At 41.0% G+C, this 115,343-nt stretch carries 99 protein-coding genes and 1 pseudogene (2 of these 100 cut by a window edge); 35 read left to right on the forward strand and 65 right to left on the reverse strand.

Translation table 11 applies throughout. The annotated features are described in order from the left end of the window. The 4 genes in view from J7384_RS19675 to ubiE are tightly spaced (at most 40 nt apart) and all read right to left on the reverse strand, a layout consistent with a single transcriptional unit that may run on beyond the window. Positions 1–174: the beginning of a DUF3137 domain-containing protein gene (locus J7384_RS19675; RefSeq protein ID WP_209113000.1), read on the reverse strand. The gene continues 765 nt to the left of window position 1, outside the view; only the first 174 of its 939 coding nucleotides appear in the window; the start codon lies at positions 172–174; its stop codon lies off the left edge, out of view. 25 nt (positions 175–199) lie between these two features. Next, positions 200–1,861 (reverse strand): ubiquinone biosynthesis regulatory protein kinase UbiB, encoded by a 1,662-nt coding sequence (gene ubiB / locus J7384_RS08445; RefSeq protein ID WP_348523858.1) that lies wholly within the window; start codon positions 1,859–1,861, stop codon positions 200–202. A gap of 40 nt (positions 1,862–1,901) precedes the next feature. Further along, a complete protein-coding gene (locus tag J7384_RS08450) occupies positions 1,902–2,600 on the reverse strand; it encodes an SCP2 sterol-binding domain-containing protein (protein WP_209113002.1) in 699 nt (232 codons plus the stop codon). Positions 2,601–2,602: 2 nt separating this feature from the next. After that, positions 2,603–3,397: a bifunctional demethylmenaquinone methyltransferase/2-methoxy-6-polyprenyl-1,4-benzoquinol methylase UbiE gene (gene ubiE / locus J7384_RS08455; protein WP_209113004.1), complete on the reverse strand. Its 795-nt coding sequence runs from the start codon at positions 3,395–3,397 to the stop codon at positions 2,603–2,605. Between the two features lie 255 nt (positions 3,398–3,652). Here ubiE and J7384_RS08460 point away from each other — a divergent pair, with 255 nt between their 5' ends. Next, a complete protein-coding gene (locus J7384_RS08460) occupies positions 3,653–4,714 on the forward strand; it encodes a hypothetical protein (RefSeq protein WP_209113006.1) in 1,062 nt (353 codons plus the stop codon). Between the two features lie 286 nt (positions 4,715–5,000). Here J7384_RS08460 and J7384_RS08465 read toward each other — a convergent pair whose 3' ends face one another. The 10 genes from J7384_RS08465 to J7384_RS08510 form a co-directional block, all read right to left on the reverse strand. Continuing rightward, positions 5,001–5,492: an NYN domain-containing protein gene (locus tag J7384_RS08465; protein ID WP_247741701.1), complete on the reverse strand. Its 492-nt coding sequence runs from the start codon at positions 5,490–5,492 to the stop codon at positions 5,001–5,003. Continuing rightward, positions 5,492–5,845 (reverse strand): VOC family protein, encoded by a 354-nt coding sequence (locus tag J7384_RS08470; protein WP_209113007.1) that lies wholly within the window; start codon positions 5,843–5,845, stop codon positions 5,492–5,494. Before J7384_RS08470 ends, J7384_RS08465 begins: the two co-directional genes overlap by 1 nt. A 131-nt stretch (positions 5,846–5,976) precedes the next feature. After that, positions 5,977–6,819, reverse strand: a complete 843-nt coding sequence (locus J7384_RS08475; protein ID WP_209113009.1) for a PEP-CTERM sorting domain-containing protein — start codon at positions 6,817–6,819, stop codon at positions 5,977–5,979. A 159-nt stretch (positions 6,820–6,978) separates the two neighbouring features. Further along, positions 6,979–9,099: an ATP-dependent DNA helicase RecG gene (gene recG / locus J7384_RS08480; protein WP_209113011.1), complete on the reverse strand. Its 2,121-nt coding sequence runs from the start codon at positions 9,097–9,099 to the stop codon at positions 6,979–6,981. A 41-nt stretch (positions 9,100–9,140) separates the two neighbouring features. Continuing rightward, positions 9,141–9,848 (reverse strand): tRNA (guanosine(18)-2'-O)-methyltransferase TrmH, encoded by a 708-nt coding sequence (trmH, locus tag J7384_RS08485; protein WP_209113013.1) that lies wholly within the window; start codon positions 9,846–9,848, stop codon positions 9,141–9,143. Positions 9,849–9,929: 81 nt separating this feature from the next. Beyond that, positions 9,930–10,319 carry a RidA family protein gene (locus J7384_RS08490; RefSeq protein WP_247741702.1) on the reverse strand — a complete coding sequence of 130 codons (390 nt, stop codon included), beginning with the start codon at positions 10,317–10,319 and terminating at the stop codon, positions 9,930–9,932. A gap of 30 nt (positions 10,320–10,349) precedes the next feature. After that, positions 10,350–12,470 (reverse strand): bifunctional GTP diphosphokinase/guanosine-3',5'-bis pyrophosphate 3'-pyrophosphohydrolase, encoded by a 2,121-nt coding sequence (spoT, locus tag J7384_RS08495; RefSeq protein ID WP_209113014.1) that lies wholly within the window; start codon positions 12,468–12,470, stop codon positions 10,350–10,352. 442 nt (positions 12,471–12,912) lie between these two features. Continuing rightward, positions 12,913–13,191 (reverse strand): DNA-directed RNA polymerase subunit omega, encoded by a 279-nt coding sequence (rpoZ, locus tag J7384_RS08500; protein WP_209113016.1) that lies wholly within the window; start codon positions 13,189–13,191, stop codon positions 12,913–12,915. Between the two features lie 140 nt (positions 13,192–13,331). Then, positions 13,332–13,958 carry a guanylate kinase gene (gene gmk, locus J7384_RS08505; protein ID WP_209113018.1) on the reverse strand — a complete coding sequence of 209 codons (627 nt, stop codon included), beginning with the start codon at positions 13,956–13,958 and terminating at the stop codon, positions 13,332–13,334. Positions 13,959–14,032: 74 nt separating this feature from the next. Further along, a complete protein-coding gene (locus J7384_RS08510) occupies positions 14,033–14,626 on the reverse strand; it encodes an HAD family hydrolase (protein WP_209113020.1) in 594 nt (197 codons plus the stop codon). A 129-nt stretch (positions 14,627–14,755) separates the two neighbouring features. On the opposite strand from J7384_RS08510, the gene J7384_RS08515 reads away from it, so the two are divergent. Continuing rightward, entirely contained in the window at positions 14,756–15,037 is a 282-nt protein-coding gene (locus J7384_RS08515) for a pyrimidine/purine nucleoside phosphorylase (RefSeq protein WP_209113022.1), read from the forward strand. A gap of 63 nt (positions 15,038–15,100) precedes the next feature. Here J7384_RS08515 and glpD read toward each other — a convergent pair whose 3' ends face one another. Beyond that, complete coding sequence (gene glpD, locus J7384_RS08520) at positions 15,101–16,726, reverse strand: glycerol-3-phosphate dehydrogenase (protein WP_209113024.1); 1,626 nt, start codon at positions 16,724–16,726, stop codon at positions 15,101–15,103. 146 nt (positions 16,727–16,872) lie between these two features. Here glpD and glpK point away from each other — a divergent pair, with 146 nt between their 5' ends. Both glpK and J7384_RS08530 read left to right on the forward strand, forming a co-directional pair. Further along, positions 16,873–18,354: a glycerol kinase GlpK gene (gene glpK, locus J7384_RS08525; RefSeq protein ID WP_209113026.1), complete on the forward strand. Its 1,482-nt coding sequence runs from the start codon at positions 16,873–16,875 to the stop codon at positions 18,352–18,354. A gap of 107 nt (positions 18,355–18,461) precedes the next feature. After that, on the forward strand, positions 18,462–20,597 hold the full coding sequence (locus tag J7384_RS08530) for a TonB-dependent siderophore receptor (protein WP_209113028.1): 2,136 nt from the start codon (positions 18,462–18,464) through the stop codon (positions 20,595–20,597). A gap of 137 nt (positions 20,598–20,734) precedes the next feature. On the opposite strand, the gene J7384_RS08535 is transcribed toward J7384_RS08530, so the two are convergent. Both J7384_RS08535 and J7384_RS08540 read right to left on the reverse strand, forming a co-directional pair. Then, positions 20,735–21,925 carry an amino acid aminotransferase gene (locus J7384_RS08535; RefSeq protein ID WP_209113030.1) on the reverse strand — a complete coding sequence of 397 codons (1,191 nt, stop codon included), beginning with the start codon at positions 21,923–21,925 and terminating at the stop codon, positions 20,735–20,737. A gap of 145 nt (positions 21,926–22,070) precedes the next feature. Beyond that, entirely contained in the window at positions 22,071–22,781 is a 711-nt protein-coding gene (locus J7384_RS08540) for a DUF445 domain-containing protein (RefSeq protein ID WP_209113032.1), read from the reverse strand. Between the two features lie 134 nt (positions 22,782–22,915). Here J7384_RS08540 and J7384_RS08545 point away from each other — a divergent pair, with 134 nt between their 5' ends. Then, positions 22,916–23,794: a peptidylprolyl isomerase gene (locus tag J7384_RS08545; RefSeq protein WP_209113034.1), complete on the forward strand. Its 879-nt coding sequence runs from the start codon at positions 22,916–22,918 to the stop codon at positions 23,792–23,794. Between the two features lie 5 nt (positions 23,795–23,799). After that, the gene (gene greB / locus J7384_RS08550; protein WP_209113036.1) at positions 23,800–24,270 is read left to right on the forward strand and encodes a transcription elongation factor GreB; all 471 of its coding nucleotides are present in this window, start codon (positions 23,800–23,802) and stop codon (positions 24,268–24,270) included. 38 nt (positions 24,271–24,308) lie between these two features. Here the strand turns inward: greB and J7384_RS08555 are convergent, their stop codons facing one another. Further along, positions 24,309–25,322, reverse strand: coding sequence for an ester cyclase (locus J7384_RS08555; RefSeq protein WP_247741703.1), 1,014 nt, complete (start codon positions 25,320–25,322; stop codon positions 24,309–24,311). Positions 25,323–25,415: 93 nt separating this feature from the next. Between J7384_RS08555 and J7384_RS08560 the strand changes: the two genes are divergently transcribed. Then, entirely contained in the window at positions 25,416–26,375 is a 960-nt protein-coding gene (locus tag J7384_RS08560; protein ID WP_209113038.1) for an ester cyclase, read from the forward strand. 305 nt (positions 26,376–26,680) lie between these two features. Here the strand turns inward: J7384_RS08560 and J7384_RS08565 are convergent, their stop codons facing one another. Further along, positions 26,681–29,176, reverse strand: coding sequence for a TonB-dependent receptor (locus J7384_RS08565; protein WP_209113040.1), 2,496 nt, complete (start codon positions 29,174–29,176; stop codon positions 26,681–26,683). Positions 29,177–29,456: 280 nt separating this feature from the next. On the opposite strand from J7384_RS08565, the gene J7384_RS08570 reads away from it, so the two are divergent. Further along, a complete protein-coding gene (locus J7384_RS08570; RefSeq protein ID WP_209113042.1) occupies positions 29,457–30,581 on the forward strand; it encodes a cobalamin-independent methionine synthase II family protein in 1,125 nt (374 codons plus the stop codon). Here J7384_RS08570 and J7384_RS08575 read toward each other — a convergent pair. The 4 genes from J7384_RS08575 to J7384_RS08590 all read right to left on the reverse strand — a co-directional run bounded on the left by J7384_RS08575 (position 30,578) and on the right by J7384_RS08590 (position 35,102). Then, positions 30,578–31,474 (reverse strand): amidohydrolase family protein, encoded by an 897-nt coding sequence (locus tag J7384_RS08575; RefSeq protein ID WP_209113044.1) that lies wholly within the window; start codon positions 31,472–31,474, stop codon positions 30,578–30,580. The two genes, J7384_RS08570 and J7384_RS08575, sit on opposite strands and share 4 nt — an antisense overlap. Further along, positions 31,458–32,288 (reverse strand): hypothetical protein, encoded by an 831-nt coding sequence (locus J7384_RS08580; protein WP_209113046.1) that lies wholly within the window; start codon positions 32,286–32,288, stop codon positions 31,458–31,460. The genes J7384_RS08575 and J7384_RS08580 overlap by 17 nt, the downstream gene beginning before the upstream one ends. Further along, the gene (locus J7384_RS08585; protein WP_209113048.1) at positions 32,281–33,396 is read right to left on the reverse strand and encodes a nuclear transport factor 2 family protein; all 1,116 of its coding nucleotides are present in this window, start codon (positions 33,394–33,396) and stop codon (positions 32,281–32,283) included. The genes J7384_RS08580 and J7384_RS08585 overlap by 8 nt, the downstream gene beginning before the upstream one ends. A 95-nt stretch (positions 33,397–33,491) precedes the next feature. After that, positions 33,492–35,102: a sodium/solute symporter gene (locus J7384_RS08590; RefSeq protein ID WP_209113050.1), complete on the reverse strand. Its 1,611-nt coding sequence runs from the start codon at positions 35,100–35,102 to the stop codon at positions 33,492–33,494. A gap of 198 nt (positions 35,103–35,300) precedes the next feature. Here J7384_RS08590 and J7384_RS08595 point away from each other — a divergent pair, with 198 nt between their 5' ends. Beyond that, positions 35,301–36,311 (forward strand): nuclear transport factor 2 family protein, encoded by a 1,011-nt coding sequence (locus J7384_RS08595; RefSeq protein WP_209113052.1) that lies wholly within the window; start codon positions 35,301–35,303, stop codon positions 36,309–36,311. Between the two features lie 87 nt (positions 36,312–36,398). Here the strand turns inward: J7384_RS08595 and J7384_RS08600 are convergent, their stop codons facing one another. Genes J7384_RS08600 through hisD form a run of 4 tightly spaced genes read right to left on the reverse strand, consistent with a single transcriptional unit; the run spans position 36,399 to position 40,171 of the window. Next, a complete protein-coding gene (locus tag J7384_RS08600) occupies positions 36,399–37,169 on the reverse strand; it encodes an aldolase/citrate lyase family protein (RefSeq protein ID WP_209113054.1) in 771 nt (256 codons plus the stop codon). Beyond that, positions 37,169–37,903, reverse strand: coding sequence for an alpha/beta hydrolase (locus J7384_RS08605; protein ID WP_209113056.1), 735 nt, complete (start codon positions 37,901–37,903; stop codon positions 37,169–37,171). The genes J7384_RS08600 and J7384_RS08605 overlap by 1 nt, the downstream gene beginning before the upstream one ends. Continuing rightward, the gene (locus J7384_RS08610; protein ID WP_209113058.1) at positions 37,872–38,882 is read right to left on the reverse strand and encodes a LacI family DNA-binding transcriptional regulator; all 1,011 of its coding nucleotides are present in this window, start codon (positions 38,880–38,882) and stop codon (positions 37,872–37,874) included. The genes J7384_RS08605 and J7384_RS08610 overlap by 32 nt, the downstream gene beginning before the upstream one ends. Before the next feature lie 11 nt (positions 38,883–38,893). Continuing rightward, entirely contained in the window at positions 38,894–40,171 is a 1,278-nt protein-coding gene (hisD, locus tag J7384_RS08615; RefSeq protein ID WP_209113060.1) for a histidinol dehydrogenase, read from the reverse strand. Positions 40,172–40,300: 129 nt separating this feature from the next. Between hisD and J7384_RS08620 the strand changes: the two genes are divergently transcribed. From J7384_RS08620 to tnpA, 7 genes are all read left to right on the forward strand, one after another. Beyond that, a complete protein-coding gene (locus J7384_RS08620; protein ID WP_209113062.1) occupies positions 40,301–41,041 on the forward strand; it encodes an SDR family oxidoreductase in 741 nt (246 codons plus the stop codon). Between the two features lie 25 nt (positions 41,042–41,066). Next, entirely contained in the window at positions 41,067–42,065 is a 999-nt protein-coding gene (locus J7384_RS08625; RefSeq protein ID WP_209113064.1) for a cupin domain-containing protein, read from the forward strand. Between the two features lie 174 nt (positions 42,066–42,239). Next, on the forward strand, positions 42,240–44,321 hold the full coding sequence (locus tag J7384_RS08630; protein WP_209113066.1) for a CapA family protein: 2,082 nt from the start codon (positions 42,240–42,242) through the stop codon (positions 44,319–44,321). 157 nt (positions 44,322–44,478) lie between these two features. Continuing rightward, positions 44,479–46,047: an ABC transporter substrate-binding protein gene (locus tag J7384_RS08635; protein WP_209113068.1), complete on the forward strand. Its 1,569-nt coding sequence runs from the start codon at positions 44,479–44,481 to the stop codon at positions 46,045–46,047. 56 nt (positions 46,048–46,103) lie between these two features. Next, a complete protein-coding gene (locus J7384_RS08640; protein WP_209113070.1) occupies positions 46,104–48,182 on the forward strand; it encodes a methyl-accepting chemotaxis protein in 2,079 nt (692 codons plus the stop codon). Between the two features lie 53 nt (positions 48,183–48,235). After that, on the forward strand, positions 48,236–49,942 hold the full coding sequence (locus tag J7384_RS08645) for a HAMP domain-containing methyl-accepting chemotaxis protein (RefSeq protein ID WP_209113072.1): 1,707 nt from the start codon (positions 48,236–48,238) through the stop codon (positions 49,940–49,942). 185 nt (positions 49,943–50,127) lie between these two features. Continuing rightward, the gene (gene tnpA, locus J7384_RS08650) at positions 50,128–50,568 is read left to right on the forward strand and encodes an IS200/IS605 family transposase (protein ID WP_209113074.1); all 441 of its coding nucleotides are present in this window, start codon (positions 50,128–50,130) and stop codon (positions 50,566–50,568) included. A 70-nt stretch (positions 50,569–50,638) separates the two neighbouring features. Here the strand turns inward: tnpA and J7384_RS08655 are convergent, their stop codons facing one another. From J7384_RS08655 to J7384_RS08690, 8 genes are all read right to left on the reverse strand, one after another. Further along, positions 50,639–52,066, reverse strand: a complete 1,428-nt coding sequence (locus J7384_RS08655; RefSeq protein WP_209113076.1) for a methyl-accepting chemotaxis protein — start codon at positions 52,064–52,066, stop codon at positions 50,639–50,641. Positions 52,067–52,331: 265 nt separating this feature from the next. Further along, positions 52,332–53,846: a hypothetical protein gene (locus J7384_RS08660; protein WP_209113078.1), complete on the reverse strand. Its 1,515-nt coding sequence runs from the start codon at positions 53,844–53,846 to the stop codon at positions 52,332–52,334. Positions 53,847–54,025: 179 nt separating this feature from the next. Then, the gene (locus J7384_RS08665; protein ID WP_209113080.1) at positions 54,026–54,631 is read right to left on the reverse strand and encodes a DUF84 family protein; all 606 of its coding nucleotides are present in this window, start codon (positions 54,629–54,631) and stop codon (positions 54,026–54,028) included. A 23-nt stretch (positions 54,632–54,654) separates the two neighbouring features. Continuing rightward, positions 54,655–55,269 (reverse strand): glutathione S-transferase family protein, encoded by a 615-nt coding sequence (locus J7384_RS08670; protein ID WP_209113082.1) that lies wholly within the window; start codon positions 55,267–55,269, stop codon positions 54,655–54,657. Positions 55,270–55,359: 90 nt separating this feature from the next. Then, complete coding sequence (locus J7384_RS08675; protein ID WP_209113084.1) at positions 55,360–56,286, reverse strand: SPFH domain-containing protein; 927 nt, start codon at positions 56,284–56,286, stop codon at positions 55,360–55,362. Positions 56,287–56,383: 97 nt separating this feature from the next. After that, the gene (gene ilvA, locus J7384_RS08680) at positions 56,384–57,955 is read right to left on the reverse strand and encodes a threonine ammonia-lyase, biosynthetic (protein WP_209113086.1); all 1,572 of its coding nucleotides are present in this window, start codon (positions 57,953–57,955) and stop codon (positions 56,384–56,386) included. Continuing rightward, complete coding sequence (ilvD, locus tag J7384_RS08685) at positions 57,955–59,811, reverse strand: dihydroxy-acid dehydratase (protein ID WP_209113088.1); 1,857 nt, start codon at positions 59,809–59,811, stop codon at positions 57,955–57,957. Before ilvD ends, ilvA begins: the two co-directional genes overlap by 1 nt. 90 nt (positions 59,812–59,901) lie before the next feature. After that, positions 59,902–60,828 (reverse strand): branched-chain amino acid transaminase, encoded by a 927-nt coding sequence (locus J7384_RS08690; protein ID WP_209113090.1) that lies wholly within the window; start codon positions 60,826–60,828, stop codon positions 59,902–59,904. A 472-nt stretch (positions 60,829–61,300) separates the two neighbouring features. Here J7384_RS08690 and J7384_RS08695 point away from each other — a divergent pair, with 472 nt between their 5' ends. The 5 genes from J7384_RS08695 (at position 61,301) to J7384_RS08715 (ending at position 65,266) form a co-directional block, all read left to right on the forward strand. Continuing rightward, positions 61,301–62,338, forward strand: a complete 1,038-nt coding sequence (locus tag J7384_RS08695) for a YifB family Mg chelatase-like AAA ATPase (RefSeq protein ID WP_247741704.1) — start codon at positions 61,301–61,303, stop codon at positions 62,336–62,338. Between the two features lie 655 nt (positions 62,339–62,993). Next, a complete protein-coding gene (locus J7384_RS08700; protein WP_209113092.1) occupies positions 62,994–63,230 on the forward strand; it encodes a hypothetical protein in 237 nt (78 codons plus the stop codon). A 55-nt stretch (positions 63,231–63,285) separates the two neighbouring features. Then, complete coding sequence (locus J7384_RS08705; RefSeq protein ID WP_209113093.1) at positions 63,286–63,492, forward strand: hypothetical protein; 207 nt, start codon at positions 63,286–63,288, stop codon at positions 63,490–63,492. A gap of 714 nt (positions 63,493–64,206) precedes the next feature. Continuing rightward, positions 64,207–65,106: a hypothetical protein gene (locus tag J7384_RS08710; protein WP_209113095.1), complete on the forward strand. Its 900-nt coding sequence runs from the start codon at positions 64,207–64,209 to the stop codon at positions 65,104–65,106. After that, positions 65,096–65,266 carry a hypothetical protein gene (locus J7384_RS08715; protein WP_209113097.1) on the forward strand — a complete coding sequence of 57 codons (171 nt, stop codon included), beginning with the start codon at positions 65,096–65,098 and terminating at the stop codon, positions 65,264–65,266. The genes J7384_RS08710 and J7384_RS08715 overlap by 11 nt, the downstream gene beginning before the upstream one ends. A 331-nt stretch (positions 65,267–65,597) precedes the next feature. Here J7384_RS08715 and J7384_RS08720 read toward each other — a convergent pair. The 15 genes and pseudogenes from J7384_RS08720 to J7384_RS08790 form a co-directional block, all read right to left on the reverse strand. Then, positions 65,598–65,828 (reverse strand): annotated as a pseudogene (locus J7384_RS08720) (transposase); the annotation flags it as partial. Between the two features lie 99 nt (positions 65,829–65,927). Beyond that, positions 65,928–66,449 (reverse strand): hypothetical protein, encoded by a 522-nt coding sequence (locus J7384_RS08725; RefSeq protein ID WP_209113101.1) that lies wholly within the window; start codon positions 66,447–66,449, stop codon positions 65,928–65,930. 23 nt (positions 66,450–66,472) lie between these two features. Then, positions 66,473–66,814, reverse strand: coding sequence for a hypothetical protein (locus J7384_RS08730; protein WP_209113103.1), 342 nt, complete (start codon positions 66,812–66,814; stop codon positions 66,473–66,475). A 49-nt stretch (positions 66,815–66,863) separates the two neighbouring features. Continuing rightward, positions 66,864–67,625: a hypothetical protein gene (locus J7384_RS08735; protein WP_209113105.1), complete on the reverse strand. Its 762-nt coding sequence runs from the start codon at positions 67,623–67,625 to the stop codon at positions 66,864–66,866. 86 nt (positions 67,626–67,711) lie between these two features. Beyond that, on the reverse strand, positions 67,712–68,575 hold the full coding sequence (locus J7384_RS08740) for an endonuclease (protein WP_209113107.1): 864 nt from the start codon (positions 68,573–68,575) through the stop codon (positions 67,712–67,714). A gap of 42 nt (positions 68,576–68,617) precedes the next feature. Next, complete coding sequence (locus J7384_RS08745) at positions 68,618–68,758, reverse strand: hypothetical protein (protein ID WP_209113109.1); 141 nt, start codon at positions 68,756–68,758, stop codon at positions 68,618–68,620. Positions 68,759–68,867: 109 nt separating this feature from the next. Next, positions 68,868–69,674: an alpha/beta hydrolase gene (locus J7384_RS08750; RefSeq protein WP_209113111.1), complete on the reverse strand. Its 807-nt coding sequence runs from the start codon at positions 69,672–69,674 to the stop codon at positions 68,868–68,870. 95 nt (positions 69,675–69,769) lie between these two features. Next, on the reverse strand, positions 69,770–71,575 hold the full coding sequence (locus J7384_RS08755) for an ATP-binding protein (protein WP_209113113.1): 1,806 nt from the start codon (positions 71,573–71,575) through the stop codon (positions 69,770–69,772). Positions 71,576–71,616: 41 nt separating this feature from the next. Then, positions 71,617–72,873, reverse strand: coding sequence for a DNA (cytosine-5-)-methyltransferase (dcm, locus tag J7384_RS08760; RefSeq protein WP_209113115.1), 1,257 nt, complete (start codon positions 72,871–72,873; stop codon positions 71,617–71,619). A 1-nt stretch (position 72,874) separates the two neighbouring features. Next, on the reverse strand, positions 72,875–73,267 hold the full coding sequence (locus tag J7384_RS08765) for a hypothetical protein (RefSeq protein ID WP_209113117.1): 393 nt from the start codon (positions 73,265–73,267) through the stop codon (positions 72,875–72,877). 298 nt (positions 73,268–73,565) lie between these two features. After that, the gene (locus J7384_RS08770) at positions 73,566–75,452 is read right to left on the reverse strand and encodes a hypothetical protein (RefSeq protein WP_209113119.1); all 1,887 of its coding nucleotides are present in this window, start codon (positions 75,450–75,452) and stop codon (positions 73,566–73,568) included. A gap of 62 nt (positions 75,453–75,514) precedes the next feature. After that, positions 75,515–75,871 carry a hypothetical protein gene (locus J7384_RS19345; protein WP_247741705.1) on the reverse strand — a complete coding sequence of 119 codons (357 nt, stop codon included), beginning with the start codon at positions 75,869–75,871 and terminating at the stop codon, positions 75,515–75,517. A 774-nt stretch (positions 75,872–76,645) separates the two neighbouring features. After that, complete coding sequence (locus J7384_RS08780) at positions 76,646–77,518, reverse strand: TniB family NTP-binding protein (protein ID WP_209113123.1); 873 nt, start codon at positions 77,516–77,518, stop codon at positions 76,646–76,648. A gap of 1 nt (position 77,519) precedes the next feature. Further along, the gene (locus J7384_RS08785) at positions 77,520–79,370 is read right to left on the reverse strand and encodes a Mu transposase C-terminal domain-containing protein (RefSeq protein ID WP_209113125.1); all 1,851 of its coding nucleotides are present in this window, start codon (positions 79,368–79,370) and stop codon (positions 77,520–77,522) included. Then, positions 79,364–80,023, reverse strand: coding sequence for a TnsA endonuclease N-terminal domain-containing protein (locus tag J7384_RS08790; RefSeq protein WP_209113127.1), 660 nt, complete (start codon positions 80,021–80,023; stop codon positions 79,364–79,366). The genes J7384_RS08785 and J7384_RS08790 overlap by 7 nt, the downstream gene beginning before the upstream one ends. Positions 80,024–80,157: 134 nt before the next feature. Here J7384_RS08790 and J7384_RS08795 point away from each other — a divergent pair, with 134 nt between their 5' ends. Continuing rightward, positions 80,158–80,766 (forward strand): ATP-binding protein, encoded by a 609-nt coding sequence (locus J7384_RS08795; RefSeq protein ID WP_209113129.1) that lies wholly within the window; start codon positions 80,158–80,160, stop codon positions 80,764–80,766. 36 nt (positions 80,767–80,802) lie between these two features. On the opposite strand, the gene ilvY is transcribed toward J7384_RS08795, so the two are convergent. Next, the gene (gene ilvY / locus J7384_RS08800; protein ID WP_209113131.1) at positions 80,803–81,684 is read right to left on the reverse strand and encodes an HTH-type transcriptional activator IlvY; all 882 of its coding nucleotides are present in this window, start codon (positions 81,682–81,684) and stop codon (positions 80,803–80,805) included. A 196-nt stretch (positions 81,685–81,880) separates the two neighbouring features. On the opposite strand from ilvY, the gene ilvC reads away from it, so the two are divergent. The 7 genes from ilvC to J7384_RS08835 all read left to right on the forward strand — a co-directional run bounded on the left by ilvC (position 81,881) and on the right by J7384_RS08835 (position 89,220). Next, positions 81,881–83,365 carry a ketol-acid reductoisomerase gene (ilvC, locus tag J7384_RS08805; protein WP_209113133.1) on the forward strand — a complete coding sequence of 495 codons (1,485 nt, stop codon included), beginning with the start codon at positions 81,881–81,883 and terminating at the stop codon, positions 83,363–83,365. A 572-nt stretch (positions 83,366–83,937) separates the two neighbouring features. Further along, positions 83,938–84,807 carry a hypothetical protein gene (locus tag J7384_RS08810; RefSeq protein ID WP_209113135.1) on the forward strand — a complete coding sequence of 290 codons (870 nt, stop codon included), beginning with the start codon at positions 83,938–83,940 and terminating at the stop codon, positions 84,805–84,807. A gap of 68 nt (positions 84,808–84,875) precedes the next feature. After that, entirely contained in the window at positions 84,876–85,817 is a 942-nt protein-coding gene (locus tag J7384_RS08815; protein ID WP_209113137.1) for a triacylglycerol lipase, read from the forward strand. After that, entirely contained in the window at positions 85,818–86,675 is an 858-nt protein-coding gene (locus tag J7384_RS08820) for a lipase secretion chaperone (protein WP_209113139.1), read from the forward strand. A gap of 162 nt (positions 86,676–86,837) precedes the next feature. Next, a complete protein-coding gene (locus tag J7384_RS08825) occupies positions 86,838–87,758 on the forward strand; it encodes a triacylglycerol lipase (protein WP_209113141.1) in 921 nt (306 codons plus the stop codon). Position 87,759: 1 nt separating this feature from the next. Further along, positions 87,760–88,683 carry a lipase chaperone gene (locus J7384_RS08830; RefSeq protein WP_209113142.1) on the forward strand — a complete coding sequence of 308 codons (924 nt, stop codon included), beginning with the start codon at positions 87,760–87,762 and terminating at the stop codon, positions 88,681–88,683. Between the two features lie 81 nt (positions 88,684–88,764). Then, on the forward strand, positions 88,765–89,220 hold the full coding sequence (locus tag J7384_RS08835) for a thioesterase family protein (RefSeq protein ID WP_209113144.1): 456 nt from the start codon (positions 88,765–88,767) through the stop codon (positions 89,218–89,220). Positions 89,221–89,258: 38 nt separating this feature from the next. On the opposite strand, the gene J7384_RS08840 is transcribed toward J7384_RS08835, so the two are convergent. The 5 genes from J7384_RS08840 to J7384_RS08860 are packed head-to-tail and all read right to left on the reverse strand — an operon-like array spanning position 89,259 to position 95,056. Then, positions 89,259–90,326 (reverse strand): XrtA/PEP-CTERM system-associated ATPase, encoded by a 1,068-nt coding sequence (locus J7384_RS08840; RefSeq protein WP_209113146.1) that lies wholly within the window; start codon positions 90,324–90,326, stop codon positions 89,259–89,261. 4 nt (positions 90,327–90,330) lie between these two features. Then, complete coding sequence (locus J7384_RS08845; RefSeq protein ID WP_209113148.1) at positions 90,331–91,911, reverse strand: TIGR03016 family PEP-CTERM system-associated outer membrane protein; 1,581 nt, start codon at positions 91,909–91,911, stop codon at positions 90,331–90,333. After that, the gene (locus J7384_RS08850; RefSeq protein WP_209113150.1) at positions 91,892–92,779 is read right to left on the reverse strand and encodes an XrtA-associated tyrosine autokinase; all 888 of its coding nucleotides are present in this window, start codon (positions 92,777–92,779) and stop codon (positions 91,892–91,894) included. Before J7384_RS08850 ends, J7384_RS08845 begins: the two co-directional genes overlap by 20 nt. A gap of 3 nt (positions 92,780–92,782) precedes the next feature. Beyond that, positions 92,783–94,381: an XrtA system polysaccharide chain length determinant gene (locus J7384_RS08855; RefSeq protein WP_209113152.1), complete on the reverse strand. Its 1,599-nt coding sequence runs from the start codon at positions 94,379–94,381 to the stop codon at positions 92,783–92,785. A gap of 39 nt (positions 94,382–94,420) precedes the next feature. Then, positions 94,421–95,056, reverse strand: coding sequence for an XrtA/PEP-CTERM system exopolysaccharide export protein (locus J7384_RS08860; RefSeq protein WP_209113154.1), 636 nt, complete (start codon positions 95,054–95,056; stop codon positions 94,421–94,423). A 221-nt stretch (positions 95,057–95,277) separates the two neighbouring features. Here J7384_RS08860 and J7384_RS08865 point away from each other — a divergent pair, with 221 nt between their 5' ends. Genes J7384_RS08865 through xrtA form a run of 3 tightly spaced genes read left to right on the forward strand, consistent with a single transcriptional unit; the run spans position 95,278 to position 99,043 of the window. Continuing rightward, positions 95,278–96,681: a TIGR03013 family XrtA/PEP-CTERM system glycosyltransferase gene (locus J7384_RS08865; protein WP_209113156.1), complete on the forward strand. Its 1,404-nt coding sequence runs from the start codon at positions 95,278–95,280 to the stop codon at positions 96,679–96,681. 4 nt (positions 96,682–96,685) lie between these two features. Then, a complete protein-coding gene (locus tag J7384_RS08870) occupies positions 96,686–97,528 on the forward strand; it encodes an XrtA system polysaccharide deacetylase (protein WP_209113158.1) in 843 nt (280 codons plus the stop codon). An 18-nt stretch (positions 97,529–97,546) separates the two neighbouring features. Then, a complete protein-coding gene (xrtA, locus tag J7384_RS08875; RefSeq protein ID WP_209113160.1) occupies positions 97,547–99,043 on the forward strand; it encodes an exosortase A in 1,497 nt (498 codons plus the stop codon). Here the strand turns inward: xrtA and J7384_RS08880 are convergent. From J7384_RS08880 to J7384_RS08890, 3 genes are read right to left on the reverse strand one after another with little or no spacing between them, the layout of a single operon-like run. Beyond that, entirely contained in the window at positions 99,037–100,176 is a 1,140-nt protein-coding gene (locus J7384_RS08880) for a right-handed parallel beta-helix repeat-containing protein (protein ID WP_209113162.1), read from the reverse strand. The two genes, xrtA and J7384_RS08880, sit on opposite strands and share 7 nt — an antisense overlap. After that, positions 100,166–100,753, reverse strand: a complete 588-nt coding sequence (locus tag J7384_RS08885) for an acyltransferase (protein WP_209113164.1) — start codon at positions 100,751–100,753, stop codon at positions 100,166–100,168. Before J7384_RS08885 ends, J7384_RS08880 begins: the two co-directional genes overlap by 11 nt. A gap of 9 nt (positions 100,754–100,762) precedes the next feature. Next, entirely contained in the window at positions 100,763–101,971 is a 1,209-nt protein-coding gene (locus tag J7384_RS08890) for a TIGR03087 family PEP-CTERM/XrtA system glycosyltransferase (RefSeq protein WP_209113166.1), read from the reverse strand. Between the two features lie 211 nt (positions 101,972–102,182). Here J7384_RS08890 and J7384_RS08895 point away from each other — a divergent pair, with 211 nt between their 5' ends. Both J7384_RS08895 and J7384_RS08900 read left to right on the forward strand, forming a co-directional pair. Beyond that, on the forward strand, positions 102,183–103,322 hold the full coding sequence (locus J7384_RS08895) for a glycosyltransferase family 4 protein (protein WP_348523859.1): 1,140 nt from the start codon (positions 102,183–102,185) through the stop codon (positions 103,320–103,322). A 16-nt stretch (positions 103,323–103,338) separates the two neighbouring features. Beyond that, positions 103,339–104,778 carry an oligosaccharide flippase family protein gene (locus J7384_RS08900; protein ID WP_247741706.1) on the forward strand — a complete coding sequence of 480 codons (1,440 nt, stop codon included), beginning with the start codon at positions 103,339–103,341 and terminating at the stop codon, positions 104,776–104,778. Here J7384_RS08900 and J7384_RS08905 read toward each other — a convergent pair. Genes J7384_RS08905 through J7384_RS08920 form a run of 4 tightly spaced genes read right to left on the reverse strand, consistent with a single transcriptional unit; the run spans position 104,775 to position 111,890 of the window. Then, complete coding sequence (locus J7384_RS08905) at positions 104,775–107,642, reverse strand: hypothetical protein (protein WP_209113172.1); 2,868 nt, start codon at positions 107,640–107,642, stop codon at positions 104,775–104,777. The two genes, J7384_RS08900 and J7384_RS08905, sit on opposite strands and share 4 nt — an antisense overlap. Position 107,643: 1 nt before the next feature. Continuing rightward, positions 107,644–108,684 carry a glycosyltransferase family 4 protein gene (locus tag J7384_RS08910; protein WP_209113174.1) on the reverse strand — a complete coding sequence of 347 codons (1,041 nt, stop codon included), beginning with the start codon at positions 108,682–108,684 and terminating at the stop codon, positions 107,644–107,646. 3 nt (positions 108,685–108,687) lie between these two features. Beyond that, the gene (locus J7384_RS08915) at positions 108,688–109,998 is read right to left on the reverse strand and encodes an O-antigen ligase family protein (RefSeq protein ID WP_209113176.1); all 1,311 of its coding nucleotides are present in this window, start codon (positions 109,996–109,998) and stop codon (positions 108,688–108,690) included. Positions 109,999–110,000: 2 nt separating this feature from the next. Further along, positions 110,001–111,890, reverse strand: a complete 1,890-nt coding sequence (locus J7384_RS08920; RefSeq protein WP_209113178.1) for an acyltransferase family protein — start codon at positions 111,888–111,890, stop codon at positions 110,001–110,003. Between the two features lie 236 nt (positions 111,891–112,126). Here J7384_RS08920 and J7384_RS08925 point away from each other — a divergent pair, with 236 nt between their 5' ends. Continuing rightward, complete coding sequence (locus J7384_RS08925) at positions 112,127–114,112, forward strand: acyltransferase family protein (protein ID WP_209113179.1); 1,986 nt, start codon at positions 112,127–112,129, stop codon at positions 114,110–114,112. Positions 114,113–114,195: 83 nt separating this feature from the next. Here J7384_RS08925 and J7384_RS08930 read toward each other — a convergent pair whose 3' ends face one another. Next, positions 114,196–115,149: a glycosyltransferase gene (locus J7384_RS08930; protein WP_209113181.1), complete on the reverse strand. Its 954-nt coding sequence runs from the start codon at positions 115,147–115,149 to the stop codon at positions 114,196–114,198. A gap of 8 nt (positions 115,150–115,157) precedes the next feature. Beyond that, positions 115,158–115,343: the final stretch of an acyltransferase gene (locus J7384_RS08935; RefSeq protein ID WP_209113183.1), read on the reverse strand. Its footprint extends 912 nt past the window's final position; only the last 186 of its 1,098 coding nucleotides appear in the window; its start codon lies off the right edge, out of view — the gene reads right to left on this strand; its stop codon occupies positions 115,158–115,160.

The following is a 115,343-nucleotide window of genomic DNA, read 5'->3' on the forward strand; positions in this document are numbered from 1 at the left end:
CACTATCAATAGTAGTGCGGAATCGAATCCTGAAAATACCGTAATAAAAAACGCTCCAACAAAAAGGACAAGTGCGTTTTTCTTTTTTAATGTCGCTAAGCGAAGATCTTCTAATGGTGCTAACTTGGGCTTTAAATGTTGCTCGAATAGCAGCTTTAACTGTTCAGTATCCACTTTTCCCCTAACTAGCCAATACGTCTTAGCTTGTGAGCGCTCGATAGCCAAATATTGTCGCTAACAGAGCGCTGGTTGCAGTCAGAACATCACTACCCGATTGATAAAACAAGGCGCTGCTTACGACTAAGCCGGCAGCGACAATACCTGAAACCAGTTTTTGGTGTTGCTGCGTTTGGTTTTGTTTTAATTCGTTTAGCAGGCGCGCTTGTTCCAACTGGGCTTGGCGGCCTGATTTTAAATAGTCGTATACCAAGTCTGGCATTTCCGGCAGTTTTTCATTCCAAAACGGCAAATTTTCTTTAATTTTAGTGAATACCGCTTGAACACCCATTTGTTCTTTGACCCAGTTTTCCAAAAACGGTTTCGCGGTTTGCCAGAGATCGAGTTGTGGGTAAAGTTGTCGGCCTAAACCTTCAATGTAAAGCAAGGTTTTTTGCAGTAACACCAGCTGAGGTTGTACTTCCATATTGAAACGGCGGGCGGTGTTAAACAGGTTGACTAACACTTGGCCAAACGAAATTTCCGACAGCGGCTTTTCGAATATCGGCTCGCAAACGGTGCGAATGGCAAATTCAAATTCGTCGACGTTAGTACTCGCTGGCACCCAACCTGAGTCGACGTGTAACTCGGCAACCTTGCGGTAGTCGCGATTGAAAAAGGCGACAAAATTTTCAGCTAAATAGCGTTTATCTTCCCGTTGCAGGGTGCCGACAATACCGCAGTCAATGGCAATCCATGTGGGATCGGCAGGGTTAGTGGTATCGACAAAAACATTGCCGGGGTGCATATCAGCGTGGAAAAAACTGTCGCGGAACACTTGGGTAAAAAACACTTCGACACCGCGTTCAGCGAGTAATTTCATGTCGACGCCAAGCGCGTGCATAGTCTCAACTTCACCAACACCAACACCGTAAATACGCTCCATCACCAACACGTTTTTGTGACAGTATTGGCTAAATATTTCCGGAACGTACAAGATATTGTCTTGCTCGTGACCTTGATTAAAATTACGTTTTAGTTGAATCGCATTGGCAGCTTCGCGCAGTAAATCGAGTTCATCAATAATGGTTTTGCGATATTCATTAACCACTTCTTTGGGGCGAAGGCGCTTGCCGTCGGGCAGCCAACGGGCAACAACGCCGGCGAACAGTTGCATCACATTAATGTCAGCCAAAATGATTTTGTCGATACCCGGGCGCAGTACTTTAATCACTACTTTTTGTTGTTGCTGTTCGCTAGTTTCGTTTTCAGCGTCTGAAGTTAACAGAGTTGCGGTGTGGACTTGAGCAATTGATGCCGACGCTAGTGGTGTGGTATCAAATTCGCCAAAAACGCTGTTAAAAACCTCTTCACCGAGGGCGTCTATGATGATTTGTTTGGCTTGTTCGCCATCAAAAGGCGTGACTTGGTCTTGCAACAAGGCAAGCTCGTTAGCGAAGTCGTCAGGCAGTAAATCGCGGCGTGTTGACAACATTTGGCCAAACTTGATAAAGACTGGGCCAAGTGCTTCAATTGCTAAGCGAAAACGCAGGGCTAAAGGCTTGTCTTTGTGCTTGTTACCGAGCCAAAACAGACTCAGGCGCAGTGGCTTAATGTACCAAGGCAGTGACTTTTCCGGCAGTAGTTCGTCGAGACCATAGTGCAAAAATGTTTTAACGATTTGGTAAAGTCTAACGCTGCTCACAGAAATCCTTAATGGCTTTTCACTGTTGATATGATGGGAATTATTCGGTTGTCGCTGTTTTCAAATCAGCTTTTGTGGCTTTTGATTTTTGTGCAAGTGTCGCAATTCGCTGTTCAAGTGCCTCAAGTTCGTTAACTACTTGTTTAACACCTTGATTAAAATTTGCTAATTCGTATTCAGTGACTACGAGTTTTTGCTCGTGAATCAACCATTCACTGGCGTCGCTCGTTACTTGTTGTTTGGCAAAATTTAGTTTACCAGAGATGTTTTCTAACAACTGACCTAGCTTAAAGGTTGGCACGTCGCCAATGTGTTTGGCGAGTTCTGATTGCCAGTCGATATTAATACTCTCTGCAATACTGGCAAACTGTTGAGCAAGTTTGAGATCACCCTGAACGTCGAGTTTTTCTTGTTTGATTAACTCAGTCAGCTGTTGTTCGTTTTTCAGTTGCCACAGCGTTTGTAAGCTGGTTTTGATATGGCAATCACTGCCGAGTTGGCTAAGGCTTTCGGCGTTATCTTGTTCAGCGAGTTCAAGGCTTGATACTAATACCTTGCCATCACTGACTGCAATCACGAACGGCGCGTTAAATTCAGCTAACTCAACCGAGAGGCGTTTACCCTCGAGTTGTAGCCAAAGTTGGCTGCGTTTTTCTTGTGAACTATTCAAGCTCAGCGCTTTGTTGATAACAACTTCAAGCGCGCCACAAAGCGCTTGTTGCGGCATTATAAAACTCATAGCTAGAACTTATAGCCTTTGTGCAATGCGACAATACCACCAGTCAGGTTTTTATAGTTCGTTTGCTCAAAACCGGCGTTGTTCATCATGTCTTTGAGTGTTTCTTGATCTGGGTGCATGCGAATTGATTCAGCTAAGTACTGGTAGCTATCGCCGTCTTTCGCCACTAAGTCACCCATCTTCGGCAAAATATTAAACGAGTAAAAATCGTAAGCTTTGTTGAGTAATTCGTGTTCTGGTTTTGAAAACTCTAGTACCAGTAAACGGCCGCCTGGCTTTAATACTGAATAAATTGAGCGCAGTGCTTTGTCTTTATCGGTGACGTTGCGCAGGCCAAAAGCAATTGTCACTACGTCAAAGGTGTTTTCTTCAAATGGCAGCGCTTCGGCATTTGCTTGCACGTATTCGATGTTTTGTACCAAGCCGCGATCCCTTAATTTATCGCGACCAACATTGAGCATAGAGCTGTTGATATCGGCTAAAATAACCTTGCCATCGCGCCCTACCAACTGAGAAAACTTAGCGGTTAAATCACCAGTACCACCGGCCAAATCAAGTACCTTATTACCCGGTCGAACACCGCTGGCATCAATGGTAAAGCGCTTCCACAAGCGGTGAATACCAAATGACATTAAATCGTTCATGATGTCGTACTGTTTAGCGACCGAATGGAAAACATCGGCAACCATTGAAGCTTTTTCACTGCTCTCGACAGTTTTATAGCCAAAATGGGTGGTATTGTCCTGATTGTGTTGGTTTTCGGTTGCTGATTGGTCTGCGTTGGTTTGCTCTGACATCTGGGTTCACTAACTTCGCTAAAATTAGCTCTAGTTTACTGCATGCGCTTAAAATCAACAATGTTAACTAGGTATGATGAAGGATGTTGTTTTTTTGTAATATAAAGAAAAGTGGCTTTTGTTGTTGTTTTGTTATTGTTTTGTTATTGTTTTGTTTGTCTTCTTTGGTTAGTATGCGCTTCGTAGCCAATAAACAGGGAACCTAGGCTACCTGTCTATTGGTGTGCGCTTTCAACAAATTTAAAGGATTTATTCATGACACCAATAAAAAGTATTTTATATTCTAGTCTTTTTCTATCCTCTTTCACCACGGTAGCTGCAGATCGATTAGCTTATGAAGATAAGATTGCTGCATGTAATCAAATAGATGGTATTAAAATATATAATGATACTGGTCGATATGGTATTTTTGGCCAGATGGTAAACTTTCATTTAATCAAAAACGATGATGTATCACATATGTTGATTGGTACATCCCAACAAATTTCAAATAAAAAGCAGTTTTATTGTGAGTTTCCTGATTTTAATGCTAAAAGTTGTTTGTATGGCACTGGTCAATATTCATATTGGGAGGCGAGTGATAGCCCCAACGTGGAACCCAATCTCATTAGAAACTGGGAAAAAGATGGATATTTAAATAGAGCTGCACGTGATTTTGACTACAGGAGTAACATTCGAGGCACGAAGTACATAACTACTGTTGTAACGGAAAGGGAATTCAAAACATTGATTAGAAAAGGTGTGCCGGCTCCTAAGCATGATTTACCTGAAGGTATGGCATTTGAATTTCCTACAGTACCATTTTTTCATGGTTTTCCTTGGTTAAATGAAAAAATATCTGACGGCATTGCTAGTCTTATTAGAAAACAAAATAATGATGGTAGTATTCCTGATGAGCACGCCCACATACCAATGTGCGATTCTGTAAAAGTTCACGTTCAGAACCCACCGACAATATCAAAAGGTAATATGAGTACTTTTTCTACTAGTGCGGTACCGTTTAATGCGACGGTAAACTATACGTATGATACAGAATACTCTTATGCAGCGCTAAATAATAAGCCACTTAAATTCACTTGGATCTTTCAAAATATAGACTACCCATCTGTACCGAGAGATATTGTAACAACTAGCACACCTTATTTGAGAAACTTTTCTCCTCGAACCTCTGGAGAGCATAGGGTCAGAGTCAAAATAAGTGATGGTAGGTTTTCGGCAACTACCGATATGGGATACGTAATGTTTAGACTCGGTACCTCTGGAGGCGGTGGAGGTGGAAGTACCTGTGGGCCGTCAGGCTGTGGGCAAATTCGCTAAACATTGAGATTCTCTATTGTTGTTAAAAGTAGTTATTTAATAGGGGGACTTGAAGTATTAGAGGGGGAAAACTACCCTTCTAATACTTCTGAGGTTTAATTTAATTTGGTAATTTGTTGTGATTAGCTTGGTAAACTAAAAGTGGCGACTGGTTAGCAAAGTCAAAAATAGCTTTAGTGATAGAACTGTTTACTTGTTCTGTTATTCCTAACGCCTTTCTTAAATTCTTTATCATACATCACAAATAGTGCAGATCCTTGTACTAAAAAATCACAACAAATTTGACTTAAAGCAACAAGCTGCGATCTATCGGGGTAAAGCTGTCCGCGGCATCAATTAAGCTTTGCGCGGTTAAACGCTCAACGCCGTAAACTTGGCTTTGGCATTGGTACTTAGCTCGCGCTCTTTGCAGCAATAAATCAAAGTCGCCGTCGCCAGAGAGCAAGATGATTTTGTCGACATCTGCTGCAGCTTCAATGGCATCGAGGGTTATGCCAACGTCCCAGTCACCTTTGGCTGAGCCGTCTTGGCGTTGGATAAAGGGCTTGAGTTTTACGTTGAAACCGATGTGTTTGAGTGCGGTTTGAAACTTGTGTTGTTGGTCATCGCTGCGCTGGATTGCGTAGGCGTTTGCGACAACCACTTGGCCTTGTTGGCTAATATGCTGCCAAAACGCTCGGTAATTAAACTGAGCGCCAAAAGCATCGCGGCAGGTGTAGTAAATATTTTGCACATCAACAAAGATAGCGATTTTGCTTATAGCGCTTTTATCAACCATTATTCTGACTTAGTCCATACCGCCAATTCGTTACCACTTGGCTCGATAAAGTGGAATCGACGGCCGCCTGGGAAGTCAAAAATTGCTTTAGCGATAGTCCCACCGGCGTGCTCAACCGCTGCTTGGGTTTGTTCTAGGTTATCGCTGTACAACACGACAAGGGCCGAGCCTTGTGATTGCTGACCAGAGGGTTCGGCGCGGTAAAAGCCACCTTCAAGTCCCGATTGTGAAAAGGCGGTATAGTCTGGGCCGTAATCTGTAAATGACCAGCCAAAAACGTCATTAAAAAATACCTTAGTTTGTGCCAAATCACTGGCGGCTAGTTCGACATAGTTGATGTGGTGGTGAGACATTTTAGTTACCTTATTTAGTAATAATACCGACATTAACAAATCAAGGTAATATCGTCTACATAAGCCGAATTAGTAAATTTTAGGCAAGAAAAAGCCGAGATTGAACTCGGCTTGATCATTAAATCTATATGTTATTTACGAGCTTTTTTTCGTAGTAAACCAAGGCCGATTAAACCCAATGCCATCATTGTTAGCGGTGCAGGTTCAGGTACTTCTGTGGTATTTCGCACCAGCAAGTTACCAACACTTTGGAATCTAAATTCGTCTATTGATGCTCTGCCAGCTAAAATTACTTGACCATTGTCGACGTTGCTAAGGCCAATTGATCTGCCATAGATATCACCTAACCCGAGAAAAGCACGAGTCGGTTCTGTCTCACCAGCTCTGATAACTAGCGAGTCACTATAAACTGTCCGTTGACTGCCATTGATATCGATATCTTGCAATGTAGGGCCAGTAAAATCCTCTGCAACTCTTACTCTGTGCTGACACGTTGTATCACCGTTGCCACATTCGCTTAATTCACCATAATTAAACCAAGCGAAGCGGAAATCCTGAAAGCTACCGCTATTACCAGAAGCACTAGCGATAGTATCGCGAGAGCCAAAAAAGTTATCGGCAAACCAGGTGGCGCCTTGATAGTTATTGAAAGCGAAATCGGTAAATTGACCGCCCCAAATTGACGATAGTAGATTGCTTGTTTCAGCAGTTGTCGCATAGCGCCAGTCGTCAGCGTTCCAATTGTTGCCTTGATTGTCTGTCCATGCTTTGTCTTGAATATCGCTGCGGTTAAAGCCGAATGAATTATCTAGCGCTAACCACTCTAAACCTTGAAGGTTGACTTCACGAGTTTGGTTGTTGGCGTCTTGATACTGGTGTGAACCTGAGATAATACCTGCTTGTACCGTGGTAGCTAAACAAGCAAGAGCGACGAAAGATTGGGCAACTTTACGAGTATACAACTTAATATCCATTACTACTTCCTATTGTTACATCAATGGTTTAAAAACTCGAAACTTATACAGCACAAATAATGCCACATCTTTATTTTGTTGTTTTTTATTGTATTTTTTGTGGAGTAAATATTCTATGTAAAGTTTTTGGACACATGCGCGATTTTTTTTGAACGATTGCTATGCGTTGGAGTACTTTTCTTTGCTACCAAGCCAGCGCTGGATTAACGCTTGTGCTTGCTCAGGGTGTTTTTGCCAAAGTAAATAAGCGTGTTGTTGAACTTCCGGAATAAGGTCTGCGTCTCGCACTAAGTCGGCAATTTTTAATTCGGCTAAGCCAGTTTGTCGGGTACCTAGTAGCTCGCCGGGGCCGCGAATTTCTAAATCTTTTTGGGCAATGACAAAACCGTCGTTACTGTCTCGCAGCACGGCAAGTCGTTTGGTTGCGGTCTTCGACAATGGACTTTTGTACATCAACACACAGTGTGAAGCAACTGCGCCGCGACCAACCCGGCCGCGCAGCTGATGTAATTGCGCCAAGCCTAAGCGCTCGGGATTTTCAATAATCATTAAGCTCGAATTAGGTACATCAACACCCACTTCAATCACTGTTGTCGCCACCAGTAAATCTAGGTTTCCCTGTTTGAAGGCATCCATTACCGTTTGTTTTTCTGCCGCTTTCATTCGGCCATGCACAAGGCCGATGGCGAGCTCTGGTAACTGTTCCTGAAGATAAGTAGCAGTGTCTTCTGCGGCTTGGCATTGCAGTACTTCTGACTCTTCAATTAGGGTGCACACCCAATAGGCTTGTCGCTTTTCATCACCGAGATCAGGGTGACAAGCACTGCGAATGCGTTCGATAACGTCGTCGCGGCGGCTATCTGGCAGGGCAATGGTTTTTATTGGCGTTCGCCCCGGTGGTAGCTCGTCAATAATAGATGTGTCTAAATCGGCATAAGCAGTCATCGCCAAAGTTCGAGGAATCGGCGTTGCGGTCATGATCAACTGATGCGGGTAATTACCGTCAAAAGCGCCTTTTTCCCGTAGCGATAGCCGCTGATGAACGCCAAACCTGTGTTGTTCATCAATAATCACCAAGGCGAGTTTGTTAAAGCTTACTTGCTCTTGAAAGAGGGCGTGGGTGCCAATCGCCAGTTGCATTTCTCCGTTCGCCATGGCTGCAAGTGCTTCGCGGCGCGCTTTAGCTTTACTTTTGCCAGCTAACCAACCAACGTTAATGCCCAGTGGTTGAAACCAATTGGCAAAATTGATTGCGTGCTGCTCGGCGAGTATTTCGGTGGGTGCCATTAGCGCAACCTGAAAACCTTGACCGATCGCGGTTAACGCGGCAAGCGCTGCAACCAGTGTTTTACCCGAACCAACGTCACCTTGAACTAAACGCATCATCGGGATTGCCTTAGCTAAGTCTTGCCTAATTTCATTGACCACTCGAGCTTGCGCATTGGTTGGGCTAAACGGCAATGAGTCGAGAAACGTTTGGTTGAGTGATTGATCAATACTTAGGCTAACTGCTTGGTGTTGGTCGCTAGATTGCCTTAACTTGAGCATACTCAAGTTGTGGGCCAGCAATTCTTCTTTGATCAGCCTCAGTTGAGCGGGGTGTTTACCCGCTTCGAGTTGGCTGACTGAGGTCTCTGGTGGTGGCCGATGAATTAGAGCCAGCGCCGATGCTAAAGAATAGGGTTCATTGACAAACTGCTTAGGTAATAGCTCATCGACATGACCTGCGGCTAAGCGCTTTAACGCTTGTTCGGTTAGGTTTCTAAGGCTTGCTTGGCGCAGGCCGTCAGTCGTTGGGTAAACTGGCGTCAGTGTTTCTTCAACCGGTGTTAAAGCTTGGTCATTGGCCAGTTGTTTGTATTCAGGGTGAACAATTTCAAAACCGCGGCCGCCTCTGACAATTTCACCGTAACAACGGATTTCGGTGCCAACACTCAAGTTGTTTTTTTGCGCAGCAGTAAAGTGAAAAAAGCGCAAATTGACCGTACCAGAACCATCGTTGATGGTCACCACTAGCATGCGGCGCTTGCCTTGGACAATTTGGTTGTTAACCACTTCACCAATAATATTGGTGTGAATACCGGGCAGTAGATCTCTAATAGCGGTAACGCGAGTGCGATCTTCATAGCGTAAAGGGAGGTGAAACAGCAGGTCTTGTACCGACACTAAGCCGATACGGCTGAGTTTTTCGGCCATACTCGGGCCAACCCCTTTTAAGCTAGCGAGATTAACACCTGCGAGCGAGGTTGATAGTAAGGTATGGCCGGAAACAGAACTCATTGGGTTAGGTACATATTGATAACAATATGTTTTACCTTAACTTATTCGTCGAGATCCTGCCATGCTTCTTGGTTCATTTGCATCTTTTGCCACCAGTCATCCGACGCAATAATTTGACCTTCTTGGTCAATATGCGGATAAGGCAAGCCTTTGCGTTGGCAAGCTTTGGCAAAAATGGGGTGGCCACCTTCAAATAAAATGCGCTGGCGCTCAGCTTCGTTGATTGTGGCTTTGTCATACATGCCGGCCAATTGGCGCTGACGCTGGGCTTCGTACAACACTACCGAACAGGCAACCGATACGTTTAATGACTGCACCATACCGACCATAGGAATAATAATGTCTTGGTCTGCTAGCTCAAGAGCCGTTTCTGATGCACCGAATTTTTCTTGGCCAAGAATAATGGCCGTTGGCTTAGTGTAGTCGACTTCGCGAAAATCAATCGCACTCTCAGAAAGGTTAGTAACGAGTACTTGCATACCTTGTTTTTTCAACTCGCCAATAGCGTCTTTGGTTTGGCTGTAGTTGTGAACGTTAACCCAGTTTTGACTACCTGCGGCACTGCCACCAGAGACTCGCATTTGTTCGTTTTTCCACACTGCGTGGACGTCACTCACGCCAATGGCGTCACAGGTTCTTACCACAGCTGCCAAGTTGTGGTTTTTGTGTACGCCTTCCATGCAAACGGTTAAATCGGGTTGGCGATGGTCGAGCATTTGGTTAATGCGTTGTAATCTTTCTGGGGTCATAAATCTTCAATTTAAGGTATGGGGTGTAAAGGTTGTTGCTAGTGGGCAGCAAGACATGCGCCCACAAGTCATAGCCGTGAATTAATTGACGTTTGGAATTGCCAAAATGCCATCAATTTCAATATCGACGCCTTTAGGCAGTTGAGCTACACCAATGGCTGCACGCGCTGGGTAAGGTTCTTGAAAGTACTTACTCATGATTTCGTTAACCGTGGCAAAGTTAGCCAAATCAGTCATAAAAATGTTTACTTTAACCATGTCATTGATGTCGCCACCTGCGGCTTGGCACACGGCAACAAGGTTTTTAAAGACTTGCTCTGCTTGACCAGCAAAGTCATCACCAACCACTTCCATCGTTTCTGGGTCAAGTGGAATTTGGCCTGATAAATAAACTGTATTGGCGACTTTTACTGCTTGGCTATAAGTACCGATGGCACTCGGTGCATCTTGGGTATTGATAATGGTTTTCATGATGTTCTTCTCTTGTCTTACAACGTTTGATTACTTGTTTCGATTGACTTTTTGAACGTCGATCATCACTTTGATTTTACGAATAATGTCGGCTAAATGGATACGATCGCGACAGGTTATTTCCATATCAATCGAATATAAGCCAGAATCTTTTTCACCAGAGTTTAAGCTGTGCACATTCGAACCGGCTTTGGCAATGGCATTGGTTAATGCCGCTAATGCACCTTGGTGGTTAATAATGTCAATGCGCAGTTTGGCGATAAATTCTCGATCGATATCTGAGTCCCATTTTACTGGGAATAATTTACCTTGCTCGTGGCCTTTGATGTTGCGACAGTCGTGTTGATGAATAATTAAGCCTTTGCCAGGGCTTAAATAGGCCAAAATACTATCACCGGGAATTGGACGACAACACTTACTGAAGCTAACCATCATGCCTTCAGTGCCTTTGATTGGCAGTTTGCCTTTGCCGTCACTGTCGTGACTGGTTTCTTGGTCGTCATCGTCACTGTCAAATTCATCGGTTAAACGCTTGGCAATACCGATACTCAAAGTGTTACCTAAACCGATATTGATAAACAAATCGTCTAGTGAGTTGTGACCAGTATCAGAAATCACCTGTTCAAGCTTATCTTGCTCAATGTCATCGATGCTAACTTGACCAAGGGCATGGCTTAGCAAACGCTTACCTAAAATGTGAGATTCGTTTTCTTGTTGCGAGCGCAAGTAAGCGCGAATTTGCATTCTCGCCTTGGCAGTAACAACAAAGTTGAGCCAAGAGGCATTTGGCCTTGCTGCTGATGACGTAATAATTTGTACGGTTTGACCTGAATCTAGCGGTTTATTGAATGGGTAAGGTTTGCGGTCAACCTTTACACCAACGCATGAGTTGCCAACATCAGTGTGAACCGCGTAGGCAAAATCGACCGCAGTTGCTCCCATAGGTAACTCGATAATGCGGCCATCTGGGGTGAACACGTAGATTTCTTCGGGGAACAAGTCAGATTTTACATTTTCGATAAACTCGAAAGAACTACCTGCACTTTGTTGCAATTCGAGTAAGCTTTGCATCCAACGACGCGCTTTCATTTGCGCCGTTGTGCCGGTGTCATCACCGTCTTGTTTGTAAAGCCAATGCGCGGCAACACCTTTATCAGCCATTTGATCCATATCTTGGGTGCGAATTTGGATTTCAACCGGAATTCCGTGTGGCCCAACTAGTGAGGTGTGTAGTGACTGGTAGCCATTGGTTTTTGGAATGGCAATATAATCTTTAAAGCGCGTTTCAATCGGTTTAAACAAGTTGTGTACGGCACCAAGTACGCGGTAACAGTCGTCAATTTTTTCCGGGACAATCACGCGAAACGCGTAAATATCCATTACTTCGTTGAACATCAGCTCTTTATTGAGCATTTTGCGGTAAATTGAGTACAAGTGCTTTTCACGGCCGATAACTTCAGCTTGTAAACCACTTTCTTCAATACGGGCGATGATTTCTTGGTGAATATTATTGATGATTTCTTTGCGGTTACCGCGCGCTTGTTTTACCGCTGCTTTTAGTGCTCTTGAACGCATTGGGTACAGTGCTTCAAAACCTAGGCGCTCGAGTTCATTTTTAACGTCGTGAATACCTAAGCGATTGGCAATTGGCGCATAAATTTCAAGCGTTTCACGGGCGATGCGGCGGCGCTTGTCAGGGCGTAATGACTCTAAGGTTCGCATATTGTGGGTGCGATCGGCGAGTTTGATCAGAATCACGCGAATGTCTTGCACCATGGCTAAGATCATTTTGCGAAAGTTTTCCGCCTGCATTTCTTCTTTGTTATCAAACTTGAGCTTGTCGAGTTTACTGACACCCTCAACGAGCTCGGCAACGGTGTCGCCAAATTGCTCTGCTAAGTCTTCTTTAGTGGCGTCGGTATCTTCGATCACATCGTGGAGCAGAGCTGCCATCAAGGTTTCGTGATCCAAGTGCATTTTGGCGAGATTGATCGCGACAGCAACTGGGTGAGTAATGTAAGGATCACCACTTGAGCGCATTTGGCCTTCGTGCGCATCACGAGCAACAATAAAGGCTTTTTTCAGCAGGTCGACCTGCACTTTGGAAAGGTAGGTTGAGGCTATTTCTTTTAGCGGCTCAAGAAGATACACAGACGGTGTCCTTATAGTGAGAAAAGTTGAGAATTAACGCATAGTATACAGCTGTTAGCATACGTTGATTTACCGTCATTGCCAACAGAGAAAATAGCGCTTGTACTAGGGCGTGTTGATCTTTCAGGATTGTTTTTGCAGCAGTCTGTTTGGCTTTTATACAAGGCGGAGCAGGTGTCGTGTAGTCGTTCTACACAAATCCTGCGATAACGCGGTAGAAAAGACAAACAGGCGCTGCCCTTCGGGTTTATCTAAACGCTTCCTGCTCATTGTTGCTCGGTTTTTACATAGAACAACTATGCTACAATCCGAGCGCCGCGATCAGAAAGCGTTTAGAAAGAACAAAATTTAATCTCGAAAGATCAACACGCCCTAGATACTTAGGTATAAAAAAACGCGTAATACTTGTCGTAATACGCGTTTTCTTGTTAACCGATAAAACTTATTGGTTATTGCCACCAACAATTGCAGCAACAGCAGCTAATTCAGCTGATTCTTGCTCAACTTGCTCGTGACGTTCTGTTTCATCCATCACTTGAGTAGTAATTAGGCCTTTCTCAATTTCACGCAAAGCTACAACAGTAGGCTTGTCGTTTTCTAACTCAACTAGTGGATCTTTACCGCCAGTGGCGATTTGACGAGCGCGACGAGCAGCAATCAAAATAAGATCAAAACGATTACCGACTTGGTCGACAGCATCTTCAACAGTTACGCGAGCCATTAAGCTACTCCAGAATTAAACTTGACAAAATAGCTGGCTATTCTACTAAATGGGCAAGGATTAGCCAATAGATCTTTTGACAAATCTCGCTATTTTTCTGTTTGTTGCTTGCCTTTTATCCGGATCCTTAGCGCGGACGCTTATTCGCTCACCAAATCTTTGAATAATTCAGCGTGTTTACGCGTTTGTTGCTCGCGAGTTAAGCGCTGATTGTTAACTATAGTGGTGAAGTCGATCAAGGCTTGATCGAAGTCGTCATTGACGATGATATAGTCAAATTCGTCGTAATGAGAGCACTCCGCTTGTGCTTTAGCCATGCGACCGGCAATCACCTCGGCGGAGTCTTGGCCGCGATTAGTCAAACGGCGCTCTAACTCTTGCTTTGACGGTGGCGCGATAAAAATGCTGGTGACATCGGGTTTTTTCTTGCGTACTTGCTGTGCGCCTTGCCAGTCGATATCGAGGAAAACATCGATGCCTTTTGCCAATTGTTCGTCAATGGCTTGTACCGAGGTGCCATAGTAATTGTCGAAGACTTTGGCGTATTCGTAAAAGGCGCCTTCTGACACCGATTGCTCAAACTGTTCAACAGTAACAAAGTGGTAGTGCTGACCGTCGACTTCACCTGGGCGTGGTTGACGTGTTGTGTGGGAAACTGATAGCTGCATCACTCGGCTCGAGTCTTGTTTAAGCAGCGCTGAAATTAAACTCGATTTGCCCGCACCACTAGGTGCCGAAAGAATAAATAAATTGCCTTGTTCAGCCACAAGCGACCTCTTTGTTTAAACGGTAGTTGATCAAAAACGGAGGCGAATTATAGCTGAATTTTTGTCAGTTCACCTCAGCTTTTTTGCCAGCGGTAATATTTGTGATCGGCAAGGGCTAGCATCGGAAAATCCTCTGGGGTATCACCATAGGCATAGATTGTTTGGTACTGCGAAAGATCTTTGCTGCGCTTTAAAAGTGCTACTTTGTTGGCTAAACAGCAATCGCCAAAGCGATAGCGTCCAGTCACGCGCTTATTTTTAACTGCGAGTTCACTGCATACTAACTCGACTCCCTGTTGGTTTGCCCACGGAGTGAGATAGACGTTTAGTGATGCGGAAACGATAACGATGGTATGACCTTGTTGTCGGTGCCAGTTGAGGACTTGTGCTGCTTGCGGCCGAACAAGGGGATTGAGGTGTGTTGCTGCAAATTTGCTCCCCAAGTGCTCAAGTTTGTTGGCATTGCGGCCAGCAAAGGCGAACATTGTCAGTATTGGTCGCAACCGGGCGCTCGACATTAGTTTTGCTTTATAAAGTAAAATTAGTGGCAACAGAATAGTAAAGCCAATTAGTAGCCTAAATTTAGGTGTCGAATAGATTAAAAACCTGGTGTAAGTATCTTCGAAGGTGACGGTGCCGTCGAAATCAAAAAGCGCAAGCGTTGCCAAATTTAGCCCTATGAGTATTGAATATTGAGTATAACTAAGATGTTATTGTTTTTAGTGTTAGCGTTAAAACTCAGTATTATCAAAGTCAACACGCTCTTATTCTAACTTAATAATAAAACAGGAAAAAACATGTTTAAAGTAAATGAATACTTCGATGGCAAGGTTGCGTCAATCGCTTTTCAAGGTGAACAGTTACCTTCTACGGTTGGCGTTATGGCGCCGGGTGACTATGAATTTGGCACTAGCCAGAATGAAGTGATGACCGTGATTAGTGGTGCACTAACGGTATTGCTGCCCGAACAAAGTGACTGGCAGACGTTTACCAAAGGTCAGCAGTTTGACGTTGCCGCCAATTGCAAATTTAAAGTCAAGGTTGAAACTGACACCGCTTACCTTTGTAGCTACGAGTAGTTTTATACTATTCATGCTTATTAGATTGAAGTAAGTAGTTTGAATTTACGTGACTTACTTCTGTTAACTCGCTTGGCTAGACTCAAATGTTGTCGTTAGATATTCAGTCAGTGCTTGAGTCTCAGCTGGCGAGAAATAAAGTCCTTGTTTTGTCCGTCGCCACAAAATATCTTCGGCACTTTGTGCCCATTCCGTTTCAATTAAAAAGTCGACTTCAAGAGCATATAAATTGCCGCCAAAATGCTGGCCTAGTTGCTTGATATCGATAGCACCGTTAAGTAAATCAAATACGCGAGTGCCATAGCAACGGGCTAAACGGCTGGTTAGTTTTTTAGGTAACCACGGGTAGTGATTTTGCAGTGCTTGACTAAACTGCTCAATATTTTTGAAATCGCCACCAGGCAATGAGGCGGTTGTGGTCCAATTGCGATTGTGTTCGGTAATGTGTTCTGGAAAGTAGTCCGCCAGTTTATTGACCGCGCGTTGTGCGAGTTTTCGGTAAGTGGTAATTTTTCCGCCAAATACAGAAAGTAACGGCGCTTGCGCTGCTTGGTTTTCGTTTACTTGATTATCAATGCTGTCAATTGGACTGGCGCCCTGAGCTGACTTAGTATCTTGAATTGAATTGGCGGCTTGAGTTGAAAGGGTATCTTCAAGTTCTAAGGTGTAATCGCGGGTTACTGTTTGTGCCTCGGTAGAATCATCGTCGAGTAAAGGGCGAACACCAGAGTACGAGGTAATCACATCACTGCTTGATATTTGCTGTTTGAAATAGTGATTACTAATGTCAATTAAGTAGCCGGTTTCATCGACAGAGATACTTACCTGGCTCGGATCTCCTTGGTAATCGACATCTGTGGTGCCAATTAGTGAAAAATCCTCTTCAAATGGAATAACAAAAACAATGCGTTGATCGGCGTTTTGTAAAATATAGGCTTCGTTAGAATTGTAGAGCTTAGGGACGACAATATGACTGCCTTTTACCAAGCGAATTGACTTGGGCGAAGCACTGTTAAAGGCAGTAGAAAACAATTTTTCAACCCAAGGGCCACCTGCGTTAACCACAGCTTTTGCTGATATTTGGTGATGGTGCTTAGTGTCTTGATCTTCAAGTGTTATTTGCCATAGTGTTTGTTCTTGCTCAGTGACTCTATTGGCCTTAATGCATCGAGTTTGAGGGAAAATATCAGCACCGTGTTGCTTAGCGAGTAAAGCGTTGAGAATCACTAAACGAGCATCATCGACCCAACCATCAGAATATTCAAAACCCTTTTTAATGTTGTCGTTCAACGGACTGCTTTGATCAAATTTAATCGAGCGAGAGCTAGGTAGGCTCACTCTTTTGGCGAGGTGATCGTATAAAAACAAACCGGCTTTTATCATCCATTTAGGTCGTAAATGAGGTTGATGAGGCAATCGAAAGGTCAGCGGTTTAATGATATGGGGGGCGTTTTTTAGCAAGACTTCTCGTTCGGTCAACGCTTGTTTAACCAGCTTAAATTCGTAGTGTTCGAGATAGCGTAAGCCGCCGTGAATGAGTTTACTGCTGTTTGACGATGTCGCCGACGCTAGGTCGTTTTGCTCACACAGCAGTACCTTTAAACCTCGCCCTGCGGCATCTGCCGCAATACCAGCGCCATTAATACCACCGCCAATAACAACAATATCGTAAACCATTTCTTTGCTCATTAAATCGACTCCTGTCGTTGTTATATCACGATTTTATTTACTGGTACTACCAGTTTTGTACAAATATACAAAATTAAGTTGCACACGAAAAAATATCACTTACTCTATCGTTATTGACTACGTCTAAAACTCTAGGAAAGTTCGTTATGGCTAAGTATATTCTCGCAATTGACCAAGGTACGACTAGCTCTCGTGCGATCTTGTTTACGGAACAAGGCAAAGTAAAAGGTATTGCTCAACGAGAATTTGCTCAGCATTTCCCCGCTGATGGTTGGGTTGAGCACGACCCTGAAGATATTTGGCAAACGGTATTAACGACCTGCCAACAAGTACTTACCGAGCACCAGTTAACCGCCGCCGATATCGCAGCCATTGGCATTACCAATCAACGGGAAACGACTATTGTTTGGGACAAAAACTCTGGCGAGCCAATTTATAATGCCATTGTCTGGCAAGACCGGCGCACAGCAGAGCGTTGTCAGCAGTTGCGTGATCAAGGTTATGAATCTGATGTTACCGACAAAACTGGGCTGTTGCTCGCTCCGTACTTTTCGGCAACCAAAGTTGGCTGGTTATTGGATAACGTCGATGGCGCGAGAGAGCGTGCGCAACGGGGTGAACTGGCGTTTGGCACCGTCGACAGTTTTCTGCTGTGGAAATTAACGGGTGGTCGTTCACATAAAACGGATGCCACTAATGCATCCCGCACTATGCTTTACAATATTCATCAAAACAGTTGGGACCAAAGCTTGCTGGAGCTTTTTGATGTACCTGAAAATATGTTGCCACAGGTTATGGACTGCGCAGATGATTTTGGCGTAACCGAGGCGTCACTTTTTGGCCAGCCGATAGCCATTTTGGGGATTGCTGGCGACCAACAAGCCGCTTTGGTCGGGCAGGCCTGTTTCAAAGCCGGTATGGCAAAAAGCACTTATGGCACCGGCTGTTTTTTTATGCTCAACACGGGTGAACACGCGCTCAAGTCTAACAATAAATTGCTAACCACAATTGGTTACCGACTAAATGGCAAAACCCATTACGCCATCGAGGGCAGCATTTTTATGGCTGGCGCGACTATTCAATGGTTACGCGATGGCCTCAAACTTTTTGCGCATGCCAGCGAAACACAAGCCATCGCAGAACAAACGCCCGTTGATCACGGCGTCTTTTTAGTGCCAGCTTTTACGGGTTTGGGCGCACCCTATTGGGATCCGGATGCCAGAGGCGCAATTGTTGGTTTAACCCGAGATTCAGGCGTTAATGAAATCGTTAGTGCTGGGCTACAATCAGTCTGTTATCAAACCAAAGACTTGCAAAAGGCGATGGAAAAAGACGGGTTAAGGCCAACGCATTTACGAGTTGATGGCGGTATGGTAGCTAACGATTGGTTACTTGGTTTTCTCGCTGATGTACTTGGCGCCAAGGTTGAACGACCACAAATTATTGAAACTACAGCACTTGGCGCTGCTTATTTGGCAGGATTACAAGCGGGTATTTTCCCATCATCAGACGCGCTAAGCGACATGTGGCATCTTGACCAAACATTTGTTCCTAAGCTTGATGAGCAAGCACGCAATCAACTCTACAGTAAATGGTTGGCAGCGGTAGAGCGGGTTAAAAGCGAGTAAAGTATTTTGTTGGTCTATTTGTTAATCTAAATAATAATTATTATCATTTGATTGTTTTTTGTGTAGAATATCAGCCTCTTCGATAATTTACACAACTAGGTTTACAAATGAACAAGGCGTTATGGCGTTTAGCTCCGTTGTCAGCGGCAATAATCATAGCTTTTCAAACACAAGCAGCTGAAAAAGAGCTCGATACAGACATAGAAGTGATTGAGGTTGTTGGTCAACAAGAATCTTATGTTAATCGCGCGGTTTCATCGGCAACTAAGAGCTTGCTCAATCCGCTTGATATTCCGTTAACCGTCAACGTGATTAACGATGTCTTTCTACGCGATTTACGAGCAGAAACACTCGCTGATGCATACGGTTACACTACAGGTTTAAGTACTTCAGGGATTAATGCCAACGGTTTTACCTTGCGCGGGTTACCCGCCAATTTACAAAGTGTTCAGGTTAACGGTCTGCCGGGCTTAGCTTCTCGTTTTGGCTCGCCGACCACTGCCAATGTCGAGCGCATTGAGATACTTAAAGGGCCAGCATCGGTACTTTATGGCCAACTTGAGCCAGGTGGTTTAGTCAACATTATCACCAAAAAACCGCAAGAAGAGCAGTCGCTTACGGTTGATTGGTCAGTGCAAACCTATGAAACTGACATTAGCGGCTTTGGCGATGACCCAGGTACTACCGCAACCCTTGATGCAACGGGTGCACTTACCGCCGATGGGCAATGGCTATATCGTTTTATTGTTAGTGGTGAGTCGATTAACTCGTTCCGCGATCACGTCGATTATAACAACTACTATATCTTTCCAACTTTGACTTATCGCGCTTCAGAACAAACAGAATTGACTTTTGGCTTGGAACTACTGCACGAAAACGGCAAAGCTGATGACGGCCTAGTGGCAATTAACAACGATATTAATACAGTGTTGCCGATCAATGTTAGATATCAAGAACAAAACGACTCCGATAATGACGAGGCTGTGGTTGCTTTTGCCACTTTGAACACAAGCTTAACCGACGACTTTGATTTGTTTGCCAATTGGCGCAGCGTTTGGCATGAAGATAGCCGAGTATTGTTTGAAAACAATCGCGTTAACGATGCCGATATTTTGAGTGAATCAACTTTGCGCCGTCGCGATCGCAATCAACTCAATAAGCGCGAGTATCACTTTTTCGACATTAATACGCGTGGCAGTCTTGAACTTGCCGGTATTGAGCACGAGTTGCTAATTGGCGTTAACTCGGGCTATGAAAAACGCGATTTTGAGCGTATTCGCTTTGGCGCCGCGGTTACGCCAAATATCAATATTTTGAATCCGGTGCTAGGTCAAGCGGTGCCAAGTGAAGTTCGCAGCGGTACCGACCGTATTACCGAGCTTTGGAACTATGGCTTGTACCTGCAAGATGTTATTTATTTAACTGATCAGCTTATTGTTTTAGCAGGTCTTCGATACGACAAGCAAGACGTTGACTTTATCGAACAAACACGAGATCGTGAAGACGACCAAAGCACAGATGCCTGGGTGCCAATGGCAGGTGTTGTTTATAAGCTTAGCGATCAAACGTCAGTTTATGCGAGCTATGGTGAAAGTTTTGACCCAAATAGTGTTGAACGCTCTGACGTTAACGATAACGCCTTTGATCCTGAGCAAGGCCAACAAGTGGAACTCGGCGTTAAAGCGTCGTTTTTTGACGAGCGCGCTAAGTTATCGGTGGCTTATTTCGATATTGAAAAAGACAACATTGTCGAGCGCAATGACAACCGTGAGTTTGAGCTATTAGGCGAGCTTGCCAGTGAAGGTTATGAGCTTGAAGTAATCGCGTTGCCGATAGAAAACTGGCAATTTAAAGCTGGTTACGCTTATGTTGATGCTGAGGTTGTTGCTAGTCCAAATGCCAATGTTATCGGCAATACCATGTCGTTTGCCCCTAAGCACGATGCCTATTTGTGGACACGCTATAACTTCACCGAAGAGTTTTACGGTGGCGTGGTCGGCCTGTCACTTGGTATTAACTATGAGAGTGAACGCTTTACTGGCACTAACTCAGGCTCTCGAGTTGAGCTACCTAGTTATACTAAGGCCGATATTGGCGCATATTTTGAAACCGAACAATATGCCGTGGCCCTCAATATCGAAAACTTTACCGATAAAGAGTACTACGACGGTGGTCGCAACGACATTCGCATTTATCCTGGTGAACCACGCAAGATCACCTTGAGTTTAACGGGTTATTTCTAAGTTAGTCATCTTTCCATGGATATACACGCTCCTCATCATCCATGATGCCGCGTTATACCATCCATCCTTGGATATAAAAACGGCGCTTATTAGCGCCGTTTTTGTTTTCTTGAATAAAGCTAGTTAGCTAAGCAAAATTAAAGAATTTTCGCTACTGACTGGGCAAAGTAATCAATGTTGCTTGAAGCAATACCGGCAATACTCATGCGGCTTGAACCAACCATATAGATGCTGTATTCATCTTGCAGCTGCTGTACTTGCTCAGGTGTAATACCCAAGAATGAGAACATACCTTTTTGGTTGGCAATAAAGCTAAAGTCGCGTTCAACGCCATTTTCTTTCAATTTATCAACGATAAGTTGACGATTGCCGTTGATGCGATCGCGCATTTCGGCAAGCTCTTGATACCACTGATTGCGAAGTTCGTCTGAGGTTAAAATGGTTTCAACTATCGCTGCACCATGCGCTGGCGGCATAGAGTAAATAACGCGAACAACAGACAATAAAACGGAGTTTGCAATATCTAAACTCGTGGTTGATTCGCCAATAATGCTACATGCACCAATGCGCTCGCGGTACAGACCAAAGTTCTTAGAACAAGAACTACAGATGATCATTTCTTTGACGTTTTCGGCCATTAAACGCAGACCATAAGCATCTTCTTCTAAACCGTCACCAAAGCCCTGATAAGCCATATCGATTAACGGTGTAAAACCAACGTCTTTTGCTACTTCAACAACTTGTTGCCATTGCTCAACACTTAAATCCATACCACTTGGGTTGTGACAGCAGGCGTGCAACAATACAACATCGTCGGCACTCACTTGCTTCAATGCTTCAAGCATAGCGTCGAAGTCGAGTGTTTTAGTTTCGTAGTTGTAGTAAGGGTATTCCTTAACGGTTAAACCTGAGGCTTGAAATAAGCCAGTGTGGTTAGCCCACGTAGGATTGCTGACCCAAATAGTCGCATTGCTTTTACAACGGCTAACAAACTCTGCAGCAACGCGTAACGCGCCAGTACCACCAGGTGTAGAAACAGTGCGAATGCGATCAGCCGTGAGTACTGGGTGCTCGGCACCTAAAATAAGTTTAGTCATTTCGTCGTTGAATAACGGCGAACCGGTAGGACCAATGTAAACTTTGGTTTGTTCGGTATCTAAACGGTGCTTTTCGGCCTTTTTAACACAATCCAAAATGGTGACATCGCCCGCATCGTTTTTGTAAACGCCAACGCCTAGGTCAATTTTTTGAGGATTTGTATCTTGTCTGTATTTTGCCAATAAGCCCAAAATTGGGTCGGCTGGCAAGGCCTGTAAATTACCGAACATGACTCCGTTTACCTTTTGTTTGTTTAAATAAAATTTCTGCTCAAGCATAGCGGATAATCTGGCTAAAATTAAGGCTTAAATGGCAAATTTGTCAGCTTATTTTTTACTAGCTGATAACCTTAAGTACTAGCTTACTTAGCCATTGCTAAAATGTATTCGTCAGTGCGGCGATAAAGCCAATTAATCCGCCGAAAACTCCGCCCCAAACCACCAACCAGCCAAGGTGCTTTTTGATCATGTCTTGCACGATTTCTTTAACCAATTGTGGAGTTAATTCGTTTAAGCGCTGAACAATAATATCGCTGACTTTATCGCGAATATTGCCAACGACAGCGGGAGACTCAACCGTATCTTTAACCAGTTCATTGAATGCAGGACTTTCAGATATTTCCACCATACTGGTTTTCATTTTGTCGATAAAAGGTTGTTTTAACGGCATCAAGGCTTCCCGACCGCCAACCATGGCTAGCATGCCGCCAAAAGACGATTGCTCAATAACATCAACAAGGTTGTTAAAGGCAGGCTCTAAATCAACTTTTTCAATCACTGGCGCTAATACTAAGGCCTGTGATGGGCTTTGTTGTGATGACAAAAATCGATCGATGTTTTCTTCGGTAAAAAACTGTTCCATCATCAAATTGTTAATGCCTTGTTTAAACTCTTCAAAATGTGCCGGGATAACACCTGAACCATATAAAAAAGGCACTTTTTCAAACAACATGTGTACGGCTATCCAGTTAGTTACTGCGCCAGACAGAGCAAATAAGCCAATGGCAAAAACAATCGGCTCTGCCAATATGTGACCGGCAGCCGTGAGTAACAGTGCTAGTGAATTTGTGATCAGGCTTTTATTCACCTAGTGCTCCTTAAAAAAATACAACTTGATTTGATAAAGTAGTGGTGTATTTTACGTTGAGAAATCAGCGAAATACTATTGTTTTTTACTGCTGCGTGGCGAAGTCAGCAGCAACTTTTTGAAAGGCGTATGAGATGATAACAATAAAAAACCTTATTGGATTGGGTGCACTCTTTTTAGCGTTTTGTTCACTTTCGGTACATGCAGAGAAGTGGCGACCGGTAGAAGCAGAAAACGCAGTGTTGATTACCTTACCTCATGGCAAGGTTGTGATTGAGCTTACGCCTGATTTTGCACCCAAACACGTAGCGCAGTTTAAACAGTTGATCAAGCAAGGTTACTATCAAGGAACGAATTTTTATCGCGTTATCGATGGTTTTGTCGCGCAAGCGGGTCCGAGCGAAGACAAAAAAGGCAAGCAGTTTAGCGCGCCAGTATTAGCCATGGAGAGCGAGTGGCAATTTGATAAAAGTTGGCGCTTTACTCAAGTGCAAAGCCCTGATTTATTTGCTTCAGTGACTGGTTTTAAAGGTGGTTTTGCCCTGGGTTTAGACGATAAAACTAACACCGCGTGGCTTACTCATTGTCCTGGTGTTATCGCGATGGCGCGAGGCAATGAGGCCGACAGTGCCGACGGTCACTTCTATATTACTATTGGTCAAGCTCCGCGTTATTTAGACCGAATAATGACAATATTTGGGCGAGTGATTTACGGCATGGAACACATTCAGGCAATTAGACGCACGGCGGTGATCGAAGGACAACAAGCGGTTGACCCTGCTCAGTTCACCGAATTAAGTAATATACAATTGATGTCTGATGTACCGCCTGCAAAGCGTATTAACTTGGAAATTGAAGATACTGAAAGTGAAAGTTTTGCCGATAAGCTCAATGAGCGCAGACTGAGAAAACACGCATTTTTTTATAAAAAACCACCACCTGTTCTTGATGTTTGTCAAGTTCCAGTGGCAACTCGAATCGCAAACACAAAACCAGCACAGCAACCAAAATAAAATTAATGAAAACCAATTTAATTACCCGTGAAGGTTTTGAAGCCCTTCAACAAGAATTAACTTTTTTGTGGAAACAAGAACGCCCAGAGGTGACTAAAAAAGTCAGCTGGGCGGCAAGCCTTGGCGATCGCAGCGAAAATGCCGATTATCAATACAACAAAAAACGCTTGCGTGAAATTGACCGACGAGTGCGCTATTTGCAAAAGCGGTTAGATCAGCTTCGTATTGTTGATTACTCCAGCCAGCAAGACGGGCAGGTATTTTTTGGCGCTTGGGTGGAAATAGAAAACGAGCAAGAAGAAAAGTTAACATTTCGCATTGTCGGACCGGATGAAATATACGGTCGCAATGACTATATTTCTATCGATTCACCAATGGCACGAGCCTTGTTAAAAAAATCAGTTGATGATGAAGCGGTAGTGAAAACGCCAACAGGCGAAGCCGTTTGGTTTATTAATCAGATTCGCTATCAGTAATAAGTAACCCCATTTGCTTGGGGTTACTTATTGAGTGTTTAAAACCTACGGGCTTTGTTCATTTCTCGCATTCTAGCGAAAACATCGACACCGATTTGATGATAAACGTGTAGTAAGTCAACCAGCACCCAGTTCTCTCGAATTACGCCATTTTCACAGCGCCAGAAGTCTAGGCTGCGCATGGTAATTTCTTGGTTCGCTGGTGCGATACCTAACCAACCACCATCACTGATGGTCATTCTCATACCCGGCCACGCGGTAAAACCAACGTAATCACCATCGCCGAATAGGTAGCCCTCAGCGACATCACCAACGCGATTTGGCATACCGTTTAAAAATGGGATTTGGTGCCAATTTCTAAAGCCCTGAATGCCTCGACCTGTGCCAATACCTGAAGGACCGTACCAGCTGCTACGCGGATGCCAATACTTCTCAAGTTGCATGGCTTCAACACCGCCAGTTGCATAGTTACCCAGTGAATTACACATATCGCGAACAATATCGATACTATCTTGGGTCTGCTCTGGTGTTGATAGAATATTCAAGCCGTCTTGTGTCGCTGGCGCAGGTACATGCCATTCTCGCCCTAGGCTAGGCACTAGCGGCCAAGCATTAGCCTGCATCATAACTTCTGGGATATCCCATAGCGCCTGTACTTCGACAATCTTGCTGTTCTCTATGCGATAGAATTCGTGAAAACGCATTGATACTTGATGACCCGTGGCTGGGATATCAAGCCAAGATTTTTCAAAGCTGCCGGTGTAGTAACCGCAAAAGCCAACCCATTGGCTGCCGTTCTCTGCCGGGCCAGCCATGCAAATTGTCTCCCTTCTCTCTAAGTCAGGAATTGCAGTGAATAACGGCGCATATGCTTGCTGATAAAACTCTTTATCACCGATTAGCGTTTCAAAAGGAAATGCGAGTTTAACTTGAGTATCAGAGCTCATCACTGCTGCTAGCGCCTGTTGCACAGCCTCGGGCTCAAAGTTGTACAATGCTTTTCTAAGAGGGCTTAATAACGCTTTATTTTTGTTTTTTATTTGTTCTGTCATAATTTTTATCAAAACCTAATGACTTCGAAGTCATTTTATATTAGCTTAAGATAAAAAATAATAGCAAGCGTTAAATTTACGAGGAATTGAACAATGACAAGTGTAGTAGATAAGTTTTATTCGGCGCTCAGTAGCTCGAATGGTGATATTGGCAATTATTTAGCAGATGACGTTAAGTTCAGCGTTAGCGCGCCAGTAAATGAACTCAATAATTTAGACGAAGTTGTTGGCCGATTTTGGCAGCCTCTACAAAATGCATTACCTGATGTGGAAAGAAAGCCTTTTATTGCAATATCAGGTGATTACGAAGGGCAAACATGGTTAGCTGGTACTGGTTACTTTGTTGGTACTTTTGAAAATAGTTTATTTGATATCCCAGCTACCGGTAAAACGCTTTACGTTCGTTACACTGAATTAGTTGAAGTTGAACAAGAAAAAATTAAAAACTACTTTGTTATTGTTGATTTCCTCGATGTCATGACGCAAGCGGGCGTTAACCCATTGCGTCCAAGCTTAGGTCATGCTTGTTTGGTTATGCCGCCGTCATCAATGGACGGGCTGTCACCATGTTCAGACAACGCGAGTGAAAGTGAAAAATCCAAAACACTCGTATTTGAAATGCTTGAAGAGTTAGGTCGATTTGATGGCAAATCGCTAACCAGTATGAATTTACAGAATTTTTGGCATCAAGATTTTATGTGGTACGGTCCTGCTGGTATTGGTACCACGAGAGGTATTGACGGTTTTAGAGCACATCACCAAGGGCCATTTGTCTTTAGCTTCCCAGATCGCAGTATCGACCACAAGGCAACCTTTATTGCTCAAGGCAATTATGTTGCTACCGGCGGCTGGCCACATATGCACGGTACTCACAGTGTTGGTGGTTGGTTGGGCTTGCCACCGACCAATAAAAACCTGTCACTTCGAGTCATGGATATTTGGCGCCGAGAAGGTGAGCATTTGAAAGAGAACTGGGTTGCCATCGATATTATCGATATGTTGTCTCAGATGGGGCTTGATGTTTGGACAATGATGAAAACACTTACTAAGTAGTATCTCACTTCTATTAAAAAGCTCGTTGGGCCCAGCCTGACGGGCTTTTTTACATCTATTTACTATCAATGGCACCGACAACTCGTTCAAACTATTTGATTACACCGTGGCTGGGATATTTACTGCTTGCTCCTTGTACCTTGTTTCTAAGTAATCACCGCTTGCACTTATCACTCCTACCACTGAGCGAATTTAAGCAGATACAGTATTTTTGCTGCGAGCGTTGTTCAATAAAATTCGGCCATTAAAAAAGGATGAGGTATTAATTCCTCATCCTTTTTGTCTTTTAAGCGGTTTCTGTGTGTTTAGAAACGCGTTTTGAAGCGCAAACCGTAGTTGCGAGGATATAAGTAACCCGATTGCACTACGTCGTCACTGTTGTTGTTACCACGTGCCAACACAGCTTCGTCTTCAATGTTTTCAACGAACAGTTCAACTGAGTAATCTTCGTCTACCGAATTCCAGATTAAACGCAAATCTGTTTTGGTGAACGAATCTTGCTGGTGAGACGGATCGGTTGCCAATAAGTTTGACGTGTTGTATTCGTCTGAGTAGTAGAACTGTAGGTAAGGCGTCAATGTACCCATGCCTTCACCTAATTCAATCACGTAAGATGCACTCGCACCTATGGTTAACTCAGGTGACCAAGGAGTTCTTTCACCGTTTTGGTCGATGAAGCTTCTAACCTGACCGTTAAATAGCTGATAAGGGTTACCTTGACCAAATGTACCAAACTCTGAATCTAGGTAAGCCATGTTAGCAGTAATTTGGAAGTCTTCAGTGACCAGCCAAATAGCGTCTAACTCAATACCGCGGGCGTCAATATCACCGCCGTTTTGAGAAAAGGTAACGGCTTGGCCCCCTTCAATGCGTTGTAGCTGAGTTAATAGGTTAGTATATTCAGTGAAGTGGATAGCACCGTTAAATTGTACAGTGTTGTCGAGGAAGCGAGTGCGGAAACCAGCTTCAATCACTTGTGACTCTTGCTCATCTGTAACGGTTGTCGTGTTGACTGAGCCTGATAAGTAACCCGTTGACGCTGATAAATATAACATTGCGTCTTCAGCAACGTCGTACTCTAAGCCTGCACGCCATGTTACGTTTGAGTAATCTGGATCAATCAAACTTGGGTTACCGGCTGCAATTGAAGCACTAGTGATCGCGTCTGAGGCACCACAGTTGAATGAGAACACGTCTCTAGAGTTACCAGGTAAAATGATTGGTGAGCTGCCAGCAACGCCGTCTCTCACGTTAACAACACGGTCAACATTGCCATCGCCGTTAACATCACCCGTGAAGTTACTACCACCACAGCTTAGCTCTTTCGATTCGTTGTTGTAACGAATACCAGCGATAACACGCAAATCTTCAGAAACTGAATATTCGATTTGACCAAAGATACCAAAGTATTCAGTATCAATAATCGCGTTGTCGGCAAAGAAGCCGCCAAAGTTGCGATCTAGTGAGGTGATATCAGTGCCTGACAATTGAGTGAACGTACCTAAGACATTAGTAATCGTTGCGCGAGTAGAGTCGTCACGAGCGGTTTGTTGATAAATTGAGAAGCTGCTTTGATCTTCTTGGTCAGAGTAGTAAGCACCAACTGTCCAACGTAGGTCTGTGTCGTAGTTTGATGAAAACTGAATTTCTTGGCTAAAGACTTTTGATGCTTCTAAGAAACCACCATTTGAGTTTGGTGTTGGGCTGAAATCAAAATCGAAGTTAATATCGTTAAAAAAGTCAGTGTATGAGGTAATTGACTTAACACTAAAGTTTTCAAATTCATAATTGATGTGAGCTGAGAAAACATCTTCTTTTAAGTTAACTGGGCGCACATAATCTTGGCTAATTACGTATGGATCACCACCAGGGCCATTTGCCGCAGGACCTCTGCCTCCAGAACCGCGAACCGGGTTAGCACAGTTGCGAACACTGCCAAATGGGTCGGTTAAGCCATCAGGTGTCTCGTTGCGACACAAGAAAGTGTAACCAAATAAACCGGCTTCGTTGCCGTCTTCCTCACTGCGAGAGTAGCGCAATAGAATTTCTAAATCGTCAGTTGGTTCAATTGCGACAGAAATACGAACTGCTTTGTCGTCTTGGGCACCAACGTCTGGGCCGGCTAAGTTTTCAATGTAGCCATCGCTTTTATCAAAGTAAGTTGCAATACGAACGGCAACTTTATCGCTAAGTGGTGCGTTAAAGAACGCTTCCCCTCTGACGCGATCGAACGCTTGGTAGCTCAGATCAATACCACCACTTACCTCTGAAAAGTCTGGAGCATTAGTGTATAGGTTCAGTGCACCGGCAAAGGTGTTACGGCCGTACAATGTGCCTTGAGGGCCACGTAAGAATTCTACCGAGCGAACGTCGAAGAATGCGCGTGTTTGTTGTGATGCTCTTGCCTTGTATACACCGTCGACGAAGGCACCAACAATTGAGCTGTTGTCACCGAAGGTATTTGACGAGTTAGCACCGCGAACGTTGAATTTGGCATCGTTACCCGCAAACGCGAAGTTTACACCAGGTACCGCCAGTTCAAGACGCGAAACGTCGGTGATACCGCCTTTGACTAAATCGTCTTCGCCAAAGGCAGAAACAGAAACACTTACTTCTTGTAAAGTTTCCGTTCGTTTTTCCGCCGTCACCGTAATTTGTTCAATACCCGAAGTTTCTTCTTCTTTAGCTTCATCTTCTTGGGCTATTGCTGTTTGTGAAACTAGTGCACTGAGCACTGCCGCGCATACTAGCGATTTACTACTCTTGAAGTTACTTCCAAAACCATGGGGTTCTCTAGACATTTCTCTCTCCAAAGTGGTGTGGGATTTTACTCTTCTCTTTTTAATTTATTATCTGGGCAATAAACGTAAAACATGACTAACATTCATTGACTATTAATTAAACTAGCTAGAATGTACTTCGAATTCAATACTAAAGTGTAAAAAAATCTTTATTAATTGTGTTTTTTTTATTTTTTTATTATTTATTAGTATCTTATATATCCTATTTTTTTGACTTCAAAGTCTTATTGTGGCTCAATTTGAATTGAGCTTTAGGTCTGGGTAATTGAGGAAATTTGGCATGGTGAAAGTCACTCACGTGGGGAGTTTACCCCGTTCACAGCAAGTTGTTGATTTCTTGTTTAGTAGAGAAAATCAACAAAGTTACGATCAAGCGGCATTTGACCAATGTATGGCAGACGCTGTTGATGATGTTGTTGCTAAGCAAGTTGCTGCTGGCGTTAATATCGTCAGTGATGGCGAGATCTCAAAGATTTCATATGCGACTTATGTTAAAGATCGCTATACCGGCTTTTCAGGTGATAGCGAACGCAACGCTCCCGCAGATTTGAAAATGTTCCCAAGCTTTTTAGAGCGCATTGCGAAATCTGGTGGTACACCACAGTATGCTCGCCCCATGTGTACTGGCGAAGTACGCAGCAAAGGTGGCAATGAGCTTGAATTAGATATCGCGAATCTCAAAGCGGCGATGACTAAACACGGTGTTAGCGAAGGCTTTATTAGCGCGGCGTCACCGGGTGTTATTTCCCTGTTTCTGCAAAACCAATTTTATTCAACCCGAGAAGCATACTTGGCGGCGTTGGCAGAAGCAATGAAGCAAGAGTACGAAACCATTGTCAACAGTGGTTTGATGTTGCAACTCGATTGCCCTGATTTAGCGCTTTCTCGACATATGCTGTTTGCCGATTTGTCGGATCAGGAGTTTGTTAAAATTGCTCAGGCCAATGTCGATGCACTTAATTATGCTTTGAGCAATATACCTTCTGATCGAGTGCGAGTGCACATTTGTTGGGGAAACTATGAAGGTCCTCATTGTTGCGACATCGAAATGGATCAAATCTTTAGCACCTTGATGTCTGTAGATGCTGATTACTTGTTATTCGAAACATCCAACCCAAGGCATGGTCACGACTGGCAAACCTTTGCTGAGCGTCGCGCTGAGATTCCAGACAACAAAATTCTAGTGCCAGGTGTTGTCGATACCACCAGTAACTTTATTGAGCACCCTAAACTCGTTGCAGAGCGCATTGAGCGCTTTGCCAATATTGTTGGTAAAGACCGAGTGGTTGCAGGCTCTGATTGCGGCTTTGGCACTTTTGCTGGCTTTGGTGCTATCGATCCAGCTATAGCTTATGAAAAGCTTTCAGCTATCGCTAAAGGTGCCAAAATCGTCAATGGCCGCTAGAGCCGATAAAACTCAGTGGCTGTCTGGCTGGTGAGTGAGAGTGCTTCCGACAGGGTGCACTCTGCAATCAGTTGTCGCCAGTGTTCGAACAGTTGCTGGTAGCTCATATAGAGCTTATCAACAGGGAAGTTAGAACCCAACATGCATTTATCAGCGCCAAAAATTTCAACTGCACTATGTGCATAACGCCTAAATCTATCGGCGTGAAAGCCGTGATTGAACATCGCAAAGCCTGAAATTTTGATATAACAATTTGGTAGCTCGGCAAATTGTTGCATTGCTTTTTGCCATCGAATAAAGCCCGCTTGACTTTGGTCCCACGGCGATGCCAAATGACAAATCACTAGTTTTAATTCAGGTAGTTCAGCAAAGGTTTTATAGACAATGTCATACTGCTCCTCAGTGAACTGCAAGTCAAAACTCAGCTGGTGTTGTGCCAAAGCTGCTAGGTTATTGCGCCAAACTTTTGGTTGAAAAACTGGCAGTGTTTTGTTCTCTTCAGGGCTTTTGCCAATAATATCTCTGACACCTCGCACTAAACTGTATTGTTTGTGCTGTTCAATACTCTCAGTGATGTCTACTTGTCGCATATCAATGGCAACGACAGCAGCGCTTGGCAAGCCCGGTTTTTGCTCAGCCATAGATTGGACAAAAGCGGTTTCGTTGAGTTGGTCTTTGGCGGCGCAACCCACTTGAATGTGAACACTTTTACTAATCCGTTGACCGTGGTCTGCTGTGTAATCATCGACTAGGTAATTTTTTCTAATCGGATCGGGTTGCCCGAAAAAGCGCATTTCACCCTTAGCCATTAGCCAAGGGTAATGCACTTTTTTCAAATCCCATAGGTGATGGTGAGCATCAATCCAAATCAGTGAATCAGACGATTGAGGCATTTAAGGCAAACCTTTTTTGCAGAGCTAACCAATCAACTTGAATGCGTTCACTGGTGATGACACCATCGTCAGATAGTGACACAAAACTCATCAATGGGATGCGAATGCGCTTTATCTCACCATTATCAATAAAGTCGCCGTCGATACACCAAGTGCTGGCAAAACTGTTGTTTTGTTCATCAAAAATGATGTGCTGCAACTGACAGTAGCTGCGATTGAGTTGATTACTGAGCTTGATACGGAAATTTCTTATTTGTTCAATGCCACTAGATTCAGGTAAACCGGCAATTTTAACCACAGCTTGTTGGTCATATAAGGTGCCAAATGACGCCATTTGATTGGCTTGCCAAATGTGCCACCATTGATCTACCACATCGCGATATTGCTCTGGTAATGTGATTAAATCACTGGGCTCGGCGTGAGCACTTTGCGGGTGAAGCTGATGATCAAATTGACTGATCAGCAAAGGGTCTGCATCGGGCAAATTGGCTGATAAACTGGTGGTGTCGACAATCGCGTTAACGCGTTTAATATGCTCGCCATTGTGCTCAAAAAAGAAACCTATGCGGTTGTTTTCACTGTCGTTATTGGCGAGTTCGAAATAAATTGCACTGTGCCCTTTACCTTGCACAACTTGTTTTTCGGCCAGTGGCTTAAAACCCAGTAGAGCAATACTTTGCAGCCATTGCTTTTCAATCTGGGCGTTGCCATACGAAGTAAAATCGTGCTGGCGCCAACTTGAGCTGTGTAAAATAAATGCTCTCAGTTTATCTAAATCACCTTCGGTATATAGTTCCGTTAACGCATCAAACATTAGTCAAACCCTCTGCTGTAGTGGCGATTTCTGCACCTGATTGACGAATTAAGTTAGCAAATAATGCGAGTTCATCGAATACGGTGGTTTCTTGAATTATTTTGTTGTCTCTTACTCTCAAATGTGAAGCCCCCAACACGAAAAACTCCTGACCTTTTAACTGTGCCAAACGGCTTGACGCCGGGTTGTAGTGGCCGGCAATCGACCAACGTACGGCGATGTCTGTGGTTTCATCGTCAAATGGTACAACCGCTAAATGGTCAACAGTCATTTTGGCATCTGGACATTGGGCTAACCATTGAATCAAGGTACCTGATATTTGTGCGACGCCAGTTGCTTGTCTGCCGCCTGGCCATTGCTGTGCCGCAGCCAGTGAATAAAAGTTAGCAAGCTTCGAGAATTGCTTTTGATTGAAAATAGTCTGAACCCAAGCGTCAACAAAACTCTCTGGCGACCAATTGTTTTGGTCGAGTACTGCTTCTTCTCTGTGCTCAACCTCAAGCACACGGGTAAACTCTTCGTTCAGCCACTTAGTGAAGGTTGGGTGCGGCGTTAATTTGGCGAGGCCAATCGCAACATCGATGGGGTCGAGGCCAAGTTGCTTAACCAAGAAGCTGTTATCGCGAACTAGCCACTCTTTAATAATTTTATTTTCAAAACAGACACAATCGGCAATGGTTGTAACTCGACCCGTTTTGTTGGTTGCTGGGCCAAACTCTGATTGGCCAGTATTGGTCATAATACTGGTGATTAAGTGTGACGAGTAATAAACATCGTCATCGTTTTCTCGCCATATTACGTTTTCGCCAATTAAGCTGCGGTCGGGAAATGCTGAAATGGTTTTTAGGGTGTTTTGGACAACTTGCTCAACACACTCTGAGTAGCCGCCTAAGGTATAAACAGGGCAGATGTCACTGTAGTAGCGATAGCAAAGCCCGACGTTCTTTTGCTCCCAAATACGGTGGGTTATACGAATGATGTAGTCAACTAAGTCGACGAACTCTTCATCGAAGCCCGCCAATTTTTGTTGCTTTGTCGTTGACGGATTAAGCAGCTTTTCTAGCGGTTGCCAATATGTTTGCGTAATAGCCGATTGTGTTTTTTGCATGTTAGCTTCCTACAGAGATATCGTTATTATAATTCCAGTGAATTCGAAGTCAAAATCGGCGAGGTTATCGAGAAGCTAACCTCGCTGTGTTTTGACTAAACTAGCGACTCGAAGGTCAGCATAAGTACTAGCGTGAATGTAAAGAACGCGAGTAAGGCGTAGTTGATCTTGTCGAACTTACCCGGTACCCGGTACCAACCATGTTCTTTTTCGTCTAAACCTGATGAAGCGAATTGTTCTAACTGGCCTTTGATTGTGTAAGGCGAATATTCTTGCTGGCGACCCGTTATAACAAGGCTGGCGATAATACTGCAGCTAACACTGACGATTAAACCAATGGCACAGTACCAAGGCCAGGCAACGTCGGTGTAAACAGCGGTTAAGGCGACAGCGATAAACGAGCAAGCAGTACCAACTAATAAGCCTTTCTCTGACGTGTGTTTTGAAAAGAAGCCGAGTGTAAACATACCTAGCTGAGCGCCAACAAAGAAAGAACCGACTTTACTCAATATTTCGAGAATAGAGCCTTCGCTGTGTAAGTGATACATAATTGCCGGCAACACGATGACAACAGCCCAACCAAAGGTGAAATAGCGAGTCGCCTTTAGGTAGTGGCCTTCGTCTTTGTCTTTGGCAAAGTATTTTTTGTAGAAGTCTAAGGTTGAGATTGTTGATAACGAATTAAGTGCTGAATCTAAGCTCGACATTGACGCTGCCATAACCGCTGCGGCAATAATCCCCATCAAGCCAGGTAATCCGTAATCAGCGGCGAACTGTAGAATGATCAGGTTGTCGTTTTCAAATGGTTTTCCGTCGTAGTAGTTGTAGAACAACACACCCATAAAAATAAAGAATAGGTAAATGAAAAACGCGAGGAAACCCATTAATAAGTATGACTTTTTGGCGTCGCCAATGGTTTTAGCTGCTAACGTGCGTTGAACCATCATTTGGTTGGTACCGTAAACGGTAACATGATAAAGCGACATCGCAATAACACCAGACCACACCGTTGATACTTCATTGAGCTCAAAGGAGAAGTTAAGCGGATCGAGTTTACCTTGATCTTTCAACGCGGTTAGAGTTTCTGACATTGGTAAACTCAGGTTATCAATTAGCGCATACATGATAATGCCGGCACCAATAAAAAGTATTGCCGACTGAATAACGTCGGTCCAAATTACCGCAGTAATACCGCCGAGCATGGTGTAAATTAAGGCAATAATAGTGACTAAGATAATCGCGGTAACAACCGGGACATCAACAATAAACGCGAGTACTAACGAGGTTGCATACAATACTGCGGCAGAACTCATGGTTTGTGAAATCAACCAAATTGCTGATACTAAACCGCGCGCCTTTTTACCAAAGCGGCGTTCTTGGTACTCGTAAATTGACGCGACACCTGCGTTGTAGAAAAACGGAAAAAACAAACAGACAACAGCGACGATAACAAGCGGGTAATTGAGGTGAATGGCGATAACTGAAAGGCCTTCTTTATAGGCCCATGCCGGGGCTCCTAAAAAGGTTAACGCACTGACGTAGGTAGCAATAACCGATATGCCAATAGCCCACCATGGGGTATTTTTTCTGCCGACGTAAAAGTCATTGGCAGAGGTTATATTTTTACTTATTACCACACCTAATATTAGATTAGCGATAATATAAGTGATTAAGATGCTCCAGTTTAGCAGGCCAAATTCAATCATATTGCTTATTACCTTATCTCGCTGAGGTCAGCGTATTTATTATATTTTACTAAGCTTGAACGAAGCTGTTTGACTTCGAAGTCATCTAAACATAGCATTGTTTATTAAAGAATGGAAGCTGGTTAAATTAAAGTCGTTAACTTTTGCTAACGACTAAAAATCAAAACGACATAACAAAATATAGGTAAGGGGTGTTAAGTGAGTGGGTATCAAGATGAAAAGGCAATAGTTAGAGAGTTTTACCAAGCGATTAGCGAGGCCGATGAGGATTCTATTTTAAGTGTTATTCAGCGCTATACTGCTGATGACTATCAATTCTATGGTGTTTATCCATTTAATGAATTGACCGGTGCTGAGCAAGTTGTCGAGGTCTTTTGGAAGCCTTTATTGAAGTCATTTAAGCAGATGCAGCGTCGGGAAGATGTTTTTATGGCGGGTAAAAATGGCTCTGATGATAAACCTTGGGTCACCAGTATGGGGCACTTTATGGGGTTGTTTGACGCCGATTGGCTTGGTATTCCCAAGTCTCGTAAGGTCGCAATGTTGCGCTATGCTGACTTCAACTGCGTTGAAAATGGCAAAATTACCAAAACAGGTTTTTTCTGTGACATTCTGCAATTAATGGGGCAAGTAGGTATTAGTCCGTTACCATTGGAAACCGGCCATACGTTTGTTTATCCGGGGCCGCGAACTCACGATGGTATTTTACTAGAACAACACCCAGAGTCTGAAGCTGAGTTCACATTAGCCTTATTAGAAAAATTCATTAATGATCTTGCCGAGTTAAATGTTACCGCCAACGATAATTACCCACCGGAATTATTAGCCAAGAGCTGGCACGACGACATGGTCTGGTATGGCCCTGCGGGCATCGGTGCGAGTTATACCATTCCGCGTTATCAAGAGCAGCATTCATACCCGTTTAGGCAAGGGCTAAAAGATAAGGTATTTAATGGTCATATTGCTCGCTTTGCTGAAGGTAATTATGCTTGTTTCTTTGGTTGGCCAAACTTAACGAACACACCCAAAGGAGGCTTTTTAGGGCTGCCGGGCGGTAATGTTAAAGCAGATATGCGAGTGGTTGATGTCTATCGCCGTGAAGGTGATAAGCTGGCTGAGAACTGGGTGATTATTGATTTGCTGTACTGGTTGAAACAGCAAGGCGCAGACGTGTTGGCTCGAACTAAGAGTATTGTTAATCCCGATTGATACGATAGTTTCAGTATCAAAATTAAGGCAGATAACCCAGTTATATAAAGCTGCTTATCTGCCTTACATCATTAAACATAAACGTGTTTATGTTGTGACTTTACTTTGCGCCTGTTCAAATTGGCTTTTTAATGCTTTTGCACCCGTAAGCATAAAGCTGTGATCTGATGCCAATAAAAATAGCGATACCCCTTGTTTCAGCCAATGTGGCAGCTCTGATAAATCGCTAACAAACATACCAATCGCTTTGTTGTGTGCATTAGCACTGGTGACAATTTGTTGAACTGCTGCTACTACCGATTCTGCTTTCGGGTCTGTTTCACCAAGTGATACTGTTAAGTCCATGCGGCCGATAAAAATACAATCAATTTCATCTATTGCACAAATGCTGTCGATTTCAGCTAATGCATCTAAGTCTTCTATTTGGGCGATAATACAGGTGTTATTTTGGTTGTTGGCTAAGTTGTCACTAATCGTTTTAGTGGTATAGCTGGCAAATCGACTTGACCCTGCATAACCTCGACCGTTGTTGCCATAAAAGCACTTCTTAATTATTGCTTGCGCTTGCTGGCTGGTTTTGATGTGTGGCAATAACAAACCATCGGCACCAACATCTAAGCTGTTTAAAATGTGCTCTGGTGTGTTGTCAGGAATTCTGACGATTACAGGTTTTTGTTGTGATTTTGCCGCAAGTACACAGGTGTCGAGATCGCTGCGATCAAAAGGCGCGTGCTCAGCATCTAAACACAGTAAATCAAGCGGTGAATGAGCCAACACTTCAGTATTGTGATAGTGAGTGGTTTTCACAAAGGTACCAACGAGTGGGGCTCTATTTCTCAAATTAGTTTTTAAATTCATTATGATTCCTCTAGCCAAGCCAACAATAATTGGCTTACCAATTGTCCTCGTTCTAGCGTTGGGAAATGACCGCATCGATCGAGTAAAATTAAATCGCTGTGGTGACAGGCCTCGTGCATGGCGTGTTGATATTCGGCAATACAGAGTTTGTCCTGTTGTCCGGCTAAAATAAGTACTGGCTTAGCGATATTTTCTAGGGCTGATAGGTTGTGCTTTCGCGTTGCTAGTGCGCTTAACTGTGCTTTAAACACCGTTAAACCAAGTTCATTAGCCATTTTTACAACGATGTCTGCGTATGCTTGTTGGTGGCAGTAAAAGTAGTTGGGGAGGTAGCTGTGCTCGATCACACTAAGTAGTGAGTTTTGCTCAGCTTGCGCTATATGAGCTTGCCGAGCTAGGCGCTTTTCCTCAGTATCGGCGTGATAATTTGTACTTAGCAAACACAGTTTAGTGATTAACTCTGGGCAGTGGTTGGCTAGCTCTAAGGCGACAATGCCACCCATAGAAAAACCAATCACGACACCCGGTTGATTAGCCATCGTTTTGACCGTTAAGTTTACTAAACTAGCAATCGATTCCTCAGCGTTAAATGGAACAACAGTTACCTGATAGTTAGCGCGTTCTAATACTGATATTTGTTGTTCAAACATCAAGCCAGTACAAAAGGTACCTGGCAAAATATAAACCTGAGGCTGCATAGTCCTATTGTCTTGGTTTGGTTGAGTTGCCTTCAATAAGCGCACCCGTTAACACTCGAGTCTCAGGTGGAGAGTCGGGGTTGTTGATGCGCTCCATTAGGATATCAACGGCAGCTTTAGTCAGTTGGTCTAGCGGTTGTCTGATGGTAGTTACTTGATAGCTGAACCACGCAGCGGGTGATACGCCGTCAAAGCCAACCACTGAAAGGTCATCTGGCACACTGATTGACATGTGCTCTTTGGCTTCATCGATAACACCAATTGCCATAATGTCATTACTACAAATAACGGCGTCTGGCACACCATTGGCGCCTGTCCACTTGGCAAAAGCTTTACGGCCAGACTCATAACTATAGTCACCGTATACCACAGGGACATTGTCATGACCTAATTGCTTAAGGTATTGGCAGGCAATATCGCGCCTTTCGTTAGCAACGTCTGAATCTGTTGGTCCAGCAATCACTAGGTAAGACTTGTGATTGCCTTCGTGCAAGATGTTGATCAGTTGCTTAATACCTCGCTCATGACTACAGCAAACGCTGTTAACATTGGCATCAGGCACATTGCGGTTGTATAAAACAACGGGTATTTGATGTTGTTCAAGTTGCTCCAAACTGCTTTGTTCAAAATGCGCAGCCAGAGCAATAACGCCGTCAACTTGATAGGTCCAAATATTTTCTAGGAGGCCAGCTAAGTCATCAGCACTATCGAGTGTAAACAACAGCACCCGTTTGTTTTGTTGGGCAATGTACTTATTTAACTGAGATAAAACTTCTGGATAATTGACATTGGCTCGGGAAGAAACAATAACCGCGATCATTCCCGATTGCTGAGTTATCAACATACGCGCTATTGCATTGGGCTTGTAACCCATTTTTTTCGCGGTATCTAGCACCTTGGTTCTGGTCTTTTCAGAAACGCTAAAGCCCGGCCGAAATACGCGCGAAACAGCTGATTGTGAAACGCCCGCTTCGCGGGCAACGTCGTATGAAGTAACTCTTTTCTGCTTAGCCAATGAACTATTCTCTATGATTGTTTGTAACGTCTCACTCGAATATCTGCTTGCTCTTTGTGGCCTGCAAAACCTTCTGCTGCGCAAAGTCGTGAACAGTATTCACCAACCACTAAAGACGCTTCTTTGGTTGCTCGTTGGAAGGTACACGTTTTAATAAACTTACCTACCCAAAGACCACCGGTATATCGAGCCGCTTTTTTGGTTGGCAATGTATGGTTAGTACCAATACATTTGTCGCCGTATGAAACGTTGGTTTCAGGACCTAAAAATAATGCACCAAAGTTTTGCATGTTATCTTTAAAGTAGTCAACGTTTTCCGTCATTACCTGTACGTGTTCAAAGGCAAGTTCATTGGCAACGTCTAACATTTCTTGGTAAGTATCACATACAATTACTTCGCCGTGATTTTCCCAGGCAACTTTTGCGATGTCAGCAGTAGGTAAAATAGTTAACTGACGCTCTACTTCCGCCATCGTGTCTTTTGCTAACTGCTCACTGTTAGTCAATAGAATTGCCGGTGACGTCGGGCCGTGCTCTGCTTGGCCAAGCAAATCTGCCGCACATAACTCACCGTCAACACTGTCGTCAGCAATCACTAAGGTTTCTGTTGGGCCAGCAAACAAGTCGATACCAACACGACCGAATAACTGACGTTTTGCTTCGGCAACAAACGCATTACCCGGGCCAACAATCATATCTACTGGGGCGATGGTTTCGGTACCCACAGCCATTGCCGCAACTGCTTGAACACCACCAAAACAGTAAATTTCATCAGCACCGGCCATGTCCATCGCGACCACGATTTCAGGTGATGGCTTGCCATTAAACGGTGGTGCTGCGGCGATAACGCGTTTTACACCGGCAACTTTAGCGGTTAATACACTCATGTGAGCTGATGCCAATAACGGATATTTACCGCCCGGTACATAACAACCGGCGCTTTCCATTGGGATGTGTTTGTGACCTAAAACAACACCTGGCATGGTTTCAACTTCAACGTCTTTCATTGAATCACGTTGAATTTGTGCAAAGTTACGCACTTGCTTTTGAGCCCATTTGATATCGTCAATGAGTTGTTGGTCTAACTCTTCATAACAAGCGTCAATTTGCTCTCTAGTTAGTTTGAATGACTCCGGATTCCATTTGTCAAATTGGTTAGAGTACTCGCGTACAGCATTGTCACCATTGTCTTCAATGTTCTTGATTATGTTTTGAACTATTTCAACAACTTTCTGATTTTCTTGTTCTTTCTGTTGGCTATTAGCGCCTTTCTTTAGATGTCTGATCATTTTTTCTATTCCTGGCTTATTTTGATTTAGCTCAAAAATAATCATTAAGATTGATTATTTTTCTTGCAACTAAGCAAATCCTAATAAATAATGACTTCGAATGCAATAATCAAATTAACGGATAAAGTTATGGGTTTTAACAAAGACCTTTTACGCCAAAAAACGATATTGATCACAGGTGCAGGTAAAGGCATTGGTAAAGCATGTGTTGAACTTGCAGCCGGGTGCGGCGCTAATGTCATCGCAGTGTCGAGAACTGAGGCTGATTTACTCGCCTTGGTTGATGCCTATCCAGGACAAATTACGCCATGGGTTGCCGACGTTAATTCACCGCAGTTTACTGACAAGCTCAACGGTTTAGAAAAACTCGACGGCCTTATCAATAATGCTGGTATTAACCGCGTTGCTCCGATGTCTGAGCAGAGTGAACAGAATATTGACGATGTTATCGATATGAACATTCGCAGTATCTACAAAGTTACGCAAGCAGCGTTACCTGCGTTAAAGGCTAGTGGCAGTGCCTCAGTGGTTAATATGTCTTCGCAAATGGGGTTTGTTGGTTCACCGGGTAGAACGCTTTACTGCATGAGTAAGCACGCGGTAGAAGGCTTAACTAAATCTCTAGCGGTTGAACTGGCGGAGCAAGGCGTAAGAGTGAATACCGTTGCGCCGACATTTGTTGAAACACCAATGACCTTACCAATGCTGGAAAACCCAGAATTCAAACAATTTGTATTCGACATGATCCCAATGAAACAGTTGGCTCACGTTGATGATGTTGCTAATGCTTGCCTGTTTTTACTCAGTGATTTATCGCGCATGGTAACGGGCACTAGCATTAAAGTTGATGGTGGCTGGACCGCCAGGTAATTATAGAGATAAGTGGATAATCAAAATGAGTTTAGACAATAGATTAGTAAGGTATAGTGAATTAAAACCCTGCACAAATGCATTTATTGATACTCGTTCTCCTGGGAGCGATAAAAAAGAAAACTTTACCGTTATCGGGCCTGGGGTAGCAGAAAATCCAAATCAGCACGTACACATTAGTATTGCCCATGGCTTTAACATTGGTGGCGCCAGGCAACCACCGGGTTGTTTGAACTCACAGCACAGCCATTTAACAGAAGAAGTGTTTGTTGTTCACACGGGCAGTTGGGCATTTATCACAGGTGTTAATGCCGATGATGGCAAAATAATTCTCGAAGAAGGCGACATTATCTCGATCCCGACAGATGTTTTTCGTGGTTTTGAGAATGTTGGCAAAGACTCAGGTTATTTACATGCGGTCTTAGGTGGCGATGATCCTGGCCGTGTTTTGTGGGCACCTAGCGTTTTCGATATGGCGAAAGAGTACGGCCTTATTTTACTTGAAAATGGTAGCTTGGTTGATACAACGTTAGGTGAAACGGTACCCCAAGGCATAGAACCAATGCCTGTTACTAGTGCTGAGCAGATTGCCGAACACCGAGTTATTAGCAGTGAAATGCTAGAAGATATCATTATTCGCAAGAGTGACTTTGCTTGGTCTAACGAGACCAATTTAGCGCAATTTAACGGTGTTACCGAAGCGCCATTAGTTGGTCCTGCTAATGCTCAAGAGGGTATTGAAGCGAGTAAGTTAGGTTGGGATCACGATTTTGTCGTGCGTGCTTTAAAGTTTGAACCTGATGCAACAATTCCAGAGCACAAAAGGTTTGAAGAAGAAGTGCTATTTGTTCACCAAGGTGAGTTAACTATTGAGGTTGATGGTGAAAAATTAACCTTGACGAAAGGCGATAACTTTACAACGCCGATTGGTAGCAAGCGTACTTTTAGCAATCAAGGTGAGCAAACATCTATTGTGTACGTTACCCGTCGCTCTAACCAACCCAAAGAAGCATTCTTTATTTAACAGAGTTTTATTGTTCTTCTGTTTGCCCTTTGGCCGTCGCATTTTCGCGTCGGCCTTTTTTATGTTCATCGAAAAAGATTATAGCCTTTGGTTATGTTTTCGGTTGTTTTTTGAATGCTTGCCCTGTGGCAATAATTATATACTGGCTAGCTCATGGGGTGAGTGAGTATAACAATGAGAAAAACAATTTTTAAAGCAGCCGTTGCTGGTGCGTTGGTATGTATAAGCTACGGGGCATTAGCCGACATTACAATCAAAGGTCGCTTGTTAAACGAAGCAAATAAAGCGATTAAAAGTGCCCGAGTTAGCTTGGGTAATGTTAGTGCAAAAACCGACAGGCGTGGCTATTACCAACTAACTGTCGACGATGCCGATGTTTATCAACTCAATTTCGCTAAAGACGGTTATTATCAGAGTATCCAAACCTTTAGTCATTTTGAACTGACTGAACAAGCGCGAAATGCAAGTGACTCAGTCTCAATAGACGATATTACGCTCGTTGAAAAAGCGAAAGGCAGAGTGATGTTTGCTTTTACCGGTGATGCCATGATGGGACGCCGTTATTACAAACCGGCGTTTGGTGATGCCGTTCTTATCAACGAGCAAACGCGCTTAGCTGACAGTAAAGCGATCGTTGAAAACGTAAAACCGTATTTGAGCTTAGCCGATATTGCGACCACCAACTTGGAAACTCAAGTGTTTGACCAAGTGCCCGGTGATGCGGCGCCAAAATCGATCGCTTTTTTCTCAAAGCCGGAAATTCTAGACGCAGTAAAGTGGGCGGGTATTGATTATGTTACTTTGGGTAACAACCATACCTACGATTACAAGGACTCTGGCCTAGCCGATACATTAAAGCATTTGAGAAAATCTGGTTTGGGCTTTTCAGGTGCTGATCACAATGAAGAAAAAGCACTAAAGGCTTATCAAACCACCTTGAACGGTGTTGATTATGGCATGCTGGGTTACGTTGGCTGGGAAGGTCGCGCAAAGCCAAATCAAGTAGCAGAGCAAGACAAAGGCGGAGCTGCTTTTGGTAACCTTAAGAACATTATCCAATCTGTTGGCGAGCAAGTTGATGCCGGCCGAGTGCCAGTTGTCCAATATCACGGTGGTTATGAATATTCAAACAACCCGAGCGGCTTGACTGAGCAACGTTTAAAAACTGCGATCGATACGGGAGCCGCTGTCGCTATTGCTCATCACCCGCACGTTACCCAAGGTATTGAGCTTTACAATGGTCAGTTGATTGCTTATTCGATGGGCAATTTCGTTTTTGATCAATATATCCCATCAACACCATATAGCTTTATTTTGTATGTTTGGCTTGATGGCGGCAACTTTCATCGTGCCGAGATTGTCCCAGTTTATTTGAAGGGTTATAAGCCAACTCCTGCCACAGGTTTAGAGCGCCACACTACTATGCAACGCATTAGTGCTTTATCAGCACAGCGCAATACCATTATTGGTCGCTCAGGTGGCCACGGCGTGATTGAAGCGAAACAAGGCGAGCAAAAGTCAATGAAGGCCAGTGTTAACTTTGCCAATAACAGTAAAGTTGCGCCCCTATACTTATTGCCTTTCCACCAAGAAATAAGTGAAGTCAACGCGCCCAAAGGGATAAATTATCGCCTTGGCACCAACCTGATGAATGGTAGTGATTTTGAAAGCTTTAACTTTTTTAATAGCCCTGAGCGCAGCTGGTTTTTCGACAGAGCCAACACTGTAGTTAATAGCTATGGTGCCAGCGGCAGTAAAAGCTTAGGTTTGAAAGTTGCTGCTAATCAAGCGAGTGAGGTTGGTTTGCAGCCGTTTCGACGTTTGTTTAAAGGCGATCGACCGACCACTATTCTCGCGAAGTTAAAGACAGACAACGCCGCTAAAGTGAGTTTTTATTGGCAAGGTCGTCGCTTTAGCCAAAAGTTTTATCAAGCGCGCAAAGAAAGTGACTGGAACCTTATCGAATCAGTTGATTTAGCTGGCAGTAATGACTGGCAAGCACTCGAAGTTGATTTTAACTCAGTGCGTTACAACTACCCGAGTAAAGGTTTTAGAGCTTATCGTGTTAAAGCGGTAATTGAACTTGAAAATGGCGCAACTGGTCAAGTTGATATAGACGACTTTGCCGTTGTCGAGTGGCAAAGTTCATTTAGCAACAAAGCCAAACCACTTCACACCAGTGTAGAGTCACCGCAAGCCTCATTTATCGGCATAAATAAGCCGACGACAAAGCCTTTGGTGTTAACCATTAAATAGAATTTCAGTACTTATAGATTAAAAGGCCGATTCATCGGCCTTTTTTGAATGCTCATTCCAGATAAATCAACAGCTTAGCACTCTTTTTTGATTATTTTTGGTCTTGATTGTGCTATTCTTTTACGTGCTAATTAATTCGTAATCGGAATATAAATTAATGAAAGATTTTTGGCTTTGTATGAAATTTGGTTTGTTTGTCGTTATTTTGTTCTTTAACCAAATAACGATGGCAGCGCCTGTTCCTAATTCACACATCAAAGTATATGTTCCTAGCTTACCCTACCTGTACGTATCCCACGCAGTTAATGGCGCTCTACTAAAGCCAGCCAATAACGATAGAAGTTGGGAATATGACTTAGCAGTATCACATCGAAAAATTAGTGACACAATCTATGAGTTTACTCTCAGAAAAGGTGTTGTTTTTCAAGATGGTAGTCCGTTCAATGCCGATGCTGTTATCGAAAATATGTCTTATTTTAAGAAGGCGCCATTTTCTTTTAGTAAATTTAATGAATTTTACGACCGCACTGAAAAAGTAGACGATTATCGAGTCAGGTTCCATTTAAAGGGCAAGTACGGTTCTTTTATCAATGATGTGATTTGGCTTCATTTTTATACCACTGAATACCTAGAAAAATTTGGTTGGAATGGCAAGGCGACTTGTCCAAACTTGGCTGAACCCGGTTTGTATGGTTTGGGGCCTTATATTTTACAAGAAGGTTATATTGAAGGGGATCGTAGTACAGATAAGGCCGTATTGGTCGCTAACCCTAATTATTACGATAAAGACTTGGTGAATGTTGAAAAAGTCACAGTATATACTGCGTTAGATTCTAAAATTGCCTTGGAAGAGATCACTGATAGTGAAGGGCAGTTGGATATTATGCCGGTGCCAGTAACTGAGGTTTCAACAGTAATGACTTCGGCATATTCAAAGTTGGTCAGTGGGCCTTCTAACAATAATATTGCCGTTCACATCAATATGATTACGGGCAACCCTAAGCTCAAGGACAAACGCGTTCGGCTGGCGTTGAATAGAGCATTGAACCAACAAGGCATCATTAAAAACTCTTTTTATGGTTACGCAGAAAGCAAACCTACTTTGGCATCGCCAAACTTTCCCGGTGTTAAGCAAGTAGCCCAAGACTTGAAAGCGTATTCAGAGATAGAACACCCCAATTTGATTCGCAGTGAACTCAAACAAACACTTAGTGGCCTTAAGTTGAAGGTGCTGACTCAAGAGCGGTTTATGTATCTTTGGAAGTCAATTGATCGCGACTTGCGCAAGGTCGGTGTTGAGCTTGAGTTTGATATTACCCAAGACGAAACAACGATTTTTCAGCAGTTATTAAGTACTAATCAAGGTAAAAATACTAAAGATTGGGACCTGCTGGTTTGGGGAGATGATGATTGGTACTTTAATCACCCTTGGTCGGCATTTTTTGTTTATAAAACCGATACGGTTTGGAGCACTATTAGCCCAGACCCGGTAATGAATAAATACATTGATGAAATGTTGACAGAAACTCTCAACACTCCGGCTTCTACCGCTATTATTCGCAAAATTATGCAACGCGCTTATGACAACGCATATATGCTTTTTGTACCTGCCCCAAACAAAGTACTCGCAGTAAACCAAGAAGTTGTTTTTGAGCCATATAAAATGGCAACAATGCCATTGTGGGAAGTCAAAGTAACTGACCAGCATTGGTCAGTGCAAAAATAGTAAAGAATAGATGGACGCATTCAATATTTTATTAGATTAGTTTCAGGGTTTAGATAATGACATCGACATTAAAATTTCGATTAATGATGACGCTTATTTTTATTGGTGTTATCCCTGCTTTAGTTGTTGGTTCAGGTGCATTTTATATTTCGAGTAAGTCTTTAGAAGAGTATGTCTTTGCAAAACTGACCAGCACTAGAGATGTGATGAAAACCAGAATTGATGGTTATTTTGATAGTGCTCGTAAAGATATTGTTTTGCTTGCTGACAGTAAAGACGTGCAGGACTTATATAAAACGGCCAAAGTTTATAAAAAACACGAAGAGATCAAAGGTTCTGAAGCCTTCAATACCGACACCTATGAATATCAAGAGATACTCGCAACCAAGGGTGGGAGTCTAAAAAATTTAGTTACCCATAAAGGCTATGCAAATGTCTTACTCGTAGCAGCTGATAGCGGTCATGTCGTATATAGCGCAGAAAAAAATGACGACTTTGGCACTAGCTTAAAGTTGCAATCTAACACTAATAGTCCGCTTGTTAGTGTTTGGCGTAATGTTACTCGAGATAAGACAATTTTTTATCAAGACTATGCACCTTATGCCGCACAAAATAACCAAGTAGTAGCTTTTATTGGTGCGCCGGTTTTCAACTTAAAACGAGATGTTGTAGCTGTTGTCGTTTTGCAAATCTCACAAAAAATAATCAATGGTATTACCGGCCAGCGCTCTGGCATGGGACAAACAGGTGAAAGCTATTTGGTTGGCCCTGATCAATTAATGCGGTCTGATTCGTACTTGGCACCAGATAAATTCTCTGTCGCAAATTCCTTTTCTGCTTCTACTTTAGGTAAGGTTCACAGCCAAGCAGTCGATCAAGCTTTATTAGGTCAGTCCGGAACAAAAATCATTAATAGTTATTTAAATACGGATGTACTGACGGCTTATACTTCTATTCAATTTGGTAATCATACTTGGGCTCTGATTTCTGAAATTAATGAAAATGAAGCCTTTTCAGCAATCGACACAATGAAATATATCATTTTCGTTATCTTAACTGTTGTCGTTGCACTTGTGATTGTCACTGCTGTCTATATTAGTAGTTCAATTACTTCTCCAGTTAAAAAAATGACAGGTTTCCTAAATGAACTTGCTTTAGGACATATTGACAAGCGCACGCAGTTGTCTCGCAAAGATGAAATTGGCCAAATGGCAAACTCTCTAGATAATCTAGCCAATTATTTGGAATATGATCTCGTTAAAGGGCTACAAAATATTGCGGAAGGGGACTTGAGCCAGCCCATTACGCCAAAGGATACTAACGATGTGATTAGTCATGCATTGATTAAAACCAATAGTGATTTGACTAATATTGTTCATGATATTTCTGGTTATACCAATAACTTAGTTGTACAGAGTGATAAAATTTTGCACTCTAGCGATAATATTTCTAACAGTTCTGAATACGCACAACAAGCGTTAGAGTCTATTTCGACATCATTACTAGAAGTAGGGCGTGTTACCGACAATACTGCAGAGAAAACGGTATCTGCAGACCGACTAGGTGCATCTGCTGCAAAATCAGCAGTCATGGGCAAAAGCCAAGTAGAGGAAGCTGTTGCTGCAATGGAAGATATTAAGGCGGCAACTGACAATATTTCCTCTATTTTAGTTGCGATTGAAAACATTGCCGATCAAACCAACTTACTAGCACTTAATGCTGCTATTGAGGCTGCTAGAGCTGGTGATGCTGGTCGAGGCTTTGCTGTTGTTGCTGACGAAGTAAGAACTCTTGCCTCACAAAGTACGCAAGCCGCTACAGAAACCGCTGAACTGGTGAAGGTTGTTGTTGACAAAACTCAAGTGGGGACCAATATTACTTTAACTTCAGCACAGAGCTTAACTGAAATTGTCGACGCAGTAGAACAAGTGTCAGACATCATCGGCGATATATCGAGATCTGCTACCGAGCAGTCTTCAGCAGTCAGTGAAGCTAATGAGAACTTGATTAAAATTGCAGATGTAAATAAACAAACGTCCGAAAGTGCTCAACAAGGTCTAGAGGTATCTCAGGAGCTAGCGTCATTCTCAAGTGGTTTAAAGGATATTGTCGCGAAGTTTACGTTGAAGAATTAACACAACTAAAAAACTGTTATAGTTGGTAAAGTTTAATTAAAAGGAGTTGGTATATGACTATAAAAGCTCGGCTGTTTGCCGTTTTATTGCTGATTGTTTTATTACTTTTTGGTGCCATCGCGGCGCAGAACGTTGCTAGTTATAGTAACGAACAGCAAACTGACAAAGGCAATACTCGTTACCTATCTTACTTGCTTGCTGATGAGTTTAGGCAAAGCTCAATGGACTTGACCCGTTTGTGCCGTACGTACGTTGCAACTGGGGAACAACAGTATTGGGACGCTTATTGGCATATTGTTAACTGGCGAAATGGCGATGCTGCGCGACCGAATAATGTTGATCCAGCGCTTTACCCGGGAGCGAGAAAAAAGCAGAGCGACATTATGCGCGAACTTAATTTCTCAGCGAGCGAATTTGAACTATTGAGTGAAGCTAGCAAAAACTCCAATGCTCTTATCGCGACCGAAGATCAGGCGATGAAATCGATTCAACAAGGTGTTGTTGTCGCTGGCCCACATCAAGCATTGCCGGGTGAAAGCGTGCAAGATTTTGCCTTGCGAATTGTCTTTGACCAGCAATATCACAATGAAGTGGTTAACATCATGACGCCGGTCAATCAGTTTTTTCAAACCTTAGACTCTCGTACAGCTCAAGACTTATCTGACTCTCGCCAACAAGCAAAGCTTTGGTTAACCGTTAGCTTAGTGTGCCAAATCATGGTTGCAATTCTGCTTTCTGTTTTGGCTTTCTTTATTATGCAAAGCTTGTTTAAACCGCTGCAGCAAGCAGTAAATGCCATGCTCAATATTGGCGAAGGTGAGGGTGATTTAACTAAGCGCTTAAATGAACAAGGCAACAATGAATTATCCGCTTTGGCTCGTGGTTTTAATTCGTTTTCTAAACATATCCAAGATGTTGTGATTGAGTTGAGACAATCAATTGACGAGATATCGAGTTCATCACATCAATTGAGCTCAACCGCTAGCTCTACTGAACATGCATTAAGCCAACAAAAAAGTGGTATCGAGCAAGTCTTAATTTCACTAGAGCAAATTTTGCCCGCTGTTGAAGAGGTTGCCCGCAATGCCAGTAATGGTGTTGAGCAAGCAAGTGTCTCTGACCAAGCGGCAAATGAAGGCTTAACCGTAGTCGCTGAAGTGAATGAAAACATTGGCTTGCTTGAAGGCGATATCGACAATGCCTCAACGGTTATTAATAAACTAGCACGTGACACAGATGAAATTGGCTCAGTATTAGATGTAATTCGCGGCATCGCCGACCAAACGAACTTATTGGCATTGAATGCTGCAATCGAAGCGGCAAGAGCGGGTGAGCAAGGACGAGGTTTTGCTGTCGTTGCCGATGAAGTTAGAACCTTAGCTCAACGCACGCAAGACTCAACTGCGGAAATTCAGCAAATGATTGAAAAACTTCAATGTGGTGCTAAAGATGCCGTTGACGTTATGGGATACAGCAAGCAAAGAACAATTGCTTGTGTCGACAATAGCCGCCAAGCTGGGGATGCTCTGGCTAAAATCACGACGGCAGTTGCCGCTATTAGTGACATCAGCCAGCAAATTGCCGCTGCTACTGAAGAACAAAATGCGACGATTGGTGAAATCCGTCGCCATGTCGACGATATCAACCAACAAGTAGAGCATACAGCTAGAGGTTCACAAGAAACTGCATCAAGCAGTGCCTATACTACTCAATTAACTGGCCAAATTAAGGGGTTAGTAGAGCAGTTTAAGACTCAATAAGTCTCAATTGTAAAAGGCAAAAACATAACTAAAGGCTTCATAATTTTTTATGAAGCCTTTTTTATTTTCTTGACAGCTAAACCACCTACTTTAGTAGGTGGTCATTGTTAAAAAGGCTATGCCTGAAATATCTACTCATGTTACATCCCCGTTTGATTTTTAGCGAAGTCAAATAGGAGACTAACATGAGTAGATATGAGCAAGCATCGCACGTATTTTGGCGGTGTCAATATCATATAGTTTGGACACCGAAGTATCGGTTTAGAATATTGAAGAATAATATTGGTAAGGATGTTTACCGATTTATTCATATTTATTGCGATAAGCTTGGTGTAAAAGTGATGGAGTTAAATGTACAAATAGACCATGTACATATAGTCGTTAAAGTCCCACCGAAGTTATCAATTTCTCAATTGATGGGATGTTTAAAGGGAAGGTTAGCCTTAAAGCTATTCAATAAATATCCGCACTTACGTAAGAATAAAGCATGGGGTGGTCGTTTTTGGCAACGAGGCTATTTCGTTGACTCTGTAGGTATTAACGAAGAAATCATCAGGCGTTATGTATGGCATCAAGACAAGATGGAGAAACAAGAAGAGAAACGTCAATTACATTTACTAGGATAACCCAGCCCCCTTGTTTAGGGGGCTTACGCAAAGCCACCTTCTTTAGAAGGTGGATTCTTTACTGGAAGAATTAAATCGTTCTACCTTTTTGAACGAGTTGCTGCAAATTAGCCGCCATTTGGTGAAGGCTATCGATGGTTTGTGCAATATGGTTGGCACCTTCTTTTACCTCAAGCGCGGTAAGCTGATTGTTGGTCGCTGTGGTTGCCATTTGTTGAACTGAGCCCATGGTTGTATTGATACCTTGCTCACTATTTGCCATTGAATCTTGAACTTGGATAAAGCCGCTAAAGGCTTCATTAACCGCATCTAAAATATCGAGTAGCTGTTGACCTGCATTCGACACGACTTTTTCACCTTCGTTAATACTCTCTGTCGCTGAAATTAAACTCTGCTGTATTTCGGCTGCAGTGGTATTACTTTGAGTTGCAAGTGAACGCACTTCATCGGCAACAACGGCAAAACCTCGTCCCTGTTCACCTGCTCGAGCGGCTTCTATCGCGGCGTTTAAGGCCAATAAATTGGTTTGTTCGGCGATACCAGAAATCATTGTTGCAGCGCGGTTGATCTCTTCGTTGTTTTGTTTGATCTTGCCCATCGACTGTATGGTTAATTCAACTGCTTTTTGGCCACTTTCAGCGTTGCGCTTGGCGTCGTCTAGTTTTTGGTTTACGGCATTAGATTCTTGTGCGCAATGTTTTATATTGTCGGAAATTTCTTCAAATGCATCTTTAACCGTGCCTGATGATTGTTCTTGTGATTGAGCCCGCTCATTAAGCGAAGAAATATTCTCTAAGATAGTTTGTGTCGTTACTGATAGTTGCTCGGTAGCTGCTGCGAGTGTCACAGTGTTATTGTCTGCGTTTTCTATTAGTTCGAGCATTTGTTGGCCTTGGCGCTCCGATTCATTTTTCGCCTGTTCAGTCGCCAGTATTGCCTGCGCAGTTTGGTCGTTACTTTTAACTCGGTGTTGTTCCATCACCGCTATCAATAAGCCGTTAACGATTATTGCGCCGATCAAACTCATGGCAGTAGGCCCGCTGTTGTCGCCAATCACTAATTCTGCTGTAGGTAAGCCTCCAGCACTTTGGATAAAATAAATAACAGCCGTTGAGATTGCCATTGCGATTAACCAAAAAATACCCTGCTTGTAGCCGACAAGGATGGTCGCAACAACAGGTACAATCACTAACCATCCGTTGGTGCCTGAACTGGTGCCTCCGTTGAGATACATTAGTGCGAGAGTTAACCAAAAAGTACCAAAAACGATATTACTCGCTGCCAGTTTCAGTAAGCCGAGCTTTAAAAAAGGCAGTGAAATTGCAACTTGTATTGCAACTAAAACAATAGCAAAGGCACTATTATCGGCTTCCAAACTATAAAAAAACGAGGCGTAAACAAAGCTAGAAGCGAATAATATAAGGCTAAATACCAAGCTGAGTTTAGCTGTATATAGCTGGTTTGGATCTTTGTACTGAGACAAAAAAAACTCATTCATCAGTGTTGTTCCTAGTTTTAAGTGACTTGGCTGGTGTTCATTATAACTTTATTATATTTTGATTTTTTAACAATAACGACAAATTTAGTTATCGACCATAATTCAACAAATGTTAAAGGTAATTTGTAGATATACAAATACACTGAGTAGCAAAAAAACTTCGTAGTAAGCTGGGAAAGGTGAACCGGCAGAGTTTGAAATGTTTAATGGTAGGACAATAGTTTGCCTCAAAGTACGTTAAGTACTTCGAGGCTTTTACTCAGGGCTAATATTTTGCCGCTGTGTTTTTGTCAGGCAAGCTTGCCTGAATAAATTGGCGAATATCGTCGTTGGCTTGCTTGAGGTCTTCTTTTCTCAAATACATCATGTGACCACTGCGATAACCTTTAAACGATAATCTATCTCGCATTAAGCCACTTGGGTCGAGTTGCCACATGGTGTACTTGGCGTCAAAGTAGTTGGTCGCGCCATCGTAATAACCTGACTGCACCATCACGTTTAAGAAAGGATTTTGTGCCATAGCTTGACGCAGGTGCTCACCGCTATTGTTATTGCTGCGATCCCAAGGGTGAACATTGCCAAACATATTGTATTTAATATCGGTTTTGTAGTTTAACTCTTCGCGCAAATAATAGTTTATTGCTGGTGTAAAGCTGTGTAACCACGAAGTTAGTTCGGCGTAGTAATCAACGCGACTACCTGCAACTTTTTTGTCGATACCTAAGTAACGAGAGTCGAGTCTACCTATGGTTTGCTTGCGCGGTTTGAGTAGTGTTTTCCAAAAGTATTGGGTGTCAATGTCGAGGTTATTGTCTAACACTTGTTGTTCAGATAACCCTGAAAAATAAGCGACTTGCTTCGCTATGTTTTGTTTTTCGGCGGCATCAATAAAGCCACCTTTGGCCAGAGCAGGCAAGTACTGTTCAATGGTAAATTGTTCAGCCTTTGGCAATATATCGAGTAAGTCTTTGCTTTGTAGCGGCTCTGGCAGTGCCTTGTGATACCATGCGGCGGCCGTAAAATACGGCAAGCGATTCGCGGCCTTGACTGAGCCTTTTCTATCGATACCGATATCAGTAGGTGAGACTAAAATGACGCCGTTCAAATACATCCATTGTTGGTTTTGCAGCGCCAGTGCTAAACCTGAAACTCGTGTGGTTCCGTAGCTTTCGCCAATTAAATACTTAGGTGAACGCCAGCGGTTATTGCGGCTGACAAAAGTGTTAACCCATTCAGCTAAATATTTGATATCGGCATTAACACCGAAGAACATTTTCTTTTGTTTTTCTTTGCTTGGCATTTTACCGTCTTTGCTGGGCAATACCCGTGAATAGCCGGTGTTGACTGGATTGACAAAGACGATGTCGGCAATGTCTAAAATTGAATGAGGGTTTGTTTTAACGCCATAGGGTTGTAGTGGGTAACCCTCGTCGTCAACATTGAGTACTTTAGGGCCAGTGTACGCCACGTGCATCCATACTGATGCTGAGCCAGGCCCGCCGTTAAACGAGATAATTAGCGGTCTAGCGCTATTGTCTTTAACATCTGTGCGTTGATAGTAAGTATAGAATAAGCTCGCAGTTGGTTCGCCGTCTTGATTCCACACGGGTTGCGTGCCTGTCGTTGCCGAGTAGCTAACTTTTTTACCATTAATACGGGTACTGTGTTTAGTAACCGTGGTTTCGTCAATGGCGAGATGACGGCCGTGTTCCATGGTGTTTTGGGCGGATACTAAACTTGGTATTAACAGTAAGACCAAGTAAATGATTGTTTTTTTCATTGTTATCTACTCTGGACAAAGGAGTGATAAGGATAACGCAAAGAAAATGTTAAGCGAGAGAAATGCGCTGAGTGGATTGTATTTTTCGGTGGCTAAACATTAGCGTTAGTCGTTGGAGCGCTAACGCTAGCGTTTATTTTTAGCTGGTCATATTCAATTGGGTGGCTGACGTCGAAGCCTTATTGATTGAACAATAAAGGTTTAATAAAAGGTGCCAGCGCCAGAATAACGGCTTGTTGGTAAGTATCACCGCGGGTCGCTAAGTTATTGGTTAATAACCCCATTGCGCCACCTTGTTGTTTGATGTTTTTGGTGTTGAATAGTCTATCCATGACATCGCCAAGCTCTTCTCCAGCCACTAGTGCATCGTAAACAGGCAAAGGCAGCGGTAAATCTGCGCTGCGGCCAATGCTTTTAGTCGTAGTACTAGACAATTGATGGCAATCTGGGGTATCAATACCTTGTTCAAGCTGCTCGCTTTTATTATCCGTTTTCTCAATCACTATGTAAGCAAAAGCGCTAACACCGTGGGCGAATTTATCAACGCCGCCTTCAATAGCAATATAAAAGTCGGCCTGCGTTTGCGAGCGACAATATTGAACGCGATTTTCCGCACCGAGTAAGGTTTCTGCTTCGGTCATAGGTTGCTCGGCAACACCTGAAGGGGCGCTGATCCCGACGCAGTCAATAGTGTGGTCAGGGTATGCTAAGGCTAATGCTTGCTTAGCAGCAGCAACTTTGATGGGGTTTTTAGAGCCGACAACGGCTTTGATTACATTTGTCATTTTAGTGTATTGGTTTCGTGTTGTTATCGTTGCTTCATGGCAACGTATTGCTTTGTATTGGCTATTCTAGTTAACCAAGCATTTATATTGGGGTAGTTGCTCAAGTCAAAGCCACCCTCATCGGCGACATGGCTATAGGCATACAAGCTGATATCAGCAGTGGTGAGCTGATCTCCGGTTAAATATTGGCTTTGGCTTAATTGTCGCTCCATGGTTGCCAGTGCGCGATGACCACCAGCTTGTTTACTTTGGTATTCAGCTAAACGATCGTCGGGAAGGTTTAAGTATTTATTGATAAAGCGAGCGACAGCAATATAAGGCTCATGACTGTATTGTTCAAAAAACTGCCACTGTTGGACTTTTGCCAAAGTAAATTTGTCTGTCGGCAAGAGCTCAGAGTCGGCGGCGAGATAGTTGATAATAGCATTGGACTCACTAAGGCTGTTGCCGTTATCAAATTCGAGGTAAGGAATTTTGCCGTTGGGATTTTTTGTGGTGAAATCTGGCGTTTTGGTGTCGCCATTGAGGATGTCGAGCTCAATCCATTGATAATCTTGACCTAACTTTAAGCCAACTAGCGCTGCGGTCAGTTGGATTTTATAGCAATTGCCAGACATTGAGTCGCCATAAATTTTCATCGTTTAATCCTCTTGGTGTGACACTGCGTAAAACTATTGGAAGTGCTTCGAAACAAAGCAATGAGCCAATCAGGCTCATTGCTAATCAGCTTACTTCTCTTTCATATTCCACAGAATATCTTGGCCGCTGCCCATAACCGTAGTGGGCAGCTTGCCGTCCCATTGCTGGGCTTTAACGTACTCTACCAGTACCTTGTTGGCTTTGATTGCTTCTGCTTTTTTCTTAATCGCTTCGGCTTCGGCTAAACCTTTTAGGCGAATCGCTTCTGCTTCCGCTTTTGCTTCAGTGGTAATGGCATAAGCTGAACCATCTGCACGCGCCTTTTCTGCATCGCGTTTCGCTTCTGCGGTGTTTACTTCACGCAGAGCTTCCAGTTTTTGACGCTCTAATCTGTGCTTTTCGGCCTCGGCCAGGTTCTTTTCAGTTTGCTTGGTTTCAATACTTTGTAAGTATTTTTTTGGCAGTACTAAATTTTCAATTTGCACACTATCGAGTTTGACCGGAAATTCATTCATTGTTTGCAGAAGCTTTTCTTCTATTTTTTGAATGACTTGGCCGCGATTTTGAACAATTTGTTCGGCTTTAAATCTCGCTAGCGCGTCTTTTGCTGCTGAGCGCAATCTCGGGTCTAATATGCGGTTTTCAAATTGGTCTAAGCCGCCGTAGTTTTTGTATAGCTCAAAGGCTTCTGAGCGGATTACCGTCCAGTTAACTGACACTTCTGCTTGCACCGGCATTTGTTCAAAGGTTGAAGCTTTTAGCGCTTCAGCATTTTTTCGCGTTCTGATTTCTAATTCTTCAATTGAATCGGCGAATGGGACTTTAAAGTGAAGACCGGGATTTACTTGTGTTGTGGCTTCGCCAAAGCGCTTAACGATACCAACATGGCCCTCGTCGATGGTATAAAACACGCTCCAAAGTACGCTCAGTATTGCAATGCCGACAACACCTGCAGTGATAGGCTTTTTCATACTGTTAGCGTTCATGGTCGTGGTCTCTAATCCGTTTTTTAGCATTTTGATCGCTCCTTTTAATTTTTAACCCCTACATAAAATAAAAGCATTGACATAATATGTCAATGCTTTTGGTGGTTACTGAGTTTTAGCGATTAAACTAATGACGCAGAAATGCTTGATAAGCTTGGTTGTCTGTTTCTTCTTGCCATTCGTAACCAAGATCAGCGAGGTGCTCGGCAAATGCGCCGTCGTCTTCACCTAACTCAAAGCCTGCCAGTACTTGGCCAAATGCTGCTCCGTGGTTGCGATAGTGAAACAGCGTGATATTCCAGTGTTCGCCAAGGGTTAACAAAAACTGTTCAAGCGCACCCGGGTACTCGGGAAACTGAAAGCGAAAAATACGTTCGTTAGTCACTTGTGGCTTGTGACCACCAATCATGTATCTAACGTGCAGTTTTGCCAGTTCGTTGTCGGTAAAATCGTTGACGCGATAGTCTAAATCACTTAGCGAATTAATTAATTGCTGGCGCTCATCACTTTCTCCCGAGAGGCGAAAACCGACAAAGATATTGGCTAAATCGCTACCGGCGTAGCGATAGTTAAACTCTGTGATGACACGGCCGCCCAAGCTCTGGCAAAAGCGTTTAAAGCTGCCTTTTTGCTCGGGAATTGTTACTGAGAACACCGCTTCTTTTTGTTCACCAAGCTCACAGCGCTCCGAGACATAACGCAAACTGTGAAAGTTCATGTTTGCACCTGATAAAATCGCCACTAGCGATTCGTCACCTGCGCTGGTTTGGCAATACTTGTTAAGTGCCGCCAACGACAATGCACCGGCTGGCTCCGCAATAACACGGGTTTGCTCAAAAATATCTTTGATTGCCGCGCAAATTTCGTCGCTGTTCACCGTAATTACATCATCACAAAAGTGCTTAATGACATCGAAGGTATGTTGGCCAATGCGCTTGACGGCTACGCCATCGGCAAATAAACCGACTTGTTCAAGATCTACCGGTTCACCGGCTGCAAGTGCCGCTTTTAAACAAGCAGAATCTTCCGCTTCAACGCCGATAACCTTGATTTCAGGCTTGAGTTGCTTTAAATAAACCGCCATACCGGCGAGTAAACCACCGCCACCGCAGGGAATAAATACCGCATCGATGTGGTTGAGCTGTTGCAGCAACTCTTTCGCTACTGTGCCTTGGCCGGCGATAACATCGGGGTCATCAAACGGCGCTATAAAGGTTTTTTGTTCTTGCTCTGCAATTTCAAAAGCGGCGGTTTGCGCCTCGTTAAAACTTTTGCCCATCAGCCTGACTTCACCACCTAAACGCTTGACGTTATCCACTTTTATATCAGGTGTGGTGATCGGCATCACTATGGTTGCCTTAATGCCAAGTTTACTGGCTGCTAGTGCTAACCCTTGCGCGTGATTACCAGCAGATGCAGCAACAACACCGTGAATGCATTGATCTTCAGCTAAGTTAGAGAGCTTGTTGTAGGCACCTCTAAGCTTGAACGAGTGCACGGGTTGTTGGTCTTCGCGCTTTAGATACACTTGGTTGCCCAAGCGAGTTGACAGTTTAGTCAGCGCGGTCAGTTCACTTTCAATGGCTACGTCGTAGACTGGTGACAGTAAGATGCGTTTCAGGTAAGCCAAACCAAGCAGGTCTCGCTCATTGACGAGATCTACTTGCTTTGAACTAATCGATTGTTGTGCTAGCGACATTACTCTTCACCGTCGAGTAGGGCGCGATTGCGCACCGCACCTTTGTCAGCACTGGTGGCTAACATGGCGTAGTTTTTCAGAGCATAGCTGATTGGGCGTACGCGATCTTTCGGTTGCCAGCCTTTGTTGCCTTTGGCGTCTTGCGCTGCTTTACGAGCGGCTAAGACATCGTCAGCAACTTTAAGTTCAATGCTGCGGTTTGGAATGTCGATCTCGATAATATCGCCTTGTTCAACGAGTGCAATAGTACCGCCGCTGGCTGCTTCTGGTGATGCGTGGCCAATGGATAAGCCAGAAGTACCACCAGAGAAACGACCGTCTGTGATCAGCGCACATTTAGTGCCTAAGCCCATCGATTTTAAGTAAGTGGTTGGGTACAGCATTTCTTGCATACCCGGGCCGCCTTTCGGGCCTTCGTAGCGGATAACGACAACTTCACCAGCGACCACACTGCCGTTTAAAATACCTTCAACAGCATCGTCTTGGCTTTCAAAAACATGAGCAGGGCCAGTAAAGGTTAAGTTTTCTTCAGCAACACCCGCGGTTTTTACAACACAGCCGTCGACCGCAAGATTACCCGACAATACCGCTAAACCACCTTCGAGCGAAAACGCGTTTTCAATTGAGCGAATACAACCGTTTTCGCGATCGTCGTCTAGCGTATCCCAACGACAATCTTGGCTAAATGCTTTAGTGGTGCGAATACCTGCAGGGCCAGCGCGGTAGAATTTCTTCACGTCTTCGTTATCGGTAACCTTGATATCGTACTCGGCGATAACATCGGCTAATGTAGTTCCTAGAACATTTGGTACGTCGGTATTCAATAAACCAGCGCGAGCCAACTCACCTAAAATACCGATAACGCCACCGGCGCGGTGAACGTCTTCCATGTGATATTTAGGGGTTGATGGTGCAACTTTACAAAGTTGCGGGACAATGCGAGAAAGCTTGTCCATGTCGGCCATGGTGTAATCAACTTCTGCTTCTTGCGCTGCCGCTAACAAGTGCAAAATAGTATTGGTTGAGCCACCCATGGCAATGTCTAAACACATGGCGTTGTGCAGTGATTCTTTGCTAGCGATATTGCGCGGCAACACGCTTTCATCGTTTTCTTGATAGTAGCGCTTACACAAATCAACAATGCGCTTACCGGCACTTAAAAATAATTGCTCGCGGTCAGCGTGAGTCGCTAGCATTGAACCATTACCCGGTTGCGATAAACCGAGCGCTTCAGTTAAACAGTTCATTGAGTTTGCGGTAAACATACCTGAACACGAACCACAAGTAGGGCAGGCTGAACGCTCGACTTGCGCCGCTTGCTCGTCTGAGACTTTTGGATCAGCACCTTGAATCATGGCATCAACTAAGTCGAGCTTAATGATTTGATCTGAAAGCTTGGTTTTACCCGCTTCCATGGGCCCGCCAGAAACAAAAATCACAGGAATATTAAGGCGCATTGCCGCCATTAACATACCCGGGGTGATTTTGTCACAGTTAGAAATACAAACTAAAGCGTCAGCGCAGTGGGCGTTAACCATGTATTCTACTGAATCGGCAATTAAGTCGCGTGACGGTAAGCTGTAAAGCATACCGCTGTGGCCCATAGCAATACCGTCGTCAACGGCAATGGTATTAAACTCTTTGGCAACACCGCCAGCTTCTTCAATAGCGCCCGCAACTAATTGTCCCATGTCTTTGAGGTGAACGTGACCGGGAACAAATTGGGTGAATGAGTTAGCAACGGCAACGATTGGTTTACCAAAGTCGCCATCGGTCATTCCTGTGGCGCGCCATAGGGCACGAGCGCCTGCCATGTTGCGGCCTTGGGTTGAAGTTGCTGAACGTAATTTAGGCATGGTGTTATCCTGCGTACTGTAAACTGTTGTGCTGACCCTTGTTGTTATCAACAAGGGCGAGAGTAACGCACCTGAGTGCTAGATTATTTGCTATGCGACTGGCTCTAACCAGCCCCATTTGTCTTCGGTTTTTCCAGTGAAAATACCGAAGAAAGTTTCCTGTAATTGTTTAGTGATTGGGCCGCGTGAGCCAGTGCCAATTTCGATACCGTCGATGGTTTTTACTGGCACAATTTCAGTGGCAGTGCCACACATAAAGAACTCATCTGCTAAGTATAGGCTTTCTCTTGAAATTGGCTCTTCGCGCACTTCGTAACCGAGCTCTTTAGCAAGGGTAATCACGGCATCGCGAGTTAAACCTTGTAAAATTGATGCGGTTGCTGGTGGTGTATGTAAAACGCCTTTCTTGATTAAGAATAAGTTTTGTCCAGCACCTTCACTGACCATATTGTTAACGTCTAACGCGATACCCTCGGTATAGCCGTGACGGGCAGCTTCAGTAGAAATTAGTTGTGAAGACAAGTAGTTACCACCAGCTTTAGCCGTTGTTGGCATAGTGTTTGGCGCTAGGCGATTCCAGCTTGAAACACCAACGTCAACGCCGTGCTCGACAGCTTCTGCACCTAAATAAGCTTCCCAACTAAACGCGGCAACCATTAAGTCTGCTTTTGCATCTGTTGGTGGACGCAAGCCCATACCAATATCGCCTAAGAAAGCCAATGGACGCAGATAAGCTGCTTTTAATTTATTTTCAACAACAGCGTCTTTACATGCCTGAATCACTTCTTCTTGGCTGTAAGGAATGTTCATGCGGTAAATTTTCGCAGAATCAAACAAGCGTTGAATGTGTTCTTCTAGGCGGAAAATACAGGTGCCTTTGTGTGTATCGTAGGCGCGAATACCTTCAAATACAGAAGAGCCGTAATGTAAGGCGTGACTCATGACATGCACAGTGGCATTTTGCCATGGCATTAATTCACCGTTAAACCAAATGAGTTCGGCATTTACTTTAGCCATAATTTACTTCCTAACCTTATATTGCTGTGACCGCGGTATTTATTGAGCTTGCTTGTTGTTTTGCAAACCAAGAAATACCTTGCTTTGAAAATAACCACTATAGCAAATTGCACCTTTGGGTAACATGACCTGACAATGGTTGTCGGGCACTGTTAACGACCAACTGTCAATATATCTGCTCGCTCAGATACTGACCCAGTAATTAAACAAAAACCCCCGGTCTTTTCAGAGCGAGGGTTTGTTTCATGCTATTTCGGTTATTGCAATAAACACCCTCGCGATGATTTGCCAATCACCACGACCAGAATACTAATAATAACATTGTGTAGACTTGCTTGTTTTTGCATGTTTACCCGAAAAAGATGAATAAAAAAATCTGTTTATTTTCTTTTTAAATTAGTATCACAGGTCGAAATAACAAAGCAAGCGTTTTTGTTAGTGCTTTTTCTAACGGTGCGTCTGATTTTGTTATATGTCTTCATTCAACCTTGCGGCTTGTGGTTCGCAATATCGACTAGCCTTGGCTACACTCAATGTTAACAATGACGATGAGATGGATCTTTTTATGTCGCTTGCTTGTGTTTATAGCCGTGCTCGCATTGGCTTAACATCACCTCTGGTTACCGTTGAAGTTCACATTGCCAATGGCTTACCAGCGTTTGCCATTGTTGGCCTACCGGAGACCTCGGTAAAAGAGGCCAAAGACCGAGTGCGTAGTGCCATTTTAAACTGCGGCTACGAATTTCCTGCCAAACGCATCACCATTAACCTCGCCCCTGCAGATTTACCCAAAGAGGGCGGGCGATTTGATTTGCCAATAGCGGTAGGTATTTTAGTGGCATCGGGACAAATGGCGGATACTGACTTAAGCCAATACGAATTTGCCGGCGAGCTCGCGCTGTCGGGTGAACTTAGGGCCATTATTGGCGAAATACCGCTGGCAATGGCGTGTCGGCAAAGCCAGCGTACTTTGGTGTTGCCAATGGCGAGCGCTCAACAAGCAAGCTGGGTACCTGAAACTAATATTATTGCCCTTGGCCATTTGCAGCAGCTCTATCCACATTTTGCTGGTCAGCAAGCATTGTCTTTACTCGGTCATCAATCTTTGGATCAAGTTGACGCAAAAACTGAACTTGATATGGCTGATGTCATTGGTCAACCGCTAGCAAAGCGCGCCTTGGAGTTAGCCGCCAGTGGTGGTCATAATTTATTGCTAATTGGCCCGCCTGGTACTGGCAAAACCATGCTTGCCAGTCGCCTGCCGGGTATTTTGCCGAAGATGTCTCAGCAGCAAGCACTGGCAACGGCTGCAATTAAGTCGATTAGCCCGGATAAGTTTGATCCGAGCCAGTGGTTTCATCGGCCATTTCGCGCACCTCATCACACTGCTTCATCGGCGGCGTTAGTGGGTGGTGGCAGTCAACCACAGCCCGGTGAAATATCATTAGCGCACAATGGCGTATTGTTTTTGGATGAGTTACCGGAGTTTGTAATTGGTCAAATTAATTGAGATTTAGACGGGCTAAAAGAGAGTTTTTTTTGAGTCGTAATTTTAACTTGAATCTATTTCAAGTATTGATAATTACAAGAGGTGATGCAAATCTACAATAGAAGTGCAAATGACTTTAAAAGGCTTCGTTAGGTAACTAGGAATCTTTTTGAGCTAAAGTTGTAAACTTCATGAATATTTATGCTTCAATTGACCTAGTTTATAACAGCTTGAAAATAAATAAGTAGAGATATACATAGTTTGGTTTTGAAACTTACTTTTTACGCTATATTTTATGAATAACTTCAAAGTATGTAGGTAAGTGATGACTGGCATCGAAATTTGGATAATTTTAATTATTACTATATGTATACTTATTTTTGGCTTCTCTTTGATTATTATGAATGCACACAATATTGAAAAACTTGCTAATAAATATCTAAGTAATTTTTTTCGTGAGTAAATATCATTAATGCTTAAGGTTTTGATTTTTAATTTTTTTATTGGTTGGGAAGGGTGGTGTAAGTCTTGATTAGGGACATAAGTAATATAAATAGAGGCATGTTAATTTGGATTTTGAAACATCTCATACTTTTATGATGTAGTGGTATAACAAATTTGGCCACTACAAGGCAATATAACTATTACAAAAATGTAATCATAGGAAAGCGTTTTTATGCATTGGGAAAAAGTTGAAGCAATTAGCCTTAATGGTCAAAAAGAAATTAAAAACTCAGACTCTTATAGTGCATCAGGACATCATAATTCGCTTTTAAATATGTGTAATATTATGAGAGCGAAAGTAGTAGGTGGGTGGTTGGTAAAAGCATATAAAGGTCACGGAGGGATAACTTTTGTGCCAGACCCAAACTATGATTGGGAAGATATAGAAGAATTCTATAAAACCCTATAAGCCTCATATTGAAAACATATGAATTTAAATATTAGAAAATCTGTAGGAGTACACAGTGGCATCAAATGTTCAGTTAAAAGCAGAATTGCAGGCTAACAATAAATATTCATTAGAAATGATAATGGGCGACCATGTTGTATCAAAAACGAATCCAATATTTGAAACTATAGAAAATGCTCATGAATTTGGTGTGGCTGCTATGAAAAAAGTTTGGCCTGACATTAAATTGGAAATTATCTCTGTCGAGCCTAGCCCAATGTGAGTATGGATTACAACCTTGACTCATAGATTTTAGAGTCCAAGAAGCTGCATTAACTTGATTATATATTTTAGCAGCAGAACTCATTCTATCTAATTATTCGGAACAGAGGCATTAGCCAAAGTAAGAGTAAAATTATCAATACGGACAAGAATATTTATCTGAAAAAGAATACATTGAGGTAAAGGGTAAAATAACATTTCGCGATTATTCATTAATAACGAAACTATAAACAACCTTCCTAAAAAATTATTTATCAGTTTAACTATTTTACTACTAGTGAGTAAGGTTAAGAATTTGCATTACTATCCATAAATTGCTCATGATTTTTAATCAAATAGTGAAGAATCTTGCAAAGAGCACTAAGTATCAATGGGTAAAATTATATTTCATTTAACAATGAGGTATATCATATGGATAACTTATACATAGCATGGATTTTAATGCATTTGGGGATTTGTTTTTTTAGTCTTAGTAGAGGAGTCCCCTTTTTAAGTGAGGTTACTATGCACATAATGACGTTTATTTTTTTCATCATGATGCTAATAATAACGTAGTTATTATTTAAGCTGAGCTGTTATGTGATAACTTGGATAAATATCTTTATTGATACTTTTGATTATTTCTGATTTAACCATGGAAATTAGGTGTATAAATGCATACTCTAGTGTAATGGTAATTTAGAAACTCTAGGTAAGATAGGGGCAAGAGAAGTTTATGCGCAGGGAGTTTGTAGAGCATTTTTATAATGGAAAAGAGGCTTGGAAAAGAGAGTTTTTTTTCTTTACTAGAATGCGTGGTATCGTGGTCACGTTCTTATTTACAATTATTTTAACGATCATTACTACAACAGGAGCTCCTTGGTGGTTTGAAAGTTTTCCAAGTTGGTCAATACCTTTTCATTATCTAGCAGGTGGAGTTTTTTTATTCGTAGGTCTTATGTTGACTTATGGTTTTTATTATCTTAGAGAGCGTTCAAGACGCTCCTTAGATATGAAGTATATTCTTCATGAAATAGCTGACTTTGCGAGAAATAAACAAACGGAGTTATATGAGAGCCCATCAGCGCCCATTAAATTGAAGGGATTATCACAAGAAGCGTCAAGTTTGATAAAAAGGTATTTTGAGACTCTTATCCCTAAACATGATATTCAAATTGCTATACGTATTCTATCAGAGACTGAAGAAGGGGAAAAAAAGTACATTACAATTGCTAGGACTGATGGATTTCATAAAGAGAGGCAAAAGACGACAGAACCTTTGGATCCTGAGCAAGGTCTAGCTAAGCTATTGAGGCACAAGGAAGGTAATCGAGGAGTCATAATTATTAACGATCTTCAAAAAGCAGCTAATTTTGGACTATACACAAAATTCAAAAATGATGAAAATTACGGAAGCGACTTTAAAACAATGATAGTAGCACCTCTTAACGGCTGGGATGGTAGTAAGAAAGATATGATTGGAATTCTGTATGTTACTTCAAAAGAAACTACAGTTTTCAGTGAAAAGCATGCTGATTCTCTTGGATTCGCAGCAGACATTATAGCAAAAGTTTTTTCGGCCACCATTAGAGAAAAAGGGTTACCATTTATTAAAGAGGAAGAAAATGAAAAATAATCAAAACGGTTTAACTTTACGTCAAATGAAACAAATAATAGATACACCCTCTATAAAGCCTTTTGGGCAAAGCTCATTTTCTGTATGTGTTTCAAGGTTACTTAAAGCCGAAGATCGTCTTGATAAATTACAAAAAAAAAGTTCAAGGAAACGAGATTAAAGTGTACTAGCCCAGGTGAATAAATCTTAACTTTATCTGTCAGGTTCTACACACCCCTTGGCTGAGTTAAGTTAAGGCGATGATGGAAAATAAGTAACAGAGGATATGCCAATATGCTGCGCCTAAGAGGACACACTTAATATAAAAAAACACAGAAACAGGGGCGTTAATGTGATGCCAGACTTGGATCTCGTCTGTATCTGATGGTTCGTCTTTATAATCGTACATCTTGCCTCTATAGTAGTGCCATGCGATGGTCTTATAAAGATATTGAATAAAGTCGGCAATCAAGAAATAGCCATTGAGTATCATTTTCATGAGAAAGAAATTGAAAAATTTCTGACATCACGCCTTTTTTAGACCACAAGTTAAACCGCCTAAATACAGCACTCCAGTCGCCGAACTCCCTTGGCAAACCTCGCCATGGAATTCCTGTTCTCATGCGGTATAAAATACCTTCGAGTGTCATTCTGTGTTCAGGCTTATTATAAATACGACCTGTTAAATACATGATTTTGGATAGCAATTTCCAGCTATCATCTGTTAGCATTAGTCTCTGCATTTGGGAAGGTTAAACTGATTTTTGGCGAAACCATTATAACTAACCCATTTGCTGTTTACTTTTCATACCACAAAGCTCAACACGCTCTAGTTAAACTTATTATCTTTTGTCTACTGTCCAAGTTTGTTCTCGATATTCTAAACCTTTGCATTCCACAAGCTGAATAACATTTCGGTTTTGAGATCTTAGATCTATACATCTACCGTAGGCCTCATTCCTAAGCCTGATTTTTCCTCCAATTTTGACATATGAATCTCGAATGGATGAAATGTCATTTTGAATTGAACTTATTATATGTTTTTGTGCGTTAACGTCAGCAGTTACAGTGCTGATGTGAGAATCCAGTTCTTGCCTTTTCCCTTCTACATGAGAGTCAAAAATTGCTTCTTGAGATTCTCTAAGTTTGGTGTAAAGCTCGTTAACTGTAGTCGCATTAACTTGTAGAGCAGCTACTTCTTGTTTCAGTTCATCTATGTTTTGCTTCACTGACAAAATGGCTGTAATTCCCCAACCACCAGATATACCAAATATACCTGCAACTATTACGACAACCCATGCAATGCTCTTAAGCTTTTCGATTTGCTTTTCTAATTTTTCTATTCTTTCTTTATGTTCGTCCATAAATACTCCAATTTTATATATTGCTATTTTTTAGGAACTTCTAAAACAAGCTTTTTATAATAATTTTGGTTTATGACTCCACAACTTGTACCATCTTGCGAACCATACATTACTACAAGGCTGGTTTGATCTGCTTTATCGCTGTTGCCACAATTAAATTCCCCTGTAGCTTCATGAGATGCGACGAGTGATATCCCATTTAATCTTTTATGAGCTCTATCCAATTCAGTTTGGAGTACAGCAAGCTCTTTTTCTGTCACACCACCTAATGCCTTTATAATCCATGAGCCATTAATTGACCCAATAGCACCGAGAATAACTGTTGTAGCAACACCTATTAAAATACTCTTTGAAATATCATTCATAATAAATACTCCATCCTAGCTAAGTAAAAATAAAATGTTTATATTTTGTTCAAGCTATGTTATCGGCATCAATAATAGCTTCAGCTAATTGCATCGCTATATCTTTGGTTTGAATAAGTCCTTTGAAGTGCCCTTGATTGTCAATGACAGGGGCTTCTTCGAGATTATTTGAATGCAAATAGCGCATCACATTGAGTTTAGATGTAGTGGTTGTTAAAAGTGCGCCTAAGCTGTCTTCTTTAAATTTTATATGGGTGTTTCTGTTGTGAAGGCTTTCAACAAATGTTGTGAGTTCTTCATTTGTGTTGTTTATTGTCACCGCAGAGACGGGTATTAAGCATAGAAACTTATGAGCCGTGCTATCAATTCTAAAGTACTTAATGTTGTTCATTACTTCTATTTGATTCTTAATGGCTCTTGCATTGTAGGCACGCCTATTTCTATAACGGAAAGTCAGCACTTTAGCATCTGAGGGTATAGGCTCAGCTCCTTTGGTTTGGTGCTCACTATCAATATCCTCCTCACCTAACATTTCTTGAATAATATCAGGGTCAAATTCTTTTAGGTCATGTACGGGTTTTGATAATTGGCTTTCAATCTCAACACCAAAACCTTTGAAAGAGGAAATGATGCCAGCTTTAAACATGCCAACTAGCATCGGAAAAAGACCTATAGCCAACCACTGGGCTTTTAAGTCTAGGAACTTGCCATTTGCGCTAGTTTGTTCGATGTAAAGAAAATAAAAAATAAGTATGGAAGTGACGACTCCACCGAGTAACCACCAATGGCGATTACGAATTGTGATATTCATTATCGCTCCTAAACATTCCGTTTTTTGGTTTAAAGTCTTTATTTAACATGGTATTGGCTTTTGCTGACTGAATATTCGAGAATGATTTAGTTTCTCGGGGCTCTCCAACCTGCTGATTCAGCCTCTTCAATACTACAAAACCAGCGTTCGCCCTTGGATAAATCAATTTTTACCTTACTGTAACTTCGAGAGCTTTGAGTGTGGTAAATACGTCCAGAGCGAGAAATGTTACCTTTAATGTTACAAGAGGGAGGTTCATTTGATGCTAGAGGAGGAGCGCTTGAGAAAATTGAGTTTGCAGCAAGGTGATCATCAATGAATCTATTTCTATTACCTTGGAGCTTTTCTATTTCATTGTTTCGCCACTTTTCGTGCTCGTCAGGCTTGTCTGCTGCGTTCCAATCAAGTAGTAGCGAAAGCATCTTGCCGTCAATATTAGAGCCATATTCATCCATAATATAAAATACAGCTCTTGCCGCGTCACCACGCACATTTTTAGGAGGTTCAATAACTCCCATGTCTGGATCAACTTCAAAATCACAGCCACCAGGGATGCGCGGATGTTTGTAAACTTTTTTACTATCGTCTTTTCCTATAACGTCAAAAAGGTAATTACTTCGGTCTTGGTTTACTTGCCCTATTGCAGGGTGCAAATTGTGTAAATCAGCTTCCATTAGATTAAATCTATCTGAATGCTTTCTGCACCATTTTCGAGACTTGCCAGGGCAGCCTGCGGCTTCTTTCATCCATGATGCAGGGAAGATATGCTCGACTTGAAGACCTTTCCTATTGCTAAAATTAACTTTGCAATAAAATGTTTTACCGCCATTTTTGTAGAGCTTTGGATAAATATATTTGTCTCTTGCATCATCATAATCTGGTATTTTCGTTTGGTCAGCAAATCCTACAAATGATATTAAAGCTAATAGCAACGTAGATATTCTTTTCATGAAATTGTCCTTGGCTTTTTAATTTTTACAATACAATTTAAATCATGGAAGTTCTTTAAGTTGGTACGCGATATTCCACATTTCTAATAATTCTTGATATTCAAGTATTTCTTCTTCTGAAGCTTCACCAGCCAACATTTTTTCCGATAAAAACTCCATTCTTTTAACTTGCTCTAATGTCATGTTTAGTATCCTTATTAAACAACACAAATAACGTCTGAATATTGCGTTTCGACTTGCTGTTCTTAGCAGCATACGAGCTATACAACATCTTTTTAGCTAAAGGTTTTGGTTACGAAAGTGTCCTAAACTTTTGTGCTGGTTGTTTTAATGTGTAGTCGTTTAAATAGCGATAGAACGCTTTGGCGTGTTTGTAGCCGCCATGTGACGAAACGACTTTTTTGCAGTTCACCACGTATATGTTTTTCTTTCTCAGTACATAGCTTCTATCTTCTGGGCCACAAAGTCCGAGTGCGGTGTCAAATTCCGCCGTTCGGTAAGCAACGTTAAGCACTCCATCACGGAAAGAATGGAAAACATGAAGGTGCTGACAACGCAGTGTTGAAGTATAAAACTCTTCGCCGGTTTCAAGGCACTCATTATCAACTGCTGGAGCCGTTGAAAAATAATTGCGAATAAGAGGCTTCTGAGCGCCTTTTAACGCTTTTAGTGTTACTCTGGCACCAAGACTATGGGATAACACGTCAATGCTTGCTGTTTGCGGCTCAAGCGTTGTTAGAAGCCTTCTAAACATGCGCGCTGCACTATCGGCTCGTCTTTTGGCTTTGTACCATTCAGCTGGATTGTCACATCCAGGCCATGAGTAACCTAGTATAAAATCGTAATGATTCCCGCCTTTAGTAGTCAGCTCTTTTTCTAACAATTCATAAGCATCATATGCTTCGTAAGGCTCATTGTTGTAGCCATGAACTAATATAAGCACTTTTTTTCCACTAACCGTAGCGGAGAGGTTACTCAGCGGGACTTTCTGTCCATTGTGGCTGTCGTTACTGAGATTGATGTCGTAAATGGTATGTTCGCCATTGGGCGCAATATCGTCTGGATGCGAAAAATCTTTGCGGGCACTAATGATATACATTGCAGCTCTCCTTAATTCCTTGCTTTAAATAAACGTAGTAGCAAATTAGGAAAGCTGCAAATGTAATATAAATTTAGCTAGTTAAATCTATTACATTAGTTTTTACAGTGTTTTTCGACTAAATAAATTATAAAAGGCTCAAGAATAATAAAAGCTGGCTTTAAATCCATAGCAGTATGATTCCAGTAAACTCCTGAATGCTTTGTACAATTTCCTTTAGTTGAAATATCAGAAACAACCCTTTTAAGTTCTGTTCTTGTCGTTTTTTCCTTTGTGTACTCATTTATTTTCGACCCTAAAAAATCAGGGAATGAAGTCGATGAGTTTCTTCCTATTAAGGCGGTGAACATTTCGAGAAAAGACCATGCACCAACGTAAGCAAGAACTGAATGTTTTTTGAGTGATATAGTGCATAAAGACGAGTACAAATGTTCTGGCTTATTTCCTGTCAATTGCTTTAAAGTGTTGTTTAACTTTTCAGAAAAAGAGACTCTATTTTCTGGAAGTGGTTCCAAAAAGCCGTTGTTATTGCTACTGCCAGTATTTGTATTCTGTGATGAATTGTTCTCATCAGAAGGTGCGCTACTTTGATTACCTTCAGGTTCAGGCATTTCGCCTTGTTGTGTTATTTCATCAGGAGAAGAAGGGGGTTCTGTTGACTCATTTTCCGGTATTGTATCAGAAGCGTTCAAACCATTAGTTTGCACTAAGCTGACGCCATTCTTGTTAATTTCTGCATGCAATTGCTTATCTAAAAGCTCTTTAACTATCGATTGATTATGTTCAAGTTTAGACACTTTATTTCGAAAGTAATTTGCTTGAAAGAGTAAATCAACATTGTAGTCCGTCGTCAATTTTTTACGTAGTTCATCATAGAGACCTTTTAAATTCTCATTAAAATTAGTCTTCATAAAATCGACAGGAAAAGTATCTAGATTTAATTCTCCGTATATACGCTGTGCGGCATATTTATTTTTAGTGCCTAGTAATAGCTCAGGTATATTACTTCTAACCGTAGTACCTTCTATAACTCGATTATTTCTAAGTAGTCGTAAACCAGGTTGCACATAGCTACCTGTTTCTCTCAACATAATAAATCCATGAACCTTCCTTGATTTATAAACGAAATCAAATGGTATTTTCCAGGTTACTAGGGCTTGCTCTTTAACATCACCATTTTTAGTAACAGGAGGGTACACCATTACTTTAGGCTGACTTAGCTGTGTTTTTTTCTTATTAGGTGAAAGTAACTTCCCATCATAATAAAATTCTATAGAAACTTTATTTCTATAGTTCATAAATGTTTCCGCAATGAAAGGAATGATCACATCTTGATAATGCTCTGCTGACTCAAAGCGAATATGGTTTCTTAGAATTATGTTGGTGTAGTGTTCTGACGCTGAAGCGTCAGTCGATATCACCTCGGCAGAACTTTGATTGTTTTTTAATAGTTTTTGTAACTCAAAATTAAAATCTAACTTTTCATTTTCACCTAATGCAGAAGTTTTGATAGACCAGTTATCAGTGAACCAAATTGAAGAACTCTTCATCCCGATCCCATAGACGCTTAGGCTATCAGTGGAGTGAATACCTAGTTGAACACCCAATCTTAGAGCTCTGTGGATATCTTCTCGTTTAATACCCCCTGCGTTATCTGAAATAACAATTTGATTTTCTTTGCTAGAAATCTCAATTTTTATATTGAGCTTTGGACTAGAGTCAGTATCTAATTTTGCAAGTTTTTTTTCACTATCTATAAATGACTGGATAGAGTTATCAATGAATTCAGCAAATGCTGTTTCAAGATCATAATTTAAATGTTGGAGAACACCATAAATTTGCATTTCAGGAGAAACATCTACTGAAAAGTTTTTGGAGGCTTTAGGATCATCCTTGCTCATTATTTTTTCCTTATTAAACTAAACTAAAATAACGTTCTGTATCAGGCAGTTTTCCATAATTTCAAGTTGGTTGCAATTAACTCTACAACTTTTGCATTAACTGCATTTCCTAGTGCTTTGAATGACTGAACTAAACCTTCAGGTAAGTTCTTTAACTCATGCAAGTTTTGGAGTTTGGCAGCTTCATGAGCTGAAATATATCGATTCTGTGATGGAATAATTGGTATCTGTGTGGGAGTCATAGATATTAATGATGGTGCTATTTCTGGTTTTAATATTCGAATGCCAGAGGCTCTAAACTGCACAATATGGTTATAAATGTTATGTTCATAGTGTTTTCCTCTCCATTCAAGTATTTGCCAGCTATTGTTTTCTTTATTTATTGATTTAGACCAATCATCGATTATTGCAGAATTACTCGAATATATTGAGCGACTATACATTACAGATTTTTCAAGCCAGTTAGCGACCTTTTTATTCTTTCTACAATAACTTGGTAAACGCTCCAATAATTCAGTCCATGTTTTACAATCAGACAAAGATGTACCATACGCACCTTTATATTCACGCATTTTACTCAAACTCAATGAACTAAAGTCCAATGGGTACGTAGCTCCAAACTCCGGTGCAACAAGAGAAACAGAAGAAAACTTACCTAAATTTATTTTTGAAAGTAATGACTGCCAATGCGCTAGTAATTCGACTTTTTTGGGTTCTAAAGTCTTGGATTCACATTTATCATCAAGAATATCAAACAACGACTGTTTATCTAGTTGCATATATTCAGGCCAAGTAAACTCCTCATCGGCTAATTTACTACCAACAATGAAAACACGTTTTCTATTTTGAGGTATCCCGACGTCTACTGGGGAAATAACCTTATATTCAAGTTTATAGCCTATTTTCTCGAATGAACTTTGCATATAGTCCCAAAATGAACCCTGAGCAATCGTAAGAACATTAGGTACATTTTCTAGAACAATAAATCTGGGTTTATGATGCTTAGCAATGCGTATAACATGATCGATTAGTTTACCTGACTCAGGGCATTCAGCTCCCTTTTTCTTTCCTGCTAATGAAAAAGGCTGACAAGGGAAGCCTGCGCACATAACATCATGCTCAGGTATGATTTTTTCATCAACTTTAGTAATGTCTCCGTGAGGTTTTATTCCATAGTTCTTAAGGTAGAGTTCTCTCAAATGAGGTTCAAGCTCGCAGGCAAACACACATTCATACCCACTATTTATAAAACCGGTGTGAAAACCACCAAGACCCGCAAATAAATCGATAAACTTCATATTAACTTCCTTGTAATGTTGATGCGTTGGCTATATCAGCGATATTTTTAAGTAAACCTCTTACCTGTTTTTCAATCAGAGGGTTACTTTGTACAGCTGCTTCTATTTGTAAAAATTCTTTCTTTAATTTCGACTCTTCTTGAATTTGATGTTTTGGTACATCTATTTTTAAAAAGTCGCATAGTTTTGATACACGCTCACTATTTATTTCGAAATTATTTTTTTTAATCCTCTGTACAAAATCTTTATCAAGGCGCGGAAAACCAGCTTGAATTTCTTCGGCATATTCAGCGTTAAACGCTTCACAGCATTGCCTTAAAGAAAGTCCTTGCTGAAAAAGTTCACTTTTAACCAGCTCCGCAATTTGAAAATTTGTAAGTTTGTTATAATTCATAGTCGTGTTTAATTAATGCAATTGTTATAAATGTATCAAATATGTACGACAGTACAAGTTAAAATTTAAACAAAGCGTTAAATTTTATTTTAAGGCTTTGAATAAAAATGAGTTTTATCAAAAGATTTATAAATGCTGTTGTTTAGTAATCAAGTGGTTATTGAATATTGAGTTAAGAATGGAATTAAACTGTAGAGTAGCTATTATTTAGAAATCTTCGAAACTAAGTATGTTTCTCAGAAGTTTTATTAACTAGCATTTTATCTGATACAACATTTTTTATTTTTTCTAATGTTGTTTAATTAAGAGTGCTTATCCATTTTTGTATTCTATCTTGATAAAAATCAGTCATCGCTTTTAAGCGTTTTTTATCATCAGTTTCATCAAATATATCGCGATTATGCGCAAATTTTTGCTTGTATGGCATTGTTGAGTTTTTGCGCCATGTCTGTCGGCTTTTAACGTAAGTTCCTAATTCCTTCTCTAATTCTCTAGGTAATTTTTTTAGGCCATCGCTGAAGATTATTCCCGCAAAACGATCATTTTTTTTAAGACGCTCAAACTCTAATATATAAGCAAAAGCAAACTTATATTTGAGCTCAAAAATTAAGAACTTACGACAACGTTTGATTTGCTTTATTCGATAATGAGGTGATGCTTGGCTATCAAATTCTCCTGGTTTTTTTTGATCAGTCATCACCCAGTTCGCAGGTGATTCTAAATCTCTTAATTTTGTCGGCACAATATTTTCTTTTGAGCCAAGATGCTTGCTCTCTTCTATGCTGACTGGAAGCCGTCTGTTTTTAATTGTGAGATTATTTATTTCAACGTTTGAAATAGCTGAAATGTAATTGTTGAGTGTTTTGGAATAGCTATGTTCAATATTGTCTGAGCCAGATTTTTTTAATGCTGACTCTGATGTAACCCTGTAACCACTTTCGAGTTTTCCAAGTTTTTCATTATTGGTGTTTACGCCGCTATTTCCGTGAGATAAAGCGTCTATTTCTCCAGTGCCGACATAAACTATAATTTTCTTTTTACCAGGATGTTTTAGCTCTCTTTTATCTATTTTTCTTATCGTTGTACCTTCCAATCCTTGATGTATTAATTCAGATTCATCAAACACCATATGTGTTATTTCAATTTGACTATCTGTTGCTCCACTCGATTTTATTTTGTCTTGGTTTTGTTCTTGATGAGTGTCGTCGTCACCATTACTAATCGAATGTTCGCTGCCTTTTTTGTTCGGCACAGGTTTCTTCTTGAATACAACACCATCTTCATATTCTTTGGCCTCACCTCTATTGTCGTTATCTCGTCCAAAAACTAAGTTTTTAAATGGGTAAGCACCTGAACAAGCTTCAATGCTTGAAACAAGTAACTGGTTACTATCAGCTATTGGTTTGGCCTCTACTTTCCATTGAAGGTTGCCATGCACAAAAGGCGCACAATATAGACTTAGTTTGCCGCTGGGTAGCTTTTTATGCGAGCTTTTTTGGTGAATTTCACAATAACGTTTTTTTGCATATTCACTGTAAAATATTCGGCCAACATGTGGCGCAACAATGTCATACATTTCCGCTCTTAAATGAACGTAATTGATCCTATTGTCAAACTCTTTGATGGTTTCTATGGAAAGCTTCTTGTGGTAAAGAACGTTTGTACCTTTACCGCTCATTGCTGCTTTAAGAAGGCATGAGTGAGGTAGATAAAATGCGGCGATAGCTGTTGCCGGAACGACAAGCTCTACGCTTTCTTGTGTTTCTCTGTTGAATGCCTGGCATCTCATAGCCCATTGCTGATGATATTCACGACTCAAAAGTTCGTATTTTTCAAATATAGTTGGAGATAGGATTGTACTTATTGGTTCTAGCTTTAGTTTTGGATCTAATGACAATGAGACAACAAATTTTTTTCTGCGATTGCGATCTGTTTTTTTTTGAATCTTGCCATTTTCGTCAAAAACGTCACCTCTTTTGAATACGCTGAGGATACCTATATTTGTAGGTTCAACGACGAATGATTCGGCTTTAGCTTTGTTCTCTTTTTTATCAAAACCAGTAATGGTGGTGTTTAAGAAAGACTCTTGATTACTGTTAAATGTTAATTCACCGAAGGAGAAGAGTAAGTTACATGGATGAAGTGGTTTGCTTATATAGAATGATAGTGAACGACCTTTTTTCAATGTTACCTTACCTTGGTTAATATCGCTTAATGGACTGATTTAATGATACTAAGGGCGGTAAGCTAATTTTTCCAGCTAAAAACTCGCATTAAGTGTGTCTCTTGTTTCACCTGTGAAGCAAACTTACTTTTTAGTCTCTTCGGTATTTTAAAAGATCGGTCTTTTCCGAGTATTTCTCCGATATTTGGTTGCGAGGGCGCATATCCCATTTTTATTAACAGTTTTATTGCTTGGGTAATTTCATCTTCACTAACATGACAGTACTCTTTGCTGAGCTTGGTTCGCATGACCTGATGTAACCAGTAAGGCCATTTATGTCTTGTCTCTTGATAAAAAGCACTTTGGCAGAAGTATTGGCTCTTATGCAGTGCAACAAGATTTTCCGGCCACTGTGATAATAGTCTTGCAATAATACTCATTATTTCGAACCTGATACTTAACGACAGGGTTGTGTAATCAGGTCGTTGGTCTTTTAACTGATCGCATAATAAGCAGAAGATGGAACGCCTAATTCCTTTGACTAAAAATGCGAGCCCTTTAAAGAGTAGAAAGCTGTGGATATCGAGTGATTGCCACTTAATCCAATGTTGTTCGTTTGCCGTGATAATTTGCTTAGTTAAAGAAATGAGAGCTGTATCATTAACCTTGATTATCGGAGCTTTTGTTAAAAGTACTAGGCACTTGTCACACCTGAGCATTGAATCATGACGAACATCTAGCCTATGAAAATTGATTGGTTCTGCGCATCTAAAGCATCGGTCATAAAGTTTTATATTGTGCTTTGGACAAACCGTAACATGAGCTAATCGCCAGTGCCGACGATAGTATGGTGACTCTTTAAGACATAACGGGCAATATTGGAGCCAAGGTTTTGTTTTTCTAAAGCCAACTAGTGTGGTATTGAGTAGTGTGATTTCTGAATTGTTATTGGGAGTGCGTTCGATACCGTAAAACTTGTATTGTGGCATCAAGAGTTTAGTGATTTGGCTCTGAGGGTATGGGGTGATACTACATATTACTGAAAGGTGTTTATCATCAAGATATTTATCAATATCTTTCGCCCATAAGTTTGTTTGAAAGTGATGTTTAACAAATAAATATGGGTCACATAGATTTTCTCTTGCGAGCCTTGAAAGCCATGATGAAAGACATTCATCACCGTAAGGCTTCGGCCAGCTCAACAGCATTTTAAGTTAGACTTTTCTTCTTACTTCTGGAGCTATCCAATCTATTTTAGAGAGCGTTTTAAGCGTAATTTGCTCTTCGCCGTTTTCAATCGCGTACTTCGCCGCTCTTTTTAAAATAGCGTCAATTTCGCCAATCCAGCCCCCACTCATGGTATAAATCTCCATCGCAATATCTTGTTGTTGTAAATTGGATGGGGCTCTAAGTGGTATTATTTTTTCGAATGTAGCTAAGAGCTTTCTGTATTCGGAGCTGAGCTGCCATCGAGGCAATACTATTGGTTCAAACCTATTGGCGAGTTGGTTATCAGATAATATCGCTGTATGTGCTTCTTGCGTACCAGCCCCAATAATCGAAATTTGGCATCGATTACCTATATATTTAAGGGCATCTAACATTTGTGCTTTTTTGAGCTTCGTCGTGTTCATTAAAACGTGAAGCTCATCAATCAACAAAACTTTTACTTTGTATAATTCAATAGCATCAAATGCTAACTGTGCTTTAACATCTTTTTTTGACGAATAACTGTAAGTGATGTGAAGAACATTCAGTATTTGAGTGTAAATAGTGTCAGGGCTAGCATCTGGCGGTATTTCAATGAAAATGACCGGTACGACCATTTTATCCTCATAAGGACACTCATAAGGTTGATGCGACTTTAAGAATCGCTCTAATAGAAAAGACTTACCATTATTGGTATGAGACTTAATAAGTAAATTGGGCATTCTATGAGTTTTAGGATGATTTAATATATCTTCCATGCGTTTTAGTGTGTTATTTGCGTTTGAATAACCTATCCAACGGCGCTTTAACGTTTCATGAATGCGCTCTTTAGCGGGTAAGTCGGCAATATGCAGAACTGATTTGTGTAAATGTTTCATATTAAATATCTATATCAATATCGTCGAAGGGCTCTTCAATTGACCAATCAGGTTTGATGACTTCTGGTGCCTTTGGTGCGACATGTTTTACTGATTGTTTTAACTGGGTTTTACGTTGTGCTGCACGTCGAGTGGCTTTAGTTGATTTTTCTGCTTGCTCGGAAATAGCTAGTAACTCTCGGTGTGCTTCGATAATTTTTTGCTCGTCAATTTTACTTTTGCCTTTTTCTCTTAGCAGCTTATTTATTTTGGTGAGTTCAAAACGAGTCATATTCTCTGCGGTGCGCTCTACTCTTGGTATTTCAATGTAATCTTGAGTATCGGGATCTAAGAAGTAGATATGATTAATTTGGTGTAGCTCATATTTGATAATGTACTTACCGTCTTCAGCATCGGACTTTACGTTGATCCATTTTGCTATCGCTGGATGGAAGTAGTGAATATTATCAATTGAAATGCCGTAACGTTGCACTGAGCGCTTTACATAAGGCAAAAAATCTAGATAGAGTCTGCGTTCATCTTCTACAAATTCTGGTAAGCCAGTAGGGGGATTGTCGTTATGGCTCTCAAACAAACCTTCTTCAAACTTAGAAATGGGAGACTGTTTTAAATCGCTATGAGTTCTTTGATGATAGTACTTAGTGATATATGTTACGAGCCATTTCTGAAACTCTGAAAACGTAAAAATAGCTCGTCCTTCAGAGTCATAATCTAGTTTGTCTTGAGGGTTTTTAAAGGTTGTTCCGCGTAGGTTGTTTAAATCGTTCTTTACTGTACGCATCAAACGCTCAACATGCCCGCCAAAATCAGGCCGACTCAATGGCCGCCAGTTAATTTGAATGCCATAGTTGAAGCAAGCATGGTCGAGGGATTTGCTTCTAAAATCAGCACCATTATCTGCATGGATAACTCTCATTATTCCCCATATAGGCCATTCGGTCGTAATACCTTGATGAGATAACCAGCTTTCTTTACGAGAGATAGCGTGTGTTATACACATACCAACAGTTGTTGCGCTTGGGGCTTCTAAAGCAAGGTAGTAACCAACAATAGCTCGACTATAAACATCGATAGCAAACGTTACCCAAGGTCTGCATATTGGCAGTCTTTCTTTATCATCAACCAGCATGACGTTTGGCTTGGTATGATCTATTTGTATAACATCGAGAGGGTAGTTTCCCTGTGGGAACTTGCTTATTTTCGGGTCAAATTGTTGAGCTGCAATTGCTTTGCTAAAACGTTTTTGTGTTTGAATTTTAGGAGCTGTTTTTTTAGCTCTTCTAGAGTACGTCTTATATGAACAGGGGGTTACACCCGCATTTAAGCAGTCAACTTCATAACTTTTATACGCGACACTAATATCAGGGCGCTCAGGAACAAGGTAGTGTTTTTCAATGCTTTCTTGAAGAATGAGCTCTTGTTCTTGGTTAAGCCTTGATTTGCCTGAATCGATCCGTTTAATACGAACGAGAGAAGAAACTTTTCCTGAACTTTTATAACGTTTTATCCAACGGTAAATCGTTGCTCTTGATGTCCCCGATTTTTCTGCAACGCTAATAACATCTTTTGTTGTTATTTTGCTTTCAAGCGCAAGTAAAGGCTGAATCGTTTTATATCGGCTTTCTGCAAGTTGCCAATCTTTTTCTGATAACAATAAACTGTCAATATCATTTCGTTTTGAGGCATCATCTTCCTCGTTTACGGGAGTGATGTTGGCAATATTGATACGTTCCAATTCATCTGTGGCAAGGTTGATAGCGAGCACATATTGCAAGTTAACAACTTTATGTAATCTATATTTCTGCTGCCCAACAGCAACGATAAGACCGGGTTGTAGCGCGACTGTTAACATACTGTGCTCCTTAGCTCGCTATCGAGCATCAATGCTGAGTCCATTGATAAAGGTAAATTTAAGTCAACTGAAATAACACCACTATAAATCATGCGCCAAAGTACAGGCATTGCCTCGGCTTGCTTGATTTTGGATGAGAAGGTTGCTGCCAATAACTCTTTTGGTGTTGCATCCCCCAAATCGACGAATGAGCGTAATATCGCATCCCTAAAAGCTTCTTCTGAATGAGATACGGTAAGGTTAAATCGAGATAAAAACTCTAAGTTTTTTAACCTTTGGGTTCTAATTTCTTTATCTGTAATTATTTTGAATTTATAGCCTTGCTGATTGCAGTACTTTATTGCTGCCTTGAACTTAGGTTTTAATTTGTTGAAGTTTTTTTGTAACTCACTACGGTATTTGACTTCGTAAATCACCGTCTTTTTATTGTTGTAAGTAACCATAAAATCAGGTGTATAAGTTCTGTTTCCCTCAAGCCCAATTTTAATTGGTTGCTCTAAAAAATGAGTGACATGTGGGTCACTGTCTAGGATTAAGACAAAATCCCTCTCTAATGAAGATTCGGCATCTACCATTTTATTGAGTTTTTTGCTTGGAACTTTGGCTGTTAAGTTGGCATAGCCCGCTTTAATTTTTCGTTGCGCAATCGACATTTGTAATACAATCTCAAAAATTCTGTCACACAGAAAAAAAGTATCATTTTCTATGTCTAAGCAGTATCAAATAATTAGTCAGAAAATGTAAATCAACTCTTATTTAGGCTTTATATTCTCAGATAGATTGTCTTTTGTCAGAGTTTGAACGCAAAGTACTCGATGTACTGCGAGAGCCGATGGAGTCGGGTGAAGTGACGATTTCCAGAGCGCTCAGTAAACAAACCTTTCCCGCCAATTTTCAGTTAGTTGCGGCGATGAACCCATCACCAACTGGATTTTACAACGATAACCGCAGTACGCCAGAACAAGTGTTGCGTTACTTAAGCAGGTTGTCAGGGCCATTTCTCGACCGTATCGATATTCAAATTGAAGTGGCACGTTTGCCAAAAGGGATGTGGGCTAATGACGACAGTCGAGCAGAGACCAGTGCTGAAGTTCGACAGCGGGTTGAAGCCTGTCACCAACGGCAGATCAAGCGACAAGGGAAAGTGAATGCCGAGCTAAGCAGTACGGAGCTGAAACAATACTGCCGCTTGTCGGCAAATGACAGTGAATTTTTAGAATTGGCGATTGAAAAACTGAGAATGTCGACCCGAGCTCACCACAAAATTCTCAAGATAGCTCGCACCTTGGCAGATATTGAAGCGAAAGCCGATATTGAGCACGAACACTTGATTGAAGCGCTGTCTTATCGCGCCATGGATCGAATCTTACGGCATTTGACCGAGCAAGTAGCCTAGTGCGTTTACCAAGCAGGTAGTTCTAAATTTGCTTAGTTATTGACTAATAGACTGCAAAAACGCTTGCACTAAAGGTTGCTCTTTACGGATGTTAAGACAGCAAATACCGAGCTCAAATGGCGCAATATTGTGTTTTTCTGATAAGTAATAAACGCGGTCTTTCACCGGACTGTTATCAACCACTACTTTCGGCGCAATGCCGACACCACAGCCTAGCGCCACCATACTGACAATCGCTTCATGACCTGAAACCGTCGCGTAAATATTGGGTTTGCCAAATTGTAATTTTCGATACCATTGCTCGAAGCGCGAGCGCGCTGAACCGTGCTCAGGCAAAATAATCGGTACTTGTGACCAGTTAATTGATTCTGCTTGCAGCACTTGTTGGGTATGACAAGCCACCGTTGGGGCAATTAATGCCAACGGGATTTGGGCAATAGGGTGAAAGTAATAACTGCCTGATAAATTATCCGGCTTGGCGGCAATCGCCAGATCGACCGCTTGTTGCTGAACTTGTTGCAACGCGTCTGCGGCATCACCTGTGGTTAGCATAATTTCTACCAAGGGATGTTGCTGGCGAAAACTGTCAATTAACTTTGGCAAATGGCTATAAGCTGCGGTGACTGAACAGTAGATATGAAGCTTGCCGGTTAACTCGGCTTGTTGTTGGTTGAGCTTTAATTGCAGCAGTTGGTATTGCTCAAGATATTGATCGGCAAACGCTTTTAATTCAATACCGGCGCTGGTCAAACTAACACTGCGGTTATCGCGGTGCAGCAGTGTACAACCCAACTCTTGCTCGAGACGTTGGATCGCTCGGCTTAACGTGGAGGGACTGACATGGTAAAGCTCGGCAGTTTGACTAAAATGTAAACTAGTCGCGAGCTGTTGGAACATTTTAAGTGATTTAGTATCCATGTTTTCGCCAGAGTGCTAAGTAATATCTCATGCTGCAATACTTGATGTTGCGATTTTTGCAATATAGTAGTGCAAATATATCATTTTAAGCAACGGGTTGCTTGAGGTATGCTCAGTTTCATCGAATAAAAGCAAGTTATGTGATTATCGCTGAGTCGGTAGCACAAGTGTTAACAACTAATTTTAGGAAACCATCATGGCTAATTATTTTAATACCTTGAGTTTACGTGAGCAGTTAGCTCAGTTGGGCAAGTGTCGTTTTATGAAGCGCGAAGAATTTGCTGACGGTTGTAACTTTATCAAGGGTTGGAACATCGTTATCGTTGGCTGTGGTGCTCAGGGCCTCAACCAAGGTCTTAACATGCGTGACTCAGGTCTAAATATTTCATACGCATTGCGCGAAGCAGCGATTGCTGAAAAGCGTCAGTCATACCAATGGGCGACTGAAAATGGTTTCAACGTTGGCACATACGAAGAACTAATTCCTGAAGCAGATTTGGTGCTTAACTTAACGCCAGATAAACAGCATACCTCTGCCGTAAGTGCAGTAATGCCATTGATGAAGCACGGTTCAACACTAGCTTACTCTCACGGTTTCAACATTGTTGAAGAAGGTATGCAAATTCGTTCTGACATCACAGTTGTCATGGTTGCACCTAAGTGTCCAGGTACTGAGGTACGCGAAGAATACAAACGCGGCTTTGGTGTACCAACCTTAATCGCGGTTCACCCTGAAAACGACCCTCAAGGCAACGGTTTAGCGATTGCTAAAGCATACGCGTCGGCAACCGGCGGCGACCGCGCTGGTGTACTTGAGTCATCTTTCATTGCCGAAGTGAAATCTGACTTAATGGGTGAGCAAACCATTTTATGTGGTATGTTGCAAACAGGTGCTATTTTAGGCCACCAACAATTAGTGGCTAACGGCGTTGATGCTGGTTATGCCCGTAAACTAATTCAATACGGCTGGGAAACCGTCACTGAAGGTTTGAAGCACGGCGGTATCACTAACATGATGGATCGCCTGTCAAACCCTGCCAAAATCAAAGCTTTTGATATGGCTGAAGAGTTAAAAGATATCTTGCGTCCACTATTTGAAAAGCACATGGACGACATTATTCAAGGCACTTTCTCTCGTGTAATGATGGAAGATTGGGCTAACGACGACAAAAACTTGTTAACTTGGCGTGCGCAAACTGCTGAAACATCGTTTGAGCTAGCACCAGATTCAGACGCAGAAATTACTGAGCAAGAATACTACGACCGCGGTATTTTCTTAGTTGCCATGGTTAAAGCTGGTGTTGAATTGGCGTTTGAAGCCATGGTTGCATCAGGCATTATTGAAGAATCAGCTTACTACGAGTCGCTACACGAAACACCATTGATTGCTAACTGTATTGCGCGCAACAAGTTATACGAGATGAACGTAGTTATTTCAGATACCGCTGAATACGGTAACTACTTATTTAGTCACGCCGCAGTGCCATTATTATCAGACTTTGTTAGCAAGCTAAGCTTAGAAGATTTAGGTGAAGGTTTAGCGAGCTCGTCAAATGGTGTTGATAACGTTCGTTTAATCGAAGTTAACGAAGCGATTCGCAGCCACGGTGTAGAAATTGTAGGTAAAGAGTTACGCGGTTACATGACAGATATGAAGAAAATTGTTGAAGCCAATTTATAATATTTGTCAAAAACCTCTATTTGCATAATTATGCAAATAGAGGTTTGAAATTAAATGATATTTAAAACGCCGAATCAGTCGATTCGGCGTTTTTATTTTCTCCTTTTTTGACCTTAATCACGAGAGCCAAACAAAGTCTAGTGAGCACTTTTGATAGCAACATTTTTGATAAGCACTTGGTATAAACCTGTGACCTGAGTATAAATGGGAGCACAATCGCGAACAGTTGCTTACATTTTTACTGAGTACAAAAAACTATCATCCGGTCTACTATATACCCAAACTACCTCAAGATGCATGATTCAGCGCTATCACAGGGACTTAACATCAAGGCGCAGCTAGCAGGAATGGTTACTCCCTTTCAATTAGCTGCAACGCAGAGAGTAAGTTCCTGTGAAGCGCCCGAAGGGTTGGTTTAAAAGACAATTTGTGCGGCGTTATTGATTTTAACAAGGGAACAACCATTCTTTGCAATCAATGCCTTGCCCAAATCGCTTTTAACTCCAACTGAACAAGCATCTTGAGGTGGACTGGGTATAAGCTAGACAATACGGTGTTTAGGGGAGCAGGCTATGTTAACAATGGTTGTGCCTCGGCTGAGGCTAGTGGTTATTTTTCTCGTTAGCTTATTAGTTAATACGCTAGTTGTTCGGCCATTACCGGCGGTTGAGTTGATGTTCGATTATCAAAGCCACTTTAGTGATGAGCAGAAAAAGCAGCTCAAAACTTGGCTGGAACAAGGAAAGCAAGCTGTTGAAAATAGTATTGCACCAATTCCACAACAACAATTGAAAGTGACTTTGGTTCAGCAGAAGACCCGCACTGAAGTTGTGCCTTGGGGACAAATCGTGCGAGGCAATCCCGACAGCGTAAAGCTGCACGTTAGTGATCGTGCCTCTCTTTATGCTTTGACCAACGACTGGACGCTATATCACGAATTATCTCACCTGTACCTGCCGTATTTAGACTATCCATCGTTTTGGCTCAATGAAGGATTTGCCACTTATATGCAATACATTGTTATGTACCAAGCGGGTTTGTTATCGCGAAAACGTTTTATTGCTCGAGTGAAGGCAGGCTTTGAGCGAGGTCGGCGCAAAACACTCACTAAACCCGGTAAGCTTAATCGGGTTTCTGCTGACATGTGGCGATTGCGCGCTCATAAGCGGGTTTACTGGACTGGCGCGGCTTATTTTTTGGAGGCTGACTTAGCACTTCAGCAACGGGGTAGCAGGTTAGCAAATGTTATTGCGGCATACAGTGATTGCTGTCGTCGCGATAATAGCCGCGGTATTTATCTTGCCAGGCAGCTTGATCGGTTAAGCGAGAGCAAAATTTTTAGTCAATTGTTTAATCAGTATCGCGAGCGGATTGATTTTCCTACAGTGACTAACGACCAGCTTGAAAAAATTGCTGATTACTATCAAGCCCATAATGGTTAGCCCGTTGACTTGCTAAGTAATAGCCCTACCATAGATGCTATTAAAGCAAGTAACTCAGGTGTAGTTGAATGTTGCGAATTTACCATTATTGGCTTTTTGCCGCTCTTATCTCGGGTTTGTTAGTCACCAAGTCGGTGCTCGCTCAAACAGAATCTGGATATGCCCAAACCAAATACCCTATCGTGTTAGTACACGGCTTTTTTGGTTTTGATGATGTGCTCGGCATTGATTACTTCTATCACATTCCCGAACAACTCAATCAAAACGGCGGGCAAGTTTACGTTGCTGCGGTTTCGGCTGCCAATGGCTCAGAGCTTCGAGGAGAGCAGTTGCTGAAACAAGTTGAGTACGTTTTAGCGTTGTCTGGCGCCAGTAAAGTGAATTTGTTCGGTCACAGCCAGGGGGCACAAACTAGTCGATATGTCGCATCGGTTAAACCTGACATTGTCGCTTCAGTCACTAGTATTGGCGGGGTTAATTGGGGTAGTAAAGTAGCTGATTTGATTCAGCAACGAATTGATAACGATCCTAAACGTCAAGCTCGTGCTGAAAAAGTAGCCAATGCACTGGCGACAGTCGTTGAATTATTCTCTGGTCATAAAGAATTACCGCAGGATTTTTTAGCGAGCTTATCTGTGTTGACAACAGCGGGTACTCAAGCGTTTAACCAAAAGTACCCTGAAGGAGTGCCGGAGGAATATTGCGGTGAGGGGGAAATGTTGGCAGACAATGGTGTTTATTATTTTTCTTGGAGCGGTGCTGATCCATTTACTAATATTTTCGACCCTTTTGATGGTGCGTTATTAGCGACAAGTTTAGCGTTTGATGAAGCTAATGACGGTTTGGTCTCTGCGTGTAGCAGTCATTTGGGTAAAGTACTGAAAGATAATTACCAGATGAATCACCTTGACCAGCTTAATCACAGCTTTGGTATTCATCACTTTTTGGAAACTGATCCTGTTGCTATTTATCTACAACATGCAAATCGACTGAAAAACATGGGGTTATAAATGGTTTGGCGTTTGGTTGTGCCGATATTAGCGGCAATAGTTCTATGGCAAGGCTTTGCTTGGTTAAACTGCCCAACGAGGGCAAATAATGTTGAAGGGGCATCGGCATTGAAAGTCTCAGTGCCAACGCTTTCATCAGACCAACCTTGGTTGCAAGCACGACTCAAAGTTTTGTTTGACTATTATATTTTAACCTATCAAGGGGACGAAGTGGCAATGCAGGCTGCTTTTAAAAAAAATTGTGCCGAGCTAACGCAGTGCCAGAACATCAATGAATTGTTTCAACGCTACTTAACGTATAAAAAGTCTTTGGTGAGCGCAGCAAATTCAAAAGACGATAGTCAACTAGCAAACACATTAGTCCAACTCAATAAGTTGCGATCATCACATTTTAGCGAACAGGAATTACTTGTGCTGTTTCCTGAGCAGGGAGAATGGCAGCAAGCTGCACTTGAGCGGCAAAAAATAAGACAAGACCAAGCGCTAACCAGCGAACAAAAACAGCAACGATTGGTGAATCACCTTCAAGAATCAACCAATCTTGAAACCGCTAAATCGAGTTTGACACTTGCACAAGTTATTAAGCTGTCGGAGCAAGGGCAGTTAACTGATGATAACTATCAGATTTTGGCAACTCAGTTTGGCCAACAAGTAGCCCGTCGCTTAATTGCTACAACTCAGCAGCAATCGCTGTGGTTACAGAAAGTTGAACAGTATCAGCAACAAGTGGAGCAATTACAGCAGCAGTATCACTTAGATAGTGAGCAGTATTTATCTCGGGTTAATAAACTAGAGGTAGACATGTTTTCACCAAATGAACGTAAGCGATTAGCTGTGATCTCAACGTTACCTAACTAACTTTTTTGAACGTTATTTGTTCAATTTGTTGTGGTTATAAATTCAACAAATTTGACCTCTGACCAGTAATGTGTATTCTCAAGGTTGTACTAAATAAATTTGAACGTTAGTACAAACAAAAAGCTCCCCAAAGAGGGAAATAATAAAACGAGGAATATACAAATGAAAAAACTAATTACCTTGTTGTCAGCCGTGTTATTGCTGGCGACAAGCGTTGTTAACGCAAAAGGTTACACTGAAACTAAATATCCAATCGTGTTAGTGCACGGTATTTTTGGCTTTGACGATGTCCTTGGCGTTGATTATTTTTATCGAGTACCAAGTGCGCTAACTAGAAGTGGTGCTAAAGTTTATGTTGCCAAAGTCTCTGCCGCTAATAGTTCTGAACTGCGTGGTGAGCAATTGCTTGAACAGGTTGAATATGTATTAGCATTAACTGGCGCAGAAAAAGTTAATTTGTTTGGTCATAGCCAAGGTGCTCAAACTGTTCGTTATGTCGCCTCTGTACGCCCTGAGTTAGTGGCTTCGGTAAGCAGTATTGGCGGTGTAAACTGGGGAAGTAAAGTGGCTGATGTTATTCGCGGACAAATTGAACCTGGCTCTATTTCTGAAACAGTGGCTGCGGGCATCACGAATGGCTTTGCAAGTTTAGTTGAACTGTTTTCTGCTAACTCTGGATTACCTCAAGACGCTATTGCGGGCCTAGAGGTATTGACCACTGCGGGTAGTCTTGCCTTTAACGCAAAATATCCTGAAGGCATTCCAAGCCAATACTGCGGTGAAGGTGATATGCTTGCCGACAATGGCGTTTACTATTTTTCTTGGAGTGGTGCCGATCCATTCACTAACATTTTTGACCCACTTGACGGCCCACAATTAGCGTTAAGCTTGGCGTTTGATGAGCCTAACGATGGCTTAGTTGCTGCCTGTAGTAGCCATTTAGGCAAAGTATTAAAAGATAATTACCGCATGAACCACGCTGATGAAATTAACCATAGCTTTGGTATACATCACTTTTTTGAAACTGATCCGGTCACTTTATATCGCCAACAAGCAAACCGATTGAGAAATATGGGTTTGTAGTATGCGTTTGCTAGTTATTTTGCTAGCGGCGTTGGTATTGCTGTTTTGGCAATACCAACGCGGACCTGAGCAAACTGTAGAAAAAAATGAACCTGCGGCCAATCACTCACTGAGTCAATTAACAGGTGCCGATGTTAGCCATCAAGCTGACCGTTATAAAAAGGTGGATATTAGTACTAGTGTGCCGAGCTTGTCGGTCGAGCTAGATTGGTTACAAGCGCAGCTGATCGACTTGTTTGACTACTATTTAGTTGAATTTGAAGGCGATGAAGCTGCTATGTGGCAAGCTTTCGCTAAACATTGTGTTTCATTGGTGAGCTGCAGTGATATTACTAATTTGTTTGAGCGTTATGTCGAGTATAAAAAAGCACTAGCCGATATTGATACGCCAATTGAGCAGATTGTCGCACAAATTAGCCAACGATTAGACTTAATCAATCAAACCCGCTTGCGATTTTTTTCCGCGCGAGAAATTGATGTTTTGTTTGCTGAACAAACCCAATGGCAAAATGATGCGCTTGAGCGAGTTGCTATCAGAAGTAATGACAAATTAACTAATGAACAAAAACAAGCCCAGTTGCAAGCTCACTTTCAGCATTTAGATGAAAAGGCGCAAGCAGCGATTGCTCCTAGTGTATCGCTAGAGCAAGTCACTGCATTTGCCCAGAGTAAACAAGTTAACCATGATGACTATAATCAACTCGCTGCCGAATATGGCGCTCAAGCCGCCGAGCGTTTAATTGCCGTCAGTGAACAACGACGAGCATGGCGAGACAAAGTTAATCAATATCAAGAGCAATTAAAGCAGATCAAAGAACAGTATCAAGAGCAACCAGTTGCACTTGAGCAAGCTGCGGATGGGTTACGCAATGAAATGTTTACGGGAAATGAAATCAAGCGCTTGCAAGTTTACCTCAAGCAATAATGTGAATTTGCTCATGTACTTGGTATTTCAAGTGCTTAACGGTATGCTAGAGGTCTAACCAGTTCGCGTGGATAATTTTCTATGAACAAAGCCTATGTGTTACAAAAGCTCGCCCATTACTGGACGCATGAAATGCCATTTAACCGATTGCTTGGTTTCAATATCACTCGTTTTGATGCAGACCAGTCAGAGTTGATATTTAGTTGGCAAGACAAGCTTATTGGCAATCCGATGCAGCAAATTTTGCACGGTGGTGTCACCGCATCGGCGCTTGATCTTGTTGGTGGAGTGGTTGCTGCTGCCAATATTATTGATCAGCTAGAAGAACTCTCTGATCAAGCAGTAATGCAAAGTTTAACTAAGCTCGGCACTATTGATTTGAGAACTGATTACCTGCGCCCAGGCCGAGGGCAGGAGTTTATCGCCACCGCCAAAATTATTCGCAGTGGCAGTAAGGTCGCTGTTGCAAGAATGGAGTTACACAATGAACAAGGCGACCATATTGCCTTTGGTACTGGTACTTATATGGTCGGTTAGCTGTAAATGGCTAGTTTTTTGCTCGCGTTTGTAGTTGGCTAATTGTCTTGCTCTTGCTCCTGTTCTAGCGCTTGAGCTTTGAGTTGACTGTAGTCATCACTCTTTTGCTTAAGCAGCTTGTCGACATAGCGAACCATTTTTATTTTTTGTTGGATACTACTTTCTAAAAACTCTTCTACTTCTCGCAAATTGTCGGTGAGGCGCTTTAAGTTATCTGCCGAGTATTCATTGCTGCTATTGCCGCCAACAGGTGCTGATACTTCATTATTTGGTTGCTTACCATGCAAAGAACCCGTTAGCTCTATCGACATTTCTTCCGCAACTTGTTCTATGGCAGTAACATCAATTTGATTGTGCTCTTCCAAGAAGCAAAACAATAATAAGCGGTCGACAAAAATATTAATCTTGCGCGGTATTCCTAAAGTTTTCTCGTGAATTAAGGCAAAAGTATCTTCAGCAAACAAATTATCATTATCGCAACCCGCTTGATGTATGCGATGCAGGATATACTTTTTAACTTCGTCAACTGACAATGGCTTGAGATGTGCTGAAGCAATAATACGCTGACGGAATTGCTCCATATTCGGTGCTTGAATAATGTCTTTGAGCTCTTCTTGCCCCAATAAAAAGCTTTGTATTAGTGGCTTATTGTTGAGTTGAAAGTTAGACAGCATGCGCAACTCTTCAACCGTTTCAGCTGGTAGGTTTTGTGCCTCGTCAACAATCAGTAATGCTCGTTTACCTTGTTTGTTTAAGTTAATTAGAAAGCTTTCGATAGCTTGCAATAAATCAGCTTTGCTATGACCTTGTGCGGTAATTTGAAACTCGGCAATCACAAGCTCGAGCAACTCAAGCGGATTGAGTTTGGTTGTCACTAACTGCACAGCGACAATACTGGAATCGCCAATATTGTTTAGTAAGCTGCGAGCTATGGTCGTTTTGCCGGTACCAATTGGGCCAGTTATGACAATAAAGCCTTCGCATTGGTCTAAGCCATATTGTAGATAAGACAGTGCTCTTTGGTGGTGATTTGAAGCAAAGAAAAAGCGAGGGTCTGGACTCAATTGAAATGGTTTTTCTTTGAAACCGTAATAACTTTCGTACATCGAATTAAAAATCTTTAGTTAAGGTAATAACAGCTCTGGTTTCTTCATAAGTGAGCAATTGATCAGATGAGTTTCTATCAACCATTTGTAGTGAAATTACGCTATTTAGTGTCCTGGCTAACCGTCGGTTGTAACTAATGGACAGCGTGCGGTAATAGTCGTCTTGTCCCAAGCTACGTATTTGATTTTTATCAAGCTGTGTATGATTGAAGTTGTAGGTTAGTGAGGCCGTACTTTTGCCACTAATCGTTCGCGTAATCTCGAAAGTTGCATCAAACCGGTTGTCTTCGATGTTAGTGGTTAAGCTTTCTCTGCGATTGTGAGAAAAACGCAAATCAAAATTTGTTCTCGCAAGGCTTAGTTGAGATTGCCAACTTAACTCTTTATTTAATGAAAATTCATTACCTTCTATCAATTGTTGCTCAAATACCTGAACGAGCTGGGCGTCTGTTGGTGTAATCGTCGCTCCTTGAGACTGAAAGCAATCTGTTAAGCTATTTGAAGTTGTTTCAAAATCTAATGGACAGAAAAAGTTACCAACGAGTACACGCTGAAAAGTGTTGCGATCAAACGCCCTCAAGCTTTCGTTATAACTCACGCTATTAGTCAGTCTCTTGGTGCGATGAGTAAAGTCGAGTAAGTAGGTATCTCCAAAAAATCTTTTGCTATATTCGGCACGCAAAGATGTTCTAGCTGATGGTTCCCACTCAATTGTTGCTGCGACGTAGTCATCATTTTCTTCGTCATCGACAACAAAATTATAAGAGGCGCTAACTAGAAGATGAGAGGATAGCTTTGTGCTAATACCTACACCTGTCGCATCTCCAGAATTTTGCTGAGGTTGGCTGATGTTGCCACTGACGTCTTCATTGTAGAATCGAATAAAAGGGTTTATCTTGGATGGTGTACGCCAGCCTACAATCGCATCAACAATATGTTGACGACCTGTTATTTCATTGTTTTCTTGATCAGAATAGGTTGCATTGATGCGCCAGAAAATCGCTTGGCTTGAATTTGTAGACTGGCTGGTAAGTGTTGTTTCAATGCGATTATTATCACCAATATTATCTTCACTTGTTTGTCTTGATATATTAGAGGTTAGGTTTAACTGATACTTTAAGTTTTCTACGTTGTAACTCAGGCCAGACTGAAAATTTCTAATTTCAATAGTGTCGCCTGATACGATATCTGCAAGGCTATTGCGAGCACCATTGCGAGCACCGTTTCTAATGTTAGCGTTGGCGGTTAAAGCAAGACCATCAGGCCATAAAAATAATCTACCGTCAGCCTCTAGTGTTCTAAAACTGTCATCGAGGTCATGGTTGTGGGTATAGCTAGCATAGGTAGAGCTGCCATTAAAGTTCAGTTCAGCAATCCTAGAAGTAAATTGGCTGTCAAGTATTGCGGATACCTGATTGACATAACTCGATTGTTTGCCATTGGCAGTGAGCTCAACATTGTCAGAATAAGTTCCATCAACAGACACGCTTGGCGTAATCTGTAAGTCGCCCGCATTCGCTGCTGAAGCAAGTACGGCAACAGCAATTAAAGTGGGTCTGAACCCTTTACTTAGCATTATATCCATATCCGTAGCCATAATAACCGTACATGTCTTGGTGCGATCTTGTTGCTTTGTTTAGAACTAAGCCAACGGCAACATTTTCATTGATTGATTCTGTCGCTTGCTTGATATCGGCTAATTTTGTTTTTGATTCTTCGACAACAACGAGAGCTTGCCCCATTAAATTAGCTAATACTAGAGTTTCCGTTACACCTATAAGTGGTGGACAATCAAAAATAACAATGCGGTCTGGATAACGGTTGGCCAGTTCTTGAGCCAAAGAAGCCATTTTATCACTAGCGAGGAGTTCGTTTGAGAGGTGATGCGGCTCACCTGCTGGTATTAGTTTGAGTTTATTAATATTCGTACTGTACAAAATCTCACTAATATCTGTTTTTTCGCCCAATAAATACTCGATGAGACCGGGTTTGGAATCTAACCCTAGCTCTCTGTTAACACTCGGTCTCAAAACATCAGCATCAATCAACAAAACTGTCTTATCTTGCTCTAAGGCAATACTCAGCGCCAAATTAATCGAGACAAAGGTTTTGCCCTCATTTGGTTTAGAGCTGCTTACCATAACCAAATTACCGTTGGTTAGCATTTTGGAACCAGCACCAAAGGCGTTGTTTAGCAGTTTACGCTTGATTTGCCTAAATTCATCTTTAATACTTTTTCTTGAACCAGTGTCTATAAGAAAACCACGTTCAGAAAGGTCTTGGGTGTCAAGGTTAAGTTGCTCTTTTACTGATGCTGTAACAGAAGCATTGATATCGTTGTCTTTTGTTGAAATATTACTACTAGCGGCATCTTCTTTAGCCTCAATTTCATTGGAATCAAGACTATCGTTGCGTTTCTTTTGTTTTGCCAATGCTTTTTCGATAGTGCTCATAGCTTACAGTATTCCTCTTAATGGTCCTTGAACAGCCTCAGGGAAAGCAAAGAAAGCGATAAAACCTGATAAAACAATAAGTAATAGGATATTTGATAGAACAAACAACAATGTTTTTCTTCTATGCCAGCCTTTTAAGCCTAAATTTTCAGTTGCTGATACAATACCAAACACAGGAATACCAGTACTACGGGTCAGTAAACTACTTGATGTTACCACAGGGTTTATTTGGCTGAACAATAACGATAAGCCAATACCGACACCAAAACCCAAAATAGTTACGCCAACAAAAAACAGAACTCTCGGTGGTCCGCTGGGTTTACTGGCTGCTCTGGGTGGATCGATAATATTGAACTGAATTTTATCTGTGGTTTCATCTGCTTCTTGAGCCAACAACGCTGTCTCTCTTCGCACTAGCAATTCATCATACTTTGATTTAGTGATGTCATAACCACGGTTAAGAGCCACTAATTGTGCCTCTATTTCGGGTAAGGTATGAATTTTACTTTCTAAACTGCTAACTTTTTCTTGGTAATTGTTAACTCTAGCAGATAGCGAGGCAACATCGTGTTGATACTGATTGACAAGTATTTTTAATTCCTGAAAAACAGGGCTTTGGTCAACTGCACTAAAATTACTCTGCTGGTCGGAATCTGAATTTTTTACAGATTGATAGTATCTGTCGATTTCATCATCTCGCTGCTTGTTGAGTTCCTCTAATCGACGTTGCAACTCTTTAACGTCTGGGTGATTAACTGTATATCTAAGCAATAAGCTGTCTAAGCTCGTTTCAAGCTGGCTTATACGATCGTCAAAGGTTGTTGATATACTTTGACTATTTTGTACCTTGCTGGATAATATGTCTTTATTAGGAGCTCCATTTGCAAGCTGCTGCCTTGCCGATTTTAGTTTAGTTTGGGCTTCGGTTAACTCTAATTGAGCTTGTTCTAATTTGCTTTTTTCAGTGTTAAGTGAATTGTAATAGCCGCCACCGTCTTGCAACAAAATATCATTGTGCTTCTGTTTAAACGCGGTTAACTTTGCTTCATCAGTGAGCAACCTATTTTCATACTCTTTTATTTGGTTGGCCAAGAACTTTTGCGCGCTGTCAGCTTCACTTCTGGACTCTCCCAGAGTATTTTCAATAAATACTGTCAGGGCCGATTGAACAATATTTTTAGCCGTTTGAGGGTCTTTATCTGAGATTGATAACGTGTAAATATTTTCTCTACCAGATCTCGATATTTTGATATTTTTTTTGAGCCTGTCGAGTATCGCTTCGTATTCTTCTTCAGTGGTAGCCTGCACATCCAAATCTGTCATGCGTGTAATACGCTCAAGATTTGGTCGACTCAAAAGAGTCTTTATCATCAATTGGATCTGTACCTGAGGGTTTGTCTCAACAGTCAACCCTTTTAGTAACGGTCTTAACAATGATTGGGTATCGACATAAACTCTAGCTTCTGACTCGTAAACATCATCTAACTGCGAGACAAAATACCACCCCAATGGGCATATAAGCCAAGTTGCTATAATAATATAGCGACGCTTAATCCATATACCCTTGAGATAGTCTATGGCCTGTTCAATAATTTCTTGCATGCTTCCCTCTAAATACTACTCTCAAAGAATCATTCAACATTAGAACCAGGCTTCAGGAATTACAATGATATCTCCAGGCAAGACATCTACATTTGCGCCAATATTGCCGTCTTTAAGTAATTCTTCGATGTAGATGTCATACTGTTTTTGGACACCATTTTCGACTCTAACCAAGGTAGCACTGTCACCGTCAGCAAACTCTGTTAAACCGCCAACAACGATCATGACATCAAGTAGCGTCATGTATTGTGTGTAACTGATCGATTGTGGCTGGGCCGCTTCGCCGATGACGCGAATTTGTTCACTAAACGGACCGACAAAGTTGTTAACTGTGACGGTAACAACTGGATCTCTCAGATAGGTAGCAAGAATAGACTCGATTGAACGTGCTAGCTCTGTCGGTGTTTTGCCGGTAACGTCAATATCTTCAACCAGTGACGTAGTGATTTTTCCGTCAGGTCTGACAACAAAGGTGCCCGATACTTCAGGGTTGCGCCACACAAAAATATTGACAACGTCACCTGGACCAATCAAATACTTATACGACTCAGCGTCTGTTGTATCTGATTGATGTATTGTCGCCGGTGGTAAATTTACCGAACTACAACCAGTAATGAGATAGGCAAACAGTAAAAAAACAACTGTTTTAACTTTATTATAAATGCAGTTTTCCATGGCCTGAACCCTATATTGTCTATTGACCGTTATTATCTAATATAAACTACCAGATAATCCGAGATTATTACAATAACACTTACGATATAAAATGGAGAAATATTTACGCCGTATTTTTGTTCATTATTCAGCTATTCGTTTAGCCCAATTAATGTTAGTCTTTGCTCTGCTATTCAAATATAAGATGATTATCAATTAATTGAAGGGAATATTGGTTTTTCATGTCAAGCTCGAAGTTTCAGGATTTGCCTTTGGGAAGCAAATCGCTGGTTATAATTGAATTTGTTGTTTTTGTCGGTTCGCTTTTATTGGCGTCGCTGATCAATCATTATTTAGTTTTTGCAGAACCAGCAAAACCAATAACTAATATCACGGTTATTCAAGCTATTATTTATGCTGTCGTGGTGCAATTGTCCTGCCTTGCCTTAGGGCTCTATAACTCGAAACTTAGAGAGAGTATTCGAGGGGTGTTAAGGCGAATATTGGTATCAATTGTAATCGGCTTTTTCATCATTAGTATTCTGAACCCTCTATACAAAAACGATGCGATAGCGGTTGAGCTTCTGGGCTTAACCTCATTTATTTGTTTTGTTTTTACAGCATCTTTACGCTATTTGGCATTGCACGTTGATTTATTTGGCTTTAACAAACGAAATGTTCTTGTGCTAGGAGCCGGTAAACGCGCATCTATTATCGAAAGAAGAATGCGTCGCGACGTCGATAGACAAGGCTTTCATCTCCACGGTTTTATTAAAATGCCAGGTGATGATGTCGATGGCATTGTTAATGAAAACATTATTGAGTTAGATAGTTCTCTTGTTAATTATGCGTTAGAGCACGAGATTGATGAAGTTGTTGTCGCCAATGATGAACGCAGAAACAACCTTCCTGTAGATGAGTTATTTGCCTGTAAAATTCGCGGTGTCGAAATTTCGGAAATTCTTGATTTTATTGAGCGAGAGACCGGACAGATAGCCGTTAATCTCATTTACCCAAGTTGGGTTATTTACTCTAACGGTTTTGCGTCGACTAACTATTTACGTAACACGCTAGATTGGTTATTTAATGCGACAATTGCCTTTGTTATGTTACTCCTCACATGGCCTGTAATGCTGATAACCGCCATTATTATTAAGCTAGATGAGGGATTTTCTGCACCTATTTTCTACTTACAAGAGCGTGTAGGTTTAAACGGTCAAGCATTTCATATTATTAAGTTTCGCAGCATGAGAGTTGACGCTGAAAAGCATGGTGCTCAATGGGCGAGTAAGGACGATGATCGAACCACGCGTATAGGGCATTTTTTACGTAAATATCGAGTTGATGAATTACCTCAAATATACAATGTATTGCGCGGCGATATGGGCTTTGTCGGCCCTCGCCCGGAGCGACCGCAGTTTGTTCAAGAACTGATTAAAACCATTCCATATTACAATGAACGTCACAATGTAAAACCTGGCTTAACCGGTTGGGCACAGCTCAAGTATCCTTATGGTGCTACTCATGAAGATGCGGTTGAGAAATTGAAATTTGATTTGTATTACATTAAACATCGCAGTTTCCTCCTAGATATGCTGATTTTAATTCGTACAGTAGAAATTGTTTTATTTGGTAAAGGGCGTTAGGTTTATGAAGTCTTCTATCACTAATGCAATGACTGTTGATGTTGAAGACTATTTTCAAGTATCAGCATTTGAAGGTGTTATCGAGCGCGATGATTGGCAAAAGCTCCCCCTTCGAGTCGAGCGAAATACTCATCGCTTGCTTGAAGTTTTTGAGCAATACCAGATTAAATCCACATTTTTTACTTTGGGCTGGGTAGCAGAGCGCTGTCCGACGCTGATTAAAGCAATTGTTGATGCAGGCCACGAGCTCGCAAGCCATGGTTATGGACACCAGCGCGCAACTCAAATGGATAAAGCACAATTTCAACACGACGTAGAGCGCAGTAAAAAGTTATTAGAAGATTGTGCAGGTGTTGAGATCATTGGCTATCGAGCGCCGAGTTTTTCAGTGAATGACAGTAATACTTGGGTGTACGATATTCTCGTCGAGCTAGGCTTTAAGTACAGCTCAAGTACTTACCCTATTGCCCACGATTTGTACGGCGTTCCAGATTGGCCAAGATTCAAATACACAAGGCCTGAGGGGATTGTCGAGATTCCTATCCCAACGATTACCAAAGGTGATAAAAATATTGGCATTGGCGGTGGTGGTTATTTTAGGCTCTACCCTTATTGGATGTCGCAAAAACGTATTAATCGTTATTTATCCGAAGAAAAACAACCCTATAGTTTTTACTTCCATCCATGGGAAATTGATGCTGAGCAACCGAGAGTAGAGGGCGCTTCAATAAAGTCTAAAATAAGACATTACATCAATTTATCTAGAATGGAGCCTAAGATCATCAGGCTACTTGAAGACTATCGTTGGTCTACAATGGCCGATGTTTATGAGATCAAGCCAAGGTAAGGATAACCTTTAGCAATTATGAAAGTGACAAGCTCTCCAAACACATTGATAGCTGTTTTTGCCATCGCTTTGGTTGTCTGGCTGGTGAGCTTTTATCAAGGAATCACAACGGCTTACGATGTCTGGATTATCTCAGAAATTTTTAATCATTGTTTATTCGTACTGCCGTGCTCACTCTACTTTATTTATCGAAAACGCGTTGAGTTAATCAGAACTGGATTTCAGCCAACGCTGTTGCCTTTGGTTATTGTTGCAGGATGTTTATTCGTTCAACTCTTTGGTGAGGTAGGTGGCATAAATATTTTTATGCACATAGCGACATTTGTTGCATTACCTTGCCTTATTTGGTCGTTAATAGGTCATCAAGCGGCTAAAGTTATTGCGTTTCCATTGTCATTTATTTTGTTTTGTATTCCTGTTGGCGACCAGTTAGTTCCCTACTTGCAGGAGCTGACTACGGATATTGCGGTACCGATGTTAAAACTCACAGGGGTGCCAATATTTCGCAACGGTCTGTATTTAGAGATTCCAGAGGGGCGTTTTTTAGTTGCAGAAGCTTGTTCTGGCATTAGCTTCTTAATTAGCTCTATCGTTTTTGGCTTTTTTTATTCTTATATTTCTTTTAGCAGTCTCAAACGGCGTATCGCCTTTATTGCTGCATCGTGTATTGTGCCAATATTAGCTAATGCGATTAGAGTCTATGGCATTGTTTTAATTGGTCATATCAGTGATATGGAGCACGCAGTTGGCACTGATCATTTAGTTTACGGCGGTGTGTTTTTTGGCATTGTCTTGTTCTTATTAATCATTATTGGTGAGCAGTTTAGAGATATTATTAAAGCAGGTGATGGCAATACTAGCTCTTGCGAACAAGACAATCAGCAAGTGCAAGGTGACTACAATATTCTTCCTTTTTCTGTTTTGATCGTATTAGCCACATTACAGCAAATTTGGTACTGGCAGGTGTCAAACGTTGATATTACTAAGTTTAATAACCCAATCATTGCTGAAGTATCTAATGTGAATTTTGTTGAACAACGAATTATCAGTTGGCAACCTGAATTTGATGCGCCGGACGCTATGATAAGTGGTGTTTTTAAGCACTTAGCGCTCAATATTGATGCCTATATTTACTATTATAATGGCGATAAAGGTGAACTTATTTCATCTGCTCACAGGCTCTATAATGATCAAAATTGGTCGTTAGTTGCCAACCAAACACTTTATATCAATGGTGATCCTGTAACCTTATCGGAGGTTGCCTCTCTTTCATACGGACGCCGGATAATTATGCATTGGTTTGAAGTTGAAGGAAGGCATTTTAATAGCCAGACCAAAGCTAAATTATATCAGGCCTACTTGTTACTGAGTGGTCAGCAAGCAAGAGGCGCTAAAATCTTACTTTCTGTACCAAAACAACGTGATCATCAAAATGCTTTTAGTGATTATGTTGCTCAATCTTATCAAGCGATTCGGTATCAACTTTATCAATCAGTAAGAGTAAATAATCAGTAGTCAATGAAACCAGCGAGTTTGGTTTTGATGATTGCTTTTGTCTTTGTATAGTCAATAGTATTACTTAACACGATTGCTGAACCACCATTCCTTGACTGTATAAGCTTATTGGTAGTGTTATTTGCAATTAACACTTCACTGGTTTTTTTAAATCGATATTCAATCGCGTTTGGGTATCTGTGCTCCAAAAATATTAGATTTTTGACAATATTAGTTTCAGGGCTGTCTTCTAAAATTATTCCTGTGTCTGCAAATGGATGGCTATTGTTGGCGTGATAAATAACGTTATCACTAATGATTCCACCAAACTGGCCGAATTTTATGTTCTTGTGACGATTGTTGCGCATGCCAAAACCGATACCGCGGTCTGAATTGACGATAAGATTATTACTCACAGTATTTTGTTCACTGTTGTTCCATATATGTATTGCATGTTCAGCAATATGATCTTTGGGACTGGCAATACTGTCAAAAACATTATTAGTAATTTGCCAATTGGTTATGCCGTGAGCATCTATACCGCCAATGTAATAGTTTGGTCCAATACCTTTGGTGTAGCGAAATAAGCAGTGCGCGACAATTCCTGATTTAGAGCGACTTTGCGGTAGCTTGTCATTGTAACTAACTTTGAGTAGTTGCTCATAACTGTTTTGCAAAACGCTATGAGTAATTGTTGGATTATCAGCATTGCTCTCTCCAACAATTTGAATGAGGTGATTGCCAGCATGCTCCAAAGTCACTCCAGCTAGAAATAAACTTTTACCAGAAATCCAGAGTAAGTTATCAACATCGCGAGTTGCCCTCATACCGTTGCCGGAAATCCTGATTGCAAAAGGGTTTTTGGGGTCGCCAATGATTGAAATATTGTTACCTGATATTTGTAATGTACTTTTTATTTGGTAGTGGCCCGGTTTAAGCTTTATTAGAGTATTGTTTTTTTGATTAGCCAACTTTATCGCGTTGATGAGTTCAGAGCTTGAGCTTACAGTACTGGTGTACTTGAAAGGTGGCAGTGCTATTGGCGTTAGGTTGTTGAGAAAATATCCTTCAGTATCTATTGATATCGCCTGTGTGTTTGCTACGACGAAGAAAAAAAGTACTAGGGCTAAGTTTATGAAGCGCCTAAGGTTCATTACGCATTCTTATTATTTTGGCGGGGTTACCTGCAACAACAGCATAGGCAGGGACATTGTTAATAACAACTGAGCCGGCAGCGACAACTGCGTGTTTTCCTACGTTCGCCATAATGATTGCACCATTGCCAAGCCAACAGTCCTGTCCAATTGATATTTTGCTAAATGTTCCTCCTTGGTCTTTAATTGGCGTGTTTAAATCATCAATATTGTGTTGGCCTTTGCCACTGAGAATATGAACACCACTGCCCAGCAAGGTATTTTCACCAATATCACATTTGCCAATGTTACACTGCGGCCCAATGTAAACACCTTGACCGATAGATGTATCTTTTTGCGAGAAAAGTGTTGCAAAGCTAATCACTGCGTTAGGGTGACAGTCAGTCATTACAAAACGGTAAAACCCTGTTCTGATAAAGCTTCCTATTTTACCGGGAAATAAGCTCATAAATTGTGCATAGGCGGTAAACAAAGCATCTTTATTCAAAGCTGATGCAAGCAGCAAATAACTGATAGTGATTGGCAGCGTAAGAACTGCAAAAATTCCAAATATAAGCTGTTTAATTAGTTCTTTCATCGTTTTTACTTAAATATTTTCTAGCTCTTGGCTCAAGGGAGTTAATTTACTTGACCAAGAGTATTTTTGATTGATCAAGTTTATGGCAGATGATCTAATTTGATTTTTTAGCTGGCTATCGTTGTCTAATCGCTGGATTTGCTTCACAAATTCGTCTGCATTGTTAGCTAGTAGAATATGCTCGTCGTTAATACAGTCTATACCTTCAGCACCCATTGGCGTTGATATTACCGGTAGCCCACAGGCGAATGCTTGTAGTATTTTGTTCTGCACACCACGTGCGAGTCTAAAAGGGGCAACGAAGTAATCAGCACCATGATAATAAGGAAGAATGTCGTCAACAAACCCAGTGACAGTAATACCTTGGTATTTTTTTAATTCACTTACTGCGGAATTGGGGTTCATGCCCGCAATAACAAATTTAGCTTCGGGATAATGTTGAATTATTTGTTGCCAGCACTGTTCAACAAACCATACAACTGCATCTACATTCGGCTTATAGTCCATTACACCAGTAAAAATAAACACGGGACTTGAGTTGTTGGGTAAGGTATCAGGCGGATAAAAGTTATCTGTATCCATACCATTACCCAGAGCCTTTACGTTATCTGCTTGAGATATTTTTTGTTTGAATAATTCAACTTCTTTATCAGAAATTAAGTAACAAGTGTCGAATGTCTCGGCAATTTTTTGTTCATAGCCTGCGATTAATTTGTGCTCTCTTTGATAGATGTAGCGCATTAGTAATGATGATGTATCGGCGTATTGGCGCCACTTATCAGAATCGAGATCCATAAAGTCCATGATCAATTTGGGTTTATGAGTTAATTCAGCGAGCCTTCGTGAATTAAAAATGTATTTTGCCATTGCTGAGCTAGTACAGATGATTGCATCTATGTGTTTTGTGTGTAATATCGAATCAAATTGTTGCTGTAATTGCTTGCAGTAAAAGTTTTCTACACTCAATGCTGAGCCAATGATAAAGCCTTTCATCAATTTTATTTTTTTCGATGCGCCATCAAAGAGCTTTGTATCAACGTTGCTGAACTGTTTAGATAACTCTGTCGCATTGTTTTTGTCGTTCGAACTTTCAGCAGGAGACATAACGATGATTTCGTTACTGCGCTCTGAAAGGTATTTGATTTGATTATATGTTCGAATTTTTTCCCCTTTATTCGCAGGGTAGGGAATACGTTGAGCGATAACTAAAATGTTCACAACAGTAGTCTTTTTTGTTTATCTAATTAACAAGTAGCTTATCCTATTATTGATCGAACTTTTAATTAATTTTGAGTTGAATTTATTTTTCAGCAACGTTACCTATTTGAAGAGCACAATATAACGCTTGCTTTTAAAAGCATTTTACCATCAAATAATTACATATTTTTGTTAACTTTACCCTCGTTAATATATGAAAAGAAAAACGCTAGTGCTCACTGAAAATTTTCCGCCAATGTCTGGAGGCAGTGGGCGTTGGTTTTGGGAGCTATATTCTCGGCTGCCCAAAAATGATTATTTAATTGTTGCTGACGAGGGCACTGAAGCTAACGATTTTGATAAAACACATGATTTAAACGTAATCCGAATGCCGTTGAAAAGTAACGAATGGGGGTTGCGTAGTTTAACCGGGCTTAAATTCTACTTTAATTCATATCGGCGATTAAGACGAGTCATCAAAGAGCATGGCATCACTCATATTCATACTGGTCGAGTGATTCATGAGGGAGTTATCGCTTGGCTCTTAAGTTTGTCTTTAGGGGTAAAGTTCTTAACTTATGTGCATGGTGAAGATGTTGAAACTGCGGCTATGAGTAGAGAGTATAACTTCTTAGTTAAACTCGTTTGTAGTAAAGCGGAAATGATTATTTGTAATAGTGAAAATAGCCGTACGATAGTGGAACGACTTGGTTATGCTAGTGGAGATAAAATCGTTGTTTTAAACCCTGGTGTTGATTCAACAAAATTTATACCTAGTAAGGTTGATGAAAGGTTTCGCCAGCAACTTGGTTGGCATAATAAAAAAGTGATTATTACTGTTGGTCGACTACAGCAGCGCAAAGGCCAAGATAAAATGATCGCGGCAATGCCCGATATTTTGACACATCACCCTGATGCCCTTTATGCCGTGATAGGTCGAGGTGAGTGTGCCGGGTTACTTAAAGGTTTGATTGAAAAGCATGGCTTACAAAACAGTGTTCAGCTATTAGATGAAGTGTCTGATGAGCAAATGATAAAGTGTTATCAGCAGTGTGACTTATTTATTTTACCCAACCGAACTATTGAAAGCGATATAGAGGGGTTTGGTATGGTACTTGTTGAAGCTCAGTCATGCGCAAAGCCCGTAGTAGCAGGAGACTCTGGTGGTACGAGAGAGACAATGTTAGTCGGTCAATCTGGTTTTATTATCGATTGCACGTCTTCTGAAAATATTGCTAAGGAATTGAGTAAAATACTCGATGATGAGGATTTTATGGATTCAATGGGTAAAGTAGGAAGACAGCATGTAGAAAACACTCTCGACTGGTTAGCGCATACGGAAAAAGCTAAGCAATTGTTTTTAAAAATATAATTGCTGTGGTGGATGAATGGCTACCAAACTAATCAAGAGCTCATTACTTTCATCTGGAGCTCAACTGCTCAATAAATCTCTTGGTTTAATTAGTACGCTAGTTTTGGCGAGAATTTTGACACCTGGTGACTTTGCATTAATTGCCGTTGTTTCAATAGTACTTTATTTTTTTGATATATTGTCAAACAGCGGCAGTGAACAATATGTTATTCAAAAAACAAGATTATCTCCAAAAGACTTAAATACCGCGTGGACGTTAGATCTTTTAATAAAAATAGCTATATGTGTGCTATTGATCGTATTGGGCCCATTAGTAGTAACATGGCTAGAAAAGCCTGAGATTGCGACGGGTTTACAATGTGCGTCGTTGGTTTTAGTTTTTAATGCACTGAAACAGCCTCGTTTAATGATGTTGAAACGCCAGCTAAATTATCAGTTTTTGTTTCGGTTAAACTTGGCTCAAAAATTATTGGCTTTTACCAGCGTTTTATCACTAGCGTATGTGTTAAAAAGCTTTTGGGCGTTCGTTATCGCTGACTTGGTTGCTGCCGTTTTTCTATGTCTTGTCTCTTATATATGTTTACCTAAGGCACCTAGGCTCACGTTAATTAATGTTCAACTACAGTGGCAATTTTCTAAATGGCTTTTAGGTAAAAATATTCTTGGTTACTTGCGCTCCCAAATAGATACGCTATTTGTTTCAAAGTTTTTTAGTAATCAGTTATTAGGCAATTACCATATGGCGAGAGAGGTAGCTATGTTACCTGCTCACCACTTTTTGGCTCCTGCTATTGAGCCATTACTCGCCTCGTTTAAGGATAATAAACACAATAAACCAGAATTAGCCCAGCAATTTAATAAGGCATTATTGGTATTATCATTAATTGCCTCGCCTATTTGTGTATTTATCATGTTTTATGGCGATTTAATTGTGACTGTCTTACTTGGTGAGCAGTGGCAAAGTGCGGGCAGTTTGCTTGCTATTTTCTCTTTATTGTTTGTTTATTGGGTGTATCTATTATTATTGGAAGCCCTATTGACAGCTCTGGGTAAAGTTCGTTTATTATTTATTCTTGATTTAATTTCGTTACTGGTTATTTTTGCGACACTTTATTTTTCCATTACTTTTTCGGTTAATATTAATAATCTTGCTGCCGTTCGAGCGCTTACTGGCATTGTGATAACAGTATTGACTGTAATCATCTGTATTGGATTAATAAACGCGACATTGATTAAAGTTTTTACAACAATAATTTGGCCAGTAATACCGTCACTAATAGCAGCCTATATCATCTCTGCATTTGATGTTTTAGCTAGCTCGGCTTTCTTGTTACTTTTGTTAAAAGGCACGGTATATTGTCTGGTTTTCGGCTTTCTGAGCTTAATGCAGTTAATGTTAAAACGAGAGAACGAAGACTATCGTTTTGTACTCAAACTGCTTAACGTTAAAATCTAATGAATATTGTTTAATTGTATATATTCTGAAACTTCATTTTTGTTACCTGTAATATCAAATACTTCAGCTTCTATTAATATTGCTTCAGCATTTTTGAATTTATAGTTAGGTAACCTATAAGTTAATACGCCATTTTTATAATCAATTTCGGCGGGGTCAATTGTAAATTGGTTATTTGTTTCATCGGATGAAAATAATGAGTTTAGTAAACCTGATGATTTGTCGTTCGAGTATACTGCCACAGATAGTTTGATAGAGTTCCAATCAATTGATGAATGAACATCGTATGCGCCCAGTTTAATCTCTTTACCATAAGTTAAGTGTGATATTTCCATGTTGAGAACTGGCAGCTGATTATCATCGGTATAACCCATCCCATCAGTTTGAGGAAAATCGATAGGCCCACCTAAGTCTACCCAGCGCGCAATGGTTCTTTTTTCGGCTTCAGTGATAAAGTATTTGGGATGATTTTCGGGGTAGTCCACGTCATTATCTCTAGTTTTATTGGTTCTACCGTCTAGGCGCTCACCATAAGCTGCCCACACTAATAAACTTTGTCGTGCTTGAGGAACGCGGATATATTTACTCCTTTGGGGAACGATATAAGTTTTGCCATCAGCTCGCTTTCTATCTGATATAGTATCCCAAACATCTTTACCGTCAGAGCCATCGAGTATTAGAGAACCAGCATTTGCTTCATTATTATGGCAACTACCACAGCGCTTCTTTAATATCGGTTCTACATCTCTTCTAAATTCTACTCCTAACACATTCTTACTGATATACTCGACGCCACTTCCTTTTAAAACAGGAATTTTTCCAGCTGTCAAATCCCATAAGCCCTGCTTTAAACCAGGAGAACTTAGAGTTGTTCCAGGAACGTTGGTTATTGGAGCTCTTAAGCCTGCAAAAGTTGTGTTAAAGTCTAGTGGCTCAATAGAATGGGCATGACAGCCTCCACAATCGGTTCTTACTTCACCTGGTTTTAGTGCTCGCCAAGTTAATTCACTCGTGAGTGTCATTCCGTTTTTATCCAATGCCTGAATTAAAAATGGCGTTTCGGCGGGTATTTTTGCTGCCCAAGAGGTGTCTGGATTACCTTGCTCATCTATAACTGTTTTGTAGTTTAGTGGAAATTCACCGAGGATCTCCCATCGTTCTCCGTGGTAAGAACCATACCTAGCTACCACTTGGTCAAGCCTGATGTCTTGTAGATATTTATTGATTTTTTTCCATCTTTCTTTCTCGTTGTATTTATCTATTGGCTTGGTAAATGGTTTCGCCGGAGTACCAATAATTCTTACAGCATAAATATCTGAGTTTGAGAAAATCCCTGCTTCGGCTCCTTGTACTGTCCAATTTCCACTATGTCCTTCTCTTGATGATGGCGTTTGAAATTGGTCGAAATAGCTTTCTTTATTTAAGTCCCTGTTGTACATAGAAGATGTACCGACAATTGCTGTTTGAGACCCAACTATTATTCTTGAGTCTTGCGATACGTTTAATTGACTATTTGGTTTATCAATACCGTAAATTGATTTGTATGGAAGAACCGCTCTTGGCCATATTTCATTGTAATAAGGACTGTCGATAACTTTTATAAGTTTGTTAGGCGTATCAATAACTTTGTGTTGAGAGTATGGAATAATATAAATGCCTGACTTCAAGTGTTGGCATAAATTTTTTCTTTGGCAAAAATTAGTTGTATTGTTTACAGAACCTTGTGAGTAAGCAACTAATATATCATTGTTTTTAGTGGCTGACGGCATCGAATAACGACCAGACTGCTGGGGTGCTGGGATATCTTCAGGGCTAGTATGGGGCGTAATTGTTTTTGTTCCCATACGATCGAACTCTCTGTAGCTGATGTTGACGTATGGGCTGAAAGAGAATTTTTGTTGAATCGGTTTTTTCTGATACTTGATTTTGGCTGATAGAATATCGTATTTGTTGAGTATCCCAAAACCATAGTTTGCTCCAGGATAGTAAACAGATGAAACTATTGATGAATCGGATAACTGAGTAATAAAGTGCTCTACGTTTTTATGATGGTCGTGGGGTTCCGTAAATTGTTGCAAATTGGTTCCGTCTGGGTTTACGGTGAATAGAGGAGTCATTGCATATCTAAATTTAGTAGCGACGTCTTGCCATGTTGAGAATAAAATTCTTCCATCATTAAGCTGAATAGGGTGTTGTACAAGGTGTATCGATCCTGTTTCAAGTCGCTTAATATTTGAAAGTTTGTGGTTTTTATATTGACCATTGTGGTCATCCATGGTGAAAAGCTGTTGTACGCTTCCATTGACCACCGCATCGGTCTCAGGATTGAGTGCAACTAGAGATGAACGATTCGAAGTAAACAATATACGCCCATCTGCCAATGGTACGGGAGACATATCTCTGATACCACGAAAATCTTTTTTTCTTTTATTTGAACCTTTATTCGCAGCGTATTTACGATCGTCAAATTCGTCAGCGTACGTCAACCTAATAGGGCTATATGTTGGATCGGTCAGATTTATTTTATAAAGCCAACTTGGTGATTTGATATTGGCGTCCTCGATTAACGAGTAATAAACAACTTTGCCATCATATGATACGAAAGGGTCCATTACGCTGCAGCTCTGGCAGTCGACGAGCACAACCTCTTTACCTGATGCTTTTCGTAAAATTAAGTCAGCACCGGCAGCAATAATATATGGATGTTCTCCAAACGGGATACTCACAAAACCGCCGTTCGGATTTTTGGCAGGATAGCGAACGTAAATGATATCGTAATCTAAGGTATGTCCACTAGTGATAGCAGAATAAAATATTGTGGCCAAAATAGTAGAACATCTTAAAATACGCCTGATATATTCCAAATTAGCTCGCCTTGTTGCTGTGTAAGAGTATGTCCCGCCACATTGACTCCACAATACTAGGGGAATAGTTCTTTTTCCAGAATTGTATTGCCGAGTCTGTATATTTGCGTTTATTTTCTAAAAAATTATTGACAGCTTCACTAGCACCTAAGTTATCGTTGTTCTGAATGGTATAAACAGCTTCACACTCTCTGTATTGTGTAAATGCGGGAATATCGGAAATAACGCACGGAATACCTGCACTAAGTGCCTCAGCCACAACTAGGCCAAAGGTCTCAGAGTGGCTAGGAAATATCAATACGTCAAAAGTATTGTAAATATTAGATTTGTTTTGTTCCCATTCATAGTGAGGTTTTATTTTATTGTTTTCAAATTTAGTACTTACTCTCCAAAGGTGCAACTTAGATGCATTGGTCAATTCGAATATATCAATAATTCGACCTAAATTTTTGCGAGGCTGATCCAAATCACCAACGCATCCAACATTAGTTGTTGATACTGTTTTTTCTATTTTGTCGATCACATTTGGGATAACAAAAAATTTATTACCCTCTAATTGAAAACTATCTTGTTGGCAGCGGTCAACAAAATGGACTATGTCTGCTGCATCGAGTGTTTTTCTCATTTCTATAGGAGGTCGACCATGGCAGCTATCTAATAAGCAGTGACACGTGACTAGAATTTTACTATTAGTTTTCTCTCTTAGTGTTTGTATTTCTTCAGCTGTCGTTGTGTCATCACATATAACCCAATCATATTTAGCCGATAAATTGGTAGTAAATATCGAGCTTGTATATAATTTGTTGAGATTGTTAGAGGGTCTAGTGTAGAAAAAAGTGCATGCAAAATTTGATAATATTTTTGCAATCGCGGCAACAGCGATACTGCCCCCTGAATTTCCTTCATAGCGACAATAAAATAGCACATTGATTGATTTTTCTTTTGTTTGATGTCTGCGTATGTTCTTAAGGCAGTTTTTTATAAAAACGTAGTTGCTGACAATAATTTGCACAGCTCGTTTTATCTTCCAAGGAAGCCTCATAAATTAATTCTCATTGCTTTTGATATTTTGTAATTTATATATTGAATATATGGCTGCTGTAATTAACGCAAGCCATATAAATGCCTCAGCTCTTAGTCTATTGATAAATACACACGTGACAAACCAACAAATACAAGCAGATCTAATAAAAAGGGCTAAATTAAATAAATCGACTTGATTTTTCTTTATTGCCCCTTCTAAGACTTTATTACAGCTACCAAGCATCTTTAAAACGAGTAGAAGCAGAACAAAAGCTCCCATGTAGCCAATTTCAGTAAGTGCTTCAAAATAAGTTGAGTGCACCGTTTTGTAGCCTGTTTTACCTAAATCAATATCACTCGGGAGATATGCTTTGTTATTGAAGTTAAAATGTAAAATCCCCCCACCGAACGGGTAATCTTTTGACATAGCAACAGCAGCCTTCCAAAAATATACCCTAGTCGCACCTGTTTCTTGGCTTTTTGCTGCTTCTATATTTTGTTGCTCATGTTTTATTGTCATAAAACGGTTTAACATACCATCATCAACGATAGATATGGTTCCGATTATTCCGACTACAGCGATGATGAATATTTTTTTTAATTGTTGCTTTACTATACCTTTACTTTTTAACATGGAATAACCTGTAATAGCAGCTGATACTAATACAGCTAAAACTGCAGCTCTGCTATTAATTAGTATTACAGCATTTGCTATTAATGCGGAAGCTATTAGTGCGATGAACCTTTGCCAATTTTTTTTTGCACTAAAAATAAAGTAAACAGAAAGCATTAGAGCTGACGCTAGCAGTGCTGCGACATCATTAGCATCTGGGCTATCAACGGTTCCAACACCTTCGACCCTGTCGCCATAATTTCTACCTGTTTGGAAAATATAAAAGCTTAAGTATGTTGCACCACCAACATAACCACCAAGGACTATCTTCAGATGGTCGTAGGAGTTTATTAGCTTAAACGCAAAAATAGCGACTAATAGTGATTGAGCAAAGTACTGAAGTTGTATCAAATGATAATCAGGTATCGATGAAAAGGGAGTTGAAATAAGATACAAGATTAAAATTATTAGCAAATAATTAAACTGGGCTGTTTTAAATATTCTGTTTTGTGATTTGTTCCAGTGTACTAAGCCTAAAAAAAGTAAAATTGATCCTGAAAAAAATGAGTAGCTTAAATCGGGTATTGACGAGCCCCACCAACGTGAACTGGGATACATAAAATATATCGTTTGATACAATACAAATATAAATACAGGGGCAATTCTTAGAGCTAGAATTGGCAACATTACCCAGCTGAAAACAAAAAGAATAGTATGCATTTTTATATATCTTTTATTACTATGTTACCAAGTACAAATCTAGAACCAAATTTTGACAAATGACCTGCATCACGGTAAAGAGTTACACCATCGACCTCAGTTAAACATTTGTTGTTTTGACACATAATATCTGACAGTTCAAATACCTTAACGTGCTGTTTCATAACTTTAATTACACTATGTACGTCTTTTTGAAACTCAATTGCTTTTTCACTAGTTATTTCACATTTTGCATTCAAAAGAAGGTTACTTGATTCTCGTTGATTACACTGATAAATATCAAGACCAGTTGATGGTGGCGGAGTTACAAATATAACTTCTTTTCCTTGGTGTTTTAACTTGTTTACCGTTACCAAGAAAGAATCGATTAAAATATCTGCGTTTGCTTTTTCAGTATGCCCGTTAACAAGTATCGAGTTACTTTTTGAAAGGTAATAGTCTAGTGGTGAGCTAATTATTACATATTTAATGCTGTCGGAAGATATTATATAGTCTAGAGCTTTTTCATTATAAGAAATACAGCTTTTGGCCCAAGTTTTGTTATATTTTTTAGATATCTGAGCTATGTTGATAAAAGGCCCGCAAGCAGGTTTTGTAATTTGTACTAGGTTATCATTGGATTCAATTAAACCTTCTATCAAGTGCATTGCAAAGCTGTCTCCCCAAATAGCTGCGGTAGGATATACGCCTTTATGACATTCTTCTTTGATTTGCATGTATTGATTGACTTCGCAATTCGTAGCTAGACCATAATTTGATCGGCTCTCTTTATCTTCATTATCTTGAATTAACAGAAAAGGTAGAGAAAAAAGAACAATTAATGGTAACAATACTCTTGGCCACGTCTGAAAAATTACTCTACCCCGTTCAAAACGAAATTTATTTTCAATATATTTGTATTGAAAATAAGCCAATATTAAAGATGTAATAATTAGCAAAACTGAGATTATAGTAGGAACTTGCTTGATATAAACAACATTAGCCAAGCTAAATAATGGCCAGTGAATCAAATAGAGTGAATAAGACCAATCACCTATTTTGGCAACATAAAATATAATTTTATTGTGAGGTAGCCAGTTGTCATCGCCTAGCAATAGAATGGCAGTGAGAGTTACTATAATTAATGCTTCAAGACTTGGGTGTTCAAAATTTATTTGTATAAAAAATAATATGAATATTGATATAAGAGATACATATTTAATTGTAACGGGAATCTTGACTGAAGGCTTATATAACATTACCCAAGCTACAAAAGAACCCGCTAATAATTCCCACATTCTTGTTGGTAAAAGAAAGAAAGCCCACTCTGATTTTTTTACGTCTGCAATTCTCCACAGAAAAGGAGCTTCTTGATTGAGACTGTATATCCAAGTTATACAAAATATAAAACTTACTATTAGCAAAAGAGTTAAAAAGAAGATCCGGCTCTTTTGCGGTATGCAAAAAAGTAATAATGGTAGAAAAAAATAAAACTGTTCTTCAAGTGATAGAGACCAGATATGTAGCAGGGGTTTTAGTTCTGACGCGGACTCAAAATAACCAGACTGACTTGGGAGTACAAAATTACTCGTAAATGAAATGGCTCCTATGAACTGTTTAATAAATTCTTGCCAGTATTGTTCTGTAAGTAAAAGTGAACATAGGACGAAAGTTACTAATAGTGTTGAATACAATGCTGGTAATAATCTTTGCGCTCGCTTTAAATAAAATCCACTAAAACTAAAAGAATTTTGATCTAATTGCTTCAAGATTATCTTTGTTATCAAAAAACCAGAAATGACGAAAAAAATATCAACACCGAGAAAGCCAAAAGGGATAAGTTCTAGGCCTGAGTGATAGATAACTACAGATATTACTGCTATTCCTCGTAAAAATTGAACATCTGTTCTCATTCGTATTAACTCAATTGATAGTTTTATAAGTTGTTAAATAATAAATAAAAATTAACAAATTAACCACTTTTCATTTAATATGTAGTTGATCGTCAAATTATAGTTATGCTGTTATAAACTTAAAGCACTAAGATATTTCTCAGGTGCAACGGTTATAATAAACTGTTCTTTGAAATCAATATAATGACAAAAGCTCAAGGTTAATAATAAAAACTGAAACGTTTCTGGGGATCTCGATGATAGTAGAACAGTTAGTTGATAAAAAGTACAGAAATGACATTCAAGGAATTCGAGTTCTTGGAGCTTTTATTATTTTGATCTTTCACATCTGGTTTAATAGGGTTTCAGGTGGAGTAGATGTATTCTTTGTTGTTTCCGGTTATCTTATGGCCTCAGTTCTAGTAACAGACTATTTAAATCATGGTTTTGAATCGGTTCTTTGTTTTTGGGCTAGAATTGCTAAGCGTATTATTCCGTCGACAATAACTATTTTAATAGTTACGGTTGTAGCTGGCTACTTTATATTACCACCAACATTAATAGAACCATTTTTAGAGGAAGTAATATCTGTTCTATTTCATGTTGAAAACATTAAGTTGATTCTAAATTCCGTTGACTACCTTGCAAGAGAGTTCCCCCCCAGCCCTGTGCAACAGTTTTGGGCTTTATCTGTGCAGGTTCAGTTTTATTTTCTACTTCCTTTTATATTGTTGCCAAGCCTTAGGGTATCTCAAGCAACCAACAGTCTCAATTTTTTGTTTTTTGTCTTGTTTACACTAATACTTAGCTCATTTTGTTATTCATTGTATCTGACTAGCATAGAGCCTAGTACCGCGTACTTTCACCCTTTAACTAGAGCTTGGGAGTTTTTTTCTGGGGTATTCCTATTTTTTTTGATAAAAAAAATCAAATTAAAAAGCCGGGTTAGTGGTTTGTTTTCTATTGTAGGCATAGTACTTTTGCTTTGCGCTGCATTGTTGGTTTCACCTGATTTAAATTACCCAGGGTATGTTGCGACTATACCTGTCTGTGCGGCGATTTTGCTAATATTATCTGGGACCTATGAGCAGTTGTATGTCAATAAACTATTAGCAACGCCATGGTTTTCGAAAATGGGCTCATACTCTTTTACCATTTACCTCTGGCATTGGCCTGTTTTGGTGTTTTATCGAGAGATAAACGGCGGCAAAGAAGCTTCACTTTTAGGTGGCTTGTTGATAATTTCTGCCAGTTTAGTACTTGCTTTTTTAACTAGTGAATATGTCGAGAAGCCTCTAAAGTCAATAGATAAGTCTAAGTGGAAATTGGTTGGAGTAAGTTCTGTTGCTGTTTCTTGCTCGACAGCTTTTTTTTGTTGGTGGTTGTTAATAGATTATAGAAGCTTACAAAATGAGGTGTATAACTCTATAGATAGCAAAGTTGTAGCTACCGATTGGTCTCCTGAATACGTAAATATCGCAACAACAATTGATGACAATTACGCAAATATTACCAGAAAGCAGCTTTTAGCGGTCAGATGGAACCGTCCAAAATCAATTAGAGAAGGGTGTCAGCAACGGCCTACTATATCCGACTTGATAATATGTGAGTATGGCAACTTGAATTCAGATAGAGTTTTGATGTTAGTGGGGAGTTCCCATGCAGCTCAGTGGATGTATCCTATTGAACAGTTGGCGATTGAATATGGTTTTAAATTGAAGGTCATGACAAAGTCTGGCTGTCCATTTGGAGCATTACAAAACAGTGGGAATTCTTGCAGTCAATGGAATAAGCAGGTAATTGAAAAATTGATAGAGGACAAACCTAGTTTGTTAATTGTAAATGCAACGTTAACTTCATCAGTATCTAAAGAGTTTGTGCCCCAAGAGTGGGTTGAACAGTGGAAGCTTGTGAGTAGCGAAGGTATTAAAATTATTGGCATTCGAGACAACCCTCGAAGGCTAGAGGACTTAACAACTTGTATTTCAAGAAATATACAGAACTATAATTTAGTATGCAGGCTCGATTCATCTGATCTATTAGACAATGACGTGCTTTTGGAACACGCATTGGAAAATGTAATCGATACCAGCTCATATTTTTGTTCTGACGGTGTTTGTCCGCCAATTATTAGTAATTTTATAGTGCTCAGGGATAAGCACCACATAAATGAGCTTTACGTCAGGCATATCTCCCATGAAATTCAACAAAAAATTAAGAGCTTTTATCCAGAACTGTTTTAATCTGTGTGAAGTTCACAAATTATACCTGATGAAACTATATGATTGGTTAAACTCAAGGGCGATAGCAGCTAAAGTAGCTGAATTTATTCGACTGATTTATGCTTTAAACGTTGTTTTTTGTACTCGCTTGCATAACCCTTTACAAAATAGGTATTCCAATGTTGTTTGTAATAACCTAAAGAGTTTTTATTCTTAAAAATTTTAATCGTTTTAAGTAGGCAATAGTTGTATACATACTGGAACAATGCCCACCTTGGGTAATTGATAAACTCTTTGTTTTTTAAATTGAAAGAGCCATTTCGAATAGTTTCATGTATGAGGGCTCTTCCTGCTTTAAATGCTCTTTGGCTAATCCAAATGGGAGAGAATTGATGCTTATTAATTATATGTTGTACTTTAACGGTTTCAGAAAAAAATGCTTTATGGCCAAGTTTTGCTGCTCTACTTAAAAAATCTGTTTCGCTCCCCATGACATAATTGTTACCCGCGGGGCCGATGTTTTCATTGAACGTTAATTGACTGAAAATTTCTTTTCTTACAGCCATATTGGGACCAAAAAGGGAACAAGGATCGATTTCACCTTGAGTATGCTCTGTTGAGCTCGTTAGGGCAAATACAGTCACTACAGGAACTTCGTCTAACAAATGCTGAGGTGGTGGGCAAGGCCATGAAGGAGATATACAGCCACCCAAAATTCCGAACTGAGGTTTTTTTATAGATAAATTGAAGTAATGCTGAATCCAATTTCTATCAGCAATAATATCATCATCTGTTAATACGATTAAATTGCCACGAGCCAATTTTAACCCAGTATTTAGAGCTTTATTTTTACCTTGACCAGCTTCAAAGGCAATCGATAGTGGTAATTTGTCTATATATCGCTCTAGAATTTGGGCTGTTAAATCGTTGCTATTATTATTGACGGCAATCACTTCCCAATTGATATCTTCATGAAAGTCTTGTTCGCAAAGGCTCGATAACATTAACTCTAAAGTATCTTCGCCGTTGAACGTAGAAAATAGTACTGTAATATCCATGTCTTTTCCTATAGGGAGCTTTTAATGAACTCTGAAATTTGGCATAAGATTTGTTCTTTGTTTTTGTCTTCGATAATTAAAACTCGGTCACTAGACGTCAATGTTGGTTGGGCTATAGGGTGCTCTCTATTGTCTATGTAAATAGTCTTGGAGTTTGGTAAAATTTTATGGAGAATATGAGTTATTGGGAATTC

This window comes from Endozoicomonas sp. G2_1, assembly GCF_017744155.1.
In the GTDB taxonomy this organism is placed as follows: domain Bacteria; phylum Pseudomonadota; class Gammaproteobacteria; order Enterobacterales; family Alteromonadaceae; genus JAGHQT01.

Coding starts and splice junctions, on each gene's coding strand:
- J7384_RS08450 (WP_209113002.1), bottom strand. CDS start 2,600: ATGAGTTTTATAATGCCGCAACAAGCGCTTTGTGGCGCGCTTGAAGTT.
- ubiE (WP_209113004.1), bottom strand. CDS start 3,397: ATGTCAGAGCAAACCAACGCAGACCAATCAGCAACCGAAAACCAACAC.
- J7384_RS08460 (WP_209113006.1), top strand. CDS start 3,653: ATGACACCAATAAAAAGTATTTTATATTCTAGTCTTTTTCTATCCTCT.
- J7384_RS08465 (WP_247741701.1), bottom strand. CDS start 5,492: ATGGTTGATAAAAGCGCTATAAGCAAAATCGCTATCTTTGTTGATGTG.
- J7384_RS08470 (WP_209113007.1), bottom strand. CDS start 5,845: ATGTCTCACCACCACATCAACTATGTCGAACTAGCCGCCAGTGATTTG.
- J7384_RS08475 (WP_209113009.1), bottom strand. CDS start 6,819: ATGGATATTAAGTTGTATACTCGTAAAGTTGCCCAATCTTTCGTCGCT.
- recG (WP_209113011.1), bottom strand. CDS start 9,099: ATGAGTTCTGTTTCCGGCCATACCTTACTATCAACCTCGCTCGCAGGT.
- trmH (WP_209113013.1), bottom strand. CDS start 9,848: ATGACCCCAGAAAGATTACAACGCATTAACCAAATGCTCGACCATCGC.
- J7384_RS08490 (WP_247741702.1), bottom strand. CDS start 10,319: ATGAAAACCATTATCAATACCCAAGATGCACCGAGTGCCATCGGTACT.
- rpoZ (WP_209113016.1), bottom strand. CDS start 13,191: ATGGCTCGCGTAACTGTTGAAGATGCTGTCGACCAAGTCGGTAATCGT.
- J7384_RS08515 (WP_209113022.1), top strand. CDS start 14,756: ATGTTTAAAGTAAATGAATACTTCGATGGCAAGGTTGCGTCAATCGCT.
- glpD (WP_209113024.1), bottom strand. CDS start 16,726: ATGAGCAAAGAAATGGTTTACGATATTGTTGTTATTGGCGGTGGTATT.
- glpK (WP_209113026.1), top strand. CDS start 16,873: ATGGCTAAGTATATTCTCGCAATTGACCAAGGTACGACTAGCTCTCGT.
- J7384_RS08530 (WP_209113028.1), top strand. CDS start 18,462: ATGAACAAGGCGTTATGGCGTTTAGCTCCGTTGTCAGCGGCAATAATC.
- J7384_RS08535 (WP_209113030.1), bottom strand. CDS start 21,925: ATGTTCGGTAATTTACAGGCCTTGCCAGCCGACCCAATTTTGGGCTTA.
- J7384_RS08545 (WP_209113034.1), top strand. CDS start 22,916: ATGATAACAATAAAAAACCTTATTGGATTGGGTGCACTCTTTTTAGCG.
- greB (WP_209113036.1), top strand. CDS start 23,800: ATGAAAACCAATTTAATTACCCGTGAAGGTTTTGAAGCCCTTCAACAA.
- J7384_RS08555 (WP_247741703.1), bottom strand. CDS start 25,322: ATGACAGAACAAATAAAAAACAAAAATAAAGCGTTATTAAGCCCTCTT.
- J7384_RS08560 (WP_209113038.1), top strand. CDS start 25,416: ATGACAAGTGTAGTAGATAAGTTTTATTCGGCGCTCAGTAGCTCGAAT.
- J7384_RS08565 (WP_209113040.1), bottom strand. CDS start 29,176: ATGTCTAGAGAACCCCATGGTTTTGGAAGTAACTTCAAGAGTAGTAAA.
- J7384_RS08570 (WP_209113042.1), top strand. CDS start 29,457: ATGGTGAAAGTCACTCACGTGGGGAGTTTACCCCGTTCACAGCAAGTT.
- J7384_RS08575 (WP_209113044.1), bottom strand. CDS start 31,474: ATGCCTCAATCGTCTGATTCACTGATTTGGATTGATGCTCACCATCAC.
- J7384_RS08580 (WP_209113046.1), bottom strand. CDS start 32,288: ATGTTTGATGCGTTAACGGAACTATATACCGAAGGTGATTTAGATAAA.
- J7384_RS08585 (WP_209113048.1), bottom strand. CDS start 33,396: ATGCAAAAAACACAATCGGCTATTACGCAAACATATTGGCAACCGCTA.
- J7384_RS08590 (WP_209113050.1), bottom strand. CDS start 35,102: ATGATTGAATTTGGCCTGCTAAACTGGAGCATCTTAATCACTTATATT.
- J7384_RS08600 (WP_209113054.1), bottom strand. CDS start 37,169: ATGAATTTAAAAACTAATTTGAGAAATAGAGCCCCACTCGTTGGTACC.
- hisD (WP_209113060.1), bottom strand. CDS start 40,171: ATGATCAGACATCTAAAGAAAGGCGCTAATAGCCAACAGAAAGAACAA.
- J7384_RS08620 (WP_209113062.1), top strand. CDS start 40,301: ATGGGTTTTAACAAAGACCTTTTACGCCAAAAAACGATATTGATCACA.
- J7384_RS08625 (WP_209113064.1), top strand. CDS start 41,067: ATGAGTTTAGACAATAGATTAGTAAGGTATAGTGAATTAAAACCCTGC.
- J7384_RS08630 (WP_209113066.1), top strand. CDS start 42,240: ATGAGAAAAACAATTTTTAAAGCAGCCGTTGCTGGTGCGTTGGTATGT.
- J7384_RS08635 (WP_209113068.1), top strand. CDS start 44,479: ATGAAAGATTTTTGGCTTTGTATGAAATTTGGTTTGTTTGTCGTTATT.
- J7384_RS08640 (WP_209113070.1), top strand. CDS start 46,104: ATGACATCGACATTAAAATTTCGATTAATGATGACGCTTATTTTTATT.
- J7384_RS08645 (WP_209113072.1), top strand. CDS start 48,236: ATGACTATAAAAGCTCGGCTGTTTGCCGTTTTATTGCTGATTGTTTTA.
- tnpA (WP_209113074.1), top strand. CDS start 50,128: ATGAGTAGATATGAGCAAGCATCGCACGTATTTTGGCGGTGTCAATAT.
- J7384_RS08655 (WP_209113076.1), bottom strand. CDS start 52,066: ATGAATGAGTTTTTTTTGTCTCAGTACAAAGATCCAAACCAGCTATAT.
- J7384_RS08660 (WP_209113078.1), bottom strand. CDS start 53,846: ATGAAAAAAACAATCATTTACTTGGTCTTACTGTTAATACCAAGTTTA.
- J7384_RS08665 (WP_209113080.1), bottom strand. CDS start 54,631: ATGACAAATGTAATCAAAGCCGTTGTCGGCTCTAAAAACCCCATCAAA.
- J7384_RS08670 (WP_209113082.1), bottom strand. CDS start 55,269: ATGAAAATTTATGGCGACTCAATGTCTGGCAATTGCTATAAAATCCAA.
- J7384_RS08675 (WP_209113084.1), bottom strand. CDS start 56,286: ATGCTAAAAAACGGATTAGAGACCACGACCATGAACGCTAACAGTATG.
- ilvA (WP_209113086.1), bottom strand. CDS start 57,955: ATGTCGCTAGCACAACAATCGATTAGTTCAAAGCAAGTAGATCTCGTC.
- ilvD (WP_209113088.1), bottom strand. CDS start 59,811: ATGCCTAAATTACGTTCAGCAACTTCAACCCAAGGCCGCAACATGGCA.
- J7384_RS08690 (WP_209113090.1), bottom strand. CDS start 60,828: ATGGCTAAAGTAAATGCCGAACTCATTTGGTTTAACGGTGAATTAATG.
- J7384_RS08695 (WP_247741704.1), top strand. CDS start 61,301: ATGTCTTCATTCAACCTTGCGGCTTGTGGTTCGCAATATCGACTAGCC.
- J7384_RS08700 (WP_209113092.1), top strand. CDS start 62,994: ATGCATTGGGAAAAAGTTGAAGCAATTAGCCTTAATGGTCAAAAAGAA.
- J7384_RS08710 (WP_209113095.1), top strand. CDS start 64,207: ATGCGCAGGGAGTTTGTAGAGCATTTTTATAATGGAAAAGAGGCTTGG.
- J7384_RS08715 (WP_209113097.1), top strand. CDS start 65,096: ATGAAAAATAATCAAAACGGTTTAACTTTACGTCAAATGAAACAAATA.
- J7384_RS08725 (WP_209113101.1), bottom strand. CDS start 66,449: ATGGACGAACATAAAGAAAGAATAGAAAAATTAGAAAAGCAAATCGAA.
- J7384_RS08730 (WP_209113103.1), bottom strand. CDS start 66,814: ATGAATGATATTTCAAAGAGTATTTTAATAGGTGTTGCTACAACAGTT.
- J7384_RS08735 (WP_209113105.1), bottom strand. CDS start 67,625: ATGAATATCACAATTCGTAATCGCCATTGGTGGTTACTCGGTGGAGTC.
- J7384_RS08740 (WP_209113107.1), bottom strand. CDS start 68,575: ATGAAAAGAATATCTACGTTGCTATTAGCTTTAATATCATTTGTAGGA.
- J7384_RS08745 (WP_209113109.1), bottom strand. CDS start 68,758: ATGACATTAGAGCAAGTTAAAAGAATGGAGTTTTTATCGGAAAAAATG.
- J7384_RS08750 (WP_209113111.1), bottom strand. CDS start 69,674: ATGTATATCATTAGTGCCCGCAAAGATTTTTCGCATCCAGACGATATT.
- J7384_RS08755 (WP_209113113.1), bottom strand. CDS start 71,575: ATGAGCAAGGATGATCCTAAAGCCTCCAAAAACTTTTCAGTAGATGTT.
- dcm (WP_209113115.1), bottom strand. CDS start 72,873: ATGAAGTTTATCGATTTATTTGCGGGTCTTGGTGGTTTTCACACCGGT.
- J7384_RS08765 (WP_209113117.1), bottom strand. CDS start 73,267: ATGAATTATAACAAACTTACAAATTTTCAAATTGCGGAGCTGGTTAAA.
- J7384_RS19345 (WP_247741705.1), bottom strand. CDS start 75,871: ATGAGTATTATTGCAAGACTATTATCACAGTGGCCGGAAAATCTTGTT.
- J7384_RS08780 (WP_209113123.1), bottom strand. CDS start 77,518: ATGAAACATTTACACAAATCAGTTCTGCATATTGCCGACTTACCCGCT.
- J7384_RS08785 (WP_209113125.1), bottom strand. CDS start 79,370: ATGTTAACAGTCGCGCTACAACCCGGTCTTATCGTTGCTGTTGGGCAG.
- J7384_RS08790 (WP_209113127.1), bottom strand. CDS start 80,023: ATGTCGATTGCGCAACGAAAAATTAAAGCGGGCTATGCCAACTTAACA.
- ilvY (WP_209113131.1), bottom strand. CDS start 81,684: ATGGATACTAAATCACTTAAAATGTTCCAACAGCTCGCGACTAGTTTA.
- ilvC (WP_209113133.1), top strand. CDS start 81,881: ATGGCTAATTATTTTAATACCTTGAGTTTACGTGAGCAGTTAGCTCAG.
- J7384_RS08810 (WP_209113135.1), top strand. CDS start 83,938: ATGTTAACAATGGTTGTGCCTCGGCTGAGGCTAGTGGTTATTTTTCTC.
- J7384_RS08815 (WP_209113137.1), top strand. CDS start 84,876: ATGTTGCGAATTTACCATTATTGGCTTTTTGCCGCTCTTATCTCGGGT.
- J7384_RS08820 (WP_209113139.1), top strand. CDS start 85,818: ATGGTTTGGCGTTTGGTTGTGCCGATATTAGCGGCAATAGTTCTATGG.
- J7384_RS08825 (WP_209113141.1), top strand. CDS start 86,838: ATGAAAAAACTAATTACCTTGTTGTCAGCCGTGTTATTGCTGGCGACA.
- J7384_RS08830 (WP_209113142.1), top strand. CDS start 87,760: ATGCGTTTGCTAGTTATTTTGCTAGCGGCGTTGGTATTGCTGTTTTGG.
- J7384_RS08835 (WP_209113144.1), top strand. CDS start 88,765: ATGAACAAAGCCTATGTGTTACAAAAGCTCGCCCATTACTGGACGCAT.
- J7384_RS08840 (WP_209113146.1), bottom strand. CDS start 90,326: ATGTACGAAAGTTATTACGGTTTCAAAGAAAAACCATTTCAATTGAGT.
- J7384_RS08845 (WP_209113148.1), bottom strand. CDS start 91,911: ATGGATATAATGCTAAGTAAAGGGTTCAGACCCACTTTAATTGCTGTT.
- J7384_RS08850 (WP_209113150.1), bottom strand. CDS start 92,779: ATGAGCACTATCGAAAAAGCATTGGCAAAACAAAAGAAACGCAACGAT.
- J7384_RS08855 (WP_209113152.1), bottom strand. CDS start 94,381: ATGCAAGAAATTATTGAACAGGCCATAGACTATCTCAAGGGTATATGG.
- J7384_RS08860 (WP_209113154.1), bottom strand. CDS start 95,056: ATGGAAAACTGCATTTATAATAAAGTTAAAACAGTTGTTTTTTTACTG.
- J7384_RS08865 (WP_209113156.1), top strand. CDS start 95,278: ATGTCAAGCTCGAAGTTTCAGGATTTGCCTTTGGGAAGCAAATCGCTG.
- J7384_RS08870 (WP_209113158.1), top strand. CDS start 96,686: ATGAAGTCTTCTATCACTAATGCAATGACTGTTGATGTTGAAGACTAT.
- xrtA (WP_209113160.1), top strand. CDS start 97,547: ATGAAAGTGACAAGCTCTCCAAACACATTGATAGCTGTTTTTGCCATC.
- J7384_RS08880 (WP_209113162.1), bottom strand. CDS start 100,176: ATGAACCTTAGGCGCTTCATAAACTTAGCCCTAGTACTTTTTTTCTTC.
- J7384_RS08885 (WP_209113164.1), bottom strand. CDS start 100,753: ATGAAAGAACTAATTAAACAGCTTATATTTGGAATTTTTGCAGTTCTT.
- J7384_RS08900 (WP_247741706.1), top strand. CDS start 103,339: ATGGCTACCAAACTAATCAAGAGCTCATTACTTTCATCTGGAGCTCAA.
- J7384_RS08910 (WP_209113174.1), bottom strand. CDS start 108,684: ATGAGGCTTCCTTGGAAGATAAAACGAGCTGTGCAAATTATTGTCAGC.
- J7384_RS08915 (WP_209113176.1), bottom strand. CDS start 109,998: ATGCATACTATTCTTTTTGTTTTCAGCTGGGTAATGTTGCCAATTCTA.
- J7384_RS08920 (WP_209113178.1), bottom strand. CDS start 111,890: ATGAGAACAGATGTTCAATTTTTACGAGGAATAGCAGTAATATCTGTA.
- J7384_RS08925 (WP_209113179.1), top strand. CDS start 112,127: ATGATAGTAGAACAGTTAGTTGATAAAAAGTACAGAAATGACATTCAA.
- J7384_RS08930 (WP_209113181.1), bottom strand. CDS start 115,149: ATGGATATTACAGTACTATTTTCTACGTTCAACGGCGAAGATACTTTA.